95 protein-coding genes and 4 tRNA genes (1 of these 99 running past the window's edge) are annotated in these 111,787 nt (G+C 67.1%); 45 read left to right on the top strand and 54 right to left on the bottom strand.

Going from position 1 to position 111,787, the window contains the following annotated elements:
• The first annotated feature begins 397 nt into the window (after window positions 1-397).
• The 5 genes from rpmH to CAL15_RS24270 all read left to right on the top strand — a co-directional run bounded on the left by rpmH (window position 398) and on the right by CAL15_RS24270 (window position 4,781).
• Window positions 398-532 (top strand): 50S ribosomal protein L34, encoded by a 135-nt coding sequence (gene rpmH / locus CAL15_RS24290; RefSeq protein WP_003800771.1) that lies wholly within the window; start codon window positions 398-400, stop codon window positions 530-532.
• A gap of 64 nt (window positions 533-596) precedes the next feature.
• The gene (locus CAL15_RS24285; protein WP_086080844.1) at window positions 597-968 is read left to right on the top strand and encodes a ribonuclease P protein component; all 372 of its coding nucleotides are present in this window, start codon (window positions 597-599) and stop codon (window positions 966-968) included.
• Window positions 965-1,282 (top strand): membrane protein insertion efficiency factor YidD, encoded by a 318-nt coding sequence (gene yidD, locus CAL15_RS24280; RefSeq protein WP_086080843.1) that lies wholly within the window; start codon window positions 965-967, stop codon window positions 1,280-1,282. The genes CAL15_RS24285 and yidD overlap by 4 nt, the downstream gene beginning before the upstream one ends.
• A gap of 48 nt (window positions 1,283-1,330) precedes the next feature.
• Window positions 1,331-3,016 carry a membrane protein insertase YidC gene (yidC, locus tag CAL15_RS24275; RefSeq protein ID WP_086080842.1) on the top strand — a complete coding sequence of 562 codons (1,686 nt, stop codon included), beginning with the start codon at window positions 1,331-1,333 and terminating at the stop codon, window positions 3,014-3,016.
• A gap of 328 nt (window positions 3,017-3,344) precedes the next feature.
• Window positions 3,345-4,781: a catalase gene (locus CAL15_RS24270; RefSeq protein WP_086080841.1), complete on the top strand. Its 1,437-nt coding sequence runs from the start codon at window positions 3,345-3,347 to the stop codon at window positions 4,779-4,781.
• A 72-nt stretch (window positions 4,782-4,853) separates the two neighbouring features.
• On the opposite strand, the gene CAL15_RS24265 is transcribed toward CAL15_RS24270, so the two are convergent.
• The 10 genes from CAL15_RS24265 to CAL15_RS24220 form a co-directional block, all read right to left on the bottom strand.
• Window positions 4,854-5,729, bottom strand: coding sequence for an ABC transporter permease (locus tag CAL15_RS24265; RefSeq protein WP_086080840.1), 876 nt, complete (start codon window positions 5,727-5,729; stop codon window positions 4,854-4,856).
• A 9-nt stretch (window positions 5,730-5,738) separates the two neighbouring features.
• A complete protein-coding gene (locus CAL15_RS24260; protein WP_086080839.1) occupies window positions 5,739-6,560 on the bottom strand; it encodes an ABC transporter ATP-binding protein in 822 nt (273 codons plus the stop codon).
• A complete protein-coding gene (locus CAL15_RS24255) occupies window positions 6,560-7,603 on the bottom strand; it encodes an ABC transporter substrate-binding protein (RefSeq protein ID WP_086080838.1) in 1,044 nt (347 codons plus the stop codon). The genes CAL15_RS24260 and CAL15_RS24255 overlap by 1 nt, the downstream gene beginning before the upstream one ends.
• A gap of 35 nt (window positions 7,604-7,638) precedes the next feature.
• Window positions 7,639-8,544, bottom strand: a complete 906-nt coding sequence (locus CAL15_RS24250; protein WP_086080837.1) for a TauD/TfdA dioxygenase family protein — start codon at window positions 8,542-8,544, stop codon at window positions 7,639-7,641.
• 177 nt (window positions 8,545-8,721) lie between these two features.
• Window positions 8,722-9,921 (bottom strand): M20 aminoacylase family protein, encoded by a 1,200-nt coding sequence (locus CAL15_RS24245; RefSeq protein ID WP_086080836.1) that lies wholly within the window; start codon window positions 9,919-9,921, stop codon window positions 8,722-8,724.
• Window positions 9,922-9,976: 55 nt separating this feature from the next.
• Window positions 9,977-10,942: an ABC transporter ATP-binding protein gene (locus CAL15_RS24240; RefSeq protein ID WP_086081279.1), complete on the bottom strand. Its 966-nt coding sequence runs from the start codon at window positions 10,940-10,942 to the stop codon at window positions 9,977-9,979.
• 45 nt (window positions 10,943-10,987) lie between these two features.
• The gene (locus CAL15_RS24235) at window positions 10,988-11,974 is read right to left on the bottom strand and encodes an ABC transporter ATP-binding protein (RefSeq protein WP_086080835.1); all 987 of its coding nucleotides are present in this window, start codon (window positions 11,972-11,974) and stop codon (window positions 10,988-10,990) included.
• Between the two features lie 11 nt (window positions 11,975-11,985).
• The gene (locus tag CAL15_RS24230; RefSeq protein WP_086080834.1) at window positions 11,986-12,897 is read right to left on the bottom strand and encodes an ABC transporter permease; all 912 of its coding nucleotides are present in this window, start codon (window positions 12,895-12,897) and stop codon (window positions 11,986-11,988) included.
• On the bottom strand, window positions 12,894-13,868 hold the full coding sequence (locus CAL15_RS24225) for an ABC transporter permease (RefSeq protein ID WP_086080833.1): 975 nt from the start codon (window positions 13,866-13,868) through the stop codon (window positions 12,894-12,896). Before CAL15_RS24225 ends, CAL15_RS24230 begins: the two co-directional genes overlap by 4 nt.
• Before the next feature lie 43 nt (window positions 13,869-13,911).
• The gene (locus tag CAL15_RS24220; RefSeq protein ID WP_086080832.1) at window positions 13,912-15,501 is read right to left on the bottom strand and encodes an ABC transporter substrate-binding protein; all 1,590 of its coding nucleotides are present in this window, start codon (window positions 15,499-15,501) and stop codon (window positions 13,912-13,914) included.
• Between the two features lie 143 nt (window positions 15,502-15,644).
• Between CAL15_RS24220 and mnmE the strand changes: the two genes are divergently transcribed.
• From mnmE to CAL15_RS24185, 7 genes are all read left to right on the top strand, one after another.
• Entirely contained in the window at window positions 15,645-17,000 is a 1,356-nt protein-coding gene (gene mnmE, locus CAL15_RS24215; RefSeq protein ID WP_086080831.1) for a tRNA uridine-5-carboxymethylaminomethyl(34) synthesis GTPase MnmE, read from the top strand.
• Window positions 17,001-17,370: 370 nt separating this feature from the next.
• Entirely contained in the window at window positions 17,371-19,956 is a 2,586-nt protein-coding gene (locus CAL15_RS24210; protein ID WP_198299113.1) for a glycosyltransferase, read from the top strand.
• A gap of 127 nt (window positions 19,957-20,083) precedes the next feature.
• Complete coding sequence (locus tag CAL15_RS24205; RefSeq protein ID WP_232468076.1) at window positions 20,084-20,836, top strand: GntR family transcriptional regulator; 753 nt, start codon at window positions 20,084-20,086, stop codon at window positions 20,834-20,836.
• A gap of 47 nt (window positions 20,837-20,883) precedes the next feature.
• Entirely contained in the window at window positions 20,884-21,807 is a 924-nt protein-coding gene (locus CAL15_RS24200; RefSeq protein ID WP_086080829.1) for an NAD(P)-dependent oxidoreductase, read from the top strand.
• Window positions 21,804-22,157: a RidA family protein gene (locus CAL15_RS24195; RefSeq protein ID WP_086080828.1), complete on the top strand. Its 354-nt coding sequence runs from the start codon at window positions 21,804-21,806 to the stop codon at window positions 22,155-22,157. Before CAL15_RS24200 ends, CAL15_RS24195 begins: the two co-directional genes overlap by 4 nt.
• Before the next feature lie 22 nt (window positions 22,158-22,179).
• Complete coding sequence (locus CAL15_RS24190) at window positions 22,180-23,424, top strand: pyridoxal phosphate-dependent aminotransferase (protein WP_086080827.1); 1,245 nt, start codon at window positions 22,180-22,182, stop codon at window positions 23,422-23,424.
• A 139-nt stretch (window positions 23,425-23,563) separates the two neighbouring features.
• Window positions 23,564-24,559 (top strand): Bug family tripartite tricarboxylate transporter substrate binding protein, encoded by a 996-nt coding sequence (locus CAL15_RS24185; RefSeq protein ID WP_086080826.1) that lies wholly within the window; start codon window positions 23,564-23,566, stop codon window positions 24,557-24,559.
• 74 nt (window positions 24,560-24,633) lie between these two features.
• On the opposite strand, the gene CAL15_RS24180 is transcribed toward CAL15_RS24185, so the two are convergent.
• The 12 genes from CAL15_RS24180 to CAL15_RS24125 all read right to left on the bottom strand — a co-directional run bounded on the left by CAL15_RS24180 (window position 24,634) and on the right by CAL15_RS24125 (window position 37,650).
• On the bottom strand, window positions 24,634-25,974 hold the full coding sequence (locus CAL15_RS24180) for an amidase (protein WP_086080825.1): 1,341 nt from the start codon (window positions 25,972-25,974) through the stop codon (window positions 24,634-24,636).
• Between the two features lie 27 nt (window positions 25,975-26,001).
• Window positions 26,002-26,202 carry a hypothetical protein gene (locus CAL15_RS24175; RefSeq protein ID WP_086080824.1) on the bottom strand — a complete coding sequence of 67 codons (201 nt, stop codon included), beginning with the start codon at window positions 26,200-26,202 and terminating at the stop codon, window positions 26,002-26,004.
• 35 nt (window positions 26,203-26,237) lie between these two features.
• Window positions 26,238-27,641, bottom strand: a complete 1,404-nt coding sequence (locus CAL15_RS24170; RefSeq protein ID WP_086080823.1) for an amidase — start codon at window positions 27,639-27,641, stop codon at window positions 26,238-26,240.
• Between the two features lie 33 nt (window positions 27,642-27,674).
• Window positions 27,675-29,078 carry an amidase gene (locus tag CAL15_RS24165; protein WP_086080822.1) on the bottom strand — a complete coding sequence of 468 codons (1,404 nt, stop codon included), beginning with the start codon at window positions 29,076-29,078 and terminating at the stop codon, window positions 27,675-27,677.
• A 13-nt stretch (window positions 29,079-29,091) separates the two neighbouring features.
• Window positions 29,092-30,174, bottom strand: a complete 1,083-nt coding sequence (locus tag CAL15_RS24160) for an AbrB family transcriptional regulator (protein ID WP_157666736.1) — start codon at window positions 30,172-30,174, stop codon at window positions 29,092-29,094.
• Complete coding sequence (locus CAL15_RS24155) at window positions 30,165-31,199, bottom strand: ABC transporter ATP-binding protein (protein ID WP_086080820.1); 1,035 nt, start codon at window positions 31,197-31,199, stop codon at window positions 30,165-30,167. Before CAL15_RS24155 ends, CAL15_RS24160 begins: the two co-directional genes overlap by 10 nt.
• Window positions 31,200-31,212: 13 nt before the next feature.
• Window positions 31,213-32,214, bottom strand: coding sequence for an ABC transporter ATP-binding protein (locus tag CAL15_RS24150; RefSeq protein WP_232468260.1), 1,002 nt, complete (start codon window positions 32,212-32,214; stop codon window positions 31,213-31,215).
• A 138-nt stretch (window positions 32,215-32,352) separates the two neighbouring features.
• Window positions 32,353-33,261: an ABC transporter permease gene (locus tag CAL15_RS24145; RefSeq protein WP_086080818.1), complete on the bottom strand. Its 909-nt coding sequence runs from the start codon at window positions 33,259-33,261 to the stop codon at window positions 32,353-32,355.
• 13 nt (window positions 33,262-33,274) lie between these two features.
• The gene (locus tag CAL15_RS24140) at window positions 33,275-34,195 is read right to left on the bottom strand and encodes an ABC transporter permease (RefSeq protein ID WP_198299273.1); all 921 of its coding nucleotides are present in this window, start codon (window positions 34,193-34,195) and stop codon (window positions 33,275-33,277) included.
• A 16-nt stretch (window positions 34,196-34,211) separates the two neighbouring features.
• A complete protein-coding gene (locus CAL15_RS24135) occupies window positions 34,212-35,819 on the bottom strand; it encodes an ABC transporter substrate-binding protein (RefSeq protein ID WP_198299112.1) in 1,608 nt (535 codons plus the stop codon).
• Between the two features lie 144 nt (window positions 35,820-35,963).
• Complete coding sequence (locus CAL15_RS24130) at window positions 35,964-37,418, bottom strand: amidase (protein ID WP_086080815.1); 1,455 nt, start codon at window positions 37,416-37,418, stop codon at window positions 35,964-35,966.
• Window positions 37,411-37,650 carry a hypothetical protein gene (locus CAL15_RS24125; RefSeq protein ID WP_086080814.1) on the bottom strand — a complete coding sequence of 80 codons (240 nt, stop codon included), beginning with the start codon at window positions 37,648-37,650 and terminating at the stop codon, window positions 37,411-37,413. Before CAL15_RS24125 ends, CAL15_RS24130 begins: the two co-directional genes overlap by 8 nt.
• A 316-nt stretch (window positions 37,651-37,966) precedes the next feature.
• Between CAL15_RS24125 and CAL15_RS24120 the strand changes: the two genes are divergently transcribed.
• The 3 genes from CAL15_RS24120 (at window position 37,967) to CAL15_RS24110 (ending at window position 39,473) form a co-directional block, all read left to right on the top strand.
• Window positions 37,967-38,743 carry a TetR/AcrR family transcriptional regulator gene (locus tag CAL15_RS24120; RefSeq protein WP_086080813.1) on the top strand — a complete coding sequence of 259 codons (777 nt, stop codon included), beginning with the start codon at window positions 37,967-37,969 and terminating at the stop codon, window positions 38,741-38,743.
• Window positions 38,744-38,935: 192 nt separating this feature from the next.
• Entirely contained in the window at window positions 38,936-39,310 is a 375-nt protein-coding gene (locus CAL15_RS24115; protein WP_086080812.1) for a hypothetical protein, read from the top strand.
• A 61-nt stretch (window positions 39,311-39,371) separates the two neighbouring features.
• On the top strand, window positions 39,372-39,473 hold the full coding sequence (locus CAL15_RS24110) for an entericidin A/B family lipoprotein (protein WP_420042568.1): 102 nt from the start codon (window positions 39,372-39,374) through the stop codon (window positions 39,471-39,473).
• A gap of 72 nt (window positions 39,474-39,545) precedes the next feature.
• On the opposite strand, the gene CAL15_RS24105 is transcribed toward CAL15_RS24110, so the two are convergent.
• The 16 genes from CAL15_RS24105 to bcsD form a co-directional block, all read right to left on the bottom strand.
• Entirely contained in the window at window positions 39,546-40,487 is a 942-nt protein-coding gene (locus CAL15_RS24105) for a 2-hydroxyacid dehydrogenase (RefSeq protein WP_086080810.1), read from the bottom strand.
• Between the two features lie 58 nt (window positions 40,488-40,545).
• Window positions 40,546-40,932, bottom strand: a complete 387-nt coding sequence (locus CAL15_RS24100; RefSeq protein ID WP_086080809.1) for an Hsp20/alpha crystallin family protein — start codon at window positions 40,930-40,932, stop codon at window positions 40,546-40,548.
• 25 nt (window positions 40,933-40,957) lie between these two features.
• The gene (locus CAL15_RS24095; protein WP_420042524.1) at window positions 40,958-41,404 is read right to left on the bottom strand and encodes an Hsp20/alpha crystallin family protein; all 447 of its coding nucleotides are present in this window, start codon (window positions 41,402-41,404) and stop codon (window positions 40,958-40,960) included.
• A 221-nt stretch (window positions 41,405-41,625) separates the two neighbouring features.
• Window positions 41,626-42,657: an NADP-dependent oxidoreductase gene (locus tag CAL15_RS24090; protein WP_086080807.1), complete on the bottom strand. Its 1,032-nt coding sequence runs from the start codon at window positions 42,655-42,657 to the stop codon at window positions 41,626-41,628.
• A gap of 123 nt (window positions 42,658-42,780) precedes the next feature.
• Window positions 42,781-43,908, bottom strand: a complete 1,128-nt coding sequence (locus CAL15_RS24085; protein WP_086080806.1) for an alginate O-acetyltransferase AlgX-related protein — start codon at window positions 43,906-43,908, stop codon at window positions 42,781-42,783.
• The gene (locus tag CAL15_RS24080; RefSeq protein WP_086080805.1) at window positions 43,908-45,317 is read right to left on the bottom strand and encodes an MBOAT family O-acyltransferase; all 1,410 of its coding nucleotides are present in this window, start codon (window positions 45,315-45,317) and stop codon (window positions 43,908-43,910) included. Before CAL15_RS24080 ends, CAL15_RS24085 begins: the two co-directional genes overlap by 1 nt.
• 21 nt (window positions 45,318-45,338) lie before the next feature.
• Window positions 45,339-46,013: an alginate O-acetyltransferase AlgF gene (locus CAL15_RS24075; RefSeq protein WP_086080804.1), complete on the bottom strand. Its 675-nt coding sequence runs from the start codon at window positions 46,011-46,013 to the stop codon at window positions 45,339-45,341.
• Between the two features lie 18 nt (window positions 46,014-46,031).
• Entirely contained in the window at window positions 46,032-46,697 is a 666-nt protein-coding gene (locus tag CAL15_RS24070) for an SGNH/GDSL hydrolase family protein (protein WP_086080803.1), read from the bottom strand.
• Window positions 46,698-46,730: 33 nt separating this feature from the next.
• On the bottom strand, window positions 46,731-50,837 hold the full coding sequence (locus CAL15_RS24065) for a cellulose biosynthesis protein BcsC (RefSeq protein WP_232468075.1): 4,107 nt from the start codon (window positions 50,835-50,837) through the stop codon (window positions 46,731-46,733).
• Window positions 50,828-52,057, bottom strand: a complete 1,230-nt coding sequence (bcsZ, locus tag CAL15_RS24060) for a cellulose synthase complex periplasmic endoglucanase BcsZ (protein WP_086081276.1) — start codon at window positions 52,055-52,057, stop codon at window positions 50,828-50,830. The genes CAL15_RS24065 and bcsZ overlap by 10 nt, the downstream gene beginning before the upstream one ends.
• Before the next feature lie 14 nt (window positions 52,058-52,071).
• Window positions 52,072-54,405 (bottom strand): cellulose biosynthesis cyclic di-GMP-binding regulatory protein BcsB, encoded by a 2,334-nt coding sequence (bcsB, locus tag CAL15_RS24055; RefSeq protein ID WP_232468074.1) that lies wholly within the window; start codon window positions 54,403-54,405, stop codon window positions 52,072-52,074.
• A gap of 38 nt (window positions 54,406-54,443) precedes the next feature.
• Window positions 54,444-56,762, bottom strand: a complete 2,319-nt coding sequence (gene bcsB / locus CAL15_RS24050) for a cellulose biosynthesis cyclic di-GMP-binding regulatory protein BcsB (RefSeq protein ID WP_232468073.1) — start codon at window positions 56,760-56,762, stop codon at window positions 54,444-54,446.
• Between the two features lie 14 nt (window positions 56,763-56,776).
• Window positions 56,777-58,972 carry a UDP-forming cellulose synthase catalytic subunit gene (bcsA, locus tag CAL15_RS24045; protein ID WP_086080802.1) on the bottom strand — a complete coding sequence of 732 codons (2,196 nt, stop codon included), beginning with the start codon at window positions 58,970-58,972 and terminating at the stop codon, window positions 56,777-56,779.
• On the bottom strand, window positions 58,969-59,745 hold the full coding sequence (bcsQ, locus tag CAL15_RS24040) for a cellulose biosynthesis protein BcsQ (protein WP_086080801.1): 777 nt from the start codon (window positions 59,743-59,745) through the stop codon (window positions 58,969-58,971). The genes bcsA and bcsQ overlap by 4 nt, the downstream gene beginning before the upstream one ends.
• Before the next feature lie 5 nt (window positions 59,746-59,750).
• Window positions 59,751-60,164 carry a cellulose biosynthesis protein BcsP gene (gene bcsP, locus CAL15_RS24035; RefSeq protein WP_086080800.1) on the bottom strand — a complete coding sequence of 138 codons (414 nt, stop codon included), beginning with the start codon at window positions 60,162-60,164 and terminating at the stop codon, window positions 59,751-59,753.
• Between the two features lie 43 nt (window positions 60,165-60,207).
• Entirely contained in the window at window positions 60,208-60,663 is a 456-nt protein-coding gene (bcsD, locus tag CAL15_RS24030) for a cellulose biosynthesis protein BcsD (protein WP_086080799.1), read from the bottom strand.
• Window positions 60,664-61,134: 471 nt separating this feature from the next.
• On the opposite strand from bcsD, the gene CAL15_RS24025 reads away from it, so the two are divergent.
• Entirely contained in the window at window positions 61,135-62,559 is a 1,425-nt protein-coding gene (locus tag CAL15_RS24025) for a mannose-1-phosphate guanylyltransferase/mannose-6-phosphate isomerase (protein WP_086080798.1), read from the top strand.
• 30 nt (window positions 62,560-62,589) lie between these two features.
• Window positions 62,590-64,008, top strand: a complete 1,419-nt coding sequence (locus CAL15_RS24020; RefSeq protein ID WP_232468072.1) for an undecaprenyl-phosphate glucose phosphotransferase — start codon at window positions 62,590-62,592, stop codon at window positions 64,006-64,008.
• A 1-nt stretch (window position 64,009) separates the two neighbouring features.
• Here the strand turns inward: CAL15_RS24020 and CAL15_RS24015 are convergent, their stop codons facing one another.
• A complete protein-coding gene (locus CAL15_RS24015) occupies window positions 64,010-65,269 on the bottom strand; it encodes a hypothetical protein (RefSeq protein WP_157666735.1) in 1,260 nt (419 codons plus the stop codon).
• 14 nt (window positions 65,270-65,283) lie between these two features.
• On the bottom strand, window positions 65,284-66,072 hold the full coding sequence (locus CAL15_RS24010) for a WecB/TagA/CpsF family glycosyltransferase (protein ID WP_086080796.1): 789 nt from the start codon (window positions 66,070-66,072) through the stop codon (window positions 65,284-65,286).
• A 256-nt stretch (window positions 66,073-66,328) separates the two neighbouring features.
• Here CAL15_RS24010 and CAL15_RS24485 point away from each other — a divergent pair, with 256 nt between their 5' ends.
• Genes CAL15_RS24485 through CAL15_RS23985 form a run of 4 tightly spaced genes read left to right on the top strand, consistent with a single transcriptional unit; the run spans window position 66,329 to window position 69,943 of the window.
• Window positions 66,329-67,402 (top strand): SLBB domain-containing protein, encoded by a 1,074-nt coding sequence (locus CAL15_RS24485; RefSeq protein WP_232468259.1) that lies wholly within the window; start codon window positions 66,329-66,331, stop codon window positions 67,400-67,402.
• Between the two features lie 21 nt (window positions 67,403-67,423).
• Window positions 67,424-68,182 (top strand): SGNH/GDSL hydrolase family protein, encoded by a 759-nt coding sequence (locus tag CAL15_RS23995; protein ID WP_086080795.1) that lies wholly within the window; start codon window positions 67,424-67,426, stop codon window positions 68,180-68,182.
• Window positions 68,183-68,186: 4 nt separating this feature from the next.
• The gene (locus CAL15_RS23990) at window positions 68,187-69,122 is read left to right on the top strand and encodes a glycosyltransferase (protein WP_086080794.1); all 936 of its coding nucleotides are present in this window, start codon (window positions 68,187-68,189) and stop codon (window positions 69,120-69,122) included.
• A 29-nt stretch (window positions 69,123-69,151) separates the two neighbouring features.
• Window positions 69,152-69,943: a polysaccharide deacetylase family protein gene (locus tag CAL15_RS23985; RefSeq protein WP_157666733.1), complete on the top strand. Its 792-nt coding sequence runs from the start codon at window positions 69,152-69,154 to the stop codon at window positions 69,941-69,943.
• Here the strand turns inward: CAL15_RS23985 and CAL15_RS23980 are convergent.
• The 13 genes from CAL15_RS23980 to CAL15_RS23920 form a co-directional block, all read right to left on the bottom strand.
• Entirely contained in the window at window positions 69,923-71,182 is a 1,260-nt protein-coding gene (locus CAL15_RS23980; protein ID WP_157666732.1) for a GNAT family N-acetyltransferase, read from the bottom strand. The genes CAL15_RS23985 and CAL15_RS23980 overlap by 21 nt on opposite strands.
• A gap of 376 nt (window positions 71,183-71,558) precedes the next feature.
• Window positions 71,559-72,728: a GNAT family N-acetyltransferase gene (locus CAL15_RS23975; protein WP_086080791.1), complete on the bottom strand. Its 1,170-nt coding sequence runs from the start codon at window positions 72,726-72,728 to the stop codon at window positions 71,559-71,561.
• Complete coding sequence (locus CAL15_RS23970) at window positions 72,728-73,666, bottom strand: glycosyltransferase family 2 protein (RefSeq protein WP_086081271.1); 939 nt, start codon at window positions 73,664-73,666, stop codon at window positions 72,728-72,730. Before CAL15_RS23970 ends, CAL15_RS23975 begins: the two co-directional genes overlap by 1 nt.
• Complete coding sequence (locus tag CAL15_RS23965; RefSeq protein WP_086080790.1) at window positions 73,663-74,925, bottom strand: lipopolysaccharide biosynthesis protein; 1,263 nt, start codon at window positions 74,923-74,925, stop codon at window positions 73,663-73,665. Before CAL15_RS23965 ends, CAL15_RS23970 begins: the two co-directional genes overlap by 4 nt.
• Before the next feature lie 7 nt (window positions 74,926-74,932).
• Entirely contained in the window at window positions 74,933-77,287 is a 2,355-nt protein-coding gene (locus CAL15_RS23960; RefSeq protein WP_086080789.1) for a cellulase family glycosylhydrolase, read from the bottom strand.
• Window positions 77,284-78,645, bottom strand: coding sequence for an O-antigen ligase family protein (locus tag CAL15_RS23955; RefSeq protein WP_086080788.1), 1,362 nt, complete (start codon window positions 78,643-78,645; stop codon window positions 77,284-77,286). The genes CAL15_RS23960 and CAL15_RS23955 overlap by 4 nt, the downstream gene beginning before the upstream one ends.
• Window positions 78,627-79,616 carry a polysaccharide biosynthesis tyrosine autokinase gene (locus tag CAL15_RS23950; protein WP_086080787.1) on the bottom strand — a complete coding sequence of 330 codons (990 nt, stop codon included), beginning with the start codon at window positions 79,614-79,616 and terminating at the stop codon, window positions 78,627-78,629. The genes CAL15_RS23955 and CAL15_RS23950 overlap by 19 nt, the downstream gene beginning before the upstream one ends.
• Before the next feature lie 13 nt (window positions 79,617-79,629).
• Window positions 79,630-81,015 (bottom strand): Wzz/FepE/Etk N-terminal domain-containing protein, encoded by a 1,386-nt coding sequence (locus tag CAL15_RS23945; protein WP_269768298.1) that lies wholly within the window; start codon window positions 81,013-81,015, stop codon window positions 79,630-79,632.
• Window positions 81,016-81,046: 31 nt separating this feature from the next.
• Window positions 81,047-82,633, bottom strand: coding sequence for a hypothetical protein (locus CAL15_RS23940; RefSeq protein WP_157666731.1), 1,587 nt, complete (start codon window positions 82,631-82,633; stop codon window positions 81,047-81,049).
• Between the two features lie 14 nt (window positions 82,634-82,647).
• The gene (locus CAL15_RS23935) at window positions 82,648-83,388 is read right to left on the bottom strand and encodes an SDR family oxidoreductase (RefSeq protein ID WP_086080784.1); all 741 of its coding nucleotides are present in this window, start codon (window positions 83,386-83,388) and stop codon (window positions 82,648-82,650) included.
• Window positions 83,389-83,390: 2 nt separating this feature from the next.
• The gene (locus CAL15_RS23930; protein WP_086081270.1) at window positions 83,391-84,725 is read right to left on the bottom strand and encodes an FAD-binding oxidoreductase; all 1,335 of its coding nucleotides are present in this window, start codon (window positions 84,723-84,725) and stop codon (window positions 83,391-83,393) included.
• Window positions 84,722-85,147 carry a GtrA family protein gene (locus CAL15_RS23925; RefSeq protein WP_086080783.1) on the bottom strand — a complete coding sequence of 142 codons (426 nt, stop codon included), beginning with the start codon at window positions 85,145-85,147 and terminating at the stop codon, window positions 84,722-84,724. The genes CAL15_RS23930 and CAL15_RS23925 overlap by 4 nt, the downstream gene beginning before the upstream one ends.
• Entirely contained in the window at window positions 85,144-86,574 is a 1,431-nt protein-coding gene (locus CAL15_RS23920; RefSeq protein ID WP_086080782.1) for a UbiA family prenyltransferase, read from the bottom strand. The genes CAL15_RS23925 and CAL15_RS23920 overlap by 4 nt, the downstream gene beginning before the upstream one ends.
• A gap of 487 nt (window positions 86,575-87,061) precedes the next feature.
• On the opposite strand from CAL15_RS23920, the gene CAL15_RS23910 reads away from it, so the two are divergent.
• The 5 genes from CAL15_RS23910 to CAL15_RS23890 all read left to right on the top strand — a co-directional run bounded on the left by CAL15_RS23910 (window position 87,062) and on the right by CAL15_RS23890 (window position 92,381).
• Complete coding sequence (locus CAL15_RS23910) at window positions 87,062-87,760, top strand: response regulator (protein WP_086080780.1); 699 nt, start codon at window positions 87,062-87,064, stop codon at window positions 87,758-87,760.
• A gap of 55 nt (window positions 87,761-87,815) precedes the next feature.
• The gene (locus tag CAL15_RS23905) at window positions 87,816-89,192 is read left to right on the top strand and encodes a sensor histidine kinase (RefSeq protein WP_086081269.1); all 1,377 of its coding nucleotides are present in this window, start codon (window positions 87,816-87,818) and stop codon (window positions 89,190-89,192) included.
• A 103-nt stretch (window positions 89,193-89,295) separates the two neighbouring features.
• Window positions 89,296-90,300: a Bug family tripartite tricarboxylate transporter substrate binding protein gene (locus tag CAL15_RS23900; RefSeq protein ID WP_086080779.1), complete on the top strand. Its 1,005-nt coding sequence runs from the start codon at window positions 89,296-89,298 to the stop codon at window positions 90,298-90,300.
• A gap of 123 nt (window positions 90,301-90,423) precedes the next feature.
• Window positions 90,424-90,861: a tripartite tricarboxylate transporter TctB family protein gene (locus tag CAL15_RS23895; RefSeq protein ID WP_086080778.1), complete on the top strand. Its 438-nt coding sequence runs from the start codon at window positions 90,424-90,426 to the stop codon at window positions 90,859-90,861.
• Complete coding sequence (locus tag CAL15_RS23890; RefSeq protein ID WP_086080777.1) at window positions 90,858-92,381, top strand: tripartite tricarboxylate transporter permease; 1,524 nt, start codon at window positions 90,858-90,860, stop codon at window positions 92,379-92,381. Before CAL15_RS23895 ends, CAL15_RS23890 begins: the two co-directional genes overlap by 4 nt.
• 180 nt (window positions 92,382-92,561) lie before the next feature.
• On the opposite strand, the gene CAL15_RS23885 is transcribed toward CAL15_RS23890, so the two are convergent.
• Window positions 92,562-93,731, bottom strand: coding sequence for a pyridoxal phosphate-dependent aminotransferase (locus tag CAL15_RS23885; RefSeq protein WP_086080776.1), 1,170 nt, complete (start codon window positions 93,729-93,731; stop codon window positions 92,562-92,564).
• Window positions 93,732-94,090: 359 nt separating this feature from the next.
• On the opposite strand from CAL15_RS23885, the gene CAL15_RS23880 reads away from it, so the two are divergent.
• From CAL15_RS23880 to rpoB, 19 genes are all read left to right on the top strand, one after another.
• Window positions 94,091-94,297, top strand: coding sequence for a cold-shock protein (locus CAL15_RS23880; RefSeq protein ID WP_066124644.1), 207 nt, complete (start codon window positions 94,091-94,093; stop codon window positions 94,295-94,297).
• 3,107 nt (window positions 94,298-97,404) lie between these two features.
• Window positions 97,405-99,324: a tRNA uridine-5-carboxymethylaminomethyl(34) synthesis enzyme MnmG gene (gene mnmG / locus CAL15_RS23875; RefSeq protein ID WP_086080775.1), complete on the top strand. Its 1,920-nt coding sequence runs from the start codon at window positions 97,405-97,407 to the stop codon at window positions 99,322-99,324.
• The gene (rsmG, locus tag CAL15_RS23870) at window positions 99,321-99,986 is read left to right on the top strand and encodes a 16S rRNA (guanine(527)-N(7))-methyltransferase RsmG (RefSeq protein ID WP_086080774.1); all 666 of its coding nucleotides are present in this window, start codon (window positions 99,321-99,323) and stop codon (window positions 99,984-99,986) included. The genes mnmG and rsmG overlap by 4 nt, the downstream gene beginning before the upstream one ends.
• Window positions 99,987-100,007: 21 nt before the next feature.
• Window positions 100,008-100,814: a ParA family protein gene (locus CAL15_RS23865; protein ID WP_086080773.1), complete on the top strand. Its 807-nt coding sequence runs from the start codon at window positions 100,008-100,010 to the stop codon at window positions 100,812-100,814.
• A 3-nt stretch (window positions 100,815-100,817) separates the two neighbouring features.
• Window positions 100,818-101,645, top strand: a complete 828-nt coding sequence (locus CAL15_RS23860) for a GNAT family N-acetyltransferase (protein WP_086080772.1) — start codon at window positions 100,818-100,820, stop codon at window positions 101,643-101,645.
• A gap of 39 nt (window positions 101,646-101,684) precedes the next feature.
• On the top strand, window positions 101,685-102,599 hold the full coding sequence (locus tag CAL15_RS23855; RefSeq protein ID WP_086080771.1) for a ParB/RepB/Spo0J family partition protein: 915 nt from the start codon (window positions 101,685-101,687) through the stop codon (window positions 102,597-102,599).
• Window positions 102,592-103,599, top strand: a complete 1,008-nt coding sequence (locus CAL15_RS23850; protein WP_086080770.1) for an asparaginase — start codon at window positions 102,592-102,594, stop codon at window positions 103,597-103,599. Before CAL15_RS23855 ends, CAL15_RS23850 begins: the two co-directional genes overlap by 8 nt.
• A gap of 133 nt (window positions 103,600-103,732) precedes the next feature.
• Window positions 103,733-103,819: transfer RNA gene (locus CAL15_RS23845), tRNA-Tyr, on the top strand.
• A 183-nt stretch (window positions 103,820-104,002) separates the two neighbouring features.
• Window positions 104,003-104,076: transfer RNA gene (locus CAL15_RS23840), tRNA-Gly, on the top strand.
• 10 nt (window positions 104,077-104,086) lie between these two features.
• Window positions 104,087-104,161: transfer RNA gene (locus CAL15_RS23835), tRNA-Thr, on the top strand.
• 63 nt (window positions 104,162-104,224) lie between these two features.
• Window positions 104,225-105,415, top strand: a complete 1,191-nt coding sequence (tuf, locus tag CAL15_RS23830; RefSeq protein ID WP_086080756.1) for an elongation factor Tu — start codon at window positions 104,225-104,227, stop codon at window positions 105,413-105,415.
• Window positions 105,416-105,551: 136 nt separating this feature from the next.
• A tRNA-Trp gene (locus tag CAL15_RS23825) sits at window positions 105,552-105,627 on the top strand.
• Between the two features lie 72 nt (window positions 105,628-105,699).
• The gene (gene secE / locus CAL15_RS23820) at window positions 105,700-106,083 is read left to right on the top strand and encodes a preprotein translocase subunit SecE (RefSeq protein ID WP_086080769.1); all 384 of its coding nucleotides are present in this window, start codon (window positions 105,700-105,702) and stop codon (window positions 106,081-106,083) included.
• Window positions 106,084-106,096: 13 nt separating this feature from the next.
• Entirely contained in the window at window positions 106,097-106,630 is a 534-nt protein-coding gene (gene nusG, locus CAL15_RS23815) for a transcription termination/antitermination protein NusG (RefSeq protein ID WP_086080768.1), read from the top strand.
• A gap of 71 nt (window positions 106,631-106,701) precedes the next feature.
• Window positions 106,702-107,133 (top strand): 50S ribosomal protein L11, encoded by a 432-nt coding sequence (gene rplK / locus CAL15_RS23810; RefSeq protein WP_086080767.1) that lies wholly within the window; start codon window positions 106,702-106,704, stop codon window positions 107,131-107,133.
• Between the two features lie 2 nt (window positions 107,134-107,135).
• Complete coding sequence (gene rplA, locus CAL15_RS23805; RefSeq protein ID WP_086080766.1) at window positions 107,136-107,843, top strand: 50S ribosomal protein L1; 708 nt, start codon at window positions 107,136-107,138, stop codon at window positions 107,841-107,843.
• Window positions 107,844-108,106: 263 nt separating this feature from the next.
• Complete coding sequence (gene rplJ / locus CAL15_RS23800; RefSeq protein ID WP_086080765.1) at window positions 108,107-108,631, top strand: 50S ribosomal protein L10; 525 nt, start codon at window positions 108,107-108,109, stop codon at window positions 108,629-108,631.
• Between the two features lie 78 nt (window positions 108,632-108,709).
• Complete coding sequence (gene rplL / locus CAL15_RS23795; RefSeq protein ID WP_086080764.1) at window positions 108,710-109,090, top strand: 50S ribosomal protein L7/L12; 381 nt, start codon at window positions 108,710-108,712, stop codon at window positions 109,088-109,090.
• Window positions 109,091-109,250: 160 nt separating this feature from the next.
• Window positions 109,251-111,787, top strand: partial view of a DNA-directed RNA polymerase subunit beta gene (rpoB, locus tag CAL15_RS23790; protein WP_086080763.1) — the 5' portion only. The gene runs 1,576 nt beyond the window's last position; only the first 2,537 of its 4,113 coding nucleotides appear in the window; its start codon is at window positions 109,251-109,253; the stop codon falls past the right edge of the window.

Raw genomic sequence — 111,787 nt, 5'->3', positions numbered from 1 at the left:
GTCGCTCTTGTTCAAACCTCGATTCTACCGTGCCTGGGGAGTAGTTATCCACAAGCCGCGGCGGTTACATGTCTTCTGTCGGCCGCTAACTGTTTGACAAGGCAGAGGAAACTTGCTGAAATGGTGGGCTTTTCCGAATTCTACCTGTCGAGAACGGGGTAAAAAGGCGGAATAAGAGGGTGGAATAAGCGGGCGGAATAAGGGGCACGCTTCCGTCGCGCCCGCAGGGTGATGCAGGCGCAGGGCTCGTCTTTGACCATGTCTTTTGAGCATGTCTTTGACCACCCCGGCTTGACCCGAAAAGCGGACTCGTTTTCCGCAAAAACCACAATCCGCAGCAAAACCCGAATCCGCACTAAACCCCGGTCTACCGGCCTGTTCTTTCTTTGGAACGTCCATGAAACGCACCTACCAACCTTCCGTTACCCGTCGCAAGCGCACCCATGGTTTCCGCGTGCGCATGAAAACCCGTGGCGGCCGCGCCGTCCTGAACGCTCGCCGCGCCAAGGGCCGCAAGCGCCTGGCCGTCTAAGGTCGGGGGTACCAAGGCCGCCTAGCCGTACCGGCGAATCGCGGCCTTGGCTGGTCCTGCCTTCATGACACGCGCCACGCTTCCCGCGGAGGCGCGACTGCATCGCCCCTCCGAGTTCGCCGCCGCCCTGAAAGGCCGGCGCGTGGCACGTGGGGCGTTTTTCGTTGTCAGCGCCACTCCCGCCGCGCCCACGGCCGAGCAGACGGCCTGCGCACGGCTGGGCCTGGTCATCGCCAAGCGCTACGCGCCGCGCGCCGTCACCCGCAATGCGCTCAAGCGCGTCATCCGCGAGGCCTTCCGGGCCCGGCGTCTGGCGCTGCCGGCGCAGGACTACGTGGTGCGGCTGCAAAGCAAGGTGGCTCCCGCCTCATTGACCGAACTGAAGCGCGCCGCACGCGCTGAAGTAGACGCCCACTTCGGACGTATCGCGCGATGATCGAAGCCCTGCTCATCGCGCCCATCCGGTTCTACCGTTTTTTCCTCAGTCCCTGGATCGGGCGGCAATGCCGCTTCACGCCGACCTGTTCGGCGTATGCCATCGAGGCGATCGAACGCCACGGCCCTATCCGCGGTCTATGGTTGGCGGCCCGCCGTATCGGCCGCTGCCACCCATGGTCGCCCGGCGGCCACGACCCGGTGCCGGACGCGGCCTCGACAGGTTCGGCCGGATGCGGCTCGGCCGGCCGCGGACCCGCCGAAAACGGCTCGCGCTGCTGCATCGGGCGCCGCCGACGCACCGGAATGGATTGACGCTACACTGGTGGGCTTTGCTGGTCCGCCGCTTATTTGTCAGGAATCATGGATATCCGACGCACCGTCCTCTGGATGATTTTCTCTTTCTCGCTGCTGCTGCTGTGGAACAACTGGCAGGTGCAGCATGGCAAGCAGTCGCTGTTCGGCGGCCCCACTGCCAACGCGCCCGCCGAGGCCAAGCCCGACGCGCCTGCTCCCAGCGCATCGATCCCGGCCGCGCCGACCGCGAACGCCCCCTCGGCCACGCCGGCCGCCCCCGGCAGCACCGTGCCCGGCACCGGCACGCCGGTGAAGGCCGAAGAGGTCGTGATCACCTCCGACACGCTGCGCCTTACCTTCGACACCACCGGCGCGCAGCTGGTGCGCGCCGAGCTGCTCAAGTTCACCGACGGGGAAACACAACGTCCCACGGTGCTGCTCGAGCGCTCGCCCAACCTCACCTACGTGGTGCAGTCGGGCGTGGTCGGCGCCAGCAACGGCCAGTCCTTCCCCACGCATCAGACGCCCTTCCGTCTGGTGTCCACCGAGCGCGAAATGGCCGGCGACAGCCTGCAGGTCGTGTTCGAGGCCGAGTCGGGCAACCTGAAGGTCACCAAGACCTACACGCTGCACCGCAACCGCTACGACATCGACGTACGCCACGACCTGTCGAACACCGGCACCGGTCCGCTGAACCCGGCACTGTATCTGCAGCTCGAACGTGACGGCAGCGATCCGGCCGGCACGTCCAGCTTCTATCACACGTTCACCGGCATGGCGGTGTACTCCGACCAGGAGCACTTCCAGAAGGTCACGTTCTCGGACATACAGAAGAACAAGGGCACCTACGTCAAGCAGGCCGACAACGGCTGGATCGCCGTGGTGCAGCACTACTTCGCCACTGCGTGGATCCCGCCGCAAGGCAAGCCGCGCACCAACGAAGTGCTGCAGGTGCAACCCAACCTGTACGCCGCGCGCACCGTCGAGGCGGTGGGCGAAGTGGCGCCGGGTTCGACCGCCACGGTCGATTCGCACCTGTGGGTGGGCCCGCAAGACCAGAAGGCCATGTCGGCCCTGGCCCCCGGCCTGGAACTGGTGGTGGACTACGGCTGGCTGACCATCATCGCCAAGCCGCTGTTCACGCTGATGACGTGGCTGCACGGCATCCTGGGCAACTGGGGCTGGACCATCGTCGCGCTCACCGTGATCATCAAGCTGGTGTTCTTCCCGCTGGCCGCCGCCAGCTACCGCTCGATGGCGCGCATGAAGCGCGTGGCCCCGCGCCTGCAGGCCCTGAAAGAGAAGTACGGCGACGACCGCCAGAAGCTCAACCAGGCCATGATGGAGATGTACCGCACCGAGAAGATCAACCCGCTGGGCGGCTGCCTGCCCATGGTGGTGCAGATTCCGGTGTTCATCGCGCTGTACTGGGTGCTGCTGGCCAGCGTCGAGATGCGCGGCGCGCCGTGGATCCTGTGGGTGCACGACCTGTCGGTGCGCGATCCCTACTTCATCCTGCCCGCCGTGATGATGGGCACCATGTTCCTGCAGATCAAGCTGAACCCCACGCCGCCGGATCCCGTGCAGGCCAAGGTGATGATGGCCATGCCGCTGGTGTTCGGCGGGATGATGTTCTTCTTCCCGGCCGGCCTGGTGCTGTACTGGTGCGTGAACAACGCGCTGTCCATCCTGCAGCAGTGGAGCATTACGCGCAGCATGGAAAAGCAGGCGGAAGGCGCGGCGAACAGCTGATCCGATCCGCGGGACGGGACCCTCACCGTCCCATAACCGTCTCCAAGGCCGGGCTTCGTTGAAGAAGCCCGGCCTTTTTCATGCGCGGCTCCCGCTGACCGTGGCGCCGAATCGACATGGTTGCCGGCACGGCAAGGCGCCGATCACCGGATGCCGAGCTGCCCGACTATAGTTTTCTTCAATCGAAGAAACTTTATCAATCAATTTTACTTACGGATGGCGGGCTTTTAAGATTCCAGTCGCCCGCCAACGGCCATGCCGTGGCGCGCGACACGCCTTCCGTGCCTCGCCTTTCGCGCAAGGCCCAGCCCACTCCCAGGAGTCCGCGATGACCGACAATAAACTCACGACCGCCGCCGGCGCCCCGGTACCCGACAACAACCATACCCTCACCGCCGGCCCGCGCGGTCCCGCGCTCTTGCAGGACGTCTGGCTGCTCGAAAAGCTGGCGCACTTCGACCGCGAACGCATTCCCGAACGCGTGGTGCACGCCAAGGGCTCGGGCGCCTACGGCACGCTCACCATCACCCACGACATCTCGCGCTACACGCGCGCCAGGCTGTTCTCGGAAGTGGGCAAGCAGACGCCCCTGTTCCTGCGATTCTCGACCGTGGCGGGCGAGCGCGGCGCGGCCGACACCGAGCGCGACGTGCGCGGCTTCGCCATCAAGTTCTACACCGAGGAAGGCAATTGGGACCTGGTGGGCAACAACACCCCCGTGTTCTTCATCCGCGACCCGCTGAAGTTTCCCGATTTCATCCACACGCAGAAGCGCGATCCGCGCACCAATCTGCGCAGCGCCACCGCGGCCTGGGACTTCTGGTCCCTGAACCCCGAATCGCTGCACCAGGTCACGATCCTGATGAGCGATCGCGGCATTCCGCGCAACCTGCGCGAACAGCACGGCTTCGGCTCGCACACCTTCAGCTTCGTCAACGCACAGAACGAACGCTTCTACGTGAAGTTCCACTTCCGGTCGCAGCAGGGCATCGCGTGTCTGACCGACGAAGAAGCCGCCCAGGTCGTCGCGCGCGACCGCGAGGCCTCGCAGCGCGACCTGTTCGAGCACATCGAGCAGGGCAATTTCCCGCGCTGGACCATGCAGGTGCAGATCATGCCCGAGGCCGAGGCGGCGACCTACCACATCAACCCGTTCGACCTGACGAAGGTGTGGCCGCACGGCGACTATCCGCTGATCGACGTCGGCGTGCTCGAGCTGAACAGGAACCCAGAGAACTACTTCGCCGAGGTGGAGCAGGCCGCGTTCACGCCGGCCAACGTCGTGCCGGGCATCGGCTTCTCGCCGGACAAGATGCTGCAGGGCCGCCTGTTCTCGTACGGCGACACTCATCGTTATCGCCTGGGCATCAACCATCATCAGATCCCGGTGAACGCTCCGCGCTGCCCGGTGCACAGCTTCCATCGCGACGGCGCCGGACGCGTGGACGGCAACGGCGGACGCAGGATCAACTACGAGCCCAACAGCTTCAACGAATGGCTGGAATCGAAGGGCGCGGCCGAGCCGGCGCTGGCGCTGGACGGCCAGGCGGCGGACCGCTGGAACCATCGCGAGGACAGCGACTACTACTCGCAGCCCGGCGCACTGTTCCGCCTGATGACCGACGAGCAGAAGCAGCGGCTGTTCGGCAACATCGCGCGGCACATGGCCGACGTGCCGGTAGAGATCAAGCGCCGCCAGCTGGAGCACTTCCACAAGGCCGATCCGGCGTACGCCGAAGGCGTGGCGAAGGCGCTGGGGCTGTAAGTCGCGCGATGGCGAGCCGGCACGATCTCTGCAAGCGCGGTGGGCGTACAGAGAAAGGCCCGCCGCGCCCGATCAGCGCTGCATGCCCCACCGCCGCACGGTGACGCGCTCCAGCAGATCGAACACCAGGTTCTCGACCAGCAGGCCGATGATGACTACCGCCACCAGGCCCGCGAACACGCGATCGGTATAGAGCTCGTTGCGGTTCTGGAAGATGTACCAGCCGAGGCCGCCCTGGCCGCTGGACGCGCCGAACACGAGTTCGGCCGCAATCAGCGTACGCCACGCGAAGGCCCACGCGATCTTCAGGCCCGACAGGATGGCGGGCAGCGCGGCCGGCACCAGAATGGCTAGCACGTAGCGCAGTCCGCCCAGTCCGTAATTGCGGCCGGCCATGCGCAGCGTTTCGGATACGCCAAGAAAGCCGCTGTACATGTTGACGGCCAGCGCCCACAGCACTGAATGCACCAGCACGAACACCAGGCTGCCCTGGCCCAGGCCGAACCACAGCATGGCCAGCGGCAGCAGCGCGATGGCGGGCAGCGGATTGAACATGGCGGTGAGCGTGGACAGCAGGTCGCGCCCGAAGCGGATGGACACGGCCAGCGTGGTCAGCACGAAAGCCAGCACGATGCCCGCCAGATAGCCCTTCAACAGCACGGACATCGACAGGGCGGCACGGCCGGCCAGTTCGCCGCTGGCCAGGCCATCGATGAAGGCCCGCGCGGTCTGCAGAGCACCCGGCAACAGCAGGTCGTTGTCGGCATAGCGCGCGGCGCCTTCCCACAACAGGGCCAGCAACAGCAGGATGAGCGTCTTGCGTACGGCCGCATGCCGCAGCCATCGCTCGTGCCACGACAGCGGCACGGCCGCTGCGATGCCTTGGGGCAGCGGCTCGGGCTCGCGTACGAACTCGGCCCGCACGGGGTGGGCGGTAGAGACGGACATGTGGACTCCTCAGGCGGCCGCCTGGATGGGCTCGGCGGCCGCGTCGGGCACGTCGAACAGCAGGTCGTGGATGCGGCGCGCGGCCGATTGGAAGGCGGCGGAGCCCGGGCTGTGCAGGTCGTACTGGTGCGCATTCAGCTCGGCGCGCACGCGGCCCGGATGCGGCGACAGCAGCAGGATGCGGCTGCCCAGCACCAGCGCCTCTTCGATGGAATGCGTGACGAACAGCAGCGTGAAGGGCGCGGCCTCCCATAGCCCCAGCAGCTCTTCCTGCATGCGCCGGCGCGTCAGCGCGTCCAGTGCGGCGAAGGGCTCGTCCATCAACAGCACGCGCGGCTGCATGGCCAGCGCGCGGGCGATGGCCACGCGCTGCTTCATGCCGCCCGACAGCGTGTGCGGATAGGCGTCGGCGAAACCGGCCAGGCCCACCTTGTCCAGGTAGTGCATGGCACGCTCGTCGGCCTCGGCGCGCGACAGCCGGCGCGCCGCACGCAAGGGAAACGCCACGTTCTGCCGCACCGTCTTCCATGGTGGCAGCTGGTCGAACTCCTGGAACACCACGACTCGGTCGGGACCCGGCCCGCGAATATGCTTGCCGTCCAGCAGGAATTCGCCCTCGGTCGGAGGCACGAAGCCCGCCGCGGACTTCAGCAAGGTGGATTTGCCGCAACCCGACGGCCCCAGCAGGATGAAGCGGTCCTGCGGCAGCACGTCGAAGCTGACCTGGTGCGTGGCCCGCACGAGGCGATCCGGCGTCTTGTATTCGATGGTGACCCCGCGCGCGCTGAGCAGCGGCTGCGGCAGGGCGCTGGGCGCGGCGATGGTGCTCATCAGCTGCCCTTCGCCGTGGCGGCGTCGTCGAAGAAGTAGTCGCGCCAGCTTTGCGGCTGGTTCTTGATGGCGCCCACCTGGTGCATGAACCGGGCCAGCGGATAGGTGTTCTCGGGCTGCAGCTTGAACTGCACCTGCGGGTTGGTGATGATCTTCACGAGGAAATCGCGATCGATCCTGGCCTGCGTGGCCTTGATGTAAATGTCCGCGGCCTGCTCGGGCCTGGCGCGCACGAACTCGGCGGCTTCGGCCAGCGCCGCCTGGAACGCGGCGTAGGTCTTGGGATTCTCGCGGCGGAACTTCTCGGTGGCGAACAGCACGGTGGAGGAACTGGGACCGCCCAGCACGTCGTACGAATTCAGCACGATGCGCACGTTCGGATTCGCGGCAAGCTCCTGCTCTTGAAATGGAGGGTTGCCGAAGTGCCCGGTGATCTCCGTGCCGCCCGAGATGATGGCGGCCGCGGCGTCGGGATGCGGCAGCGCGACAGTAAGCTTGTCCAGGCGGTTGAACTGCTCGGCGCCCCATTGTTTGGCCACGGCCATCTGCAGCACGCGCGACTGCACCGAGACGGTGACCGCGGGCACGGCGATGCGGTCCTTGTCGGTGAAGTCGGCGATCGTCTTCACGTTGGGGTTATTGGTGACCAGGTAGTAAGGGAAATTGCCCAGCGAGGCCACGCCCTTCACGTTCTGGCGGCCGTGGGTGCGGTCCCACAGCGTCAGCAGCGGGCCCACGCCGGCGCCGCCGATGTCCACCGAACCCGACAGCAGCGCCTCGTTCACGGCCGATCCGCCGGAGAGCCTGGCCCATTCCACCTGGATGTCCACGCCGGCCTGCTTGCCGTGTTTCTCGATCAGCTGCTGGTCGCGCGTGACGTTGAGCAGCAGGTAGACGATGCCGTACTGCTCGGCGATGCGGATACGGCCTTCCGCCATCGCCGGCGTGGGCGAGGCCAACGCCAGTACCGCGATGAACAGGGCCAGCAAGGTGGCGGTGGCGAGGCGCGACAGGCGGTCGCGTGCGGGGTCGACAGGGCGCATGGGGGATCCGGAACGGGTGGAAGACTGGCGGCGCCTCAATAGGGCGCGTCGCCTTCGATGGTGGTGCGGTACAGCTTGCGGCGCAGTTCCGGAGGACAGCCCGCGGCAAGGTGGATGAGCGACCGGTTGTCCCAGAACACCAGATCGTGCGGTTGCCATTGGTGGCGATAGATGTGCTCGGGGCGGACCGCGTGGGCATTGAGCTCGTCCAGGATCTGGCGGCTTTCGTCCTCGGGCAGGCCTTCGATGCGCGTGGTGAAGCCCTCGCTGACGAACAGCGCGCGGCGGCCGGTTTCGGGATGCGTGCGGACCACCGGATGCACGACTTCCTTCACCTGCGCGATCTGCTCGGCGCTGAGAGTGGGACGCCAGTTGCTCTGGCCGCGCAGGCGGTCGTAGCGGGCGAGGTACGAATGCACCGCGCGGCGGCCTTCGATGGCATTGCGCAGGTGATCGGGCAGGGTCTTGTATGCCAGCTCCATGTCGGCGAACAGCGTGTCGCCGCCTTCCGAGGGGAGCTCTTGCGCGTGCAGCAGCGATCCCAGCGCGGGCAGCTCCTTGTACGAGATGTCGGAGTGCCATTCCTTGCCCGCATCGCCCAGGCCGATGGGCTGCCCGTTCTCGACGATGTTCGAGATGATCAGTATCTCGGGATGGTTGGCCAGGTGGAACTGGTGCAGCACGTGGATCATCAGCGGACCGAAGCGGCGGCTGAAGTCGATGTGCTGCTGGGGAGTGATGCGCTGGTCGCGGAACACCACCACGTGATAGTCGAGGTGGGCGCGATGGATGCGGCGGAAGTCGGCGTCGTTCAGGTCGCGGCCCAGGTCCAGGCCGACGATCTCGGCGCCGATGCCATGGGAGAACGGACGAACCTCGAAATGTTGCGGAGCCGCTTCGCTGGCGGGGGAACGTTCGAGGACGGCGGTGCTGGCGGACATCGTATTGCTCCGTGGGCGGCCCGCATGGCGGACCGCGCAAGCCGCCATGCCGGCGGCGTGTGGAATTCAGGAGCGTTCGATTATGAAAACGGGCCAGCCCGACGCAAACGAATAAATCGGCGTTTGATCAGAGCTTTTGGTCATATGAGGGGCATTACCCCTCGTGTCGGCATATCGTTATTTCTTGAAGTAGGCCTGGACCAGCTTCACCCAGTAGGTCGCGCCCACGGGCAGCAGCGCGTCATTGAAGTCGTAATTGGAGTTGTGCAGCTGGCACGGACCCATGCCGTGGTAGCTGGCCAGGCGATGATCGCCTTCGCCATTGCCCAGGAACAGGTAGCAGCCGGGCACCTTCTCGAGGAAGAACGAGAAGTCCTCGGCGCCCATGAACGGCGGGATGGTGTCGTCGACAGCGTCGTCGCCGAAGGTCTCGCGCGCCACCTGCGCGGCGAACGCGGTTTCCTTGTCCCAGTTCACCAGCGGCGGATAGGCGCGCACGAAGTGCAGCTCGCCCGTGCCGCCATACACCTGCGGCAGCGTGGTCGCGATGCGCCGCATGTCTTCCTCGATCTTGTCCAGCGCGGCGGTGGTGTAGGTGCGCACCGTGCCGCGCAGCACGGCCTCGTTGGGGATGACGTTGTAGGCGTCGCCCGCGTGGATCTGCGTGATGGACAGCACCGCGGAATCCAGCGGATCGCGGCTGCGCGAGATGACGGTCTGCAGCGCGTGCACCATGTCGGCCGCCACCACGATGGGGTCCACCGCGCGATGCGGCTGCGCGGCATGGCCGCCCACGCCCTTGATGACGATGTCCCAGCGATTGCTGGAAGCCATGGCCGGGCCGGTGCGGAAACCGAACTGGTTGGTGGGCATGCCCGGCATGTTGTGGATGCCGAAGACGGCGTCGCAGGGAAACCTGTCGAACAGGCCGTCCTGCATCATGGCGCGCGCGCCGGCGTTGCCGCCCTCTTCGGCCGGCTGGAAGATGAAATTGACGACGCCGTCGAAATCGCGATGCTGCGCCAGGTATTGCGCGGCGCCCAGCAGCATGGCGGTATGGCCGTCGTGGCCGCAGCCGTGCATGCGGCCCGCGATGGTGGACTTGTGCGCGAAGCGGTTCAGCTCGGGCATGGGCAGCGCGTCCATGTCGGCGCGCAGGCCGATGGACTTCGACGTGCCCAGCGTGCCGCGCAGCACGCCCACCACGCCCGTCTTGCCCAGGCCGGTGTGCACTTCCAGGCCCAGGTCGCGCAGCCGCTGCGCCACCAGGTTGGACGTGCGGGTCTCCTCGAAAGCCAGCTCGGGATGGGCGTGGATGTCGCGGCGGATGGCCGTCAGTTCGGCATGCGCGCGTTCGATTTCGTCGATGGTCTTCATGGGATTCCCTGTAAGGCATGGGCCGGATGAAGGCCCTGGACGATCCAATCTTAATTCAGGCGGGCACGTCGTTCAGGTGGCAGGCGCTGAGGTGGCCGGGCGCCACGCTGCGCAACAGCGGCTGCTCCGTCCTGCAGCGCGGCATGGCGTGCGGGCAGCGCGGATGGAAGGTACAGCCGGGCGGCGGCGCCATCGGCGAGGGCAGTTCGCCCTTGATGGGCTGGTACTGCCGACGCCCCGGTTTCAGCGTGGGCAGTTCTTTCAGCAGCGCCTGCGTGTAGGGATGGTTGGCGCGCGTGAACACATCGTGCGCGCTGGCGAGTTCCACCACGCGGCCCAGGTACATGATGGCCACGCGGTCGGAGATGTGGCTGACCACGCTGAGATTGTGGCTGATGAACAGGTACGTCAGGTTCAGATCCGCGCGCAGGCGCTCGAACAGGTTCAGCACCTGCGCCTGGATGGACACGTCCAGCGCGGCCACCGCTTCGTCGCATACGATCACCGAGGGCTTCAACGCCAGCGCGCGGGCGATGCCGATGCGCTGGCGCTGCCCGCCGGAGAACTGGTGCGGATAGCGTTGCGCGTATGAAGGGTCCAGGCCCACCTGGCCCATCAGCTCGGCCACGTAGTCGGCGCGCTGGCGCCGTGTCACCAGCCCATGCACCACGGGCGCCTCGCCGATGATGTCGGCCACCCGCATGCGCGGATTGAGCGAGGCGTAGGGATCCTGGAAGATCATCTGCACGCCCAGCTCGTACTGGCGCCGTTCGGCGTGCGGCAGGCCGGCCACGTTGCGGCCGCGATAGTGGATCGCGCCGTCGGTCGGGCGCAGGATACCGGCCGCGACGCGGCCCAGCGTCGACTTGCCGCAGCCGGATTCGCCCACGATGCCGATCACTTCCCCGGCGGCCACGTCCAGGTCCACGCCGTCCACGGCGTGCACGGTCAGCGTCTTCAGGCCGGCGCCGAACAGATTGGCGATGCGGCCGGCCAGGTCCACGGGCTGCACGAAGCGCATCTGCACCTGGCGCAGCGACAGCAGCGCGGCATTGGTGGTGTCCACTCAGGGTTCTCCGGCGTGCCAGCAGCGCACCCAGTGCGCGGGCCGGTATTCGACAGCATCGGGCGCCGTCTCGCAGACCTGCGAGGCGCGGGGGCAGCGCGTGCGAAAGGCGCAGCCCTGCGGCAGGTTCAGCAGCGACGGCGTCATGCCGGGAATCTGCGCCAACGGCCTGCCGCGCGAGGCTGGCGTGGGAATCGACGCGATCAGGCCGTGCGTGTACGGATGCAGCGGCTGGCCGATGACGTCGTCCGTGGCGCCGGTCTCGACCACGCGGCCGGCATACATCACCGACACGCGGTCCGCCAGGCCGGCCACCACCGCCAGGTCGTGCGTGATCCAGATCAGCGCCGTGCCGGTGTCGCGGCACAGGTTCTGCATTTCGTACAGGATCTGGCCCTGGATGGTGACGTCCAGCGCGGTGGTGGGCTCGTCGGCGATGATGAGCCGCGGCTTGTTCAGCAGCGCGATCGCGATGGCCACGCGCTGCCGCATGCCGCCCGACAGCTGGTGCGGGTACGCGCGCAGGCGCTCTTGCGGCGCGGGGATGCCCACCATGGCCAGCGTCTTGAGCGCGCGCGCCCGCGCCTCTGCGCGGCTGACTGCGTTGTGCGCCAGGACGGTCTCGATCATCTGGGTGTCGACGCGCAGCACCGGGTTGAGCGTCATCATCGGGTCCTGGAAGATCATGGCGATCTCGTTGCCGCGCAGCGCGCGCCAGCGTTCGGGCGTGGCCTGGCGCAGGTCGGTGCCGGCGAAGCGGATCTCGCCTTCCACGATGCGGCCGGGCTCGTCCAGCAGGCCCATCAACGAGAAGCCCGTGATGCTCTTGCCCGAGCCAGACTCGCCCACCAGGCCCAGGATCTCGCCGCGCGCCAGCCGCAGGTCCACGCCGTCCACGGCCTTGACCACGCCCGCCCGCGTGGGGAACTGCGTCTTCAATCCGCGCACGTCCAGCACGGGTTCGGGTACGGGTACCAGGATGTCCATGATGCCGAGGCCTACGACACGTGGCGCGGGTTCAGCACGTCGCGCAGATGATCGCCCACCAGGTTGATGGCGCTGATGGCCACGGCCAGCGCGATGCCGGGAAAGAACGAGATCCAGTACTGGCCCGACAGCAGATATTCGAAGCCGTTGGATATCAGCATGCCGAGCGAGGGCTCGGTGACCGGCACGCCCACGCCCAGGAACGACAGCGTGGCCTCGAGCGCGATGGCGTGCGCCAGGTCGATGGTGGCGATGACGATGAGCGGCGGCATGCAGTTGGGCAGCACGTGGCGGAACAGCACGCGCCCCCAGCCCAGCGACAGGCAGCGCGCCGCCTCGACGTATTCCTTGCCGCGCTCGACCAGCGCCGCCCCGCGCGCCGCGCGCGCGAAGTACGCCCACTGCACCACGACCAGCGCGATGATGACCTTGTCCACGCCCTTGCCCAGGATGGCCAGCAGCATCAGCGCCACCAGGATGGCCGGAAAGGACAGCTGGATGTCGACGACGCGCATCAGCAGCGCGTCGATGCGGCCGCCGAAGTAGGCCGCCACCAGGCCTACCGCCGCGCCGATGACGAAGGCCGCGGCCACCGACACGAAGCCGACGGTAAGGCTGGTGCGCAGGCCATACAGGATGGCCGACAGCAGGTCGCGCGCCTGGCCGTCGGTGCCCAGCAGGTAGACGCTGCCCGTCATGCTTTCGCCGCCCGGCGGCAGCTTGGAATCCATGATGTCCAGCGAACCGATGTCGTAGGGGTTCTGCGGCGCGATCCATGGCGCGAACAATGCCGCGCCGATGACGATGACCAGCAGCACCAGGCCCAGCACCGCCAGCTTGCTGGCGAAGAAGTCCGCGGCCAGCCGGCGCCAGGGCGACTCGACGGCGGGCAGGGCGGACGCGGAAGCAGGGATGGCGCTCATCGGCGGGAGTCCAGTCGTACGCGCGGATCGAGCACGGTGTACAGGATGTCGACCACCAGGTTAAGCATCACCAGCAGAAAGACCGTGAGCATCAGGTAGGCCACCACCACGGGGCGATCCAGGTTGATGATGGAATCGATCAGCAGCTTGCCCATGCCCGGCCACGAGAACACGGTTTCGGTGACGACCGCGAAGGCGATCACCTGCCCGTATTCGAGGCCCGACACGGTGACCACCGGAATCAGGATGTTCTTCAGCAGGTGCACGCCCAGCACGCGCTTTTCGGAGAGCCCCTTGGCGCGCGCGAACTTGATGTAGTCCATGGGCAGAGACTCGCGCGTGGCCGCGCGCGTCACACGTATCACCAGCGAGCACTTGGCCAGCGCGATGGTCAGCGCCGGCAGCACCAGGCTGGCCCAGCCGTCCAGCGTCAGCACGCTGAGCGCCAGCGGCCCCACCGCCACGGTGTCGCCGCGCCCGCTGGCCGGCAGCCAGCCCAGCATCACCGCGAACACCATGATGAGCATCATGCCGACCCAGAAGTTCGGCAGCGAGAAGCCGAGCACGGATCCCGTCATGATGGCGCGCGAGCGCGTGGCCTTGGGCTTCAGGCCAGCCAGGATGCCCAGCGGCACGCCGACCAGCACCGACAGCAGCATGGCGACCGTGGCCAGCTCGAGCGTGGCCGGCATGCGCTGCAGGATCAGCCGCATCGCCGGCTCGCCGGTGAGGAAGCTGTTGCCGAAGTCGCCCCGCACCGCCTGCCCCATGAAGATCAGGTACTGGCGCCACAACGGCAGGTCCAGGCCGAGCGTGCGGCGCACGGCCTCGCGCTGCGCCTCGGTGGCCTCGGGGCTGGTCAGCATCGAGATGGGATCGCCCACCAGATAGATGCCACAGAACACCAGCGCCGACATCACCACCACGACCACGACGGTCTGCAGCAGACGGCGGATGATCGTCGCTAGCACGGCGGCCGCCTCCTACAGCTACGGCTGCTGCGTCGCACGCGGGCTACTTCGCCGGCGTGACGAACTGGGCTTGCGTGGTCTGGTCCGCGCGGCCCTGGTAGCGCAGGTCCGACTTCATCGCCCATACCGACAGCTCGAAATGAATGGGCAGGATGCCGTAGTCGTCCAGCACCATGCCGCTGGCCTTCTGCAGCAGTTCGGCGCGCGCCTTGTCGTCCATGGTGGACGAGGCCTGCTCGACCAGCTTGTCCATCTCCGGATTGGAATAGCGGCCACGGTTGGTGGTGCCCACGCCGCGCTTGGGGTCGGGCGTGACCAGCAACGAGTTCAGCGGGTTCGACATCTCGCCCGTGGATACCGCCCAGCCGGCCAGGTAGGCGCTGAACTGGTACGAATCGCGGCCCTTGAAGAACACCGGCGGCGCCAGCGCGTCGACATTGGTCTTCACGCCGATGCGGGTCCACATCGAGGCGATGGCCTGCGCGACCTTGGCATCGTTGATGTAGCGGCCCGAAGGCGAGCCCAGCGTGATGGTGAAGCCTTCGGGATAGCCGGCCTCTTTCAGGAGCGCCTTGGCCTTCTCGACGTCGGCCTTGGGGATGGCGGTGCGTTCCTTGGACGTGCCGAACATCGGATACGGCAGCAGGTTGGCCGCGGGCAGCGCCGCGCCGCCCATCACGCGCTGCACGATGGCGTTGCGGTCAATGGCCAGCGACAGCGCCTGGCGCACGCGCTTGTCCTTCAGGGGATTCTTGTCGGTGCCCTGGATGCCGGGACTTTTCTCGGCGTTGTATTGGTCCATGGCCACGTAGATCATGCGCGCCGACGGGGTTTCCTCGACGAAGAGTTTCTTGTTTTCTTTCAGGCGACCCAGGTCGTCGGTGGGAGGATCCTCGATCATGTCCACGTCGCCGGCCAGCAGCGAAGCCACGCGCGATGCGGCGTTGGTCATGGGGCGATAGACGATGCGGTCCCAGGCGGGCTTCGGTCCCCAGTAGTGCTCGTTGCGAGTCAGGATCAGCTCGGCGCCGCGCTTCCACGACACGAACTTGTACGGACCGGTGCCCACCAGGCCATCGCCGCCGTTGAGCTCGGTGGTGGTCTTGCCTTCGGGCGCCGGACCCGATGCAGCCTTCTTGGACATGATGGGCAGCTGCGCCAGGTTCACCAGCAGCAGCGGCGAGGGCTCTTTGGTGGTGATGCGCACGGTCTCGGCATCCACCGCCTCGACCTTGTCCACCGCGCTGAGATACAGCGTGAAGGGCGACGGGCTGTTGGGCACCTTGGGCGCGCGCTGGTAAGTGAAGACCACGTCTTCGGCCGTGAAAGGCGAGCCGTCGGAGAACTTGACGCCGCGGCGCAGCTTGAAGGTCCAGACCTTGCCGTCCACCGTCCAGGACTCGGCCAGCGCGGGCTGCGGCACCAGTTTGGGATCGGTATTGACCAGGCCGTCGAACATCGAGTTGGAAATCTGGATGTTCGGGGTGAGGGCATGGTATTGCGGGTCCATCGAACTCGGCTCGGTCTTCAGGCCCACCACCAGGTCTCGCGCCTGGGCGGCGCCCGCCGCGCCGAAGACAAATGCCACCACTGCCGCACCACAGGCCAATGCCCGTGCGATCTGGAACGCCATATTGCTCTCCGTGTGGGGCCAGCTTGTGGCCGGCGCATGCTGGACCAGCTAGGGCATGCCGCGTCGGTACTGGACGGGGGCATGCTGCCGGGCAGCGGGTATATTCCCTTATCTTCCAGCCGTTTAAACAGAGTAGTTTCCCGATGTCCGCACTAGCCCCCATCGCCGCCATCGCCACTGCCCCGGGACGGGGCGGCATAGGCGTGGTGCGCGTGTCAGGCCCCGATCTGGTGCCGCTGATGCGCGAACTGTTCGGGCGCGCGCTGGCGCCGCGGCACGCGCACTACCTGCCGTTCACGGCGGAAGGCGGCGAGGTGCTGGACCAGGGGATCGCGCTGTATTTCAAGGGCCCTCACTCGTATACCGGCGAGGACGTCCTCGAATTGCAGGGGCACGGCGGGCCGGCGGTGCTGCGGCGGCTGCTGGCGCGGTGTCTCCAGGCGGGCCATGCCGCCGGCATCCGCCTGGCCGAGCCCGGCGAATTCACGAGGCGCGCCTTCCTGAACGACCGCATGGACCTTGCGCAGGCCGAGGCGGTGGCGGACCTTATCGACGCCTCGTCCGAAGCCGCCGCGCGCGGCGCGATGGCGTCGCTGTCGGGCGACTTCTCGCGGCGCGTGCAGGATCTTGCCGAACGCATCGTGCACCTGCGCATGCTGGTGGAGGCCACGCTGGACTTCCCCGAAGAAGAGATCGACTTCCTCGAGAAGTACCAGGCGCGGCCCACGCTGGCCGCGCTGGCGGCGGACCTGCATGCGCTGATCGCGCAGGCGCGGCAGGGCGTGATCCTGCGCGAAGGGCTGCACGTGGTGCTGGCGGGCCAGCCCAATGTCGGCAAGTCCAGCCTGCTGAACGCATTGGCCGGCGACGAGGTGGCCATCGTCACGCCCATCGCGGGCACCACGCGGGACAAGGTCGTGCAGGAGATCCACATCGACGGCGTGCCGCTGCATATCGTCGATACGGCGGGACTGCGCGAGACCGAGGACACGGTAGAGAGCATCGGCATCGCGCGCACGTGGAAAGAGATCGAACGCGCCGACGTGATCCTGCATCTGCAGGACGTGACCCGGCCGGGAGATCAGCTGGACGCGGCGATCACGGGGCGCTTGCCCGCCAGGACGCCGGTGCTGGTGGTCTATAACAAGGCTGACCTGCTGGGCGGTTCCGCCTTCGAGACCCCCGAGGGCGCGTTGGCGATATCGGCGCGCGAGGGCTTGGGGCTGGACAAGCTGCGAGCCGAATTGCTGCGCCTGGCGGGATGGAATCCCGGGGCGGAGTCGCCGTGGCTGGCGCGGGAAAGGCATCTGCATGCGCTGCAGGCGGCGGCCGACCATCTGGCGCTGGCGGGCGAGCACGCCGAGATGGATGATCGGGTGCTGGATCTGTTTGCCGAAGAACTGCGGCTGGCGCACGACAGCCTGGGATCGATCACCGGGAAGTTCACCAGCGATGATCTGCTGGGGGAGATTTTCTCGAGTTTTTGTATAGGGAAGTGAGGCGCTGGGCCCGAACTTTCCGTACGACCGCCTGGCCGAAACCGGGCCCGTTCCCATGCTGCTGCTCATCGCGATCGTCCTCGTGCTGGCCGGGCCGGCATCCTTTTTTTAGGCAGGGCGGACGTGCTGGCGGCCTTCGCGGTCGGGATGGCCGCGTCGTCCGTACGCTGGTCGATGAAGGCTAATCCAAACCTCAGCTGGATCATCACCTTCGACGGCGCGCCGGACGCCTCGTAGCGCTTCCGTAGCGATCCCCCACCGCCACTCATCCAAATTGAGGATGGCGGACGCATCAGCCGGGCGATAAGGTTTTCCGACACGACGCGGCGCCTCGGCGCACATGCGGGCTTTCGTTTGGAAGCGGACTCGGATGAAAGCAGACCAGAACGATCGGAACGACGTCATCGAGAAAGAGATCCTCGAAGAGTTGCGCGAAATCGTCGATAAGCTAAATGAAAAGCTGGCTGCGGAGACAGCGGCGCGACTGCAGGCGCAGGCCAAGATCCGTGAAATCTACGCGAGCAAATCATGGCAGGTCACCGCACCGGTGCGCAAGAGCATCATCGCGGTTCGCAAGCTTCTGAAGCGCGTGCGAGGTGAGCTGGTACCAATCGCCGAACCGGTGCAAGACCGGCCGCTGGCGGAGGCGCCTCGGGTAGTGCAGCCCTCGGAGTACGAGGTCCGCACGCGCGGCCAGGCGGAGCATTTCCGCAAGTATGCGAAGTCCCCGTCGAAGCAGCGAGCGCAGCAGATAGCGAACCTGCTCGCCATGCACAAGGACCGCAAAGGCGTTGTGCTGTGCCCATGCGGTTACGACCTCGCCCTCAAGCAGCGTCCGGATCACATCATGTCCGAGTTCGCCAAAGCCGGATATGTGTGCATCATGCTGGAGTTCGACGGCCGCTTCCCCACGTTGAAAAGAACGGCCAAGAACGTCTTCGTCTCGAACATGAGCGAGGACTTCCTCGCTTATTTCCAGCATCGCCCCGTCATAACGTACCTGCATACCCCCGGATTCAGGTTCGTGCGCGATCTATGCACCAAGGCCACCGTGATCTATGACGTGCTCGACGACCTGGCGATCTTCGGAGAAGGCTGCCGCGCGGTATTGGCGGACCACGCCGTGCTGTTGAAGCGAGCCGACATCTGCCTGTTCTCCGCCCCGCAGTTGATGGAGGCAAATTCCGCGCAGACGAACCGATCGCTGCTGCTGGAAAACGGCGTGTATGGCGCTGACTTCCGCGACGGAACCCGCGGGCAGGCTGGCGTGAGCCACAAGCAGGCCGAGATGCTGGCCACGCGCTCCGTGATCGGATATCACGGCGTCATATCGGATCTGCTGGACTTCGACGTCATGGACCAGCTGGTCGATGACGACAGATATGCGCTGTTGCTGGTCGGCCCCATCACGGCGTTCGAGCTGGCCAACCTTCCCGAAGTCCAACGCAGAATGGAACGCCTGCTGCGACATCGAAACGCCGTGCACTTGGGCCCGAAGCCGTACGGGGAACTGAAGCATTACCTCGCGTGGGTGGATGTCGGCATTGTGCCATTCATCGTGTCGGCCAAGACGGATCCGGTGTCTCCTCTCAAGCTCTTCGAGTACCTGGCCGCCGGCAAACCGGTCGTCGGCACCCCGACGCGCACCATACAGGCGTACCGCGACGAACTCATCGTCGCCGCACCTGAGGAGTTCGCCGATGCCATCCATTCGGGCCGATGGAAGACGGCATACACACTGCGCTCGGCCGATCTCGCCGCGCGACACGAATGGTCCGCATTGACTGCCCCGCTGATATCGTTCCTGAACGAGCGCCAGTCGGACCCGCAGCCACTGCCGCGAGCGCAACTCAGGCGCGTCGACATCGTCAACATCAATTTCTACGACTGGGACGGCAAGACCGTGTACAAGGGCGGCGCCGAGCGATACGTCTACGATCTCGCGGCGATGCTCAAATCGATGGGGTGCGAGGTACGCCTGATCCAGAACGCGAACAAGCCGTTCGAGCGGAACTTCCAGGGCATCCCGGTCATCGGAGTACCCGCTTGGAAAGGTTTGGATTGGGAAAGGATATCGACGGCCTACGCCGCGTTCTGCAAGGACTCCGATCTCGTCATTGCGTCACCGACCGAACTGGCATGCGGCCTGGGAAAGGCGAAAAGGGTGATCTCCATCAATCACGGCATCCACTGGGACACCGTCACCAACGTCCTGCACAATCACGACATCGCCATGCACGCCCACGTTTTCCGCGGGCTCCAGAGCAGCAACCTGAGCGTCTGTGTCGATACCAATTTCATCAACTGGGTGCGCAGCTTTGACTGGCGCCTGGCTTCAGGGCTGACCTATATCCCGAACTATGTGGACTCACACCAGTTCAAGCCTCGGCAAAAGGATTTCTCGGCGCCCATGGTGCGCGTGCTGCTGCCTCGGCGTCTCAACCTTGAGCGCGGCCTGTACCTGACCCTGCATGCCTTCGACACGCTCTTCGAAAAGCGCGATGACATCCATCTGACGCTGTGCGGCCAGGCCAGCGACTTCGACGCAACGGCCGTCCACGCCTTCCTGGAGCGGCACGCCGGACGAGTCGACTGGATCGAGTACGACATGAAAGACATGCACCAGGCCTATATCGACAGCCACATCACACTGGTGCCGAGCATGTTCTCGGAAGGCACCTCGTTGTCCTGTATCGAAGCGCTGGCGACCAACAATGCCGTCATCGCCACCCACATCGGTGGACTGCCCAACATCATCACCGACGACTACAACGGCCGCCTGATCCAGACCGATGCCTGGGAACTGGCGAGCACGATCGAGGAACTGGTCGATGATCGGCAGAAGATGGCTCTGCTGGCCAGGAACGGACTGTTGACCGCGCAGGCCTTCAGCAAGACCAACTGGGAGCTGCGCTGGAAGCGCGTGCTGCAGAACATGCTGGACGCGGAAGACTGAACGGCGTTATCCCGTAAAAGCCGGCGCGGGGAACGCCCCGCAGGCACGGTGCCGGGGTAAACCCTAGGGATTTGGGCCGGCTCAACGTGTATACACTTAGCCAATACGCAACTGTATACAGGCGCGCATGCAAGCGTCGCGCTTCGCCATGGTCACCAACCCGTCCCCTTCCGTTCCCGTCTACGAGCGCATCAAGGCGATGGCCGCCACCTTCCGGCTGCGGCCGGGCGAGCGCGTCAACGAGGTCGAATTGGCGCGGCAACTGGGCGTCAGCCGCACGCCGGTGCGCGAGGCGCTGAACCGCATCGCCGCCGAGGGATTCCTGGTGGCCACGCCCAATCGCGGCTACTCCGCCCGCCCGCTGGACGCCAAGCAGATCCTGGACCTGTACGAGTACCGCGCCACCGTCGAACTGGGCCTGGTGCGCCTGGTGTGCGCGCGCGCCACCGACGAGCAGCTGCGCGAACTGGCGGACTTCACCGAACAGAACCGGGACACCCCCGACACGGACGAGCAGGCCCTGCACGCACTGGAGCGCGACGAGGCCTTCCACGAACGCCTGGCGCGGCTGGCGGGCAACGACGAATTCCTGCGCTCGGTGCGCTCCATCAACGAGCGCATCCGCTTCGCGCGCTGGCTGGACCTGAAGTCGCGCCGCTTCGCCACGCGCAACGACCATCCCGCCATCGTCCAGGCCCTGCAGGCGCGGGACCTGGCGCAGGTCGAGGCGCTGATGCGGGCGCACATCGATCATCACCTGGACCACGTCATCGAACTCATCCGCGCGGGCTACGCGGAAATCTACATGGGCAACGCCCTGGCCGACTTTGCCGAGACCCGGCTGGCCGCGACCGCGGCCGCCAACACCGAGCCCGTGTAGCCCATCCATCCACTTCATACCTTCAAACCTAGAGAGCATCGCCACCCATGAAAGCCTGCTTCATCGACGCCAACCCCACCCTGGCCCAAGTGGCCGAGCGCCTGCGCCTGCCCAGCGACCTGCCCCTGACGGTCAACCGCCAGCCCGACATCACGCCCGACCAGATTCCCGCGGTGCTGGGCGACCACGACATCCTGATCGTCGATCACACGGCGCTGCCCACCGAGATCGCCAAGGCGTGCAAGCAGCTGAAGCACGTGGTCTTCCTGGGTACGGGCGCGCGCTCGTACATGAATCCCGAGGAACTGGCCGAGCTGGGCATCGAAGTGCACATCATCAAGGGCTATGGCGACACCGCCGTCGCCGAGTGCGCCTTCGCGCTGATGTGGGCGTCGGCCAAGAGCTTCGCCCGCATGGACCGCGAGATGCGCGCCGGCAACTGGCTGCGTTCGGATGCCGTGCAGCTCACCGGCAAGACGCTGGGTCTGGTGGGCTTCGGCGGCATCGCCGCCGAGATGGCGCGCCTGGCCCTCGGCGTGGGCATGAAGGTGGTGGCGTGGAACCGCTCGCCCAAGTCGTATCCGGGCGTGGAGTTCGTGTCCCTCGAAGAAGTGCTGGCGCAGAGCCACGTCGTGTCGATGCACCTGGTGCTGAACGACGAGACGCGCGGCCTGATATCGCGCGAGCGCATCGCGCAGATGCGCGACGGCGCCATCCTGGTCAACACGGCGCGCGGCGCGCTGGTCGACGAGGAGGCGATGATCGACGCCCTGAAGTCCGGCAAGCTGGCCCACGCCGGCCTGGACGTGTTCACCGTCGAACCCATGCCCAAGGATCACCCGCTGACCAAGCTCGAGAACGTGACGCTGTCGGCTCACTCGGCCTTCCGCACGCCCGAGGCCAGCGACAACCTGATCCAGGCCGCCCTGAACCACTGCCGCCGCATCTCCGGCATCGGAGCCCAGCAATGAGCCAGCCCATCACGCGCCTGGACCAGAACGCGCGCCGCTCGCGCGCCGTGATCCACAACGGCACGGTGTACCTCGCTGGCCATACGGCCGACGATCGCAGCGCCGACATCCAGGGCCAGACCCGCCAGGTGCTGGCCAAGGTCGACGAGATGCTGGCCGCCGCCGGAACCGACAAGTCCAAGGCACTGAACGTGACCATCTGGCTGTCGTCGATGGAACACTTCGCCGGCATGAACGAGGTATACGACGCGTGGATCGTGCCGGGCCAAGCGCCGGCCCGCTGCTGCGGCGCCATCGAACTGGCCGCGCCCGACATCCTGGTCGAGATCATGGTCACGGCGGCACTCTGAAGCACGGCAGGAATCCATAGCAATGTCTGAACAGAACAAGACGAACGCGGCGGACCACGCGCCCGTACTGCGCCGCGCCAGGCGCATCTCCAGCATCGAGGTCTCCGGCATCCTGCGCATCGGCGCGCAGGCCGCGCGCATGAAGCGCGAGGGCCGCGACGTCATCGTGCTGGGCGCGGGCGAACCCGATTTCGACACGCCCGACAACGTGAAGGCCGCCGGCAAGCGCGCCATCGATGCGGGCGACACGAAGTACACGCTGCTGGACGGCACGCTGGCGCTGAAGGCCGCCATCTCGCGCAAGTTCCAGCGCGAGAACGGCCTGGAATACGGCCCGGACGAGATCACGGCCGGCGCGGGCGCCAAGCAGGTCATCCACAACGCGCTGATGGCCACACTGGACGACGGCGACGAAGTGGTCGTGGGCGTGCCCTACTGGGCTTCGTACGCCGACATGATCACCATCGCGGGCGGCGTCACGGTGCAGGTGCCCTGCACCGAAGAGAACGGCTTCCGGCTGTCGCCGCAGGCGCTCGAAGCCGCCATCACGCCGCGCACGCGCTGGGTGATGCTGAACTCGCCGTCCAATCCCACGGGCGCGGCCTATGGCCGCGAGCACCTGCAGGCGCTGGCGGAAGTGCTGCTGCGCCATCCGCACGTGTGGATCATCGCCGACGACATCTACGAGCATCTGGTCTACGACGACTTCGAGTTCACCACGCTGGCGCAGGTCGAGCCGCGCCTGAAGAACCGCACGCTCACGGTCAACGGTTTGTCCAAGGCATATGCGATGACGGGCTGGCGGCTGGGCTATGCCGGCGGTCCTCGCGAACTGATCGCGGCGATGGCCGTGGTGCAGAGCCAGAGCACGTCCAATCCCAGCTCGGTCACGCAGGTGGCGGCCATCGAGGCGCTGGACGGTCCGCAGGACGTGCTGGCCGAACGGCGCGCGTCGTTCAAGGAGCGCCGCGACCTGGTGGTGGATGCGCTGAACGCGATCCCGGGCATCAGCTGCCGCCGTCCCGAAGGCGCCTTCTACACCTACGCCAGCTGCGCGGGTGTGCTGGGCCGCAAGACGCCTTCGGGCCAGGTGCTGGAAACCGACACGGACTTCTGCCGCTATCTGCTCGAAGAGCATGACGTGGCCGTGGTGCCCGGCACGCTGTTCGGCCTGGCGCCTTATTTCCGCATCAGCTATGCCACCTCGAAAGCGCAGTTGGAAACGGCGATGAAGCGCATCGCGAAGGCGGTCGCAGCCTTGCAGTAAGCACTACGGCGTGGCGGCGGCGGGCCTGGTCCGTCGCAGCCGCGTCGGGCCCGCCCTGGGGCGGGCCGCCAGCAGTCACGATATGCCAACGGCAGTACGGCGTCTTGCCAATCGCACAGTCACAAGGGGAAAAACCATCATGTTGCGTAAGTTCACGCTTGCAGTACTTGCTTTGTCCACCGCCTTCGCCGCGCCCGCCGGCGCGGCCGAAGATCCCGCCAAATGGCCCACCCGCGCGATCACCATCGTGGGCGGCTTTCCCGGCGGCGCCGGCACCGACCTCTATGCCCGCAAGATGGGCGAGGCCCTTTCCAAGGAACTGGGCGTGCCCTTCGTGGCCGACAACCGCACCGGCGCGGGCGGCAACGTCGCCTCGGACCTGGTCGCGCGCGCCGAGCCCGACGGCTATACGTTCCTGCTGGGCACGGCGGGCACGCACGCCATCAACGCGGCGCTGTACAAGAGTCTGCCGTTCGACGTCCAGAAGGACTTCACCCACATCGCGCTGCTGGGCGACGTGCCCAACGTGCTGCTGGTCAATCCCAAGAAGCATCCCGACATCAAGACCTGCGGCGACCTGGTCAAGCTGGCCCGCGCCAACCCGGGCAAGCTGAACTACGCCTCGACGGGCAACGGCGCCTCGGGCCACCTGGCCGGCGCGCAGTTCACCAATGGCGCCAAGATCGACGTGCCGCACGTGCCGTATCGCGGCCAGGGCCCGGCCATGACCGCGCTGCTGTCGGGCGAGGTGGACTTCTTCTTCAACCAGAGCGCGCCCTCGGTGCCGGCCGTGAAGGCGGGCCAGGTGGTGGCGCTGGGCGTGACCACGTCCAAGCGCATCAAGGCGCTGCCCGACGTGCCGACGGTGGCCGAGGCATGCAACATCCCCGGCTATGAAAGCAGCACCTGGTATGGCCTGTTCGCGCCCGCCAAGCTGCCGCCCGAGATCCAGAAGCGCATGAGCGAGGCCGTGATCAAGGTCATCAGCACGCCGGACTTCAAGGCATGGCTGGAAGACCTGCAAGGCATCGCGCCCCCGGCCGATCCCAGCATCGCCGCCTTCCAGCGCATCCACAAGGCCGACATCGCACGCTGGGCCAAGGTGGTGGAGCAGTCCGGCGCGAAGGTGGACTGATCCGCATGACGAGGGCGGGGACCCTGGCGGTCCCGCCCTGGGACAACGGCAAGCACGAGGCCGTAGCGTCCCGATCACGCCATCGCACTCACCTCCGCCTTCAACGGCGTCAGCTTGCCGTCCTGCTTCACGTGGATGGCCGGTGCGCATGCCAGCGCGATCTCCAGCAGCTGCGAATCCGAGTAGCGCGGCCCCACCAGCTGGATGCCCAGCGGCAGCGCCCGCGGACTGACGCCCACGGGAATGCCGACGCACGGCACGTTCAGCAGTGTCCACATCGCGTTGAACACGGGATTGCCGCTGGACGACAGGCCTTCGGGCGCCTCGCCCGGCGAGGACGGCGTCAGCACGACGTCCAGGTCCGCGCCGAACATGCCGTCGAACGTGCGCCGGCACTCCGCGGCCAGGTCATAGGCCGCCACCAGCTTGGCCGGCGTGATCTTGGTGGAGTTGCCGACGATGTCCAGGAAATGCTGCGCCAGCATGTGGCGCTTCGGACCCAGGTAGTCGGGCAGGAAGGCGCCGCGGCCCTCGCCGCGCATCACGATCTGCTGCGCGTCGTCCAGCCGGTCGAAGCCCGCCGGCAAGGTCAGTTCGGTGACGATGGCGCCTGCGGCCTCCAGCCTGCGTCCCGCCTCGAACAGCGCCTCGCGCGCATAGGCATCGGCCAGTTCCCACGCGGGTGAACGGTACAGGCCGACCTTCAGACCCTTGATCTGCACGGGCTTGGCGAACTCGGCATCCAGCAGCCGGAACTCGCGGGCGACCAGCTGCAGGTCTTCCACGCAGCGGCCGTACCAGCCTATGGTGTCCAGGGTATGCGAGTAATTCTTGGCGCCTTCCCGACTGACGGCCCCATGCGTCGGCTTGATGCCGTAGATGCCGTTGAAGGCCGCGGGCCGGATGTGCGAGCCGCCGGTCTGCGTGCCGAAGGCCAGCTGCACCTGTTTGTCGCCCACGGCGGCGCCCGAGCCCGACGACGAGCCACCCGGCGTATGCGCCAGGTTGTGCGGATTGCGCGAGGCCGCCATGCGTCCGCCGGAAGCGAATTCGACCGTGTCGGTCTTGCCGACGATCAGCGCGCCGCTGTGGCGCACCACGGCCACGCACGCGGCGTCCTGTCCGCTCTGGTGGTCGACGTACAGCGCCGAGTTCTGCTGGGTCGGCATGTCCACGGTCTGGATCACGTCCTTCACGCCGAAGGTCAGCCCGTGCAGCGGACTGGCCGGCGGCGTCTTGTCCAGTTCGCGCGCCTTGCGGATCACCATGTCGCGATCCACGTAGCTCCATGCGCGCACGACGGGGTCGCGCTCTTCGATGCGGGCCAGGGTGGATCGTGCAAGCTCTTCGCAGGACAGCTTCCTGGCGGCGATCAACGCCGCGGCTTCAGTGGCGGTCAACTCATACGGTTGCATGGCGGTTTCCTCGTGGAAGACAGGGGGTTACTCGACGGGCATCTTGAAGGTCAGCGCGGGCTCGCAATCCTTGGACGGCATGCGCGCGATGTCCATGCCGGTCTGCGATACGTTGGCCGAGAGCTCGTGCATGCGCTTCATCAGCGGCTCGGGCAGCGACAGGCCGAAGCGGCGGCAGTGCGCCGCGATCTCGTCGGCGGTCCAGAGTTCCTTGGGCGGGTTGGGCATGGCGAAACGGTCTCCAGTAGTGAGCGGAAAGGGCGTTACAGCGAGGGCCGGCGATCGCGCCAGCCGGTGGCGCGCTCGTAGGCGCGGGCAACCTTGAACACGGTGGCTTCGTCGTACCAGCGCCCCACCACTTGTGCGTTGGTGGGCAGGCCGTCGGCGTCGAAGCCGGTGCAGACGGTCATGGCGGGATGGCCCGAGGCGTTGAACGGCGGGCAGACGTTCTGGCTGGTGAAGGTGCGCAGCACGTCGTTGTCCGCGAACTTCGGCGCGACGTGGAAGGCGCAGGGCGCGATCAGCGCGTCCACGCTGCGCACCAGTCGGTCGGTCGCATCGGCAAGCTCGCGGCGGCGGCGCTGCGCGGCCAGGTAGTCCACCGCGCGCGTCATGAAGCCGGACATCAGCTTGTCGCGCAGCGCGTAGCCCATGTCGGCCGCGCGCTCCATCAGGTCCGACTCGTGGATGGTCATGGACTCGGTCCAGTTGATGACCGACGTGACCTTGCGGTACTCGTGTATCGGCGCGGGCAGCGTCACCTCGATGACGCGTGCGCCCTGCGCCCGCAGCACGCGCACCATGTCCTCCAGGCCCTCGCGGTTGGCGGGCTCCAGGGCGTCGCCCTCGGCCCCGAAATCGCGGATGACGCCGATGGTCATGCCGCGCACGCCCGCCTCGAGGCCGGCCAGGTAGTCGGGCACGGCACGGTCGCCCGAGGCCGGGTCGCGGCTGTCGTGGCCCGACACCGCGCGCAGCACGATGGCGCTGTCCTCGACGGTCCAGGTCAGCGGGCCGGGAGTATCCATGGAATAGCAGTTGGGCAGGATGCCGTGGCGGCTGATGCGGCCGTAAGTGGGCTTCATGCCCTGCAGGCCGCAGGCAGCGGCGGGCAGGCGCACCGATCCCGTGGTGTCCGAGCCCATGGCGATCATGGCCGTGCCGGCCGCCACCGCCGCGCCCGCGCCGGTGGACGATCCGCCGGTGAAGCGGTCCAGCGCCCAGGGATTGCAGGCCGGATCGAACGGCAGGTCGAAGTACACGCCGCCATTGCCGGTGCCGTATTCCCAGGTGTTCAGCTTGCCCAGCATCACCGCGCCGGCGGCGTCCAGCTTCTCGACGACGGCCGCGTCGTGCCCGGGCACGAAGTCCATCAATAGTCGCGAGGCCGCGCAGGTGCGCACCCCGCGCGTGTAGTAGTTGTCCTTCACCGCGTACGGAATGCCGTGCAGCGGGCCGCGCCAGCGACCGGCCATGATGTCGCTTTCAGCCTGGCGCGCCGCGTCGCGTGCCGCGTCCGCCGTCACCAGCAGATAGCTCTTCACGCGGTCGTCCACGGCCTCGATGCGGGCCAGGAAGGCATCCAGCAATTCGACGGGCGACAGCTTGCGTGCCTGCAGCAGCCTGCCCGCCTCGCCGGCCGTCAGATGGAAAAGTTCGGTGTCCATGAAGCGATGCGTCTCTTTCGAGGAATAGGATCTTCAGAACGACGGACGGCGCTCGCGCCAGCCGGTGGCCCGCTCGTAGGCGCGCGCGATCTTCAGCACGGTGGCCTCGTCGAACCAGCGGCCCACGATCTGCGCGTTGGTCGGCAGGTCCTGCTCATCGAAGCCCGTGCACACGGCCATGGCGGGATGGCCCGAGGCATTGAAAGGCGGGCACGCGGTATCGCTGGTGTAGGCCTTGACGCGATCGATGTCCGACAGCGGCGCCGCGGTATGGAAGGCGCACGGCAGCACCAGCGCATCCACGCTGCGCACCAGCGCGTCGGTGGCGGCCGTCAATTCTCGGCGGCGCCGCTGCGCGGCCAGGTAATCCACCGAACGGGTCAGGAAGCCGCTCATCATCTTTTCCCGCAGCGCGTAGCCCATGTCCTCGGCGCGCGTCATGAACTCCTGCTCGTGCAGCGACAACGACTCGGTCCAGTTGATCACCGTGGTGGCGCGCCTGTAGTCGGCGATCTCCGCCGGCAGGGCCAGGTCGATGATGCGCGCGCCCTGCTCCGCGAGCACCTTGGCCATCTCGTCCACGCCGCGTCGATTGGCGGCGTCGACCAGCGATTCGGCCTGCCCCAGGTCGCGCACCACGCCTATCGTCATGCCGCGCACGCCATCGCCCAGGCCCGCCACGAAGTCCGGCACTTCGACGTCGGCGCTGCCGGGATCGCGCGCGTCGTAGCCCGACAGCGCGCGCAGCATGATGGCGCTGTCCTCGACGGTCCACGTCAGCGGGCCGGGCACGTCCAGCGAATAGCAGTTGGGCAGGATGCCGTGCCGGCTGATGCGGCCATAGGTCGGTTTCATGCCCTGCAGGCCGCAGGCCGCGGCAGGCAGTCGCACCGAGCCCCCGGTATCGGAACCGAGCGCCACCATGGCCGTGCCGGCCGCCACCGAGGCGCCGGATCCGGACGACGAGCCGCCCGGCGAATGTTCCAGGCTCCACGGATTGCGCGCGGGCTCGAACGGCAGGTCGAAGTACACGCCGCCGTTGCCCGTGCCGTACTCCCACGTATTCAGCTTGCCCAGCAGGATGGCGCCCGCCGCATCCAGTCTCTCGATCGCGGCGGCGTCGTGGTCCGGCATGAAATCGATGAGCAGGCGCGAGGCCGCGCAGGTGCGCACGCCGCGCGTGTAGTAGTTGTCCTTCACCGCATAGGGAATGCCATGCAGCGGACCGCGCCAGCGGCCGGCCATGATGTCGGTTTCGGCTTGGCGCGCCGCATCGCGCGCGGCGTCGGCGGTCACCAGCAGATAGCTCTTCAAGCGTCCGTCCACCGCCTCGATGCGGGCGAGGAACGCGTCGACCAGTTCGACCGGCGACAGCTTTCGGCTCTGTATCAGGCGGCCGGCTTCGCCGGCGGACAGGTGGAACAGTTCGGCACTCATGGGTAGCGGCTCCTCAGGACGACTTGGGCACGGGATGGGGCAGATCGATCAGGCCGCTGCGTCGCATCGCGGCGAACAGCCAGGGTGTGGCGGAAACCACGATGAACACGCGGCAGACGTGAAAGCCCACTACCAGCGGAACCTCCAGGCCCAGCGAGCGGGCAGTCAGGCACATCTCGGTGACCCCGCCGGGCGCAGTGGCCAGCACGAGCGAGGCGAGCGACGTGCCGGAAGCGGCGGCCAGCACGGCGGCAACGGCCGCGCAGCCCGCGGCCAGGATGCCGACGTTGAGCAGGATGGCGGGCAGGGCCCTGCGCACGCCCAGGATCTCCTGCCGGCGAAAGGCCAGGCCCAGCTGCGTGCCGATGCACACCTGCGCTGCCGCGGCCAGCGCGCCGGGCATGGCGGGCGGCGCCCAGCCGGACAGCGAGGCGGCGATGGCCACTACCAGCGGCACCAGCAGCCACGCGCTGCGCATGCCGATGCGCGTCATCGCGACGGTGGCCATCGTCGACACGCCCAGCAGCAGCACCAGCTCGATCACGCCCAGCGTGGTCAACGGCTCGGGGGCCGGACCCGGGCCGCGGCCGGCACCGCCGAAAGTCAGCGCCGCGGGCAGCACCATCACGAGCACCACGATGCGCAGCATCTGCGAGACCGCGATGGGCACCGGTGCGCCGCCGAAGCGATTGGCCAGCATGCACATCTCGGCGGGGCCGCCCGGAACGCTGCAGAAGAACGCGGTGACGCGGTCGATGCCGCTGGTGCGCGTCAGCAGCAGCGAGGCCGAGCAGGCGATCAGCAGCGTCGCGGCCACCGCCATCAGAATCAGCGGCACGTGGTCAATGAGTTCGCGAGCCGCCTGGGGCGTGAAGTACAGGCCCAGCGTGGTGCCCACCACAATGAGGCCCGCGCTGCGCAGCCCCGCCCATCCCGCGACGCGCACGCCGGTCAGCGACGCGGCGGCCGTGACCATGACCGGACCCAGCATCCATGGCAGCGGCACGTGCATCCGTTGGAACAGCCAGCCGGCCAGGGCGGCGCCGGCATAGGTGGCGGCGGCGCGCGCCGCCAGGCCCGCGCTGATCACCGGCATGCCGCGTCCATGGCGTAGGCGTCGACAGGACCCTGCGCCAGACGCTGCGGCGCCAGTACGCAGCGCGCCTGGTGCGCGCCTACGCCGGACATGGGCGGCACGGCCGCATCGCATTCGGGACGATGAGACGGGCAGCGCGGGGCGAAGCTGCATCCCGGCGGCAGGTCCGCCAGGTCTGGCGGAGCCCCGGGGATGGGCACCAGGTCGCGCTCCCGGTCGTCGCCCGACACCGTGGAGCGCAGGAGGCCCTGCGTGTACGGATGCACGGCGCGGTCCATGATGTCTTCGATGGAACCGGTCTCGGCGAAGCGTCCCGCATACATCACCGCCACCTTGTCGGCGACCTCGCACGCCACGCCCAGGTCGTGCGTGACGAAGATGGTGGCCATACCCAGCTCGCGCTGCAGTTCGCGGATCAGCAGCAGCACCTGGATCTGCACGGTGGCGTCCAGCGCGGTGGTGGGCTCGTCCGCCAGCAGCAGCTTGGGCCGGCACGACAGCGCCAGCGCGATCATGGCGCGCTGGCGCAGCCCGCCCGAGAGCTCGTGCGGGTAGGCCGCCAGGCGCCGCACGGCCGACGGAATCTGCACTAATTCCAGCAGTTCCAGCGCGCGGCGCATGGCGTCGCGATGGCTGACGCCCTCGTGCCGCACCACGGTCTCGGCGATCTGCTGGCCGATGGTGTAGACCGGGTCCAGGGCGGTCAGCGGCTCCTGGAAGATCATCGAGATCAGCGAGCCGCGCACGTCGGCCAGCTTGTTGCGCGGCAGGCCGAGCACGTCGACGCCGCCCACGCGGACCGTGCCCGACAGCTGGGCGCTGGACGGAAACAAGCGCATCAGCGCGCGCAGCGTGACGCTCTTGCCCGAGCCGGACTCGCCCAGCAGGCACAGCACCTCGCCCTGCGCCAGCGTGAACGACACGCCGTTGACCACCGGCACGTTCATGTCGCGCGTGACGAAGCGCACCGACAGGTCTTCCACCTGGACGAGCGGCGTACGTTCGGAACTCGTGGGCTCTTGCATCGGGGTTCTCCGGTCAGGCTGCGGCGCTGGCGCGGGGCATGTCGGCGCGCGTCAACGGGAAGTGGCAGGCGGCCATGTGGCCGTCGGTATCCGGCGACGGCGCCAGCACGGGCGCCTCTTGCGCGCAGCGCTGCTGCGCGCGCGGGCAGCGCGTGCGGAAGCGGCAGCCGCTGGGCGGATTGATGGGATTGGGCGGGTCGCCGGACAGGGGCGGCGTGGTAACGCGGCGGCGCGGATCCATCGACGGCCGCGAGGCCAGCAATGCCGCGGTATAGGGATGGCGCGCGCCGCCATAGATGGCGTCCACCGGGCCGGATTCGACCACCTGGCCCAGGTACATCACCAGCACGCGGTCGCTGATGTACTGCACGACGTTCAGGTCGTGCGAGATGAACACGTAGGTCAGCCCGAGTTCTCGCTTGAGCTGGCGCAGCAGGTTCAGCACCTGCGCCTCGACCGATTTGTCCAGCGCGGATACCGACTCGTCCAGGATCAGCAGGCGCGGACCCATGGCCAGCGCACGCGCGATATTGACGCGCTGGCGCTGCCCGCCCGACAGTTCGTGCGGATAGCGCTGTGCGAACGTGCCTGGTTCGAGGCCCACCATCTTCAGCAGGCTCAGCGCGCGCGTGCGCGCCTGCGCGCCGTCCATGCCGGCCACGGATGGACCGAAGGCGATGCTGTCGGCGATGGTCAGGCGCGGATTCAGCGAGGCATAGCTGTCCTGGAACACCATCTGCATGTGCAGGCGCAGCTCGCGCACGCTGATGCCGCGCACGCCCGCCACTTCGTCGCCGTCGAAGATCAGCGATCCCGAGTCGGGCTCGATCAGGTGCATCAGCAGCCGCGCGGTGGTCGACTTGCCGCAGCCGGATTCGCCGACGATGCCCAGCGTCTCGCCCTTGGCCACCTCGAAGCTGACGCCGTCCACGGCGCGCACGGCGGTCTTGGGGCGGCCCGGCAGGAGGCCGCCGCCGATCTCGAAATGCTTCTTCAGGTCCCGCACGATCAGCATGGGCTGCGCGGGTCCGCCGCGGTCGCGCCGGTCCTGTCTCCTGCTCAGCAGCCTGAGCGTGTCTTCGGATGCGGCAGGCGCGCCGGACACGGCATCTGGCGGCGCGTTCTTCAATCGTGCAAACATGGCGGTCTCCGGTCAGGCCTTCACGTCCATGGCGCTGCGCAAGCCATCGCTCATCAGGCTGCAGCACATCGAGGTCACGAAAATCATCACGCCGGGCAGGATGGCCGTGATGGGCGATACGTAGATGGCCTGGCGCAACGCGTTCAGCATCAGGCCCCACTCGGCATTGGGCGGGCTGACGCCCAGGCCCAGGAAGCTCAGGCCCGAGGAGACGACGATGCTGACGCTGATGAGACTGGACGCGTACACCAGAATGGGACCGGTCACGTTCGAAAGCACATGGCTGCGGATGATGCGCAGCCCCGACGCGCCCGTGGCGCGCGCCGCTTCGACGTAGTCCTGCGTGCGGACTTGCGTGGTGACGCTTTCCGCGATGCGCGCGATGGGAGGAATGAACACCAGCGTCAGCGCGAGGATGCTGTTGAGCAGGCCCGCACCCAGCGCCCCCGATATCGCCACCGCCAGCAGCACCGACGGGAACGCGTAGAACACATCGATCAGGCGCATGATGGCCATGTTCCAGCGGCCGCCGACGAAGCCGGCGATCACGCCCAGCGCGCCGCCTATGCAGGTGGCCAGCACCACCGGCGTGAAGCCCAGGAACAGCGACAGCCTGCCGCCGTGGATCAGGCGCGACAGCATGTCGCGTCCCAGCTCGTCGGTGCCCAGCAGATGGCCCTGGTACCCGAACGGCTTCAGGCGCCGCACCATGCTCATCTTGAACGGATCGTCCAGGCCCAGCCATGGCGCGGCCACGGCCAACCCGATGATGGTCAGCAGGATGAAGCCACAGACCAGCGTGACGGGATCGCGCGCCAACCGGCGGCCCACCGTATGCCAGAAGCCCCGGCTGGGTCGGCGAAAGGCCACGGGCGCGGAGATAGGGGCGGCGGCGCCCAGCGCCGCGGAGTTGGTGTTCATCGGGCTCTCCTTCTCAGCTGCGCTTGACGCGGGGATCGACCATCATCTGCAGCACGTCGACGATCAGGTTCATCAGCACGAACAGCGAGGCCAGCACCAGGATCGTGCCCTGCAGGATCGGCAGGTCGCGCGTGAAGATGGCGGAGTTCAGCAGGAAACCCGTGCCGGGCCACGCAAACACCGTTTCCACCAGGATGGAGCCGCCCAGCATCTGGGCGAACTGCAGGCCCATCACGGCCATCACGGTGGGCGCCACGTTCTTGGCCACGTGCGCGAACACCCGCGGACCGCGCAGGCCCTTGGCATACAGGGTCTGCACGAACTCCTGCTTGCGTATCTCGATCACCGAGGCGCGCACCGAACGCGCGATGATGCCCATGGGGATCACCGCCAGCGTCACGGTGGGCAGGATCATGTGCTGCCAGTCCAGGTCGCCCATGCCCGAGGCCGGCAGCCAGCCCAGCTCCACCGAGAACAGCACGATCAGCACCATGCCGACCCAGTAGTGCGGCAGCGACACACCCGTCACCGCGGTCGCCGTCACGATGCGGTCGACGACGCGCGATCGCGAATAACCGGCCACCGCCCCCATCGCGCAGCCGCCGACAAAAGCCAGTGTGATGGCCGCCGCCGCCAGGATCACCGAGTTGCCGATGGCCGGCGCGATCTCGGCCATCACCGGCCGACCGCTCTTGATCGAGGCGCCCAGGTCGCCCGAGATGGCGCGGCCCAGCCACTTCAGGTACTGCACGGGCAACGGCTGGTCGAAGCCATAGGCCGATCGGATCTCGGCGATGACCTGCGGCGAGGCGTTCTCGGGCAGCACCGAACTGAGCGGATCGCCCGGCGCCAGGTGCACCAGCGCGAAACACACCAGCGACACGCCCAGGGCGATGGGCAGCGTGTACAGGATGCGGTGAAGGATGTATCGCAGCATGGGAGGTCTCCCGCTATTCGACCGAGACGGGGGTCAGGTCCTGGAACCAGCTCTGCGCCTGCACGAAGCCCTTGACGTTGGGCGCCAGCGCGCGCGGATTCAGGTCATGCACGACCCAGATCCACATCGACTGGTCCACGATGCGCGTGTGCAGCCTGGCCAGCAGCGCGTCCTGCTTCGCGGGATCGAATTCGACCTGCGCGGCGGCGGCCAGCTCGTCGGCTTCCTTGTCCTTGAAGCCGCCCCAGTTGTAGCCAAGCGGCGGACGCGTGGCGGACCACGCCGGACCGATCAGGCCGATGTAGGGGTCCCAGTACGCGACGCTGTTGTTCAGGCCGTGGATGCCCTTGTTCTCGGGCTGATCGGAGCTGACGCGGCGATGCGAGCGCAGCGCCTCCCACTCCATCACTTCGAGCTGCACGTCGAAGCCCACGACGCGCAGGTTCTCCTGCACGAACTCGTTCATGGGCAGCGGCTGCATCTGGCCCGATCCCGCCGTGGACACCGCGAACTTCACGCGCAGCGGCTTCTCGGGGCTGTAGCCGGCTTCCTTCATCAGGCGCAGCGCCTCATCCGGGTCGTACTTGATCTTGAAGTTCGGCTGGCCGAACCAGGGATGCTTGGGATCGATCATGCCCTCTGCCGGAATGGCGGTGCCGCCCAGGAATTCCGAAAGGCCCTTGCGGTCGATGGCCAGGTTGGCCGCCTTGCGCACGCGGATGTCCTTGAAGGGCGAGTCCTCGGAATAGCTGAGGATGTAGGGCCAGTTGTGCGGATAGACGTTAGTGACGATCTGCATGCCGGCGGACTTCAGGCGAGGCAGCGTGTCGGGCGGCGGCGCCTCGACCCAGTCGACCTGCCTGGACAACAGCGCGGCCACGCGCGTGCTGGGATCGGGCATGGTCAGCAGCACCATGCGGTCGGACTTGGGCACGCGCTTGGGATCCCAGTAGTTGGGGTTGCGCACCATCTCGGCCCGCTCGCGCGGCACCAGCTTGTCGAGTATCCATGGGCCGGTGCCCGAAGGCTTGAACGCGACCTTGTTCCAGTCGTTGCCCATCTCCTTGAAGCGCGCCGGGCTGGACATCAGCACGAAGGTCATCAGATAGGGAAACACCGCGTCGGCCTGCTTGGTGGTGATCTCCACCGTCATGGGATCGACGCTGCGATACGACGCGATGTTCGAGATGTACTGGCCGGCCTGCGTGGCCTGGCTCTGGTCGAACTGCGGCGCGTCGCGCTTCAGCAGCTTGTCCAGGTTCCACACCACGGCGTGCGAATCGAAGGCGGAGCCGTCGTGGAACTTCACGTCGGGACGCAGCTTGAAGGTCCATTTGGTGTGAGTGGCCTCGTCCGAAGACCAGCTCAACGCCAGGCCCGGCGCCAGCTTGGCCGGCGCGTCGGCACGCGAGAGGTCCCAGCGCACCAGGCCGTCGTACATCGCGAAGCCGATGAAGCGCAGGCCTTCGCCGCCCTGGCTGGACTGTCCGGTGGTCAGCGGAATGTCGGCCATGGTGGAGGCGACGCGCAGCACCTTCTCGGCCGCCTGGACATGGGAGGGATGCAGTGCGAAGGCGAGCAATGCGGCCAGGAAAGCGGCGGCGGGTTTTTTCAGAGCCAAGGTGATTCTCCGGTTGCTGGCAGGATCAAGGGCGGCACGGGGCCCGCCCGGTACGGAAAAACCGACTACAAGGAAAACCAGGGCCCGCCGCGCGCCGGCATGCGGCCGCGGTCAGGTCGGATGGATCGATGGGGAATGCAGTCGCTATGCGGCGACGGGCTCCGGCGGCGGGACGGCCTGGCGGGCCAGCGCGGCGACGTCCGGCCGCCTGCCGCGCCATGCGGTGGCGCGCTCATAGGCGTCGCCCACGCGCAGCACCGTGGCCTCGTCGAACAGCCGTCCCGCCAGCTGCAGCGAGAACGGCATGCCGTCAGCATTGAAGCCGCTGCAGACCGACAAGGCCGGATTGCCCGTGACGTTGAACGGCGCCGTGTAGCTGGGCGCTTCGAACATCCATTCGGGCTTGCTGGTCTCCAGCAGTCCGGCCGGCTCGGCGCACGGCAATGCGATGAGGTCTACAGAGCCGCCGCCGGCCGCGCCGAAGACCGCCTGCATCGCGCTGGCCAACTGCGCGCGCATGCGCATCGCCTGCACGTAGTCTTCGGCGCGCAACAGCGAGCCGCACATGATGCGAAAACGCAGGCTGGCGCCGAACAGGTCAGGGCGCGTGCGCAGGTCTCGCTCGTGGATGGAGAACAGCTCCGCCATGGCGATGACGCGCTTGCTGTCGTTGAATTCCAGGATGGGCGGCAGCGTGACGCCGCGCACCGTGGCGCCCAGGTCCGTCAACACGTCCAGCGCAGCCTGGAACGCCTCACGGCTGGCGTCGGAAATGGGCGCTTCGTGGTCCAGCCATTGCCAGGGCACGCCGATGGTGAGCCCCTTGGCGTGGCCATCGAGCGCCGCGCGGTAATCGGGCACGGGCAGGTCGGCGCACGCCGGGTCCTGCGGATCGTGGCCCGCCGTGATGCCCAGCAGGATGGCGAGGTCCTCGCAGGTCCACGCCATAGGCCCTGCATGATCGTGGCTGAAGCTGTTGGGCAGGATGCCGCGCCGGCTCAGGCGGCCGTAGGTGGGCTTGATGCCCGCAATGCCGCAGGCGGCCGCCGGCAGGCGGATCGACCCGCCGGTATCGGAGCCCATGCTGGCCAGGCACAGGCCGGCGGCGATCGCCGCGCCCGAACCCGATGACGAACCCGCCGGGCTGCGCGAGGGGGCCCAGGGATTGCGCGCGGGCGGAGCCGCCACGTCCCACGACGGTCCGCCGTGCGCGAATTCCCAGGTGGTCGTCTTCCCGACCAGCACGCCGCCCGCGGCCGCCAGCGCAGTCTGCGCCGCGCAGTCCGCCTGCGGCACATTGTCGGCCAGCACGCGGGATTGCCCCGTCGTGCGGATGCCCGCGGTCTCGTAGATGTCCTTCAGCGAATACGGGATGCCATGCATCGCGCTGCGGGGTCCACCGCGCGCGATCTCGGCCTCGGCCTGCCGCGCCCGGGCGCGGGCCAACTCGGGGGTGGGCGTGATGAAGCTGTTCAGCACCCCGTCCACCATGTCCATGCGGGCCAGGCACGCATCGGTCAGCTCGACCGGCGACAGCTTGCGGGCGGCGATCAACCGGCTGGCCGCGGCCACCGACAGGAAAGTAAGATCGTCAGCCATGATGCGCCTCCGCGGCGGGCAGGAAGGCGCGAGGGTCGAATACGTGGGCGGGCTCGGCGCCGCGCGGATAGCCGTGATGGATGCGCGCCGCCAGGCGCTCCACGTATCCGTACGCTGCGATCACCTCGGGCACATAGGCATCGGGCAGCGGAAACCGGGCATTGCGCAGCAGGACCGGGATGTGGTCGGCCGGCGTGGATACAGGACCTTCTTGTACGGACGTTTGCGACATTCGTAGACCCCTTGTATATCCGGGGCTCGCGCCATGCGGCGGCTGCAAACCCCGTGATTTCAGCGACTTAGGCTGATTTTTGGTGTTTAAACACTTGTTTTCATTCTAGGAATGGGGCTTCGCAACCGTCAAGGCAACAGGATGGTGAATCCTGCACCATGGCGCAGCATTCCTGCCATATAACGGTGAAATAGGCGATTTTCTCAGGGTAAGCACCTATTAATTTTCGTTGCTCGTCTTCCCTGATTGTTGGAACCGTACAAATGGCCGTACGATCTCATGCTTTCTTCAAACAACCATTTAACAAGACCGAGACATGAGCACTACCAGCCTTGCCGTCCCGGCGAATCATTCTCGGGACCTGGAAGACGGCGGCGTCGGCATGCCGGTTCCGGACATGCCGGTTCCGGACATGCCGGTCCCGGACATGCCGGTCCCGGACCGCATCCTCAAAGTGGCGAAGGAGCTGATCTCGCGCAAGGGCCCAACCGTCACCACGGTGCGCGACATCTGCGACGCCAGCAACGTGAACGTGGCGTCCATTCATTACTACTTCGGCTCGAAGGACGCACTGGTCAAGACCGTGCTGCTCAGCATCCTCGAGCCCGTCAACATCGAACGCCGCGTATTGCTCGAAGCCGCGCGACAGCAGTTCCAGCCCGGCCCCCTGCCGGTGCCGGCCATTCTCGAGGCGCTGTTCCGTCCGCTGGTCATGGCCGAACGCAGCGTCGACGGCGGGCGCCTGTTCGTGCGTGCCGAGAACCATCTGCGCGCCGCGCCCGACAGCGACTACACGCTGTTCGTGGGGCAGCACATGGACGGCTATGCGCAGATGTTCATCGACGTGCTGGCGGCCAGCCTGCCGCAGTTCACTCGCGCCGAGATCATCTGGCGGTATGAATTCATCCGCGGCTCTGCCATGCACCTGCTGGCCAATTGCGATCCGCTGTCGCAGAAATTCCAGGTGCTGACCGGCGCGGGCCGCATGATAGATCTGGACGACAACGAACTGGTGTTGCGCGAACTGCTGGTGACCTCGCTGCTGGGTCTCAGCGCGCCCGCCGCCTGGACCTCGCAGGACGTGCACAGATAGCTCGCGCGCCGCACGCGCCGCTCGGCGCACGCGGGAAAAAAATACCCACGCCTGACGGGCGCGCGGCACCGCACCGGCGCTGCCGAATGGCTGTTCGACTGCGGGCACGTCTCTTGCTGATACGCCTCGCGCTCGCAATCACCGCGGGCGTATCCGCCTGCATCACGCGGCGTTCGCAATGAGGACTCGGATATGAATACCCTCTTCAAGCGCTCCCTCGGCGGCCTGGCCGTCGGCCTGGGCGCCGCCTTCACTTCCTTCGCCGTACACGCGCAGGCCCAGGTCATGACTCCGGACCAGATCGATGCGCGCTACGACGCTGCCCGCAAACAGTGCGATTCGATGACCGGCGACCAGAAAGAGACCTGCCTGATGCAGGCCCGCACCGATCGCCTGAACGCGCAGGCCGATGCGAAGGCAGGCAAGGAAAAGGCCGAGGCCGACCGCGACGCGTCGCGCACCAAGCGCGACGCCAACTACGACCTCGCGATCAAGAAGTGCGATGCCATGTCCGGCGATGCCGAGGACAAGTGCAGAGCCGACGCCAAGACCCAATTCGGCAAGTGAGCCGCCTACCCCCAGAAGAAAGGAGAGTCACATGAAGCATTCCCGCAAATGGCTGGTCGCGATGATGGCCGTGGCCGCGATGGTCGCCGGCTGCAACACGATGGAAGGCGCCGGCAAGGATATCGAGCGCGGCGGCGAGAAGATCCAGGAAGGCGCTCGCTAGGGCCCAGGGATCGCATCGATCGCAGTGCGCGCCAGGCTCCGCTCGCGGAGCCTGGCGCTTGTTTTTCGCGGATTACAGCGTAACGGGCGAAACCAGCGGCTGCCCGGCGAAATGCCGCGCGGCGTTGTCCAGGAAGCGCTGGACGGACGCCGCCATCGCGCGCGGCGAATTGCCGCCCACGTGCGGCGTCAGGATGATGTTGTCCAGGTCCAGCAGTTCTGCGGGAGCCTCGGGCTCGCTTTCATAGACGTCCAGCCCCGCGCCGGCGATGGTGCCGTCGCGCAGCGCCGCGGCGAGCGCGGCCGTATCCACGACGCTCCCACGGGCCACGTTCACCACGAAGCCGCCGGCCCCCAGCGCGCGCAGCACATCGGCGTTGACCAGATGTCGCGTGGCCGCGCCGCCGGGCGTCACCACCACCAGATAGTCGGCCCACTCGGCCAGCGCCAGCGGCGTGTCGAAGTACGCGTAAGACGTGTCGTCAAGCTTGCGCCGATTGTGATAGCCGACCTCGAGTTCGAAGCCGCGCGCCCGTTGCGCGATCTTGCGGCCGATGGTGCCCAGGCCCAGGATGCCCAGGCGCTGATGCGAGAAATTGGGCAGCGGCGGCAGGCCGTCGCGCCAGCCTCCGGCGCGCGTATGGGCGTCCAGCTTGCGCAAGCCGCGCACCGCGGCCAGCAGCAGACCGAAGGCATGGTCGGCCACGCAATCGTCATTGGTGCCGGCCCCATTGCCTACCGCGATGCCGCGGCGGCGGGCGGCGTCGAGGTCGATATTCTCGTAGCCCGCGCCCAGCGCACACACCAGTTCCAACCCGCCCAGCCGATCCATCTCGGCGCCCTTCAGGCCCACGGCCCCGTTGGTAAGCACGACGCGGATCGCGCCGGCATCGGCGTGCGCGATGGCCGCGTCGCGCGCGGCGGCCGTCGGCGCATGCCGCACGTCATAGCGCTCGTGCAGCTGCGCGAGGTGGGCGTCGGCAAGAGGAATCAGGACCAGCAGGACGGGCTTCATGGGATGGCGGCATCGGGAGAAAACGACCCCCCGTATGCTACGCCATCCCGTTGCTGCATCAGCCCACCTGCACTTCGATGCGGCGCGGCTGGGCGGCCTGGGCGCGCGGGATGCGCAGCGTCAGCACGCCATCCTTCAGGCTCGCATCGATCGCGCCCGTGTCCAGCTCGGCGCTGAGGTTGAAGGCGCGGCGATAGCGAGGCTGGTCCACCTCGGTGTGGAACACCTGCAGGTTGGCCGGCACTTCGACGCGGGCCTCGGCCTCGATGAACAGCCGTTCGGACTGCACGCGGATATCCAGCCGGTCTTTCGACACGCCCGGCAGATCGGCGATCAGCGTAATGCCGGATGCGTCCTCGAAGATGTCCACGGGCGGGACGATGGTGGCGGTGCGTTGCTCGGCGCGGTTGCCGCCGCTTACCGCGACATTGCTTTCCGTACTCATGTTGCTCTCCTTTGCGTAAGGACGGTTACTGCACCGTGATGGCGCGGGGCTTGGCGGACTCTTTGCGGCGTACCGTGACGCGCAGGCAGCCGTCCACATAGCGAGCCTCGACGCGATCGGGATCGGCATCGCGCGGCAGCTCGACGGCACGGCGGAACTTGCCGGCCACGCGCTCGCGCGCATACACCGCGGCGCCTTCCGGCAACTCGGCCAGGGCGCTCTTGCGCTCGCCCGAGATGGTCAGCAGGCCGCGATCCACGGTCACGTCGAGCGTGGCGGGGTCGAGACCCGGCGCGAAGGCCACCAGCTCGATGGCGTCGTCGGTCGAACCGACATTGAGCGCGGGAAAGCCCTGGCTGCTCGAGCGCAGGTTGGCGGGCGCGCCGGCGCCGCGCAGGGCGTCATCCATCTGCTCCCACAGACGGTCGAAGGCACGGAACACGTCCGGCCGGAACAGTTGCTGCATAGTCATGATCGATTTCTCCATGCGTGACGAAGCGGGCGGTCCTGCTGAAGCAAGACTGCCGCCGGCCTGTTTGCCGGCAGATCCATATACGATTTGCCGGGCGGCGAGGCATGCCGCCCATGGCACGAAATTGGCGGCCCTCGCGTGGATTTCAAGGGCCCCGAATGCGTAACAGTGTGCAGCGCGCGACGCCGCCTTCAAGCCGATGGCAGGCGGCCCGCGCGGGCTTATGCGGGCTCGGCCACGCGCACCAGCAGCTTGCCGAAGTTGCGGCCCTTGAGCATGCCCATGAAGGCCCGCGGCGCGTTCTCCAAGCCGTCGACGATGTCCTGCGCGTACCGTATGCTGCCGTCGCGCACGGCCGGCGCCACGTCGTTCAGGAAGTCCTCGCGGTACTGCTCGAGGTCATAGTTGATAAAGCCGCGCAGCGTCAGGCGCTTGGACAGCACGGCCCGCATCAGCGCGGGCACGGTCAGTTCCCCTGGACTGGAGGTGGTGCCGTTGTAGTCGGCGATCAGCCCGCACACCGGCACGCGGGCGAAGGTGTTCAGCAGCGGGAACACCGCCTGCCAGACCGCGCCGCCGACGTTCTCGAAGTACACGTCGACGCCGTCGGGGCATGCATCGGCCAGGGCCTGCACCAGGCCGGGCGCGCGGTGGTCGATCACGGCGTCGAAACCGAGTTCGTCGCGCACGTAGGCGCACTTCTCGGCGCCGCCCGCGATGCCCACGACGCGCGCGCCGCCGGCGCGCGCCAGCTGGCCCACCAGCGAGCCCACCGGACCGCTGGCGGCGGCCACCACCACGGTCTCCCCGGGCTGCGGCCGGCCGATCTCGCGCAGGCCGGCATAGGCGGTGAAGCCAGGCATGCCCAGCACGCCCAGCCGCGTCTCGATGGGCGACAGCGCCGGGTCGACATGATGCACGCCCGTGCCGTCCGACAGGGCATGCGTGGTCCATCCGCTATGCGCCAGCACGAAGTCGCCGGGCTTGAAGCCATCGAGCTGCGAGGCGGCGACCTGGGCCACCACCTCGCCCACCATGGTGCCGCCCAGCGGCACGCTGGGCGCATACGAACGCGTGGCGTTCATGCGGCCGCGCATGTAGGGATCGAGCGACAGATAGATCGTGCGCAGCAGCATCTGCCCGGCGGCCGGCTCGGGCAGCTCGTGCGTCTCGATGCGGAAGTCGGTGTCGACCGGTTCGCCGGAGGGGTGCGCCGCCAGTACGATGCGGCGCGCGGTGGTCTGCTGTGGCATGGCATCCTCGCGATGAAGGCCGCTCGGTACGGGCACGCGATGCGGCACGGGTGCGGACCATTATGCGGGCGGCATGCGGCCGGCCACAAGCGCGCGGTCGTGATCACCGCCGCGCGGGCGATGTCATTTCAGCTGGACCGCGTCGGCGTCCTTCAGCGGCGTCTGCAGATCGCGCTCGTTGACTTCCCACACGATCAGCTTGGGCGGCGTCTGCCGGTACGCGGGACTGGCGAAGTAGGCCTGCGCAGCGCCTCCGAACTCGCCGCCGTCGCGCGCGAAGTTGCCGACCGCGGCGCCCAGGGCCTGCGAGAGCTGCGGAATGAAGTTGGACGTACGCGAGTACGACGTGCCCAGCACGGCGATGGTGGGCAGGCCGGCGTCGCCGAACAGGTCGTCGGCGGACGCGGCGGCCTGCGCCTGCGCGGTGTAGGTGTGCTCTTGCACGATCTCGGCCTGCGGCTGCCAGGACGGCGGCAGCCAGTCCAGGCCGGCCAGCCTGACCAGATCGCCGGCGCGCGGCGCGGGCGCCTGGGCCTGCACCTGATAGGCGGGGCCGGGCTGCAAGGGCGTGCCCAGCGCGCGGATGCGCTCGGCCAGCGCGTGCGCGGCGGCGCCCGCGCCCGCCTCGTTCCAATGCGTGTCGGTGCGCAGATAGGCATCGCCCGGCACCTTGCCCAGCGCTGCGGTCAGGTCGAGCACCGGCACGCCGTGCGCGGCCACGCGCGCGGTCCACTCCGCCGCTCGGCTGTCCAATACGGCCGGTCGATGCAGCCCGCACAGGTGCTCGGCTTCGATGCGGGTCTTGTCGGGCACGACGGCCACCAGCAGCGCGATGCCGCGCCGGGCCAGCGCCTGCCGCAGCTGCGCCACGGTGGCGGCGCGGGTCTCGGCATGGCTGGCGCCGTCGCGATGCACCAGCAGTTCGTCGCGCAGGAACAGCCATCCCGGACAACCCTGGCGCACTCTCGGTCCGAGGTCGCGCAGCGTCAGCCATCCCAGCCCGCGCTGCAGGCGCGCCGCCTCGGCGGTCAGCGGCGCGTTGGACATGTGCTCGGCGATCTCGCGCATGACCGTGCCGTCCAGTACGCGTTCGAGCGACGGGTCCTCGCGCATCAGCTGCATGTGCTGCGCCAGCACGCCCCAGCCGTTCGAGACGAAGCCCGCGGCCAGGAAGGCGATCAGGCCCACCGCGGCCAGCTTGCTGGTGCGCGTGGCGGGCGCGTAGGGCGGCGTGGTGTTGGTCGCGTTCATCAGAACTGGAAGTAGAGGAAAGGCACGGCGCCGCGCGCGGCGATCAGCCCGAACGACAGCAGGAAGCCCGCCAGCGGCCAGGTCGCGCTCCACAGCTGGCGCAGGTGCGTGGCGGGGCGGCGGTCCCACCACGGATGCAGCGCCGGCAGGATGACGCAGACGATGCCCAGCAAGGCGGCGACCGCGTGCGCCGGCCGCAGTATCACCGCAAGCGTATCCGACAGGCCGATGCCGTTCATGCCGAACTGGCCTCGGTACATATTCAGGGCGGCCTCGAAGCCCACTGCGCGGAACAGCGTCCAGGCCAGCATGACGAACAGCAGCGTGAGTACGTGCGACAGCCAGCGCGGCACGGCAGGCAGGTGGGCCTGGCCCCAGGCGCGCGCCACCGCGAGCGCCAGGCCGTGCGCGATGCCCCACAGCAGGAAGTTCCAGCTGTCCCCGCCGTGCCACAGGCCCGCGATGGCCATGGTCAGCAGCAGGTTGCGGTAGGTGCGCCATTCGCCATGGCGATTGCCGCCCATGGGGATGTAGAGGTAGTCGCGGATCCAGCTGGACAATGACAGATGCCAGCGGCGCCAGAAATCCTGGATGCTGCGCGCCAGGTAAGGATGGTTGAAGTTCTCGGGGAAGTGGAAGCCCAGCATCTGTCCCAGGCCGATCGCCATGGCGCTATAGCCGGCGAAGTCGAAGAACAGCTGCAGCGTATAGGCCGCGCATCCCAGCCAGGCGTCGGCCAGCGTGGGGTTCGGCATCGCGAACACCGCGTCGACCACGGGCGCCAGCGTGTCGGCCACCAGCACCTTCATGCTGACGCCCACCATAAAGCGCCGCGATCCCGCCGCGAAGCCGGACCAGTCCACGGAGCGCGTCTCGAGCTCGCGCTTGACCCATTGATAGCGGATGATCGGCCCGGCGATCAGGTGCACGAACATGGCCTGGTAGGCGCCGTAGCTGACGAAGCTGCGGTCGGCCGGCACGGTGCGCCGCTGCACGTCGATCAGGTAGGACACCGACTGCAGCACGATGAAGGACAGGCCTATCGGCAGCACCACGCGCTGCCACTCCAGCGGCATCGCGCCCGCCATCGCGCCGATGCCGTTGTACGTCTCGACCAGGATGTTGGCGTACTTGAACCAGCACAGCGTGGCCACGTTGATGACGATGAACAGGGCAAGCCGCCGCCTGCGGCCGCTGTCCGTCGCCGCGCCCTCGATGACCATGCCGCCCATCCAGCCCAGCACGGTCAGCGCGATGAAGAGAAGCAGGTAGATGGGACTCCACCAGCCATAGAAAATCCAGCTGGCCACCAGCAGGACCGCGTTGCGCAGGCGCGGGGCGCACAGCGCATACACGGCCAGGAACGCTGGCAGGAACAGCGTCAGGAACTCCAGCGATGCGAAGACCATGGAAGCGGCGCGCGGGCTGTGTCAGTTCGCCAGCGAGTCGACTGCGCGCAGCAGCCGCGGACCCTGGGCAGAAGGAAGCAGGAAGACCGTATAGCGTTCGCCCGCCTGCAGCGTGCCCAGGTCCAGGGGCTGGCCCACGGCCTTGCCGCCGCAAGAGGGCTGCACGGACAGCGCCACCGGGTTGATCTGGCGGCGCGCCGCGACGCCTTCGGCCACCCGCTCGAAGATGGCCACGTTGCGGCCGGCCGCCATCAGCCCGGCGTCGGCGCAGGCGCCATCAAGGTTGTAGAAGCCCAGCGAGGCCTTCAGCGCATTGAAGTCGTCGGGCTGTTCGCGCAGCGTCACGGCGCGCAGCGTGCCGTCGGCCGCCGGCACGCCCACCACCGTGACGAACTCGCCCGGCTGCACCGTCACGGACACGACCTGTTTGTTCGAGCCGCTGGCCAGCGCGCCCTGCAGCGCCGTGCCGGCCCGCACGGGCAGGAAGCTGGAGGCCGGCTGTCTGTCGTCCAGCGCGATGCGGGCCTGCGAACCGCTGGCGCTGACCTCCATCGGGGCCGTGCCGCCGTTGACGAAACGCAGGAACGAGGCATCCTGCGCGGGCCCGGTCTCGTACAGCTCCATCTGTGCGGCGTGTGCGCCGCCGTGCGAGCACAGCAGCGCGGCGGCAAGCGCCAGGAAGATATTTGGCTTCATGGTGATGAGGTTCCGGTATCAGCGCTTCTGCAGGGCCTTCACGGCGGGCAGGTCGACCAGGCGCTTCGAGATGGCGTCGCCCCAGGCCTTGTAGCCCGTGTTGGTGTAATGCTGGCCATCGGTGGTGGGCCACTGGCCCTGCTTGGAGAACGGCAGCGAGTCGATGTACGCGCACGGCGAGACGTTGCTGTTCAGGAAGGCCGACATCTGCTGCACGCGCGGGAAGTTCTTCTGGTACTTGCCGCCTTCGGTGCCCCAGCTCGGGCCCACCCATACGCACGCCGTGTTGGTGGCGGCGATGGCCTTGGTCAGGCTGGTGGTCTGCTGCCACACCCAGGTCTTGGGGAACGAGGTGTTGGTGTAGCCCGCCATCGTGTCGCCCAGCACCACGATGACCAGGTTCGGCTTGTAGGTGGCGATCAGCTGGCTGATGGGTGTGGTCTTGGCGTCGCCGCCGCTGCGCAGCGCGATCTGGCCCTTGCCGACGCGCTCGGCGCCGCCGCAGGTGCCCGGCGTGGCCTTGGTCCAGTCGCCGGCATTGCTGCCGCACACGCCGATGGTGCGCACTTCGGCGCCCTGGCTGGTCAGGTTGTCGTGCAGGGTGGTGATGAGATAACCCGGGGCGCCCAGATGGCTGTCGCCGATCATCAGGATGCTCATTCCGGCAAGCGCGGTGGCCAACATTGCAATAACTCCTAGAACACGTCGCGGCCGCGCTCAGCGTGCGTACGGCGACTGGAACGGGACGACGGGCAGATCCATGGGGCGCGTCATGGGATACAGGGCGTAGCGCAGATACAGCCCGCCCGCCCATTGACGGTAGTCAGTGGCGTTATCCACGCCCAGAGTTCCACCCATGAACAGATTCCGGGTCAGCTGGTACTCGGCCGCGCCGGACAGGCTGTAGCCCACGGACGTCTTGGATTGACCTTCATAGACGGGCCGGCCGGTGCTGAAGCCGAAGCCGTTGGCCACGCCCATGCCCGCCGCGGCGGCGTTCTGCAGCAGGCCGCTGGTGGGGAAGTAGTCGGCGTCGTTTTCCTTGAAATACTGCACGCCGACCGAGCCCTGCAGCTTGTAGCTGAAGCGGCCCTGCCGCTGCGCCCACGTCACCGGCAGACTCAGCGCGTAGAACTGCTGCGGGCTGAAATAGCCGCCGTGGCCGTAGGTGAAGTAGCGCTGGTTGTTGTCGTAGAAGATGCCGCCCAGATTGACGCCGGCGGTCAGCAGGCGATCGTGTTCGCGGATCACGCGCGAGTACATGCCGACGCCGACCTCGGTGCGCGAATTCGATTCGACGTTGTGGCCCAGCAGCTTGTGCCACGACCCGTATCCGTACACGCCGACGTCGTTCTCCTCCAGGCCGATCTGGCCCGACAGACCGTTGGCGGTAACGGCGCCCCAGGTCTCGTCCTCGCTGCCGGCCACTCCCAGCGTGCGCAGGCCGGCATTCAGGCGCGGATCTCGCGCGCCGGCGAACGACACCACGCTGTCGGTGACCGCGCGGCGCGACACGTTGACGCTGTACCAGGCGCGGTTGTTATCGCCCATCGCGCCGCTCAGCTTCACGCCGCCGACCACGTTGCTGCGTTCGAAGCCCAGCGGCGTGGTGCCGATGTCGGCGGCCAGGCCGCGAGTCTCGTATCCCACCGACGCGCCGACGCCGCGGTCGCGCAGCGAGCGCACCGTACCGGCATTGCCGGTGAGTTCCGCGGCGCTGGATACGGGGCCGCCGCCGAAGCGGCTGTTCTTGTAGTAGCTGCCGCCCAGGGTGCCGGCATCGACATGCACCGGCGTGGCGTTCAACGTGAGCTTGCCGTCGCCCAGCGGCAGCCTGGCCTCGACGGGCGCCTCGATGGCCGTCATGCGGCTGAGGCCCGACTCGCCATTGTTGGCGCGCACGGAACCGCCCGCGCGGATCTCGGGACTGCGTTCCTGCATCACTTCGTCCAGCTCGGCGCGCAGCGACGATGGCTGCGTGCCCACGGCAACCGCGGACGCCGCGGGCGCGGCGGGCGCGGTGGTCGTGCGCGCAGGCGCGCCCGAGTAGGGAAGCGCGGCCATGGGCTGCGTTTCCTGCGCATAGGCGCCCGGCGGCTGTGAAGGCATGGCGGCGGGCGATGCAGGCTGCGCCACGGGCATCACCGCGGCGCCCGCCGTCGTCGAATCGCTGCCGTAGGACGCCGCCTGCGCGGTTTCGAGCACCGGTTCGCCCAGCGCGTCGCCCAGCACCTGTGCGGAACGCGCGGACTGCGTGCGTTGGCCCGGCCGGCCGACAAAGGGATTGACGGAGGCCGGCGCACGGCCCGCGGCCGCCGAGGCCAGAGCAGGGGCGCTTCGCTTGTCTTGCGCCGCGATAGCGGCGGCATACAGTTCCGCCGCGCGACCCGTCTTGCCTTGCGCGCGGTACAGACGCGCCGCGCTGGCCAGTACGTCGGGATCATCGGGGGCGATCGCCAGCGCGCTGTTCAGCGCCTTCTCGGCGTAGCGCCAGTCGTTCAACTGCGCGGCCACGCCGGCCGCGCCGATCTGCAATTGCGCGTTGTCAGGCTCGCGTTCCAGCAGCTTGCGATAGATGTCCAGCGCCTTCTCGCGATCGCCGCCGGCCGCGTACATGCGCGCCAGCGCGCCCTGTGCGAGCGCATCGTCGGGGCGCAGCTTCAGCACGGGCGACAGCATGTCATACGCCGCCACCAGATCGCCGCGTTCGCGCAGCCGGTCCGCCTGGCGCACGGTATAGAGACGCACCAGATCGTCGAAGGCGACGCGCTGGCCCGCGCTCATCGGCCGGCCTTGCAGGCGGCGCAGCACGCCGGCGGCCTCCACGTCCTGGTCGGCCTTCAGCAGCAGGCCCGCATAGGGCATCAGCACGTCGGTGCCCGGCTCGGCGCCGGACACCAGCGGACGCAGCAGCGACAGGCCGCGCCCGGGATCGCCCGCATCGACATAAGCCTGACCGATCGCGCCCAGCAGTTGCGGGTCCTGCGCGGCGGCGGGCTCGAGGCTGGCCAGCAGCGCGCGCGCCTGGTCGGGCTGTCCCGCCTTGGCCATGGCCGCGGCCTGGGCGGCCTGGGCCTGCACCCACAGGCGGCGCTCCAGCGCGGCCATCTCGGGCGTGCGCGACTGTTCGGGCACGCGCGACAGCGTGTCGTAGGCCCGGGACGACTGGCCGCGCTCGGAAGAGACCAGCGCGCTGGCGTACAGCGCCTCGGGCATGTCGGGATGCGTCTGAAGCAGGCCGTCCACCACGCGCTGCGCCTCGGTATCCGCGCCCGTGCGCAGCAGCAGGCGAGCCAGCTCGTAGCGCGTCCACGGATTGGTGGGGTCGTTGCTGACGGCATCCTCGAGCGCGCGCCGCGCGCCGGCCGTGTCGCCGCGCTGGTCGGCGGCGCGCGCCTGACCGGCAGCCACGGCCGCGCGCAGCCGGCCCACTTCGCCGACTTCGGCCGCCTGCTCGGGGCTCATCGTCTGCACCAGCGCCATGGCTTCTTCGGGCCGGCCGCTTTGCGACAGCACGCTGACCAGCCCGCGCATGGCTTCGGGATCGTTGCGATGGCGCGCCAGCACGGCGCGGAAGACGCGCTCCGCGCCTGCAAGGTCATTGTCGGCCAGATAGAGGCGGCCCATCGCGTTGTAGGCAGCGGTGGGGCCGCTGTCGAGCTTGACGGCCTGCTCGAGCATGCGCCTGGCGCCGGCCGTATCGCCGGCATCCCGCGCCGACTCGGCCTGGTCCACCAGCGCCCAGTAGCGCGCGCCGTTCAGCGCCTTTTTCCAGTTGGCGCCGGCGCCGGGCCGCGAGGCGGCGCGCGCCAGCAGCTCCTGCGCGCGCACCGGGTCGTTCTGCTGCATGCGCACCACGCCCATTCCGCCCAGCGCGTCGGCGTTGTCGGGGCTCTCGCGCAGCTTCTCCTGGAATGCCGCCTCGGCCGACACCAGGTCGCCGGATTCGAGTGCCGCGAAGCCGCGCGCCAGGCGCGGATCCTGCCGCCACGGCGCGGCGGCGCGCGCGGCGCCGCTCGTGCGAGCCGCCGTCGCGGGCGCGGCCGTGCGCTGCATCTGGTCGCGGATCGCCTTGTCGTCGGGATGCGCCTGCAGATACGCCTCGAACAGCGGCTTCTCGGCCGGCCGCGGATTGCCGATCCACACCAGGCCCATGCGCCAGCTTTCCAGCGCGTCCGCGCCCACGTCGTTGCGGCGCGACAGCTGGGCAAGCAGCTTCACGCCTTCGGCGCGGCGGTTCTCGGTGCGTATCAGGTGCTTGGCCAGGGCCAGCTGGATGTTGGGATTGCCCGGCGATTCGCGCGACAGTCGCTCCAGGCCCGCAATCGCGGGCGTCAGCTCGCCGTCCACATAGCCCAGGCGGCTGTAGTACTCCAGCGCCAGTTCGCCCTGCGGCTCGCGGCCCTGGAAGGCCCGCCGGTAATCGGCGATGGCGCCGGGCATGTCGCCGCCCGCGGCCTTGGCGCGCGCGTTCTCCAGGTCCGTCTTGCCGGCGCCGCCGGCCAGCGTGATGTCCTGCTGCAGGCGCTGCGCGTAGGCGCTCTTGGCGTCCAGCCGGCGCAGGCGTTCCAGGTATTGCTGCGCCTCGCCGCCGCGGTTCTCGCGCAGGGCTGCGAGCCCCATGCCGTACAGCGCTTCGGCGTGGTTCGGATCGGTCAACAGCAGCTTTTCCCAGGCCTGGGCCGCACGGCGCATGTCGCCCTGCGACTGCCAGTAGCGGCCCTGCTCCACCAATGTCGAGGCGGCGTCGGGCTGGGCCCAGCCGGCCTGATGCAGCAAGGTCGCCAACAGCCCCGCGGCTATCGTGTGGCGGCTCATGGACATGTGTTCTCCTTCGGTAGCTGCACCCTTCCGGATGCGCCGAATGCGTAGCGCTGCTCGAGCCAGCCAGTGCCGAACAGGCCGAGCATGTAGTCGTAGTAGGTGGGCTGGCGCTGTCCCGTCCGCGCGGCCGCCACGTTGGCGTCCCAGCCGTCTTGCACGCGCCGCGACTGGCCGCGCAACAACTCGGCCTGGCCCGTGGTTTGCAGGTAGGGCAGCAGCGCTGCCGAGAATCCGTACGGGCCGGCGCCCGCGACGCTGCCGCTGTCGGTCTGCACGGTTTCCGGCGGCGCGCCGGACCGGGCCGCGGCGCGCGCCAGGCCGGCCACCGCTTCCTGCATCGGACGCGCCAGCGGATCGGCGTGCGGCATCATGCCTGCCCAGAGATAGACGCGGATGGCGTCGTAGCTGCCGACCGGCCCCTTGACGGGATCGGCGATGAACTCGCCGCCGGTTCCGCTTGCACGATAGGCCGTCCAATCGGGCGCATAGCCGTGCGGGCTGGTCTGGCGCACCAGCCGCAGCGTGTTGTCGGCAATGGCGGACCATGGTCCCTGCGGCGACGCTTCGGCCAGGCGGCGCAGCACCGGCACAGGCAGGTAGCTGGGGTTCAGGCGCCATTGCAGGCCCGGCTGCACGAAGCCGTACGGGCCCGGCAACAGCATCGCTCCGAAGCCGGGCAGGTGCGCGATCTCGCGGGCCTCGATCTGCTTGAGCAGCGCGCGCGCATCGCCTTCATAATGCGGGCGATTCCACAGGCGCGCGGCCTCGAGCAGCGCGTAGACGAACCACACGTCGGCATCGGATGCCGCATTGGCGTCGAGCACGCCCCACGAGCCGTCATCGCGCCGGCCCCAGGACCAGGCAGGCAGATTGGCCGCGATGTCGCCCGCGGCCAGGTTGTCGACGGTCCAGCGCCACAGGCGGTCGAAGGTGGCGCGATCGCCCGCGACGAGCGCGAAGAACATGCCGTACGACTGCCCTTCGGAGGTGCTGTGCTGCTGCGGCGTGCTGCCGTCGAGCACGCGTCCGTCGGGCTGCACGAAGTGCGCGAGAAAGCCGTCGTACCTGGGCCATGCCCGCGGTCCGCACACGGCCGCATCCGGCGCGTCGGCCGCCCCAGCCGTGGCCGGCGCCAGCAGCGCGATCCATGCCGCCATGATCGCGCCGACAAACGCGCCGCCGACGCGGCCAGGCAGCGTCGACAGGCGTCGTGGCGGCATGGCGCGCATGGCCGTCAAGCCGACGGAGCGCGAGGCTTGCGACGGCCCAGCACCCATGCAAGCAGCAGGCCCAGCAGCGCCGCCAGCACGATCAGCGACGCCGCCAGCCCGGCCAGCGTCAGGTTCGGCGAGATGGCGGACAGCCACCAGTCGATGCGCTTGAAGAAGCCCAGTTCGCCGACATAGTAGTGATGCTCGCCCACCAGCGAATCCACCTGCTTGCCGCGGATGACGGCCAGGCTGCCCTGGATGGGACGTTCGTACTCCTTGCCGCCCAGCAAGGCCAGGGCGGCATCCTGCAGGCCCTCGGGCCGGTTGCTGGCGATCAGCACCACGCTGCGCCGGTCTTCCTGCGGCGACTCGAAACCGGCCACCACCGCGCTGACGCCGCTGCTGGTGTAGGCCAGCGCCGTACGGCGCGGCGCCTCGTCCAGGCGCGGATCGACATGGAACCAGCCCATCACGCGATACACCAGGTCGGACACGGCGAAGCGCGCGCCACGTTCATACGCCGCCGGCATGCGCTCGGCCCACTCTTTCAGCCACGTCTGGTCTGCGCCCGAGGCGATGACCAGCAGGTCCTTGCCCGACGGCGCGGAAGACGCCTGCTGCGCGCGCAGCACCGTGACGCCGGTGGCGGGATAACCGGTGGACTCGCCCATGCGGCCCATCACGGTCAGGTACGCGGCGTATTCCTGCGGGCCGGCGTTCGCGCCCAGGATGACGGCGGTTTCAGACAGGTCCGCCATGCGCGTGAACGGGAAACCGGCCTGCGAGAAGGCCGCAAGATCCGGCATCGCGATGTAGTGCGGATAGCCGCTGACGTCTATCGTCGATTCGGGATCGATGGCGCCGCGCACATTGTCGATGATGATGTCGCGGCACTCGCCCTGCTTGATGTAGTCGTACATGTAGCGGAACTGGAGCTGCGCACGCGATTTCAGCAGCTCCAGGGGCACGTCCAGCCGCGCCTGCATCGGCAGGCTCTCGTCGGGCAGCACCTGGCCGCGCAGCTTGCCGCCGTCCTCGATGCGTTCCAGCGCGAACAGCGGCATGGACTTCACGAACTGGTCGTCCACGCTGAACAGCAGCGCCGAGTTCACCGACGTGGGTTGCGGCGTATAGCGATAGTGCAGGTCCACCGGCACCTTGCCCTCGCGCCAGCCGAACAGGTCCGGCGGCACGCGCACGTCGACGCGGATGGTGTCTGGGCTGTAGCCCGACACGTTCAGGCGCTGCGCGTCGATCAACTCGCCGAAGGACACGGGCCGATCGGTGCGCAGCCACTTGGGCGCGTCGTAGGGCTTGCGCGGCTGCAGGTCCGCGAACTGCGTGATGCTGGCCGAGGGGCCGGTCAGCGTCTGGCTGCCGGTGACCAGCGCCGCGGCGGCCTGCTTCAGTTCCTTGGCATCGCGCCCCATCACCAGCAGCAGCTTGCCGTTGGGATCGTTGGGGTTGGTCACGACGGCCAGCGTCGGGCCTTGCAGCGGCGCCGGCGCCATGCCGGCCTGCGCGCCGCCGGCCGCGAACACGACCGCGTTGCCCTGCGCCGGAATCTGCGCCACCGAGGCGGGGAAACGCGCGCCGCGATAACCCGCCAGCGCGCCGAACCACGACGACACGGCGCCAGCCGCTTCCAGCACGGCGCCGTCGGGATTGCCGGCGAACACGAATGGCAGCTCCAGGCGGCGGCCATCGCGGCGGTCGAAGAAGGGCTCGGGCAGCAGGGCCAGGTCGTTGGGCAGCTGCAGCGGCGCGGTGGCCAGCTGCAGCGAGCTCTGGTTGCTGATGTTGGCCCACAGGCTGGAGTGCAGGGGATCCTCGCACTCCATCGTGTAGTGGCCGATCAGCTGCAGCCGCAGATTGCTGAACGCGGTGATCAGGTAGGGCGGGATGTCGACGGTGCGCTGCAGGTTCGTGCCCGCCGTTTCCCTGGGCACCGGTATCGTGGCGGCCACTTCGTCATTGACCAGCACATTGATGTGCGACAGGTCGGTCAACAGCGAGGGCGAATAGGCGTAGCGCAGGTCCAGCCGCGCCCCGGTCACCACCTGGTCGTTGCGCACGCCGAACGAGAAAGTATTGCTGCCGTCCACGCCGCGCAGGTTCACGGGGTATTGCGCGCCCAGCTGCTCGAGCGTGTAGCGCACGTTGGGCTGAAAGGGCGCAGGAGCGGCCGCGGGCGCGGGCTCGGCTGCGGGAGACGGCTGCGCGACACCCGGCGCACGCGCGCCGGACTGCGCCGTCGCCTGCGTGCCCAGCACGCAGCTCATCAGCAGCGCGCCCCACTTCACGATCCCGGGCCGCAGGAAGAAGCCGCGCGGCGCACGCAGGCCGGACTGACGCATGGAGTAGCTCTTTTCTTGGTGTTTGTGCGAGGACATCTTCAGGATCCGAGGCGGCGTTGCGCACGAGCGCGCAGGGACAGGTAGACCAGCACGGCAATGACCGTGGCGCTCAACAGCACCGCCAGCACCAGCAGCAGCGGATGATTGGCGAAGAACCACTGCACCGCCAGCCACGTCGGCAGGCTGCCGACGTAATAGCTCTGTTCGTTGGCCAGGGACGAGACTTCGGCGCCGTGGACCACGGCCAGGCTGCCTTCGATCTTGTCGACGTTGTTGCGGTTGGCGCGCACGGCCCGCACCGCCGCGGCCAGGCCATCGGCGTTGCTGCCGGAGACCACCACCACGCTGCGGCCGGAAGACAGCGGCGATTCCATGCCGGCCAGCACGCCGGTGGCGCCGCTGCTGGTGGATGCGACCCGCGCATGGGCCGATGCCCGGCGGTCGCGCGGATCGTCGCCTCGCCAATCCAGCGTGCGCGACAGCCAGTCGGAAATGCCGAAGCCGCGGCTGCCGTCGAAGCCCCTGGGCAGGTCGCCGTGCCAGCGCTTCAGCAAGGGCTGGTTGTCGCCCGAGGCAAGCACCAGCAGGTCCTTGCCGCGCAGCGAGTCGGCCTGTGCCGCCTGCCCCACGGTCACGCCCACGCCGGGATAGCCTGTGGACTCGCCCATCGCGCCCAGCAGGCCCAGATACGCGGCGTAGTCGGCGGGGCCCGGCTGGTCGGGCAGGATCACGGCCGTCTCCGACAGGTCGGCCATCCGCGTGAACGGGAAGCCCGCATCGGCGTAGGCGCGCAGGTCGGGCATGGGCGCGTACTGCGGCAGCCCCGAGATGTCGATCGTCGATCCGGGATCGATCGCGCTCATGATGTTGTCGACGATGCTGTTCTGGCATTCGCCGAGCTTGGCGTATTCGTAGATGTAGCGGAACTGCAGCGCCGCCAGCGGAGGCAGCATGTACGTGGGCACCTGCACCGTCGCGCGCGACTCCGACAGCGGCATGCCGAACACCCTGCTGAAGGTCTCTTCGCGCCGTTCGGAGCGCAGCGACACGCTTTGCACCAGCTGGTCGCCGGCAGTGACCTCGAGCACCGATTGATGCGCACCGGGACGCGGCGAATAGCGGTAGCGCAGGTCGATCGGCACGCCGTCGCTGCGCCAGCCGAACAGGCCCGGAGGCAGCCGCAGATTCAGATTCACCGGCGCCGGACGATGTCCGTATACCGTCAACTGGCTGGCGGGCAGCAGTTCGCCGAACTGCGTGGGACGATCGCGGCGCAGCCAGTTGGGAGCGTCATACGGCTGGCGGGCCTCGGGGGCCACCAGCCTGGTGATCGCCGCCGTGGGCCCCGACAGCGTCTGGTGGCCCAGCGCCAGCGCGGTCGCGGCCTGGCGGATCTCGGCGTCGTCGCGGCCCAGCACCAGCAGCAGCTTGCCGTGCGCATCATTGGGATTGGCCACGATGGCCAGCGTCGGGCCGGACAAGGCCGGCAGTTGCAGCGCGGGCAAGGCATCGCCCTGCCGCGCCAGCACGACCGCATGGCCGTGTGCCGGCAGCGCGTCCAGGCTCACGGGGAAACTGGCGCCGCGGTATCCCGCCAGCGCCCCCAGCCAGGACGACACGATGCCGGCGGCCTCGAGGCGACCCGCACCGGGCGCGCCGGGCATCACCACCGGCAACTCCAGCGGCCGGCCGTCGCGTGGGTCGAAGAAGGGAACCGGCAGCAGCGCCAGGTCGTTGGGCAGGTCCACCGGCACCACCGACAGTTCGAGGGCGCTGCGCGGGCCGACGTTGGCCCACAGGCTGGAATGGACGGGATCTTCGCAACTGAGCGTGTAATGGCCGATCAGCTGCAGGTCAAGACGATTGAATTCGCGCAATGCCGGCACGGGCAGGTCGACCGCGCGCTGCTGCGGCGTGCCGGCGGTTTCCTTCGGCAGCGCGATGCTGTTGGCCACGTCGCCGTTGATCTGCACCTTGATGTGCGACAGCTCGGGCAGCAGCGCCGGCGAATAGGTGTAGTCCATCAGCAGGCGCGCGCGCACCACGCGCTCGTCGGCGCGCAGGCCGAAGTCCACGCCGTTGTAGCCGTCCACGCCGCGCAGCGGCAGCCCCTGGCGCGCCCCCAGGTCGTACAGCGGCACGCTGTACGTGCGGGCGCCCGCGGGCAGCGATGCGTCGGCATCCGGCGCACCGGCTGGCATGGCCGCCTCGGCAGGCATGACGGGCTGTTCCGGCGCCGCCGCGGCCTGCGCGTGCGCCGCGCTTGCGCCGGCCGCCCACAGCAGCGCGGCCGCCAGCCTGGGCAGCATGCGCAGCCGCGCGAAAGCGGACGTGCGCGGATCGGGCCTGGAATTCATTGCGCTCCCGTTGTTCAATTTTTGGTGGATGCGGAGACCGTGCGGCGCAGCTGAGCCACGCCCCGATCGCGCGCGTAGCGCATCAGCAGCGTGAAGCCGCGCAGGCCGATGCTGGAGATGTGGCGCATGGCCACCAGCGGAGAGTCGGGCTTGCCCTGGCCCCACATCGACGCCCAGGTGTCCGCGCGCGCGAAAGTGACCTCGGCCAGTTCGCGCTCCTGCTCCAGCGTCAGGTCCTGGAAGCTCAGGCCCAGGCGGCTGCCGCGGCTGAACGTCACGACGGCAGGGAACACCCCTTCGAAGTCGCCGCGGAACACCGACACCGAGATCTGCGTTCCCTGGACAACCTGCGCGCCATCCGGCAGCACCAGACCCAGCCCGCCCTGCGAGAAATCGCTGACGCGGCAGGCCATGCGACGGCCGCCCGGCAGCGCGATGGCGGCAGGCAGGTTCACCGCCACGCGGTGCGTGTTGCGCAACTGGCGTACCTCGCCGGCCACGGCCACGGCCGCGCTGGTGATGACGATGTTGTAGACGGTCCAGACGACGTTGATCAGGATGGTCATCGCCGTATCCAGGTCGGCCGCGAATGCCATGCTGACCAGGCCGATCGCCAGGCCCACCACGTTCAGCACCAGCAGCAGCACGTACGGGCGCGCCAGCTCCCAGTCGAAGTACGACTCGCGGATCACGCCGCCCTTGGCCGTCACGTTGAAGACGGCGCGCCGGGGACTTATCAGCGTCTGCAGTGCGGGCCGCATGATGTACCAGGCGAGCACGGCCTCGTACACCTCGTTCCAGAACGAATGCCGAAAGCGCCCCTGGATGCGCGAGCTGCCGAGGCTGGACAGGACGATGTGCGGCAGCGCGTACGCCGTCACCATCAGCGCCGTGGCCTGGAACACGTGGGCGCCGAAGAACAGGAACGCCAGCGGTGTGGTCAGGAACACCACGCGGGGCAGCCCGAAGAAGAAGTGCAGCATGGCGTTCAGGTAGCACAGCCGCTGCCCCAGCTTCAGCCCTGGCCCCAGCAAGGGATTGTTGACGCGGATGATCTGCGCCATGCCGCGCGCCCAGCGCGTGCGCTGGCCGATGTGGCGCGACAGGTTCTCGGTGGCCAGGCCGGCCGCCTGCGGCAGCGCCAGGTATGCGGTGTTGAAGCCCGCGCGATTCATCTTCAGCGCCGTCAGCGCATCCTCGGTGACGCTTTCGGTTGCCACGCCGCCCACCGCTTCCAGCGACGCGCGACGCATCACCGCGCATGAACCGCAGAAGAAGGTGGCGTTCCAGAGGTCGTTGCCATCCTGGACGATGCCGTAGAACAGTTCGCCTTCGTTCGGTACGTTGCGGAAGGTCTCGAGATTGCGTTCGAACGGATCGGGGGAGAAGAACACGTGCGGCGTCTGCAGCATCGCGAGCTGCCGGTCCTTCATGAACCAGCCCATGCAGATCTGCAGGAACGAGCGCGTGGTGATGTGATCGCAGTCGAACACCGCGACGAACTCGCCATCGGTCTTGGCCAGCGCCGCATTGATGTTGCCCGCCTTGGCGTGCCGATTGTCGCTACGCGTGAGATAGCCCGCGCCGGCGCGGGCGCAGAAGTCGCGGAACTCCTCGCGGCGGCCGTCGTCCAGCACGTAGACCCGCAGGCGGTCGGCGGGCCAGTCCAGCGACATGGCCGCCAGCACGGATTGCCGCACCACGCTCAGCGGTTCGTTGTAGGTGGGGATGAAGACGTCCACCGTGGGCCAGACCTTGGCGTCCGGCGGCATCGGCATGGGTTTGCGCTGAAGCGGCCATGCGGTCTGGAAATAGCTCAGCAGCATCACCGTCATTGCATACAGCTCGGCCAGCAGCAGGCCGTAGCCGAACGCCATGTCGATGGGACTCTGGAAGCCCAGTGTCTCGGTGACGCGCCAGTACATGTAGCGCAGCGACACGATGACCGAGATGGCCATCATCACCAATGTGATGAGCCGGCCGCCCATGCGATGCAGCACCAGGGCCAGCACGATGCAGATGCCGGTGAACAGCAGCTGCTGGTACAGCTCGAACTTGACCGTGACGGCCAGCACGAACAGCACCGCGGCCGCCACGCCGGCCAGGACGCGCACCCAGCCCTTGGACCACAGCGGCAGCGACAGCAGCGCGTCGTCCCACCGCGGCGCGCCCTCGCGCCTGCCCAGGCGCGGCGGAAACAGCTTCATCATCGCGGCACGCTCCCGATACCGCGCAGGCGCTGCTCGACCCAGCCGGCGCAGGCCAGCAGGTCGGCGCGGCCCAGGCTGTGGGGATCGTGGTCCACCACCGTGCGGCCGTAGGCCAGCGCCTCGCTGACGGACTCGTCCTTGTGGACCACGCCGATGACGCGCTCGCGCAGCGACTCGCGGACCAGGCGCACGGCGTCCTTGGACAGCTGACGCGCGCCGTCGGCCTGGTTGACGATGTAGGCGTGGCCCAGGTAGCCGGCGCGGCCGGCACAGTAGTTCTGGATCAGGCCTTCGATCATCGGCAGCGTGGCATACGACGCGGCATCGGCCAGCGTCACCGCCACCACCAGGTGCGCGATGCCCAGCGACTGGCGCAGGTACTCCGATGGGCCCGGCGGCGTGTCGATCACCACCACCGTTTCCTCGGCCAGGTCCAGACTGTCGAGATGGCGCGACAGCCAGTTCGGGTCGGCCGCCAGCTGGCGCTCGAGCGACTGGCGATCGGTTTCGTTGACCAGGCCGAACGGCATCATGTGGACGCCCGAGGCGCCTTGCACGCACGCATCGCGCCACGGCGTGCCGCCCACGCTGGCGCGCGACAGCCCGCCGATGTCCTGCAGATTGCCGCCCAGGTGGAAACGCAGCGCGTTCTGCGGATCGAGGTCGACGGCCAGCACGGCGCGGCCGGCCTGGCGCAATGCAACGCACAGATTGGCGGCGATCGTGCTCTTGCCGACTCCGCCCTTGGCGGCAACGATGGCGATGATCTTCACGTGTGCTATGGCTTGGATGAGGAGCTGCCGGATTGCGCCAGTCTTGCGAACACGTTCTGCAAGGAAGGGCGCGGCTCGGCGGACGGCGTGGCGGGCGCTGCCGGGGCCACGGCCGGCGCGTCCTCCGCGGCGGGCGTGGGCGTGACGGCGGGCGCGGGAGGCGCGGCGGGAATCGATGGCACAGGCACGGGCGGCGCGGGCGGCGAGACGGCCGAGGCCCACGGCGATACAGCGTGCGTCGCCTCGACGCGTTCGCCTACCGCCGGCGGCACCATGGCCAGCTCGGGCCGGATGGCCGACAGCAATGGCCAGCGCTCGCGAGACGCCTGCGCGTGATTGGACTGGCCCAGCTCGAGGTACTGGTCGGCGTCTCCGCCAAACCGCTGGTAGAGACTCGAAATATCGCTGGCATCGTTCATGGTTCGACTTCCCGGTCGTTGTCCCGCCCGCCGAGGGGCCGGCTTATTTGCCGAAACGGAACACAACCGTTCCCAGGGCGTCCGGCTCGCCGGCCTGGGTCACGCGCAGCTGCGAGTCGGCGCCCAGTTGGCGCATCCACAACTCATAGGCGCCTTCCAGGAAGCCGGCGGTCCAGCCCTGGTACCCTTGGCCGAACGCGCCCTGTAGTGGAGCGCAGTAATGTGTCAGGGCGAGGTGGTCGGCCGCTTCGGCGATCTCGACCCAGCCCCAGTCCTGGCCGCGCCATACATGGTTGATGGCCACCTGCAGATCGGCGATGGTGCTGGTGGCGGGCAACGCGTGCTGGCGTGCGAAGCGCTCACCTGTACGACGCATCACGTTGCGCAGGTGCCCGGACGTCAGGTCCTGCGTCAGCTCTCCGGCCAGCGCGGACAGGAATCCCCGCCACTGGTGAGAGCACAGACGTTCGCTGAGATGGGTGTTGATGGCGCTTTCCACTTAGTTCCTCTGGATGGGCCCGGGCAGCGTACCCGGCTGGGCGGGCATGCCCTCGGCGGCGTACGGACAGGGTAAGAACGGCGTCATGCGCGACGCTTCGACAGGCGCGGGAACTCTCGCGGAGCGCGTGGGAAATCCGACGGACCGTGGCTGTCCCTCTGGGCGAGTCCCCGTCGGTACGACAAGGAAGGAATGCGGATTCTGCTTGCTTGCGTGGCTCGGGCTGTACGAAACCGGCATGGCAAATCTGCCAAGTGGCAAGGCGGAGCTGCGGGTTTCAGCCGCATTCTTGAAGCATGACCTTGCGTCTGGAGGCGTACCCGGGCTGGTCTGCTGCCTGGATTCGCGCAAAGCGATTCTAATATGTCGATCTGTGAAATTTAAATTTTTTGATACCCGCAGATGCAAAATTCCGGTCAAACTGACGTTTTTTGACGATTCGGTGCCCGATCGGCAACGAAGGAGTTGTGCATGTCCAGCGCCCCCGTGAAGTTGCAACCCGTTCTGCTGGCGGGGGGCTCGGGTACCAGGCTGTGGCCGCTGTCCCGCGAAAGCTATCCCAAGCAGTTCCTCGCGCTGCTGGGCGACGACTCGGCGCTGCAGGCCACGTGGCAACGCGTGTCGCAGCTGGCTGACCATCCGCCCATGCTGGTCACCAACGAGGCGCACCGATTCATCGTGGCCGAGCAATTGCGCCAGCTTGGCCTGAAGCATCCCGCCATTCTGCTCGAGCCGGCGGGGCGCAATACCGCGCCGGCCATTGCGCTGGCCGCGCTGCACGCCATGGCGCAGGGCGAGGATGCCCTGCTGCTGGTACTGCCGTCCGACCACGCCATCCTGCGGCCCGACGCCTTCCGCCAAGCCGTCGAGGCAGGCCGCGAGCCGGCGCTGGCGGGCAGGCTGGTCACCTTCGGCGTGCTGCCTGCTTACCCTGAAACCGGTTACGGTTACATACGTACGGCGCCAGAGGCGGCGCCCGGCGCGCCGGCTGCGGTGGAAGCCTTCGTCGAAAAGCCCGATGCCGCAACGGCGGCCGAATACGTCGCCAGCGGCCGCTACTTCTGGAACAGCGGCATGTTCCTGTTCCTGGCGTCGCGCTATCTGCGGGCGCTCGAGCAGCACCGCCCCGACATCCTGCAGGCCTGCCGGGCCGCCATCGCGGGCGTGCGGCACGATGGCGACTTCGTGCGCTTCGACGAGTCCGCGTTCGCCGCCTGCCCGTCCGATTCCATCGACTACGCCGTCATGGAGCGCGACTCGGACGTGGCCATGGTGCCGCTGGACGCGGGCTGGAGCGACATCGGCTCGTGGGCCTCGCTGTGGCAGCTGATGCCGCGCGACGAGGCCGGCAACGCGCTGCGCGGCGACGTGCTGGCGGAATCGTGCCGCGACGTATACGCCTATTCCAGCCATCGGCTGGTGGCCCTGTTGGGCGTCGAGGATACGGTGGTGGTCGAGACGCCCGACGCCGTCCTGGTCGCGGCCCGCGACAAAGTGCAGGACGTGCGCCGCATCGTGGCCAGGCTGCAGGCCGGCAAGCGTCCCGAGGCCACCGAGCACCGCCTGGCGTATCGGCCCTGGGGCACCTATGACTCGATCGACGGCGGGTCGCGCTTCAAGGTCAAGCGCATCACCGTGGCGCCAGGCGGACGGCTGTCGCTGCAGATGCACCACCATCGCGCCGAACACTGGATCGTCGTTGCGGGAACCGCACGCATCACACGCAGCGAAGAGGTTTTCCTGCTTACTGAAAACCAATCCACGTATATTCCGCTCGGCGTGCCTCATCGCCTGGAGAATCCAGGCTCCATCCCGCTCGAACTCATCGAGGTTCAATCGGGCGCGTATCTCGGCGAAGACGACATCGTCCGCTTCGACGATTCCTACGGCCGCTGACGCCACGTCCCGACTCACCGCGATTCGACCATGTTCCTGCGAGACAAGCCCAGCCACCACCAGAATGCGTTCATGACCCTGGCGGGCGGCGTCAGCGCGTTGCTCAACGCCTGTCCCTTCCTGCTGCTGGCGCGCCTGCACGGCCTGGACGGCCCCGTCTACCTGCAGGGCGTGCCCGGCCTGATCGCGCTGGGCGCATTCGTGGTTTTCGTGCGCTTCCGGCTGCTGGTCAGCGCGCGCACCACGCTGTGGATGCTGGGGCAGGGCGTGATGCGCTGGTTCAACGTGCTGTTCATGGCGCTGGTCGGATTGTTCTTCCTGCCTCACGACGGCACCGACGTCGAGCAGCTGCGCACGCTGCTTGCCGAATGGACAGGCATCGCGCTGGCGCTGCAGGTTGCCGGCCTGGCCGCGCTGCGGCGCGCGGCCTATCACATCAACAACTCACCCTCCAGCCGCCGCGTGGCCGTGTTCTTCGGCATGGGACCCGAGGCGCAGAAGCTCGCCATGCGGCTGCAGCGCTCGCCCATCCTGGGCATCCACATCGCCGGCTATTACGCCAGCCAGCCGGCGCAGGCGCACGACAGCATCGGCCACGTGCCGCCCTACCTGGGCGACTATCCCAACGCGACGGCGAAGATAGACGCCGGCGGGATCGACGTGGCGTTCGTGCCGCTCGACAAGGAAGGCTACGAGGCGCCCACGCTGGATCTGATGAATCGCCTGTACGACTCCACCGCCGCCATCTACCTGATTCCCGAATCGCCCTTCCTGGGCGATACCGCTGCCGACAGCGCGAACATCGCCGGCGTGCCCGTGCTGGCGCTGCACGAAACGCAGATGATCGGCCTGTCCCGTTCGCTGAAGCGCGCGATGGACCTGGTGCTGGGCTGCCTCATGCTGGTCCTGCTCTCGCCGGTGATGATGCTGGTGGCGCTGGCCATCCGGCTGGACACGCCGGGGCCCGTCATCTTCCGCCAGCTGCGCTACGGCGAGCGCGGCATGCCCATCACGGTCTACAAGTTCCGCTCGATGCGCGTGGGCAGCGACGCGGCGCAGGACGGCGTGCTGCGCCAGGCCCGCGCCAACGACGACCGCGTCACCCGCGTGGGCCGCGTGCTGCGCAAGACCTCGCTGGACGAGCTGCCGCAGCTGTTCAACGTGCTGGGCGGCTCGATGAGCCTCGTGGGCCCGCGCCCCCACGCCGCCGAGCACAACGAGATGTACCGGCGGCTGATCCGCGGCTACATGCTGCGCCACAGCGTCAAGCCGGGCATCACGGGCTGGGCGCAGATCCATGGCCTGCGCGGCGAAACGGACACGCCCGACAAGATGCAGCGCCGCGTGAAGTACGACCGCTACTACATCGCCAACTGGTCGCTGCTGCTCGACGTGAAGATCCTGTTTCGCACGCTGCTGCTGATCGTGTGGGACCGCAACGCCTACTGAATCAGCACAGGTCGAATTCCGAACGGCGGTACTGACATTCGTCAGAGCGCAGGCGCTGGCTCAGCGTGCCCGCGCGATCGCCGAACGTGTATTGCACACCCAGCCGCACGAAACGCTGGTCGTAGCTGTCCTGGGGGATGGGCGAGGTCTCGCGGTCGCGGTAGAAGTCCAGCACCCAGCGCAGGTTGTCGCGCATGGCCCATTCGATGCGCGGGCCATAGCGCCAGGTATGGACGTCCTCGCTGCCGGCACCCGACGTGATCGTGTCCTGCTGCTGCACCGTGCGCTCCACGCCCAGCCCCACCGTGATCTTCGGCGTGGCGCGCCAGCGCACCGACAGTCGTCCGCCGGTCTCGGTGGAGTACAGCACGTTGGGATTGTCGTCGTAGGCATACGGACGGCGCCACAGCCGCAGGTCGAATTGCGTCTTGGCGGAATAGTCCCAGGTCGCCAGCGCGTTGAGCGTCAGCAGATTGGTGTCCCTGCCGTCCAGATTGTCATACGTGCGCCGCAGATAGCCGATGCGCGCGCCCACCAGCGTCTTGGGACTGTAGTCCCACTGCACATTGATGAAGGCCTCATTGTCGTCGTAGGCGTCGTCCAGCAGCGCGGTCTGCGCCGGATCGCGGCGGATGTAGTCGACGCCGGTGTGGCGCAGGCCGGCCTGCGCGAACGAACGGCCCAGTCCCGAATAGAAGGCCGATACCTGCCAGCCGTTCTCGTCGCGATCGTACAGCTGGCGATTGCCTTCGAAGTCGTAGCGCACGGTGTTCTGGAACAGCGCCAGCACCGGCACGCGCAAGGCCTCGGTGACGCGCAGTCCCGCTTCGGCCTCCATGCCCTGGCGCTTCGTCATGTCGCGCTGGGGAAAGGCGCGGTTCAGGTCGTTCAGCTGCTCTTCGTGGCGAAAGCCGACGCGGCCATCGAACAGCCTGCCCGCGCGCCAGTTCAGCCCCACGTTCAGGTAGCGCGGCTGATGGTCGAGCTGGCGAGTGTTGCTGTAGCGCGCGTCGCCCACGCTGGCGGCCAGGTCCAGGCGGGTGTCGCGCGACAGCAGCGGCACCTGCGTGGCCAGGCCGATGGCGTTGAGCATGACCGCGGCGGCGCGCCGCTGGTCGGACGAATCGGGCAGGCGCGCCGGATTGCTCTGGTGCTGCACCGAGCTGGTGATCTGCACCGCATAGTCGATGCCTTCCGGAAACTCCGCGGCAGGCGCGGGTCCGCCAAGCAGCAGCGCCGACGCCAGCAGCGTGCGCCGCATGCGTGCGCACGTGGTCACACGCCGACGTTGCGCTGGCTGCGCCATTGTTTCCAGCACAGCATGGCGAACCAGGGATCGTCCACGAGATAGCGGCGCCACAGCCGACGCGGGTTGGTAAGCAGGCGCCACAGCCATTCCATGCCCACCCGCTGCAGCCGATGCGGCGCGCGACGCTGCAGGCCGATGGCGAACTCCATGGCGGCGCCCACGCACAGCACGATGCCGCCGGGCAGCGTGGGCGCATGGTGCAGGGCCCAGTTCTCCTGCTTGGGCATGCCGAGACAGGTGAACACCACGTCCGGCGAGGTCTCGCGCACCTTGCGGGCGAAGGCGCGGCCTTCGTCGCCCAGGGGCTCGAACTGCATGGACGGGCACACGATGTCGATGTGCAGGCCGGGAAAGTACTGTGCGAAACGCGCATGCAGGTCGGCCTCGGAGCCCGGGCGGCCGCCCAGCAGCATCACGCGCCAGCCGCGCTGCTGGGCTTGCCGGCACAGCGCCACGAACAGGTCGGCGCCGGTGACACGCTGCGGAAGCGGACGGCCCAGCAGCCTGCTGGCCCACACCACGGGCATGCCGTCGGCGAAGATGTAATCGGCTTTCGCGTACCGTGCGCGCAGCTCGGGCGCGGCATCCAGCCGCACGATGTGATCGACGTTGGGCGTGACGACCACCCGGGCGCGGCCGTCGCGCTGCTCGGCTGCCTGCACCAGCGCGCGAACCGCGCCGTCGAACGTCACCGCGGCGATGTCCAGCGAGAACAGCCGGGCCTTGGGCAGAGTGGGGGAGTCAGCGGACGGCATGCAGCTTTGTGTGTGCGGCAAACTTTGCAAAGAGAGGTCCCGGCAGCGTGGAAAAGTGCTATATGGTGTCCGCCGCGCGCGCCTGCGCGGGCAACGGCCACACCGGCGACCGAACGACCGGTATTGTATTTATAAAGTTTTGAGCGTGACAGTTTGCATGGGCTACTATCATGGCGACCATGAACAAGGCGATGATCTAGCGGAGATGAGGGTGCCGGCCTGCAGGTGGATACGACAACTCGCCGTCGCCGTGGCGATGTGCATTCTGGCGCCGGCGCACGCGCAGCAGCAGCTCCCCATTCCCGATCCGGTCATGCCGGCGAACGCGCAACAACAGTTGCCCATTCCCGATCCGGTGATGCCTGGACGAGCGCGGCAACAGTTGCCCATCCCCGATCCGGTAACGCCCGCGCGAGCGCAACAGCCGCTTCCCACGCCGGATCCCATCGTTCCTTCGCGGCCGCGGCAGCAATCCCCCATTCCCGAGCCCATCACGCCGATACGTGCGCAGCCCAGGATGCCCGAGCCCGTGGCGCCGCGCGGCCAGCTGCCCATACCCGATCCCGTGGATCCGCGGCGCGAGACTCCATCCGTGGCCACAGGCGCGGTGGCCGCCGTGGGCCCCGGCGATACGCTGCTGATAACGGTGGTCGGTCAATCCAATCTCGAAACGCGCGTCACGGTCGATGCCGACGGCGAGATCGTCGCGCCGCTGCTGGGCAGCATACGAGTGAGTGGACAAACGCCCTCGGCCATCGGCCGGCAGATCGCGCAGGGCCTGCGCAGCAAGGGTTTGCTCAACGACCCGCAGGTTTCTGTCGAAGTCATCACCGTGCGCAGCCGCGTGGTGTCGGTGCTGGGCCAGGTCGCGCGTCCCGGCCGTTATGCCATCGAGAACAACCTGTCGCTGCTCGAAGTGGTGGCCATGGCGGGCGGCACCCTGCCCGATGCCTCCGACACCGCGGTGCTGATGCGCCGCGGCGATGGCGGCCAGCAGCGCGTCGAGATGTTCGTGGGCAACCGCCAGTCTCCGTCGCGCATGGTGCAGGACACCGAGCTGCAACCGGGCGACGTCGTGTTCCTGCCGCAGGCGCCGCGCTTCTATATCTATGGCGAAGTGCGCGGCCCCGGCGCCTACCCTGTCGAGCATGGCCTCACCGTCATGCGTGCGCTGTCGTTGGCCGGGGGCCTGACCGAGCGCGCATCCGAAAGCCGCATCGACCTCAACCGCACCGACGTGGTCACCGGCGATATCACCAAACAGCGCGTCAAGCTCGGCGACAAGGTGCAGCCCGGCGACGTCATCCACGTGGACGAGCGCCTGTTCTGAACAGGCACGACGAGGCCCGCCATGCCTGATCGCCGTTCCTTCCTGGCCGCCCTGTCGCTGGGGCCCTTCATGTTGGGCGGCGCGGCGCGGGCCCAGAGTTCACAAGCCTATGCCGTGGTCGTGGGCGACTCCATCGCCGAGGGCGAGCCGCAGCGCAAGGGCCGCTTGAATGTGCAGGGCCGCTTCGTGCCCGATCACGTCTCGCAGCCTGGTCAGCTTTCCTACGAACTGGCTGCCGCGTCGGGCGTATTCCATTTCAACCACGGCATCGGCGGCCAGACCTCGACGGCCGTGCGCGCGCGCTGGCGCCGCGACGTGCTGGCCGAGCATGCCGATCCGGGCGACGGCCGCGGCCCTCGCACGCTGCCGGCCGGCACGCTGCCGCAACTGGCGTATCTGCACGTGGGCATCAACGACGTAGCCACCGGCGTGCCGCTGTCTGCGCTGCAGGACAACTTCGCCTACTTCGCGCAAAGCACCAGCGGACGCATGATTCTGGTGGTGGACAACATCGGTTCGTGGCTGGGCATGACCGCGCCCATGATCGAAGTGGCCGGCGCCTTTAACCGCTGGCTGGCCGACACGCTGGCGCCGCGCCATCCGCACGTGGCGGTGGTCGATTACCTGAGCTGGTCCAGCAACGGCAGCGGCAACTTCCGCACCATGGCGCCGGATCGCTTCGCCGACGGCCTGCATCCCACGATGGCCGGCTATGCCGACTTCGCGCAATTCATCCGCCGCACCCTGCAGCTGCCGCCCAACAGTCCCGTACGCTACTGACGACATGAGTGACAAGCCCGCCAAGCACGACCTGAATCCCGTCGCGGCCCCGCCTGCGGTCGATCCCAGGATCATCCCGCTGGTCATCATCTCGCCGGTACGCGACGAGGCGCAGTATCTGCGCCTGACCATGGACTCCATCGTCGCGCAGACCATGCGCCCCGTCGAGTGGATCCTGGTCGACGACGGGTCCTCCGACGCCACGCCGGACATCGTGCGCGAGTACGCGGCCAAGTATCCATTCATCCGCCTGGTGCCGCGCGAGAACCGCGGCTTTCGCAAGCTGGGCGGCGGCGTGGTGGCGGCGTTCAACTACGGCAAGGAACGCATCCTTCACACCGACTATCGCTACATCGCCAAGCTGGACGGCGACATGTCGTTCGGCCCGCGCTACATCGAGCGCATGATGGCCATGTTCGAGTCCGACCCGAAATTCGCGGCCCTGTCCGGCAAGGTCTATCGCGAAGAGGACGGCCGCTACATCGAGGAAAGCCACATCGAGGAACAGGTGGCGGGGCAGTTCAAGCTGTATCGCCGCGAGGCCTTCGAAGATATCGGCGGCTTCGTCGAACACCTTGCGTGGGACGGCATCGACATCCACCAGGCGCGCTTCAAGGGCTGGCGCACGCTCAGCTTCTACGATCCGGACGCCTGGCTGTGGCATCACCGCATCATGGGCTCGTCCGACCGCAGCATCTACGTCGGCCGCCTGCGCTGGGGCCGCGCCAACTGGTACATGGCCTATCACCCGCTGTACGCACTGGCGGCGGGCATCAACCGCATGCGCGAGAAGCCGCTGTTCATCGGCGGACTGCTGATCATCGCCGGATACCTCGGCGGCGCGCTGCGCGGCCTGCCGCAGTTCGAAGACCGCGACTTCCGTCGCCAGCTGCGCGCATGGCAGATGCGACGCCTGCGCGGCTGGCTTACCGGCCGCTAGGCGCGCCTGTTGTCCGCGAAGATATCGACATGGATCTGAGCCGCAGAGTCTCCCGCCTGGCGGGCCAGGGCAGCCGCTGGCTGGCCCGGCACGGCCTGCAGGACTGGCTGCCCATCCACGATGGCCCGGCCGTGCTCAGCATCACCTTCGACGACGTGAACGCGTCGGCCTGCACCACGGGCGCGGAGATCCTGGAACGGCACGGCTGCCGCGGCACCTTCTACGTGGCGGGCGGCCTGACCGACAAAGAGGAAGAATCGCGGCCCACGCACAGCGTGCCGCAATTGCAGGCGCTGCATCGAGGCGGACACCAGTTGGGTTGCCACGGCTGGTCGCATCGCCGCAGCACGCAGCTGCCCGCGGCGCAGCTGCGCGCGGAACTGCAGCGCAACGCCGAATTCCTGCATGGCATCACCGGCGACATCGAACCGCTGGACTTCGCCTATCCGTTCGGCGACTACGGCTATTCGGTGAAGCACACCTGCGGCCGCGTGCGCCGCTCGTGCCGCATCACGGGGGGCGGACTGCATCATGGCCGCGCCGACCTGCGCCTGCTTGGCAGCTATCGCCTGTATGGTTCGACGCTGGCCGCGGCGCAATGGCGCGCCTTTCTGGATGGCGCGCGGCGCGGCAGCTGGGCCGTGCTGAGCACGCATGGCGTCGAAGAGAACTGCGGCCCGTACGGGGCCACGCCGGAAGTGCTGGACGAGGTCGTGCGCTATGCGCTGGACCGCGGCTGCGTGATATTGCCGGTGGGCCAGGCGATCGCGCACCTGCGCGACCGCACCGGCCCGGGTCCATCAGCGTCTGCCGGCCGCTGACAGGCCTTTGTTGCCCGCAACGAAGGCCATCAGGCGGGCGAACATGCCGGCTTTCGCCAGCGACAGCTTGGGCGCGGTGCCCACACCCTTCAAGCGCATCGTGACGTTGCGCACCCACGGCTTCGAGCGCGCCCACACCTTCACGTCCTGGGCGACCAGCGCGCCACGGCCCTGCCACGTCACGGCTTGCCGCCATTCGTACAGCGGCAGGCTGTGATCGGCCCAGTCCTTCTTGTACGACTCGTCGCCGACCGTCATGTCGAACACTTCCATCCTGTGCTCTATGCCCCATTCGATGACGGCGTTCAGCAGCGCACGCCCGCACGAATAGCGCGTCCAGTCACCCTCCTCGTAAGTAGGCAGTATCCAGTAGAGGCGACCGCGGTAACAGGCGCCCCAATGCGCGGCCACCACCGTATCGCCGGCCTGGATGCTGCTGACCACCACGTCGGCGCCCGTGCCCGGTTCGAACGCCAGTTCGCGATAGAAGTCCAGGTAGCCGGTTTCCGCGAACAGGTCGCGCACACCGGTCTCGCGGCAGCGTCGCGATTTCTGCTGCGCCAGCGCCTGCATGACCGGCGGCAGCGTGCCCTCGTCGTGGCGCAAGGTGATGCGCACGGGCGCGACTTCTTCGAGACGACGCAGCTTGCGCCGCATCGTGGACAAGCGCTGCGAGGAAAGCCCCTTGCGGAACGTCTCGACGCAGTCGGGCAGCCGCGTGGCATGGGCGTTCTCGGTGTGGCGCGCCCCCGGCAGCCGGACCATGGGATTGACGGGTTCGCCATCCGCCTCGAGTTGCGCGGGCATGCGCCGCAACACGATCAGGTCGATATCCCGGATGCTGCGCACGATGGCCCGCCACAGGGCCTCGAAGGCGTTCGGCGGCAGCGTCGCCACGAAGTCCGCGGCCAGCGCCGGCGCCCGGTAGTCGCTGACGGCATCCCCAAGAAAATCGAGGACGCGCAAGCGGCAGCGGCGGTAGATGCCCAGCGGCCAGATCGCCACGGGGCGCTGCTGCGCATCGCGTACCTCGATGATGCGCGGCTGCACCCCTTGCGCGCGGCCGATGGTTGCCTGCCAAGCTCTGTTCCATTCCCAAGTCTGGAACACATAGGCGGCTCCGTCCTGCAAAACCTGCCGCCACGCGTCGCGTACCGGCTCCAACGCCTCATGCACTTGCAGCGTGAAGCCACGGAACGGATCGCCGGGCAGGGTGGGAAAGCGAAATGTGCTCGACATCAATGCCCATACTCCTATAGCGGCCGCCCGGGAAGGCGGCGGGTTACCGGCGTTGCGGATGCGAAGCCGGAAGCAGCAGGACTGGCATTCCCAAAGCCAGCGGACCAATTGTGCCGTGGTGTGTATCGGCAGGTAAATGCATGTAAACGTTCTAAGCCATAAGGGGCTTGCGAGGCGCGCACCATGGCTGTGCACGCGCGCCGCACCCGAGGTGGGCGTGATGCACCGGCCCGGATTCAGCGAGGCAGGCGTAAAAACAATGTATTTACGGGGTGATTTGCGGCATTTCGGCTTGCGCCCCCGGCCAAGGCGGTACCTCGACCAAGCCTTGCCGCCTGCTGCGCTTGTCCTAGCCCGTATGCAGGTCGCCCTGCTTCTAGCGACCGCCCGTCGATCGCCGCGCCAGCGTCCGCAGGCGCTGCACCATCCGTCGCAACCCCGGCTGATTGCGCGCCCATGCGCGCAGCCGCTGACGCGCCAGCACAACGCGGCCCGCCAACGTCCTGGCGTGATGCCATTCGTACAGCGGCAGCGTATGGTCGGTCCAATCCCGCTTGTACGCCTCTTCGCCCACGGTCAGGTCGAAGATCCCGCAGCCCTCTTCGATGCTGCGTTCGATCATGGCGGCCATCAGCATCCGGCCGCTCGAATACCTTGACCACTCGCCCGCCGCATAGGTGGGCAGGATCCAGTAGTGGCGGCCTCGATAGCAGGCGCCCCAGTGCGTGGCAACGATCTCCTCGCCCGCGGACAGGCTGCACAGGCTCACGCGCGCGCGCGTTTCCGGGCCGAACGCCAGGGTGCGGTAGAAGTCCAGGTATCCGGGTTCGGCGAACAGGTCGCGGCTGCCCGACTCGCGCCAGCGGCGCGACTTCTGCTCGGCCAGCGCTAGGAATACGGCGGCGCGGGCGTCCGCGTCGTGATGCGTGGCGATGCGCACGGGCGCCACTTCTTCGAGCCGGCGCGCGCTGCGCCGCATGTCGGCCACCATGCGCGTGGGCAGCCGCTTGCGGAAGGCCTCCATCGATTCGGGCAGCCTGGCGGCGTAGCCGTTCTCGGTGTGCCGCGTACCCGCCAGCCGCGCCATGGGATTGGCGCGCCGGCTCTCGCCCTCCAGCGTCTGCGGCATGCGCCGCAGCGACACCAGGTCGATGCCGGGCACGCTGCGAACCATGGCCCGCCATAAAGCCTCGAATACCGCGGGCTGCAGGTCGAGTACGAATGCGGAGGCATACAGGGGCGCGCGATAGTCGGTCACCACGTCGCCCAGGAAATCGAGCACGCGCAGCCGCCCCCGACGATAGATGCCCATCGGCCAAAGGGCCAGCATCCGCCCGGCGGCATCGCGCAGTTCCATCACGTACGGCCGCACGCCTTGCGCCTGGCCAATGGTCTGCTGCCAGGTGTGGTTCCATTCCCAGGTCTGGTAGACATAGCCGCGGTCGCGCTGCGCGGCCTGCCAGCGCTCGCGCAGGGCCCACAGGTTGTCGTGCACGTGCATCGTGCAGCCGCGGAACTGGTCGCCCGGAAAACGGAAGGCCGCCATCAGTGTCCGTATTCCTGGTAGCGGTGGCCGAACAGGGCGGTCACCTTGCCCGCGTTGGCCGCCATGGTGCGCAGCCAGCGCGCGCTGCGCGTGCGCGAGAAGGGCAGCGACGCCAGGGCCAGCAGTCCGGCAAGCAGCATCTGCACGGCGGCTCGCGCCCCCAGGTAGGCGGCGCGCAGCACACGGCGCGCGCCGGCCGCACGCCGCAGTTCCGCGCGCATGAACGTCTGTCCGCCTCGATATGCGCGGCGGACGATCCAGCCCAGCCGTGCGCGTTCGACAGGCACTTCCTCTTCCACCGTGGCCTCGTCGCACCACACGAACACCGCGCCCCGCGCCAGCAGCGCGCCGAACAGCACGGTGTCCTCGCCGCCGGAACGGCCATAAGCGGGATCGAACGGGCCGTCCAACGCAAGCAGCGCGCTGCGCCTCACCAGCACGTTCCCGGTGCGCGCGTCGCGCGTGGTGATGAGCGTGCCGGTGGCGTGGCGCGCACGGTCGAAATAACCGCCACGCCTTATCCAGTCAGGCGTGTCGTCGGCATAGCGGGGCAGCACGGGACCGAACACCGCGTCGGCGCCATACTGGCGCTGCGCGTGCACCAGGTGCTGCAGCCAATGGGCGTCAGGCGCTTCGTCATCGTCCACGAACACGACCCAGGGCGCCCGGGCGGCGTGCACGGCCGCATTGCGCGCCAGCGAGATGTTCGGCGTGGCCACGTGCAGGCCCGTGAACGCCATGCCGTCCCGGTCTCGCCAGCGCTGCATCACGGGCGCGGCCGAATGCCGCGGGTCGTTGTCGACCACCACGACCTGGCAGGCGTAGCGCTCGCCCTGCTGCGCGGCGATAGCCCGCAGCAGGCGCTCCAGCAGCTCGGGCCGCTTGTATGTGCAGATGCAGATGCTGAGATCCGGCACGGCCGAGGCCTGGCCGTTCATGTCGCCACCTTCGGCATAGAACGCCGCCACGCGGACCAGATCAGCACCAGGCTGACGGTTTCCACGATGGTCAATGCAATGATGGCCCCCACGGCGCCATAGCTGGGTATGGTCAGGTTCATCGACACCAGCGTCAGGGTCAGGCTGACCACCGCCACGGCCAGCGTGGCGCCGTATCGGTCCGCGCTCATCAGCGCCGCCGTGCCGATGCTGCGCGCCGCGTTGATGGCGAAGTACAGGCCCCACCCCATGACCAGCGGCTGCACGTTGGCGTATTTCTCGCCCAGCATGTGCTGCTGCAGCCAGGGCAGCGCGAGCCACAGCACGGCCACATACGCCAGCGTCACCGCTTCCACGGCGGCCGTCGACGTCAATAGCAGCCGGAACAGGCCGCGGCTGTCGTTCTGTGCGAGCTGCCGGCCTATCATCGGCCGCGCCACACGGGACCACGCCATCACCGTCATCGCGATCGGCATCAGCAGCAGCCGCGAGGCATTGAGATCCGCCGTCGCCGTCGCGCCCAACCAGGCGGCAGCCACGTACAGGTAGCTGTAGTTGATGATCCACGCCAGCACCGCGCCCGGCAGGCCCAGCCGCCCGCGCTTCCAGGCCTGGGCCACGGCCTCGCGGTAGTCGGGCGCGGCATCCGTGGCCGCGGCTTGCGGCAAGCGCGTACCCATCAGCGCCACCACATTGGCCAGGGCCAGCATGCCGAACACCGCGGGCAGGAACAGCGTGCCCATCCACACCAGCAGCCCCGTTCCGGCCAGCACGGCCACGCCGTACTGCACGTCGGTGCGCAGCACCTGAGGCGTCGAGCCCATCACGAACAGTACGCTGCGCCGGTACTCGCGCGCGGCGTTGGTCTTGACGTACAGGCCGAAGCCCAGCGCCAGCCAGGCCGGCTGCGGAATGTCGGCCCACACCGCCACGCCGGCGCAGCCGATGCCGAACAGGATGCCCACGGCCGTGCTCAGCCGGCCCTGGAACCGTCGCAGATGGGTGATGAGCGCGGCGCGCTCGCCGTCCTGCGCCCTGGCGGCCAGCGTGGTCAGCGGATTGGTGATGAGCGCCTCGGCAATGGTCGCGGCGAAGATGCCGGCCACGTACAGCTGCGCGTAGACGCCATAGGATTCCTTCGCCGTCAGGCGGATCAGGATCAGCCCTAGCGCCAGATTCAGCAGGCTCAGCCAGGCCTGGTCGATGACCGACAGGACCGCGCTGCGCAGCAACACGGGGCGGGATGCCGCGGCCGTCATGGCGACATCACTTCGCGTTTCCCGGCATGCAGTCGGGCATCAGCGTACCGGCGCCGGCCGCGGCTTGGCCGGGCGGCAGCACGACCTCGTACCACGGGCTCGGCGGGGCCGATGCGCGGGCAGACAGATCCACGGCGACGGCATTGCCCTGGCGCCAGATCACCGTCTCGTCCAGGGCCTGGCCGCGGCGGCCGCGTCCGTCCAGCGGATAGATGGCTGCGGGGGCCGTGGCGCCGGACCAGCGCACGCACAGCGCCGGCCGCGACAGCCATGCCGGCGCGCTGGCGGTGCGGCTGCCGGATGGCTTGTCCATGCCGTCGGGGTCGGGCTCGAGTGTCCAGCGTCCGCTCTGGTTCTTGTAGCGCTGCAACTGCTTGGGGCGCGCCGGGAAAGATCCGGGCTGAGTGCCCACGGTGGAACTGCCCAGCGTCAGCAGCAGGTGCCGCGACTGCGCCACCGGCTGGCCGTCCAGCGGCGTCAGCACGATGTCGGCGGCGGCGTCGCCGTTGGACAGCGCGCGCGCCTGCAGGCCCGGCGCGCCGCGCCACTGCGAGTCCAGGTTGCCGATGACGCCTCGTACGTTCGGCGCGGCCAGCGTCAGGTAACCCTGCCTTGCGTCGAACACCGCCTGTTGCTGCGCGCCATCGGGCTGGGGCTTGTGCACCGGTCCCTGTGCCTGCGTGTCGACCGAGACGCGATGGCGCCACGCGTCGGCGGGCGTCACACCCAGCTGCCCGATGGCCTTCTCCAGCCCGCCATACTCGTTGGCCAGCGCGATGGCATCGCGCGCCTGTCGCGGCAGCGGGACCTGCAGGGACGTGCGCAGCGGCTCGATCCACTGCTGGCGGAATATCTGCGCGCTCTGGCCGGCCAGCGCGTACTTGCCCCAGTCCCCGCTCAGGGCGAAGTTGGTGGGCGCGTCGGGCCAGGTGTCGGCATCCAGATAGTCGTAAAAGAACAGTCCGTCCCAATCCTGCAGGGCAGCCACCGTCGCCACCACCGGCATGATCTCCGCGCCGCGCGGATTGGGGAAGGTGAGGTTGTACTCGCTGAGCACGAATGGCTTGGTGTGGTCGCGGCGGAACGACAGCGCCAGCAGGATGTCCATGTCGCCGCCCGTGGGCGACGTGCTGCGTATGGACCAGTCGGACTGCGCGCCATCGGGATGATCGATATAGCGGTGCTCGTCCAGGTAGTCCATGCCGGCCTGGGTATCGAAGTTCAGCACGCCGCCATAGACCATCTGCGTGCCGGTCACGGGCACGAGTTCCCCCGCGGCCTCGCGCACCACGTCGCGCATGCGTTCGACATAGGCGCGGTCGGTGTCCACCAGGAAGTCCAGGAAGTCGTGCAGCCGCAGCGCCTCGCCGGACAGCGACTGCATGGCGTCCGCGGGCATCAGCTCGTTCCAGCGCGCCCGCACGCGGTTGACGATGGAACCGAGCGTGCTGCGCGGCGCCGCCTCGTCCTGCGTCGGCAGCGCCACCACGCCGGACGCATCGGCGTCGCACACTTCCCACGCGCGGCAGGCCGCCGCGCCGCTGCCGTAGCGGCCCGCGAGCCAGCGGTTCCAGGCCTCGCGCAGCACGGGCTCATAGGCGCTGGGCAGCGCGTGCGTCTTCCATTCCTTGCGCATCCATGCGGCCAGCAGCGACGTCTCGTTGTGGATCTCGACCATGGCCAGGGCCGGGTTGTCCTTCAGCCGCAGCTGCTCGATGATCCGGCGCGCGAAGGTTTCCTGCAGCGCCGCCATGCGCGGGTGATAGACGTGCACCGACGCGCCGATCGGCATGCGGTTGTCGGGCGTATCGAAATCCAGCAGCCCATCGATCTCGGGCCGGAAGCGATAACTGACGTACAGATTCAGGTTGGTATAGATGCCTTCCCGGGCCAGCACGGCGATGAAGTTGCGCACGCGTTCCACCGCGGCGGCATTGAAGGTGGGGTAGGGATCCGGCGTAAGTATCCCGCGCGGCCTGTCGGTCTCGCGCCCCAGCCAGAAGTCCATGTGGTGCAGGCGCACGGCGTTGAACCCGGCCTTGCGCAACTGGCGCGCCAGCCGCATCGCCTCTTCGGTGGAAGGGAAGTTGGTCGAGAAGCTGAGACTGATGCCGAACAGGCGCACCCGCGTGTCGTCGTCGGTGCGCGGCCGGCCATCGGCCCCCACGCGGTAGAAGTGACCGTCGCGCGCCACGATGCGATCGGCCGGGCCCAGCGGCTGGTTCAGCGCGGAGCGGTCCGGCGCGCCGGCCAGGCCCTGCTCGTCCACCGTGAACTGGAACGGGACGGGCGCATCGGCCGCGCGCGCCGTCATGGTCAGCGCCAGCATGACGGCCAGTACTGCGGACCAGACGAACCTCATGCCGCGCCCGCCTCCGTGGCGCGCGCGGCCTGATGCGCACGCAGGCGAGACGACACCATGATCGAGGAGAAGATCAGCCACACGTACTGCAATTCGATGGCGCGGAACAGGATGGTCTCCGAGATATTGCTGACGAGGATCACGATGAAGAAGGCCCAGTGCAGCGCGGCCTCGGCCCTGTCGATGCGCATCAGGCGAAACAGATCGCGCGCATGCACCGCCACCAGGCCCGCCAGCAGCAGCAGGCCGACGATGCCCAGTTCATTCAGCACGTCCAGATAGCCGTTGTGCGCCTGCAGCGGCACGAATCCCATGAAGTCGGCGATGTACTGGGAAGGACCGCCCACACCCATCCAGAATGCCCCGTAGCCGGCGCCTTGCCACGGGTGGGCCGCCACCTGTACCAGCACGAGTTCCCAGATGTCCGTACGGCCCGTCAGGTCGGTGCTCTTGTTGAAGATGGCGGCCGCAGGCCCCATGAGTTCTTCCCAGCTGGGGAACCGGCCCTGCATGGCATGGAAGAAATGCAGCAGCAGCGCCGTGGCGATGGTCGAGCCCAGCAGAAGGATCAGCATGTTGCGCGGCGCGATATACCGGCGCGCCAGGAACAGATACAGGAACGAGCCCGCGCCCGCCACGATGATCGACGTCGTGCTCTTGGCCATGACCAGCATGAACACCGTGAACAGGCCGGCCCCCAGGCATACCTTCCAGCCGAGCTGGCCGTGGCGGAACTCGCGCAGCCACAGCAGCAGGCTGAAGGCGCACACCATGCCCAGCACGTTCTTGTGCCAGGTGATTCCGCGCCATGAGCCGCCCGTCACGTAGTCGACGCCCAGGCCCGGCATGCCCAGCGAGGCGAGCAGGCACAGCACCATCAGCACCGTGAAGGACGCCAGCACCGTGTTGGCGAAGCGCGCCATGTTGCCCAGCGGCGGCGCGATCGCAAGGCCCACCATGATGAGCCCCAGCAACTGCACGCTGCGTTTGATCGTGGTGACGGGATACAGCGACCACAGGCTGGAACACAGGCACCACAGCAGAATCAGCAACAGGAAAGGATTGATGGCCCGCAGATTGCGCACCGCCACCTGCCGATTCATCCACAGCAGCCAGCCCGCCAGCGCGAACACCGAACCGAACACCAGCTGCAGCAGCGAGGACCCTTCGGTGTAGGCGTCCATCGTGATCGACTCGGCGAACAGGCTCGTGGTGCGAACCAGCGGAAACACCGTGCAGACGGCGATGAGCAGCGTGATCGCGACGGACTGCAGGCGGTGGAACGCGTCGGGCCCCCCGGCCGCCGGACGCGGCGGCAGGTACACCCCGGACCGGCCGTTCAGCGACGTCCCAGCCATTTCCGCCACCGGGGCTGGGCTTTGCCGGGCGATCGTTCGGCGTCATGTCCGTTGTAGACGGAGCCGATCAATTGCGCGCCGGCGCGCCGCATGCGTTCCTGCACCTGGCGGAAGTCCTCGACCAATGTGGCGTCCTGGCGCACCACCACCAGGCACACGTCGGTCTGGCTGGCGATGAGCTGCGCGTCGGCCGATCGATTGGCCGCCGGGGTGTCGACCACGATCACGTCGAAGCTGTCCTGGAACTGGCCGATGAAGCGGCGCATGGCGGGGGCGCCCAGCATTTCCGTGGGATTGGGCGGGCGCGGCCCCGCCGACAGCACGTGCAGCAGCGGAAAACCGGGCACCGGCATGCCCGCGGCATGGGCGTCGCGCCCGGCCAGCATGGTGGACAGGCCAGGGCCTTCCTGCAGCTGGAACAGGTCGTTGCCCGAGCCGCGCAGGTCGGCATCGATGAACAGCACCCGCTGGCCCGACTGCGAATAGGCGATGGCCAGGCTCGCCGCGACGTACGACTTGCCGTCGCCGTCGTTGGCGCTGACGATGGAAATGGAGAAATTCGATTGGCCGTCCAGGCGCAGCGAGATCTCGGCGCGCAACTGCCGGATGGCCTCGGCCTCGCGCCCGAAAGGATCGTGGGCGATGGCCAGGCTGGCGCCCACGGTGGGGTGCGAAATCAGCGCGGTGGCATAGTTGAACTGTTCCGACAGCGCGATCTGCATGTCGCGCTCGGTGACGTAGCCGAGCTGGATGGCGGCCTCTCCGAAGCGCACGCCCGAGCGCTTCTGCAGCTCGATCACGGACTGCACCTGCTCGGCCGTCAGCAGTCCGGCGCTGACCAGTCGTTCGCCGAGCTTGCCTCCGCCCCCGGTGGGCTCGACGGTGCCGCTGGACGCCGCGGTGACGGGCTGCGCCGCGTCGTCTTCGCCGTTCAGGCGGCGCAATACGTTCGGCAGCTGATGCTGGGTCATGGGGTTTCCTGGACTAGGCCCGGCCGTCGGCGGCATAGCCGACGCGGCCGATCATCGGCGCGTCGCCGACCCTGAGGTCGTCCGGACTGCGCACGCGCCGGACGCTGAGTTCGAGCAGCAGCGCCAGCATCAGGCCGACCACCAGGCCGACCACCAGCCCCATCACCATGCTCTGCGTCTTGCGGGGCCGCGCGGGCAGGGTGGGCAATTCGGCCGGCCTCAGCACGGAGAGGTTGGGCGAGGTGATGTTGCTGGCCATCAGTAGTCCGTCGTACTTCTGCAGGGCCGTGTTGTACACCTGCTCCACGCCCGCCAGCTGGCGCTGGTATGCCACCACCTGGTCGCGCTGCCGCATGCGTTCGAGCACCTTGGCGCGCTGCGCGTCGATCTCGCCCTGCAGCGCGTCCATCTGCGCCTGCAGCCGCAGCGGTTCGCCGCGCTGCACCTCGATGGCGGCGCGCGCCTGCCGCGCGATGTCGGCGCGCAGCTGCTGACGCTCGGCGGTCAGGCCGCGTATGGTGGGATGATTGGCGCCCAGCGCGCCCTGCACCTCGCCGAGCTGGCGGTTCAGCATGGTGAGGCCTTCGCGCATGTCGTTGATGGCGATCACCTGGCCTACCTGCGGCAGGTCCTCCGGCCGCACGCCCGCGGCAAGTAGGCGGTCGATGGCCTGGGTGCGCGCCTGGGCCTCCTGCAGCTGCGTCTGCACCGCAAGCAGGGCCTCCATCAGGTCGTTCAGGCGGCGCGATTCCAGGTTGTCGGCCTGCTGCGCGTCGATGATCCCGGTCTCCTGCTGGTATTGCGTCAGCTTCGCCTGGATGGCCTCGATCTCTTTGCGCATCTGTTCCAGCTGCGCGTTGTATTGCTCTGTGCGGGCTCGCGCGCCGGACGTGGCCAGCTCCTGGCTGACCTGGATGTAGGCGTTGACGATGGCGTTGGCATAGTCGCGCGCCTTCTGCGGCGTCTCGGCGGAAAAGGACACGCTGAGCACGCGGCTGCTGCGCTGGCTGTTGACCTCGAGGTTGCGGCCGATGGACTCCACCAGTTCGTCATACTCATTGGTGCGTGCGCCGCCCGTATCGGTCCTGGGCGGCAACAGGCCCAGCGTGCGCAACATGCGCTCGGCCACGGCCTGGCTCTTGATCAGGTCGATCTGGGTCTGCATGTAGCTGTCGTCGAGCAGCGCCGAGAACGACCGGCCCGTGATGGGGTCGTTCTCTTTGTAGTCGATGACGATGTCGGCCGTGGAAGTCCAGACCCGCGGCATGACAAGCACCACCACCAGGGTGGCGAACACGATACCCAGCGTGACCCATGCCACCAGCCCGCGGCGGGCGGCGAGCATGGCGCGTATCTGGTTCAGGGTTAGCAGGCTGGAATCTGGCGACGACGCGTCCACAGGGCCACCAAGTGCGGGAAAAAAAGCGGGGTCATTTTAGCGGAGAGGTCATGACATGGCTGCCGCGCGAGGTCTCGCAATCGAGCCGCCACAGGTACAGCCGGTAATCGCCCTCGTCGTATGCACGGTTGTCATAACGGCTGAGGTTGTCGTGGAAAGCGACTTCCTCGTCCTGCCGCACGTCTATGTATGGTCCGCGGAACGTCGTCAGCCGCGGCCGCAATATTTCTATGCGGTGCGCGGCATAGCTGCCGGCCAGGGGCACTTCGTAGTCGAGCACGTACGAGATGCCCCGCGCGCACAGGTGCGGCCGCAGGTCGCCGCCGGCGCGCAGCAGCTTCAGGTACGCCGCATCGTTGACCAGGCCTTCCAGCTGATAGACGCTGCCCGCGTAGTAGTACGCGAACGAGCCGGCCCGATCCCCCATGGCGACCGGCGCCTTTCCCAACAGCGCCGCATGGCGCGCCAGGAATTCCCGGTTGATCTCGGCATAGTCGGCCGACCGGGGACGCAGGTTGTTGTATAGAAAGTAGCCGACGAGCACCAGCCCGATGGCCAGCGCCCACGCACGATAGCGGCCAGAATGGCACAGCCGGCGATCGACCAGCAATACGCCAGGCAGCGTAAACCACAGCAGCGGATAGCTGTACCAGGCCCATACCTGCCAGGAAGAAAAGAACAGCAGCTTGATGGTGCTGAGCGCCAGCCCGACGATGCCCGCCACGATGAAGCGCAACACCCTTCGGTCCGCGTCGGCGGCGCGTCCGGCCCATGCCGCGATCGCCAGCGCGAGCAGCGGCGCGATGAACAGCGCCACCTGCGAATTAAGTGTGACCAGGCCGTTGAGGTCGAAGCCGCTGCTGATCTGGCTGGCGTAGCGCTCGTTCCACTGCAGGCCGCCCAGCGACTTGATGGTGCCGGACACCGGCAGCACGGCGTCGAACAGCAGCTTGTTTATGCCGGCATACGCCGCCCCGCATGCCGCCAGGCCTGCCATGACGCGCATCTTCGCGCGCAGCGGAGCGGGCGCCGCGACGAGCGCCGGCAGCACGAACAGCGCGCTGTCCAGCCGCGTGCCGATGCACATCGCCGCGGACAGGAACAGCAGCCAGGCCCGATGACGCTCTACCCATCCATGCGTGGACATGCAGGCGGCCGCGAACAGCACGAAGGCGGGCACCAGCAGCGAGGTCTCCATGCCGTTCAGCGCGAAGCTGCGGACCACGTACCAGACCGCAAACGTGCAGAACAATGCCGAAGGCAGGCCGCGTATGTCGAACAAGCGCACGAAGGCGGCCAGTCCGAGGCCCACTACCAGTATCTCGAGCACGCGGAACGTGGCCAGTTCGAAACCGAACAACCATCCCGTGGCGGCCAGCACCAGCATCCATAACGGGTGATAGCCGTTGGTCGGCACGCCGGGCGTGAACTCGCTGTAGCCGTGCAAGGCCACATTGCGCGCCACCACGAAGTAGTAATAGGCGTCGTCCGACACACGCGGCAGTATCTGAGCCGTGCCCAGTACCGCCACGATGAAGAGCGAAGCCGCCACGAAGAACAGCGCCGGCACATAAGCCTGCATGCCGCCGCGCATCGGGGTAGGGGGAACTGAGTGCATGGGATGACCGGGTACTAGAACTTCATGCGCGAGAAAACGCGTTCGGGAATGAGCTGGATGATCGTCATGATGAGCCGCCATTTCCACGGGTACACCACCATGCGCCGCTTGCAATAGCCCTGGTAGACCAGCTCGGCCACCTGCTGCGGCGTGTCCGTCAGCGCCGGCGGCAGCTGCATGCCGGCGGTCATGCGCGTGCTGACGAAACCCGGCTTCACAGTCATGACCAGCAGCCCGTGCCGCGCATGCCGCTGCCGCAACCCGGACAAGCCTGCGCTGAATGCGGCCTTGGCCGCGCCATACCAGTAGTTGCGCGCCCGGCCGCGGTCGCCCGCCACCGAACTGATGCCGATCACCGCCGCCCCCGGCAGCCGTGCGGCGGCGTAGCGATGCGCGGCCATCTCCAGCAGGAGCATGGGGCCCGTGAAATTGGAATCCACCGTGCGCTGCACCGCCGGCGGATCCCGCTCGATGGCCTGCTGGTCCGGCATCAATCCCACCACCGAGATCGCGATGCCGGTATCGGCCGGCAAGCCGTCGAGGAACGCGCCGAAGCTCTCCGGCCGCAGCACGTCGACCTCGCGCGCCTGCGCGGCCACCCCGTATCGCACCGACAGGTCCGTCAGCCTGTCCTGCAGATCGTCGGCATGCCGAGCCGCCAGCACGATGGGGTGCCCCATGCGGGCAAACCGATGCGCCAGCGCCAGACCGATGTCCGAGCGCCCGCCAATGATGACTACGGTCAGCTTGTTCATGCTTACAACCCCAGTCGCTCGGACTGTGCCGAGGCGAAATGTCTGTCCAGCATCGCGGACGACCGGTAGCGGCGGTAAGCGTCCGCGCGCGGCTCGGTCTGTTCGAATAGCGTCCGCGACATTCTGGCATCCTTGGCCAGGTAGACGCGTCCGCCATGATCGGCGGTGATCCGGTCGAGCGAGTCCAGAAGGGCGAGCGTGTGCGGGTTCACCGGAAAGTCCAGCGCCAGCGTGTAGCCGTCCATCGGAAACGAGAAACGGCTGTCCTGCTGCCCCAGCAGCTTCAGCACCGCCAGGAAGGATCCGCTTCCGTGCGCCGACACGGCGGCCAGCAGGGCGGCCATCCCGCCGCGTGCGGCCTCGCGCGGAATCACGCACTGGTACTGCGCGAAGCCGCGCGCGCCATAGACGCGGTTCCAGGCGCCGACGGCGTCCAGGGGATAGAAGTAGCTGTCCCAGTCGACCAGGCGCGATGCGTTGCCGCGCTGTCCGGCGCGGAAGTACAGCTCGTTGAACGCGCCCATCGACATGCGATTCATCAGCGCGGCCGGGACATCCACCGGAACGTGCCACTTGCGACGGGCCGGCGTGCGCAGCGGCGCGTGCCGCCAGGCCTGGGGCAGTTCCTCGGGCAGCGCATGTTCGCCCAGGAACAGCAGCGAGCGTCCCATGGCGGCGCCGCGCGCCAGGCAGTCTATCCATGCGACGCTGTAGGTCCACTGCCCCGAGGCCTCGAACGCGTCCATCGCCTGCTGCAGGTTCATGGCCACGCGCGTTTCCTGGCGGATCCAGCCGGTGCGCACCGGCATCAGCTGCAGGCAGGCGCGAAGTATCACGCCGGTCAGGCCCATTCCGCCGCAGGTGTACTCGAACAGTTCGGCACGCTCGTCGCGTGAACAGCGTACGACTTCGCCATTGGGAAGCAGCAGGTCCAGCCAGAGCACATGGCGGCCGAACGCGCCCGATTGGTGGTGGTTCTTGCCGTGCACGTCGGCCGCGATCATGCCGCCGACCGTCACGAACTTGGTTCCCGGCGTCACCGCCGGGAACCAGCCGCGGGGAAGGAAGGCATCGATGATGTCGGCCAGCAGCACGCCGGCCTGCGCGACCAGCTGGCCGGTGGCGGCGTCGAAGTGCAGCATGCAGTTCATGCGCAACATCGATGCCGTCAGGCCGTCCTCGAGCAACGCGCAGTCGCCGTAGCCCCTGCCGTTGCCGCGCGGCGCCAGCCGTCCCTGCGGCAGCAGCGCCCGCAGTCCCGCCAGGTCGGCCGGCGTTTCCAGCCGGCACGAGGTCACCGGAAAGCGCCCCCAGCCCGATAGTGCGACGCGCGTCATGGCGCGGCCCACCGGGTGCGGAATACGTATTTGCGGTCGAGCCGGTATTTCACGAAATAGCCTATCGCCAAACCCAGCACCGCGCCCAGCTCGCGCATCGTGTGCGTGTGCCACACCAGCCAGAACAGGGTTTCGGCGCACCAGAAGATCAGCGTGGTCACCACACCCATCAGGGTGTACAGCGAGAACTTGCGGGCATGCGCCTGCAATCCCGCCTCGATATCCCTGAAGATCCAGCGTTTGTCCAGCACGTACTTCACCAGCAGCCCGGCCAGCGTGCCGAAGCCGACGGCCGCGGCATAGGCCAGCGGCGGATGCGCGGCGTCCGCCGCACCCAGCACCAGTCGCTGCACGCCCAGGTTGCACAGCGTCGCCACCACCGCGAACAGCGTATAGCGCGCGACCAGTTGCAGGCGCGTCATAGCAGGCTGGCCGCCAGCGCGATGGCCAGGATCACCGCGCCGCACGCAAGGCTGATGTGGTCCCGCACCGCGAACAGCACGGGGTCGTCGTCCATCATGCCGCGCTGCGTCAGCAGGATCAGCCGGCTGATCCAGTACAGCAGCACCGGGCAGACCAGCCACAGCAGGAAGGGGCTGCTGTACAGCTCGGCCACCGTATCGCTGTTGATGTAAAGCGCCAGCACCAGCACCGCGTTGTAGCCCGACGCCAGCGACATGGCCGTGATCACCGGAATGTCGCCCACCTCATAGTTCCGCCCCGAAAGCTTTTCCACGCCCGCGGTGCGGCTGCTCAAGAGTTCGGCCTGCCGCTTGATCGCGGCCAGCGAAAAGAACAGGAACACCGAGAACGCCAGCAGCCAGGGCGACAGCGGCAGCGACGTGGCCGCCGCGCCGGTGATGATGCGCAGCGTATACAGCCCGGCCAGCGTGCAGATGTCCACCACCATCTTGCGCTTGAGCGATATGGAGTAGGCCGTGGTCAGCACGCAGTAGCCAAGCAGGGCCAGCACCACCAGCGGCTGCAGCCACACGATGCACAACACGGCCGTCGCCGCCGCCAGCACCGCCACCATGACCGCACCGTGCGAGATAGGAATGGCCCCGCTTGCGAACGGCCTGCGGCGCTTGCGCGGATGGATCCGGTCGGAAGGAATGTCCAGTATGTCGTTGACGACGTAGACGGCCGATGCCGCCAGGCAGAACGCCACGAAGACCAGCACCGTGGCCAGCAGATCCGCCAGGGATATGCGGTGCGACGCCAGCAGGGGCAGGAATACCAGTACGTTCTTCAGCCACTGGTGCGGCCGCAGCGCCTTGCGGTACGCGCGCAGCGGCGCGGGGCCCGTGTCGATGTGCAGTGTGCGCGCCGTGGCCGCATCGACCCGCGCGCGCAGCGAGGCTCCGGCCCCGACCGTGATGGCCAGCCGGGCGCCGCGCCATACGGGCAGGTCCACGGCGGCATCGCCGACGTAGTCGTAGTTGCCGGCGCCATAGCGATCGACCAGGAACCGGGCCTTGTTGTCGCCGCTCAGGTTGCGGCTGCCGTCCGAACCATACGCGGCGTCGAAGCACTTCAGATGGGCGGCGATGCGATCGAGCAGACGCTGGTCGGACGCCGACACCAGCACCACCGCGCGTCCTGCCGCGCGCACCTGCTGTATCAGGTCCAGCACTTCCTGCCGGTACGGCAGGGTGGCCACGTCGGGCTCGTAGTGCTCGGCCAGCCTGGCCTTGAAGACGGCTTTTCCGCGGCTCAGCCCCACCACCGCCGCGGCCAGCGTGGCCGGGTGGCGCGTCGCGTGGTGGGCGATGTTCTCGTGGAGCAGGTCGGATTGCAGCAGGGTGCCGTCGAGATCGACGGCCAGCACGACCTTTGCGTCGCTCATGGGGGTGGTCCGAGGAAAGTCTCGCAGCGGCGGAACCGGCTGGAGCAGGGCAAGAAAAGCATCCACGAGGCACCGAGCGAACGAGGCGCATGTCTTCGGGCGATTCTATAGGAGACATGTGACTGTGGCGAGAAAACGGGGTGCCATCATCGGCCCGTGGTACACCTGGGCGGGGCGGAAACCCCGGCCGCCGGCGAGCCGCGCCTGTGGATAACTACAGTGAAGCGAAGTTGTGCACAGCGTGTGGACCTGGAATGAACAACAGCCGGCTTTCGCCACCCGCCGAAATGTTGTTCAACTTGTCCAGTTTCGCCAAACACGGTTCTTGCACAGCCGAAATCCGCGCCAAGCGCATGAAATAGAATCGGTTTTTCAGGTTGATGCAGTTATCCACAGGCCTTATCCATTACCAATCTTTTTATAAAGAACCTAGAAGAGAAAACATCAAGATGTCAGCCAGCCATCCCACCCCAGGTCGCTATCGCTCATGCGCATCCTCCTGATCGAGGACGAAGCCGAACTGGCGCACTGGCTGGCACGCAGCCTGGCGCGCCATGCCGGATTCGTCGTGGAATGGGCCAACGACGGCATCGTGGCCGAACGCCGCCTCGCCGTGGAAGAGTTCGACGCCGTGGTCCTGGACCTGGGCCTGCCCGGCATGGACGGGCACAGCCTGCTGGCCCGCATGCGGGCCCGTGACGACCGTACGCCCGTCCTGGTGCTGACCGCGCGCGATTCGCTGGCCGAGCGTATCGGCACGCTGCATGAGGGCGCCGACGATTTCCTGCCCAAACCCTTCGTTCTGGAAGAAGTCGAGGCGCGCCTGACGGCGCTGATCCGCCGCAGCCGCGGCCGCGATCATCCGCGGCTGTCGCTGGGCAACCTGGTGCTGGACACGGCATCGCAGCGTTTCGCCGTGGGCGGACATCCTCTGGCGCTGTCGCCGCGCGAACATGCGGTACTGCGCGTGCTGATCCAGCGCAGCGGCGAACCCGTGGGCAAGCAGCAGATCCTTGACCGCATCCAGCCGGACGACAGCGAAGTGAACCTCGAGGCGGTAGAGGTGCTGGTGCACCGATTGCGCAAAAAATTGGCAGGCACCGGCGTGCAGATCGTCACGCTGCGTGGCATGGGATACAGCCTGGAGACCGTCATTGAAGATTCCGCTGGCCGGCCTGCCGCGTAGCCGCACGCTGAAAACGCTGCTGCTGGGACGGCTGATCCCGGCGCTGGTCTGCGTGATGATGGTGGCGCTGTACCTGTCCAACCACCAGTTGCGCGAGCAAGTCGACAGCGCCTACGACCGGTCGCTTGCCGGCGCGCTGCGCTCTATCGACCACAACATCTCCACGGCCAGCGGCGGGCTGTCGATGGAGCAGCCTTATCTGCTGCTGGAATTTTTCCAGCTGACCGCCAATGGCCATGTGTACTATCGCGTGGCCACCGAGGACGGGCTGGCCGAAATCGGCAATCCCGACCTGCCGCTGCCGGACGATCCCCTGGTATCCGGAGAACCCCGTTTTTTCTATGCCGAGTACGACGGCGAGCCGGTCCGGGTGGCCGCGCTGGCCCGGGCCATGGAGCCGCCGCTTTACAACAATCGGGGGGGACGGGTCATCGTCCAGGTGGCGGAGAGCCTGGAAAGCCGTCAGGAGGTCCTCCAGAGCGCTTTGGTGAGCTCGGTAGGGCGGGACCTACTGGTGATCGCGATAAGCGTCCTGATCGTGATCTGGAGCGTTTTCAGCGCCCTGGAACCCATGGAACGCCTGCGCGAGGAAATGGAAGCCCGTCCGTCGGACGATCTGAGCCCGGTGAATCCCGCCGGGATGCCCGGCGAAGTGCGTCCCCTGATCGACGCCGTGAACCTGCACATGGCCCGGTTCACCGACCAGGCCCGGGTGCAGCGCCAGTTCCTGGACGACGCTTCCCACCAGCTGCGCACGCCGCTCTCGGTGCTGCGCACCCAGACGGCCTACGCGCTGCGCGAGGAAGATCCTGCCGAGATCCGGGCCGCCCTGCTGGCCATGCAGGAACGGCTGGACCATGCGGTGCGCACTACCAACCAGATGCTGGCGCTGGCCCGCGCCAAGGACGCGACGCTGTCCGAGGGCGCCGCCGCCTTCGAACCGGTAGATCTCAACGACCTGGCCGGCAGTGTCGTGCGGTCCCTGCTTCCGGCGGGCCGGGCGCGGCGCCTCGACCTGGGCCTGGACCTGCCCGGGCAGCCCGTCGTCGTGCACGGGGTGGGATGGCTGCTGCGCGAAGCGCTAAGCAATGTCCTGGACAACGCCATCCGCTACACGCCGGAAGGCGGGGAGGTGACGGTGCGCGTCGCGCGCGAGGCGCATTCGGCATGCCTGGTCGTCGAGGACAGCGGCCCCGGCATGTCGCCGCAGGATATCGAGCGGGCCGGCGTGCGGTTTCGCCGCGGCTCGGAGGGCAAGAACAAGTCCGGCGCGGGGCTGGGGCTGGCGATTGTGGACACCATCATCGACGTGCACGACGCCCGCCTGCACATCGAGAACCGTCCCGACCGGCAGGGTCTGCGTGTGGCCCTGGTGTTTTCCCTAGATTTGCCCCGGATTGGTGCGCCGCATCAGAAAAATGCACCAAGTTGAAAGGGTTCGGAAAGGGACGGTTTTGTACGGTGGCAGTCCAGCGGACCGGATGGCATAACGTCCGCCTCGACATACACCTACAAACCAGACGGAGACCGCAATCATGCAGATCCTGACGAAAGGCCGCCTTGGCGCGGTACTGGGCGCGTGCGCGCTGACTTTCCTCACCCTGGCGTCGCCGGCCCGCGCGGCCGACGAACCCCGCCGTCCCGAATGCATCGCGCCGGCGCAACCCGGCGGCGGCTTCGACCTGACCTGCCGGCTGGCCACCGAAGGCCTGAAGCAGAGCGGCGCTCTCAAGACCCCGATGCGCGTCATCTACATGCCGGGCGGCATCGGCGCCGTGGCCTACAACAACATCGTGGCGCAGCATCCCGACGAGCCGGGCAGCATCGTGGCCTACTCGGGCGGCTCGCTGCTGAACCTGGCGCAGGGCAAGTTCGGCAAGTACACGGTCAATGACGTACGCTGGGTGTCGGGCATCGGCACCGACTATGGCGTGGCCGTCGTGCGCGCCGACTCACCGTACAAAGACCTGAAGAGTCTGATGGACGCCTTCAAGGCCGATCCGACCAAGATCGTGCTGGGCGCGGGCGGCACCGTGGGCAGCCAGGACTGGATGAAGGCGGCGTTGACGGCCAAGGCTGCCGGCGTGGACTTCAAGAAGATGCGCTTCGTGGCGTTCGAGGGGGGCGGCGAGGCCGTCACCGCGCTGCGCGGCGGCCACATCCAGGCCTACATGGGCGATGCGGCCGAGGCCTTCACCATGCTGGAAGGCGGCGCGCCGATCCGCATCCTGGCGGTATTCAACGACCAGCGCCTGCCCGGCAAGCTGGCCGAGGTGCCGACGGCCAAGGAACAGGGCTACGACATCGTCTGGCCGATCATCCGCGGATTCTACGTCGGTCCCAAGGTATCGGACGAGTACTACCAGTTCTGGGTCTCGGCCTTCGACAAGATGATGGCGGCGCCCGAGTACGCCAAGCTGCGCGACCAGCAGGGATTGTTCCCCTTCAACAAGACCGGCAAGGAGCTCGACGACTACGTCAAGCAGCAGGTCAAGCAATACGCCGAGCTGGCCGACAGCTTCGGTCTCATCAAGAAGTAAAACCGCGCCGGCGCCGCGTCTCCGGTTGTAGAGCGCGGCAGCTGTGGCGCTGCCTGGCGCAGTCCGCCCCGTGCCGCTACGCGCGCACGGGCGCGTCGCGCGCCGACACCAGGAATCCTGATCATGAACGATCGAGTATTGGGCATCTTCGCCCTGCTCCTGGCTGCCTTCATCACGTGGGGCGGCTGGGATATCGAGGCGCCGTTCTCGTACGAACCCGTCGGTCCGCGCGCCTTTCCCATGCTGTTGGCGGTGATCATCGCGCTGTGCGGCCTGTGGCTCACCTTCAAGGGCGGCCACCAGGTGGAAACCAACACGGGCGGCGCGAATGGCCGCATCGCCATGATGGTGGCCTACGCGGCGATCTACGCGCTGCTGTTCCAGTGGCTGGGCTTCGTGCTGTCGACCGCGTTGATGACGGTCTTCGTCGGGCGCCTGTTCGGCGGCGGCTGGGGCAAGAGCGCCCTGGGCGGCGCCGTCATGGGCGTGCTGTTCTTCCTGTTGTTCGACAAGGTGCTCGACGTGGTCCTGCCCGCCGGCATCCTGGGAGGCCTGATATGAGCGGAATACTCGATCACCTGTCGATCGGCTTCGGCGTCGCCTTCTCGCTGACCAACCTGCTGGTCGCGGCCATCGGTTCTTTCTTCGGCACCATGGTGGGCGTGCTGCCCGGCCTGGGTCCGATCAACGGCGTGGCCATGCTGATCCCCATCGCGTTCGCGATGAACTTGCCGCCGGAAACCGCGCTGATCCTGTTGGCCGCGGTGTACGTCGGCGCCGAGTACGGCGGCCGCATCACCTCGATCCTGCTCAACGTGCCGGGCGAGGCCAGCGCCATCATGACGACGCTGGATGGTTATCCCCTGGCGCGCCAGGGCTTGGCCAGCGTTGCGCTGTCGCTGTCCGCATGGTCGGCGTTCTTCGGCGCCATCGTGTCGGTCACCGGCATCATCATTCTCGCGCCGCTGCTGGCGAAATGGGCGCTGGCGTTCGGCCCCGCCGAGTACTTCGTGCTGATGGTCTTCGCCTTCTGCTGCCTGACGAGTCTGCTGGGCAAGCAACCGGTGAAAGGCGTGCTGGCGGCAATGATCGGCCTGTTCATCTCGGTGGTGGGCGTGGACGCCAACTCGGGCGTGTATCGCTACACCTTCGACCTGGTGCACCTTTCCGATGGCATCGACTTCGTGGTGGTGGTGATCGCGCTGTTCGCCGTGGCCGAGATGCTAGAGATGCTCGAGAAGGTGGTGGGCGGGCAGAGCGTCGAGGTCAAACCCAGCGGGCGCAAGCTGTTCAACCTGGCGGAGATGGTGCTCACCTGGTGGAGCGTGGTGCGCAGCGCGTTGGTGGGCTTCGTTGTGGGCGTGCTGCCGGGGGCGGGCGCCAGTGTCGCGGCGGCCGTGGCGTACTCGCAGGAGAAGCGCATCATCGAGAGCAAGGATCCGGACGCCAAGTTCGGCAAGGGCGACATGCGCGGCCTGGTCGCGCCGGAAGCCGCCGCCACCGCATCGGCCATCGGTTCCTTCGTGCCCATGCTCACGCTGGGCGTGCCGGGATCGGGCACCACGGCCGTGATGATGGGGGCGCTGACGCTATACAACATCACGCCAGGGCCGGTGTTGTTCGACAGCAAGCCCGAGCTGGTGTGGGGCCTGATCGCCTCGCTGTTCATCGCCAACGTGCTGCTGTTCATCATGAACGTGCCGATGGTGCGCGTGTTCGCCAAAGTGCTGTCCGTGCCGGGCTGGCTGATGGTGCCGGGCATCCTGTGCATCAGCTACATCGGCGTGTACGCCATCAATGCGGGCACGTTCGATCTGCTGATGGTGGTGGCGCTGGGCGCCTTGGGCTACTTCCTGCGCAAGTTCGGCGTGCCGATGGCGCCGCTGGTGCTGGGCGTGGTGCTGGGCGACATGATGGAACAGAACTTGCGACGGGCGCTGTCGATGACCAACGGCGAATTGTCCGTGCTGTATGCAAGCGGAGTGTCGAAAGGATTGTGGATTGCCGCCGTAGCCGTGGTGGGTGTGCCGATGCTGATGCGACTGTTGCGCCGCAAGCGCGTGCAGGCAGTCGCGGGCTGACTTGCCTGGCTATACGTTGCAGGGGCCGCTGTGTGCGGCCCCTTTTTTTGCGTGGAATTTTTACCGCTCGCCGGTCGAAGGAGGTTGCATACGGGGCGGTTGTACGTTCCCGCCCGAGTGGTTTGCGTCGCGTTGAGGGGCGGCATGGACGTGCTTACGCGCCGTCCGTCCGGCGCCGCGTCACTTCAAGCGCATCAGTCGTTCGATGGCGCTGTCCAGCGTGGCCTCGCGCTTGGCGAAGCAGAAGCGCACGATACCGTGGTTGGAATCGGCCGCGTCGGGATCGCGATAGAAGGCCGATACCGGGATCACCGTCACGCCGTATTCCAGCGTCAATTCGCGCGCGAAATCGGCTTCGTTCAGCTGGGATATCTGGCTGTAGTCGGCCAGCAAGAAAAAGGTGCCAGGGCTCGGTAGCGGACGGAAGCGCGTCTGCGCCAGACCGGCGGCCAGGCGATCGCGCTTGGCCTGGTAGAACGCCGGCAGGTCCAGATAGGGTTGCGGATTCTGCATGTACTCGGCCAGCGCATACTGCATGGGCGATGGCACGGTGAACACCATGAACTGATGCACCTTGCGCAGTTCCGCGCTTAGCGCACGCGGCGCGCAGCAATAGCCGATCTTCCAGCCGGTGGTGTGGTACGTCTTGCCGAAAGACGAGATGACGAACGCGTGCTGCGCCAGCAGGGGGCGGCGCGCCACGCTGCGGTGCGGCTCGCCATCGAACACGATGTGCTCGTAGACTTCATCGGATACCAGCAGTACGCCGGTATCTCTCACGATGGACTCCAGTGCGTCCAGGTCGCTGTCCTGCAGCACCGCGCCGGTCGGGTTGTGCGGGAAGTTCAGCATCAACAGCCGCGTGCGCGGCGTGATGGCATCGCGCACGCGCTGCCAGTCGACACGGTGGTATGGGTCGCTTTCGGTGGGCGGACGCAGGGGCACGGGCACCGCCGTGCCGCCCGACAGGCGGATGGCGGGCAGGTAAGAGTCGTAGCAAGGCTCAATGACCACGACCTCGTCGCCCGTACCCACAGCCGCCAGCACGGTTGCCATCAGCGCTTCCGTGGCGCCGCTCGTCACGGTGATCTCGGTTTCGGGATCGTAGCTGTGGCCATAGAGCGACTGCACCTTGGCAGCGATGGCGGCGCGCAGGGGTGCGACGCCGGGCATGTACGGATACTGGTTGTGGCCCGCCTGCATCGCGCGCGAGACCATGTCGCACAGCTTGGGATCCGGATCGAAATCGGGAAAGCCTTGGCCCAGGTTGATGGCCTGGTGCTCGGTGGCCAGTCGGCTCATCACGGTGAAGATGGTGGTGCCCACGTCGGGCAGCTTGGAACGGATCATGGTGGGATGCGAAAAAGGGCGGTGGCGGGATGGTAACGCGGCCGCGACCGGGGCTAGTGGCGACCTCGTTGACTGAAAAAAGCTGCAGCGTCGCATGTTCGACCATTCTGCTACTTGAAGGGCTGATTGCGACATCCTGATAGGCGACTGAAAGAATTGCGACATTGGGGTAAACAACTATTTCTATCCCCTCAGCGGCGTGAGTATGCTGCCCCTGCAGTTGACTCAAGCAGTGCGCAAGCTTGGTTGCAGTTCCAGATTGGCCTACATGCCACTCCCCTGGGTTCACGCCCGCCAGGTGTTGGTTTCAGCGTCCTTGATTCACTTGCATTCGTTTTCATCATCAGGACGCTATACAAATGGCTCAAAAAGGCAAGGTCAAGTGGTTCAACGCGGATAAAGGCTACGGCTTCATCACGCCGGACGAGGGTGGCACCGAAGTATTCGCGCACTTCTCGGCGATTCAAGGCCGCGGCTACCGCAGCCTGAACGAAGGTCAGGAAGTCGAGTACGAAGTGAAGGATGGCCCCAAGGGTCCGCAAGCTGCGGAGATCCGTCCGCTGTAATCGCACGTTCGGTTTTACGCGGCTTTTGCCGCGTGCGCTACGCCCCACCGTTTGCACGAGTGGGGCGTTGTCATTTCCGGCTTGGATTTTTTCTTGACTTTTGTCCAGCCGCTTCGTCCCGATGCCTGTGGATAACTTTGGTGATTACTTTGCCGGGATTTACGGGCGGGCATTGCGGCCCTCAGGGTGGCCGGGGCAGGCATGTCGCGGTTTTGCACATTTGGCATGTACAGCAGTGTTGTGCTGGGGAAGTGAGGGCCGGCAGCCTCCATCGCGCAAAAATGGAATTTTTCAGCGGAAATGCTGGGGTCTGACACCATCTTATTGCTTTGTATGCCGCGATATGGCCCCTAGGTGGGATTTTGATGCTCTCCGGCGGCGCTGATGTGGAAAAGCATTCCTGCTGTCGGCGCCCAGAAGAGGCGTTGTTCACAGAAATATCCCCAAGCCTTTTTGCTTCCTCAGGGTCTTGTATTGCGTGCCCGAACACGGTACGAAGATGTGGATATCGTTGGGGATTGTGGCAGTCTGCGAACCTACAGCAGTCAGCCCCGGGGGCGCGCTGTCGGGTGTTGTCTCGGCCCGCCTGCTTCACTTCCGTACATGGACAATCACGCGCTATCGGGCGGACGGATGAGGCGCCCAACGGGAAAGGATTAGGGCGTTTCTCATCCTTAGGGTTTCACGTGGAACGACACAAAGCGTAGTGAGTACGTATGAAAATGTCACTATGGTCGTGAGTCTCGGCTAGGACGTTTGGATGAGCGAGCCGTGTACGCGAGTAATTCCGGAGCCGAATATATACGGGGACATATCGTTCCAGGCTACTGTGCGCGAACTTGTCGTATGCCGGCGCTGCCTGACTTGGAGTCCGGTCCAGCAGGTGCGGTGCGCTGAGGTGGCCTAGCGCGACAACCTGAGGTGGCAGCGGGACCGGCCGACCGGAAAGATCGGCGAGCGATTCTGCAAGATCTGTGCACCCCATCCAGGCGCCACAGGTTTCATCTACTCTGGCGCGGCGGTACACGGGCCGGCACGCTCGTATCACGGCATGGGCTTATGGGATATCGTGTCGCCGGGCCGATTCAGGTTGGGTACGGGACGCTGGGCGGCGGACCAACTGGAGACGGGTCCGCTGAACTCTGGGGCAACTGGCCTTCGGCTCTTCGGTATGGCAGACCGCGGATGCGGTTAGAGGAGGAGCAGTTCGCCGCTGCCCACCCGGACTTGGTGCCGATCTTACGTGCCCGGCTAAGGGATATGGCGCTGTAACCCCCCAGGAGGGCCTATTGGAAGTGGAAGGTGGCAACAAGATGCCCTGGCGGTATCCGCCATCATCCCCCGATTCGGTGGAGGCGTACCGTGGCCCGCGATAGCACATCGGTCGGTGGGTGAGGCGGTGAGGGGCAGCTCGTATTGCGCACAGTCGCGCTGATTGGCGCACCGCCAACGCCCCACAGCGAAGGGGCATTTGTCCGATACTGGCGGCGATCCTGCAATGGCGTCATCAGCTCGCTCGTTTGCAGACGGAGGTCTGCGCACTTAGGCTTCGTGTGGGCTGGGGCGCATGCGACTCCCCCGGCGCCCAAGGACGGCGGCACGTGCGGGCTGGGTGGCGTCGACGGCCGGCCGGTAAGTCACCTTCCCAGCGGCTGTGCGCAGCGAGCGCATCGGCATTCGACGGGGACCCTAGGCGCGTCTCCCACTGGAAGAAGGTCACTACCGCCCTTTCTCGCCCGTCGCCAAGTCGGTCCACCGCTGGCATTGTTTCACGTGAAAACACGGCGTCCATGTACTGCGTACTGGCGTCGCGAAGGTGGCCCGCCACCGCCTCACTCGCAGGCGTGTGCGTCTGCTGGCCGCCCGGGGTCAGGGCGGTTTCCATGGACCGCGGCGGTGTGTGCAGAAGCAGGGCCCGTCTCGGTACGTGGCCGTTCAACGGCGACAGGGCCCCTCGGTGCCCGTATGCCTCCATGCCAGTATTCCTGGCTCATGCGGCGCTGTCTGGCGTACGGCACGGAGGCACGCTGCGCGGGACGGCGGGTTTCTTCAGGGATCATCCATAGCGGCGCAGACAATCCACCGATAGCGCAGAAGACGGAGATCAGGGACCGCAGGACTGGTGGTGTCTAACAGCCCGGTTCCCCATGCGGGCTGCGAGCGGCCGGCCAGTGCAGGGTAGGGCAGTGTGCTACTCAGCGCAGATCGCCGTAGGGGCCGACCACCGGACCAGCAGTGCCCGGCGGCGGTATGCAGAGGAATGTCTCGGTACGCAGAGGAATGTCCAAGTGCGCAGAGGAACAGCCCAGTACGCAGACGATTGGCCCGGCGAACGGTTGGTTCTGCGCAGTTCGACACGAGCCTAATCGGCGGATGGACACATTCCATCTTCTTTCACTCACGCGTAGAGGCGCTGGACGCTGTATGCGCCCCGCGCACCATCGCGCCAAGCCCGCCTGGCGTGACGGTGATGATGCCGCCGGCTGTCACGCTGGCCATTCCGGCGCTGGCACCGAAGCCAGTGCGAGTGGGTTTGTATACCAACTGCCTTCCTGAAGGCGGCTCGAGGTCCGCAGGTCGCGTGGGTTCTGACGTCCAGAGGTGCAATTTGCGTGGTATTCGCGCCTGGATTCAACGGCACGGCCCCTCGCTTGCTGATGCCGTTGTCCATCAGCCCGCACGCTACCTCGCTTATCCAGGCGGACACGTATGCGTACCCACTCATGCATAAGACGCGGGGCATCGATGTGCGCGGCCGGCAGTTATGCGTTACGGCCTACAACTGCTTGGTGGGAGCGTTGTCGACCGAGAGTACAAGCCTCCATACCCCCGTAGCCGGTCATGTACCTGGCAGGTAAAACGGATTGAAGCTGTCTGTCGGGAGGTGTCGAAGCCGCTGCTGACCGCTATCTAGCCGGCACGGGCATGACGCGTACAGGTTCGGCCGCACCCTTGGCCCTCCTGTCGGTCATGTTCCACGTGAAACATCGATTTGTGTAGCAGGGACGCACCACGGTAGGCGACCCAATGGCCGATCGGGCTGTTTCACGTGAAACATCCAACCGCTGCGCCTATAATGAGCAACGAGCTCTTTATCTCTGCCCATCATGGATTTCCCCCGCGAATTTGATGTGATCGTCGTCGGTGGCGGTCACGCTGGCACGGAAGCCGCCCTGGCTTCCGCACGTACCGGCGCCTCTACCTTGCTTCTCACCCACAACATCGAAACCCTTGGACAAATGTCCTGCAATCCCTCCATCGGTGGGATAGGGAAGGGCCACCTGGTGAAAGAGGTGGACGCGTTGGGTGGCGCGATGGCGATTGCCACCGATGAAGCCGGCATTCAATTCCGCATCCTTAATGGATCAAAAGGACCGGCCGTGCGTGCGACTCGTGCACAGGCGGATCGAGTCCTGTACCGCAAGGCGATTCGAACTCGTCTGGAGAACCAACCCAACCTCTGGCTGTTTCAACAGGCCGTCGACGACCTGATGGTCGAAGGCGACAAGGTCGTCGGAGCGGTGACGCAGATCGGACTGAAATTCCGCGCCCGGTCGGTGGTGTTGACGGCGGGAACGTTCCTCAACGGGCTGATCCACGTCGGCCTGCAAAACTACTCGGGCGGACGCGCGGGAGACCCACCCGCAATATCTCTAGGTGCGCGACTGAAGGAATTGCAGCTTCCACAGGGCAGGCTGAAGACCGGTACGCCGCCGCGTATCGATGGTCGTACGATCAACTACAGCGTGCTGGAAGAGCAACCGGGCGACCTGGATCCGGTGCCGGTGTTCTCGTACCTGGGTAGCGCGGCCATGCATCCTCGCCAGTTGCCTTGCTGGATCACGCATACCAACGCGCGGACGCACGACATCATCCGCGGCGGCCTGGACCGGTCGCCCATGTACAGCGGCGTGATCGAAGGAGTCGGCCCGCGTTACTGCCCGTCCATCGAAGACAAGATCCATCGGTTCGCGGACAAGCAATCCCACCAGGTTTTTCTCGAGCCCGAAGGCCTGGACACGCACGAGGTCTATCCGAACGGGGTATCGACCAGCTTGCCGTTCGACGTGCAATACGAACTGATCCGTTCCTTGCCGGGGCTGGAACAGGCTCACATCCTGCGACCGGGCTACGCGATCGAGTACGACTACTTCGACCCTCGCGGCCTGAAGTCCACGCTGGAAACCAAGGCCATCGCCGGACTCTTCTTCGCCGGTCAGATCAACGGCACCACGGGTTACGAAGAGGCGGCCGCCCAGGGTCTGCTCGCGGGGGTCAACGCCGCCTTGCAGGCACGTGGCCAGGAGCCCTGGACGCCGCGACGCGACGAAGCCTATCTCGGCGTGCTGGTCGATGACCTCGTCACGCGCGGAGTGACCGAACCCTATCGCATGTTCACCTCGCGAGCGGAATATCGACTGAGCCTGCGCGAGGACAATGCCGATCTCCGCTTGACGGACATCGGCCGCAAGCTCGGCCTCGTCGATGACTTGCGTTGGGACGCATTCAGCCGCAAGCGCGACGCGATCGAAAGCGAACTGCAGCGCCTGAAGTCCACATGGGTCAATCCGCGCCTGCTGCCGGCCGAACAAGCCGAAAGTTTGCTGGGCAAGGCAATTGAACGTGAGTACTCACTATCAGACTTGCTGCGGCGGCCCAACGTCAGCTACGCAAGCCTGATGGCCGCGCGCAAGGATGACGGCGAATTGCTTGCGGGCCCCGGCCTGGTGAACGACGAGGTCCTCGCCGAGCAGGTCGAGATCCAGACCAAGTACGCAGGCTACATCGCGCGACAGCAGGACGAAGTGCAGAAGCACGCGGCCCACGAGCAGCAATCCCTGCCCGCCGATCTGGACTACGACGCCGTTACCAGCCTGTCCTTCGAAGTGCGACAGAAGCTCAAGGCGCACCGACCCGAGACCATCGGGCAGGCGGCGCGCATATCAGGCGTCACGCCCGCCGCGATTTCATTGCTGCTGATCCATTTGAAGCGCTTGCAGTATGGCGCACGCAAGCAGGCGGCATGAATCCACCCGATACCATGACCGCCGACGCTCTGGGTCGGCTGACCGCTGCTTGTCGTCAGCTGGAGCTGGAGGCCGAGCCCGTCCGCCTCGAATTGCTGCTGCGCTATCTTGCCCAGCTGCAGCGCTGGAACCGCACCTACAATCTCACCGCGATCCGCGATGGAGAACAGATGCTGGTGCACCATCTGTTCGACAGCCTGGCCGCGGTGCGTCCCCTCGAACGCGCCCTGGGCCCGCAGGCCACACTGATGGACGTGGGTTCGGGCGGCGGACTGCCCGGCGTGGTCCTGGCCGCCATGCATCCTCGATGGAACGTCACCTGCGTCGACGCCGTGGACAAAAAAATGGCGTTCGTGCGACAGATGAGCGGCGCGCTGTCGTTATCCAATCTGCAGGCTCGGCATGCACGCGTGGAGACAATCGAGCCGGCGAATTGCGACGCGGTCGTCTCGCGCGCCTTCGCCTCGCTGGCCGACTTTGCCGAGCTGGCGGGGCGCCATGTGCGCGAAGGCGGCGACCTCGTCGCCATGAAAGGCAAGACTCCCGAAGCAGAAATCGACGCTCTGCATGCCCAGGGCGCCTGGCAGGTGCAGCGCATCGAACCGTTGACCGTGCCCGAACTGGATGCCCAGCGCTGCCTGGTCTGGATGCGCCGTCGCTAAGGATCTTCACGAAGGAACCCAATGACCACCAATTCGTCCAGCAAGTCCGCCCGCATTTTCTGCATCGCCAACCAGAAGGGCGGGGTAGGGAAGACCACCACCGCCATCAATCTGGCGGCGGGCCTGGCCACGCAGGGGCAACGCGTGCTGCTGGTGGACCTGGATCCGCAGGGCAATGCCACCATGGGCAGCGGCATTGACAAGAGCACATTGCGGGCGAACCTGTATCAGGTACTGATCGGCGAATCTTCCATCGAAGAGGCTCGCGTGCGGTCGGAGCCGGGCGGCTATGACGTGCTGCCCGCCAATCGCGAACTGGCCGGCGCCGAGATCGACCTGGTTGGCATGGACGAGCGCGAACGGCAGCTGAAAGCCGCTATTCTCAGCGTGGCCGGACAATATGACTTCGTGCTGATCGATTGCCCGCCCACGCTGTCGCTGCTGACGCTCAATGGCCTCGCGGCCGCGCACGGAGTCATCATTCCCATGCAGTGCGAGTACTTCGCACTGGAAGGGCTGTCCGACCTGGTCAACACCATCAAGCGGGTCCATCGCAACATCAACGGCGACCTGCGCGTCATCGGCTTGCTGCGCGTGATGTTCGATCCGCGCATGACCCTGCAGCAACAGGTTTCCGCGCAGCTCGAATCGCATTTCGGCGACAAGGTCTTCAAGACGGTGGTGCCGCGCAACGTGCGGCTGGCCGAGGCGCCCAGCTACGGCATGCCCGGCGTCATCTACGACCGCGCGTCGCGCGGCGCCCAGGCCTACATCTCCTTCGGCGCGGAGATGATCGAGCGCGTCAAGACCATGGACACCGCGAGCTGAACCATGCACAGCGCGCCCGTCACCGAGACACTGCACGCGCCGACGGCTTTCGCCGCGACGCATGCGCAGCGTGCCGACCTGATGCGCGTGGAAGAGGCCGCACTGAACGCCACGGTGGTGCGGCAGCAGATGCTGTACGACGGCTGGCTGGTGCGATGGGCGCCTTCGCGCGCCAAGCGCATGCGCAGCGTCAACGTTCTCGGGGCGTCCACGCGTCCGCTCGATGAGCGGCTGGCGCACTGCTCGGCGTTGTATGCGCGGCACGGTCTGCCGCTTCTGTTCCGGTTGACCTCGCTGTGCCCGGACCCCACGCTAGATCGCGCCATCGGCGAGCGCGGCTTCGTCGCATACGGCCACACTCGCGTCATGGCGCGGGACATCGTCGCTGACGAACTCGCCAACACGGTGTCCACGCTCGGAATGCGCCAGGTCGACAGCAGCGCGTTCGCAGCGGCCGTGGGCATGCTGCGTGGATCCGGTGAAGCCGAAGTGGCCGAGCATGCCGCGAGACTGGCGGCCATCGCTGTCGACATGCTGCCGATCGTGGCGCACGACGCCGACGGCACGTGCGTCGCCACCGCTCTGGCGGTTTTCGATGGCGACCTGATGGGCGTGTTCGACGTCGTGACGCTGGCAGCTCGCCGCGGCGTAGGCATCGCAACGCAATTGATGCATCACCTGATGGCGTGCGCGGCGCAGCGCGGCGCGCGCCAGGCATATCTGCAGGTAGAGCCGGAGAACATCGCTGCACGAAGCCTGTATGGCCGGCTGGGCTTCTCCGACCGCTACGAATACTGGTATCGATCCCTGCCCGGAAACACGGCCCCTTGAGGCCGCCGGCCAAGCGTTTCAAGAAAGAGGAACTTCATTATGGCGACCAAGAAACCCAAGGGGCTCGGCCGCGGTCTGGATGCATTGCTGGGCGCGGACGTGCCCGCCATCGAGACCATGGGCAAGGCTCCTGCACAACCCGACGGACCGCCGTCCGTGTTGCCGGTGGGACGCCTGCGCGCGGGCAAGTATCAGCCGCGCACGCGCATGGACGAGGGCGCGCTGGCGGAGCTGGCGGAGTCCGTACGGACGCAGGGCATCATGCAGCCGATCCTGGTGCGCGCGCTGCAAGGCGAAGCGCAGGGCGAGTACGAAATCATCGCCGGCGAACGGCGTTTCCGCGCGGCACAGTTGGCGGGCCTGAAAGAGGTGCCGGTGCTGGTGCGCGAGGTGGCCGACGAGAACGCGGCCGTGATGGCGCTGATCGAGAACATCCAGCGCGAAGACCTGAATCCTCTGGAAGAGGCGCATGGCGTGCGTCGGCTGCTCGACGAGTTCGGCTTGACGCATGAACAGGCCGCGCAGTCCATCGGCCGCTCGCGTTCCGCCACGAGCAACCTGCTGCGCCTGTTGAACCTTGCCTCTCCCGTGCAGACCATGCTGCTGGCGGGCGACGTCGACATGGGCCATGCACGCGCGCTGTTGGCCGTGGACGCCGCCACCCAGATCCAGCTGGCCAATCAGATCGTGGCCAAGCGCCTGTCGGTGCGCGAGGCCGAGAAGCTGGTCGCGCGTACACAGAAGGACGCCGAGACGTCGCCGCGCACGAAAGGCAACGGCGCCTCGCGCGATGTCACGCGATTGGAGGAGGCGCTCTCGGATCATCTGGGCACCCGCGTCTCGCTGAAGGTGGGCGCGCGCGAGAAGGGCCAGATCGTGATCGACTTCCACGGCTGGGAGCACCTGAACTCGCTGCTCGAACGCCAGGGCCTTTCCGGGGTGCTGGATGCCTGACGCCGCACTGCCGACCATCGCACTGCTGGCGACCGGCGGGACCATTGCCGGCGCGCAGACGGGTGAGCCGTCGGGCGCTTATCGCGCCGGCTCGCTTCCGGTGGAAGCCCTGCTGTCGGCGGTGCCTGGACTGCAGCGGCTGGCACGCCTGCAGCCCGAGCAGGTGGCCAGCGTGGGCAGCCAGAACATCGGCCTGGATACCTGGGCCACGCTGGTCGAGCGCGTGCAGGCCCTGTGCGCCGATCCGTCCATCGACGGCATCGTCATCACGCACGGCACCGATACGCTCGAAGAAACCGCGTATCTGCTCAGCCTGGTTCTGCCGTGGTCCAAGCCGGTCGTCCTGGTCGGCGCCATGCGGCCGGCCACTGCTTTGGGCGCCGACGGCCCCGCCAATCTGTACAACGCGGTGGCGCTGGCCGCGCATCCGCAGGCCTTCGGGCGCGGACCGCTGGTACTGATGAACGACGAGATCCACGAAGCGGCGCTGGTGCAGAAGATGGCCGCCAATGGCGTGGACGCTTTCGCGTCCCCCAACGGCGGTCGCGCCGGGACCGTGCATGCGGGCACGCCGCGCTTCGTGCGCCCTGCCGGGGCTGCGTTGCCGGCGCGCTTCGCGCTTCCTCCGCGTGGCGACGACGGCAGCCGCGACTGGCCCGTCGTGGACATCGTCCACGCTCATGCCGGCATGGACGGCGCCGTGGTCGACTTCATGGCCGCACGGGCGCGCGGCATCGTGCTGGCCGGGGTAGGGGACGGCAATGCCAGCGACGCTGTCCTGGATGCCCTGGAAAGGGCCGCCCTGCGGGGCGTGGCCGTCGTGCGCTCGACCCGCACCGGCTCGGGCTGGGTGGGCCGCAACGTCGAGGTGGACGACGACGCGCGCCACTTCATCGCGGCAGGCCCCCTGAGCCCGCAGAAGGCGCGCGTGTTGCTGATGCTGGCGCTGGCGGCCGGCGTGACGCAGGCGGAAGCGCAGGCCCTGTTCGAACAGGCCTGAAGGGGCCAGGAACCCGCGCGCAGAGGGCTGCGTCCCGCCGCCCTCAAGAAAATTTTCAGCGCGGATACCCCAAAACCCGCCAAGTTGATTTGACTTCCCTTTTCGAAGTGTTCATAATTTCAAGTTCTCCGCTGGAGGGGTGCCCGAGTGGTTAAAGGGGGCAGACTGTAAATCTGTTGGCCTTGCGCCTACGTTGGTTCGAATCCAACCTCCTCCACCAGAGTCTCTTGCCGTCAGTTGGATGGGCGCGGTATCGATCAGATTGCTGAACCCGATGCGAGCCCGTGCAACCCGAGGCCCAGGCAAAGAGTCCAGGCGAAGTCTGCCTGGATTTTGTTTGCGGGGCGCTTGAGCCGCAAGGTTCAACGGTCAGGGTAGTTGTACGCAGGTGAAAGGGTACGCCGCGGGTGTAGCTCAATGGTAGAGCAGAAGCCTTCCAAGCTTACGACGAGGGTTCGATTCCCTTCACCCGCTCCAGGTTTTACATGCCCATGTGGCTCAGTGGTAGAGCACTCCCTTGGTAAGGGAGAGGTCACGCGTTCGATCCGCGTCATGGGCACCACAGAATTCTCCCCGGTTCTTCTCTTCAAAGTCAGAAGCTTCAATCCCAGGTCAGGAGTCAGCCATGGCAAAAGGCAAGTTTGAACGTACCAAGCCGCACGTGAACGTGGGTACGATTGGTCACGTTGACCACGGCAAAACGACGTTGACGGCGGCGATCACGACGGTTCTGTCGACGAAGTTTGGCGGCGAAGCCAAGGGCTACGACCAGATCGACGCGGCGCCGGAAGAAAAGGCGCGCGGCATCACGATCAACACGGCGCACGTGGAATACGAGACGGAGAGCCGTCACTACGCGCACGTTGACTGCCCGGGCCACGCTGACTACGTGAAGAACATGATCACGGGCGCGGCGCAGATGGACGGCGCGATTCTGGTGGTGTCGGCCGCTGACGGCCCGATGCCGCAGACGCGCGAGCACATTCTGCTGAGCCGCCAGGTTGGCGTGCCGTACATCATCGTGTTCCTGAACAAGGCCGACATGGTGGACGACGCCGAGCTGCTCGAGCTGGTGGAAATGGAAGTTCGCGAACTGCTGTCGAAGTACGACTTTCCGGGCGACGACACGCCGATCGTGAAGGGTTCGGCCAAGCTGGCGCTGGAAGGCGACAAGGGCGAGCTGGGCGAGCAGGCGATCATGGCGCTGGCGCAAGCGCTGGACACGTACATCCCGACGCCGGAGCGCGCGGTCGACGGTGCGTTCCTGATGCCGGTGGAAGACGTGTTCTCGATCTCGGGTCGGGGCACGGTGGTGACGGGCCGTATCGAGCGCGGCATCGTGAAGGTGGGCGAAGAAATCGAAATCGTGGGCATCAAGCCGACGGTGAAGACGACGTGCACGGGCGTGGAAATGTTCCGCAAGCTGCTGGACCAAGGTCAGGCGGGCGATAACGTGGGCATTCTGCTGCGCGGCACCAAGCGTGAAGACGTCGAGCGCGGCCAAGTGCTGGCCAAGCCGGGTTCGATCACGCCGCACACGGAGTTCACCGCCGAGGTGTACATCCTGTCGAAGGAAGAGGGCGGCCGCCACACGCCGTTCTTCAACGGCTATCGTCCGCAGTTCTACTTCCGTACGACGGACGTGACGGGCACGATCGACCTGCCCAAGGACAAGGAAATGGTGCTGCCGGGCGACAACGTGACGATGACCGTCAAGCTGCTGGCCCCGATCGCCATGGAAGAAGGCCTGCGCTTCGCCATCCGTGAAGGCGGCCGCACCGTCGGCGCCGGCGTCGTCGCCAAGATCATCGCCTAAGCGCGAGCGGCGGCTTTGCCGCCATACGCATGGATAGGGAGGCCATCCGGCCCTCTATCCATGTTTGCTGTAAAAGTAGTATGATGTGCGGTTCCGCAGTCTGCCGAATCGGTAACCGTACAGCAAGCAAGTGTCTAGGGGTATAGCTCAATTGGCAGAGCGTCGGTCTCCAAAACCGAAGGTTGTAGGTTCGATTCCTACTGCCCCTGCCACCGATCGGCACCCTCCAGCCAACCCGCCGGAGCATGGCGCGGACACCGTCTCATACGGGCCCGCGTAGCAAAATGTCTACCAATACCAACGTAGAAACCGTAACCAGCACTGCCGACCGGGTAAAACTCGGCCTGGCCGTTCTCGTCGTCATTGCCGGCATCGTCGGTTTTTCCGTGCTGAGCGCGCAGCCCATGGTCGCGCGGGTGGGCGTATTCATCGGCAGCCTGGTTCTCGCTGCCGTCATTGCCTGGTTCAGCGAGCCCGGTCGCCGCACCATCGCCTTCGGCAGCGAGTCGTACAACGAGGTCAAGCGGGTTTCCTGGCCGACGCGCAAGGAAACCATCCAGATGACCGGCATCGTGTTCGCCTTCGTCGCGATCATGGGCCTGTTCATGTGGCTGCTGGACAAGGGCATCGAGTGGGTACTGTACGGGCTCGTGCTGGGTTGGAAATAACTAGGACGGCGCGATGAGCAAACGTTGGTATGTCGTCCATGTCTATTCCGGCATGGAAAAAAGTGTTCAGAAGGCCCTGAACGAACGCATCGAGCGCGCTGCCCTGCAGACCTCGTTCGGTCGCATCCTGGTGCCTTCCGAAGAAGTCGTCGAAATGAAGGGCGGCCAGAAGTCCATCAGCGAGCGTCGTATTTTCCCGGGCTACGTCCTGGTCGAGATGGACCTCACCGACGAGACCTGGCACCTGGTGAAGAACACCAACCGCGTCACCGGCTTCCTGGGTGGCTCGGGCAACCGTCCCACGCCGATTTCCGAAAAGGAAGTCGAGAAGATCCTCTCCCAGATGGAAGAGGGCGTCGAGAAACCCCGCCCCAAGGTGCTGTTCGAAGTGGGCGAGATGGTTCGCGTGAAGGAAGGTCCGTTTGCGGACTTCAACGGCAATGTCGAGGAAGTCAACTACGAAAAGAGCAAGGTCCGCGTGTCGGTGACGATTTTCGGTCGCGCCACGCCCGTCGAGCTCGATTTCTCCCAGGTCGAGAAGACCTGATCCGGTTTTTTTACACACACCCCGGGGAGCCTGGCGCATAGCCGGGCGTTCGAACCCGCAAGGAGCAAAGCATGGCGAAGAAGATCGTCGGCTTTATCAAGCTGCAAGTGCCGGCTGGTAAGGCAAATCCGTCCCCCCCGATTGGCCCGGCGCTGGGTCAGCGTGGCCTGAACATCATGGAATTCTGCAAGGCGTTCAACGCCAAGACCCAGGGCATGGAGCCCGGTCTGCCGATTCCGGTGGTGATCACCGCCTTCGCGGACAAGAGCTTCACCTTCATCATGAAGACCCCGCCCGCGACGGTCCTCATCAAGAAGGCTGCCGGCGTGCAAAAGGGTTCCTCCAAGCCGCACACCGACAAGGTTGGCACGCTGACGCGCGCCCAGGCCGAGGAAATCGCGAAGACCAAGCAACCCGATCTGACCGCGGCCGACCTGGACGCCGCCGTTCGCACGATCGCTGGCAGCGCCCGCAGCATGGGCATCAACGTCGAGGGGATCTGATCATGGCCAAACTCTCCAAGCGCGCCGCCGCGATCGCTCAGAAGATCGATCGCACCAAGCTGTACTCCGTGTCCGAAGCCCTGTCGCTGGTCAAGGAAACCGCCACCGCCAAGTTCGATGAGTCCATCGACGTGGCCGTGCAACTGGGCATCGATCCCAAGAAGTCCGACCAGCTGGTTCGCGGCTCCGTGGTGCTGCCCGCCGGTACCGGCAAGTCCGTCCGCGTGGCCGTGTTCGCCCAGGGCGACAAGGCCGAGCAGGCTCGTGCCGCCGGCGCCGACATCGTCGGCCTGGAAGACCTGGCCGAGCGCATCAAGGGCGGCCAGATCGACTTCGACGTGGTCGTGGCCTCGCCCGACACCATGCGCGTGGTCGGTACCCTGGGTCAGGTGCTGGGTCCCCGTGGCCTGATGCCGAACCCCAAGGTCGGCACCGTCACGCCCGATGTCGCCACCGCCGTGAAGAACGCCAAGGCCGGTCAGGTCCAGTACCGCACCGACAAGGCCGGCATCATTCACGCCACCATCGGCCGCGCCTCGTTCGGCGTGGAACAGCTGCAAACCAACCTGGCCGCTCTGGTCGACGCCCTGCAAAAGGCGCGTCCCGCTGCCGCCAAGGGCATTTACCTGCGCAAGCTGGCCGTGTCGTCCACGATGGGCGGCGGCGCTCGCGTCGAAATCGCCTCGCTGACGGCTACCGCGGCGGCTTAAGCCCCGCGAGTCGGCAGCAACGTACTGTACTTTGGGCCGTATCCGGGGGGAAACCTCCGGATGCAGCTGTCAAAGACCGCTGGAGCACCAAGCCCGGGCAGCATCAGGGCGCGGCGCTTAATCCCGAAGCTCGTCATGTTCGGATCCAGCGTAGACGGCGTCCCCAGGAAGATTTCTTTACCGTAAGAACTCGACCAGGCGCCGCATTCGGTTGACGTGCAAGGCAAATCGCCCCAAGCGTCTTTTGATGGAGTGTTCAAACCGTGAGTCTCAATCGCCAAGAGAAAGCGGTCGTGATCGAAGAAGTGTCGGCACAAGTGGCCAACGCACAATCGATCATCATCGCTGAGTACCGTGGTCTGGACGTCGCCTCTGTCACCGTACTGCGCAAAACTGCGCGTGAATCGGGCGTTTACCTGCGTGTTCTGAAGAACTCGCTGGCCCGTCGTGCTGTTGCCGGCACGGCTTTCGAGCCGTTGTCCGAGCAACTGACCGGTCCGCTGATCTATGGCATCAGCACCGACCCGGTCGCGGCGGCCAAGGTGATCGCTGGTTTCGCAAAGAGCAATGACAAGCTGGTCGTCAAGGGCGGTTCGCTGCCCAACAGCCTGCTGAACGCCGAAGGTGTGAAGGCCCTGGCCACCATGCCGTCGCGTGAAGAACTGCTCTCGAAGCTGCTGGGCACCATGCAAGCCCCGATCGCGCAATTCGTGCGTACGCTCAACGAAGTTCCGACCAAGTTCGCCCGTGGCCTCGCGGCCGTGCGCGACCAGAAGGCCGCCGCTTAAGGCGCCTGGTCCGGAAATCGCTGAACGACCAAGCGACAACCAAACCTGGCATTACCCAATTTTGGAGTTCTAAAGAAAATGGCACTTAACAAAGCTGAAATCCTTGACGCCATCGCTGGCATGACCGTGCTCGAACTGTCCGAGCTGATCAAGGAAATGGAAGAGAAGTTCGGCGTGTCGGCTGCTGCCGCCGCTGTGGCCGTGGCCGCTCCCGCCGCTGGCGGCGCTGCCGCTCCCGCTGAAGAGCAAACCGAGTTCACGGTCGTCCTGGCCGAAGCCGGTGCCAACAAGGTCAGCGTCATCAAGGCCGTTCGCGAACTGACGGGCCTGGGCCTGAAGGAAGCGAAGGATCTGGTCGACGGCGCTCCGAAGCCCGTCAAGGAAGGCGTGGCCAAGGCTGATGCCGAAGCCGCCAAGAAGAAGCTGGAAGAAGCTGGCGCCAAGGTCGAAGTCAAGTAAGACCTTGTCGTACCTGCCCGGGGACAGCGAAGTTTGCAGTCCCCGGGCTTTTGCGTTTCCAGGAAGCCCCTGCTGAGGTCAGGGTTTCAGAGGGGCTTCCTGGAGTCGTATCACCCCGGGCCGTGGTTGACGGCCCATGCAACCTCGAGTCGGAGTGCTCATGCCTTACTCGTACACCGAAAAAAAGCGCATCCGCAAAAGCTTCGCCAAGCGTGAGGACGTGCAAAGCGTTCCTTTCCTGCTTGCGACTCAGCTTCAATCCTACCTAACTTTCCTGCAATCCGAAACGCCCTCGGCCGAAAGAGCGGATGATGGCTTGCAGGCGGCGTTCTCGTCGATTTTTCCCATTGTCAGTCACAACGGGATGGCGCGCTTGGAGTTCGTCAGCTACGCGCTGGGCGAACCGGTGTTCGATGTCAAGGAATGTCAGCAACGCGGCCTGACCTATGCGTCGCCCCTGCGCGCCAAGGTCCGCCTGGTGCTGCTGGACCGTGAAGTCAGCAAGCCCACCATCAAGGAAGTGAAGGAACAGGAAGTCTACATGGGCGAGATTCCGCTCATGACGACCACCGGTTCGTTCGTCATCAACGGCACCGAGCGCGTCATCGTCTCGCAGCTGCACCGCTCGCCTGGCGTGTTCTTCGAGCACGACCGCGGCAAGACGCACAGCTCGGGCAAGCTGCTGTTCTCGGCCCGCGTGATTCCCTACCGCGGCTCGTGGCTGGACTTCGAATTCGATCCCAAGGACGTGCTGTTCTTCCGCGTCGACCGCCGCCGCAAGATGCCGGTGACGATCCTGCTGAAGGCCATCGGCATGAACCCCGATTCGATCCTGGCGCACTTCTTCGACTTCGACAACTTCGAACTGAAGAGCGAAGGCGGCATGATGGAATTCGTGCCCGAGCGCTGGAAGGGCGAGATGGCCCGCTTCGACATCACCGACCGCGATGGCAAGGTGATCGTCGAGAAGGACAAGCGCATCAACGCCAAGCACCTGCGCGACATGGCCAATGCCGGCATCCAGCGCGTCTCCGTGCCGGAAGACTTCCTGTACGGCCGCGTGCTGGCCAAGAATACGATCGACGCCGACACCGGCGAGATCATCGCGCACGCCAACGAGGAAATCACCGAAGGCGTGCTGGCCACGCTGCGCGCGGCGAACGTGCGCGAGATCCAGACGCTGTACACCAACGACCTGGATCGCGGTCCGTACATCTCGCAGACGCTGCGCACCGACGAAACCGTCGACCAGACCGCTGCCCGCGTGGCCATCTACCGCATGATGCGCCCCGGCGAACCGCCCACCGAGGAAGCCGTCGAGGCCCTGTTCCAGCGCCTGTTCTACAGCGAGGAAACCTACGACCTGTCGCGCGTGGGCCGCATGAAGGTCAACAGCCGTCTGGGCCGGGGCGACGACTCCAATGGTCCCATGACGCTGACCAACGAGGACATCCTCGAGACCATCAAGGTGCTGGTCGAGCTGCGCAACGGCCGTGGCCAGATCGACGACATCGACCACCTGGGCAATCGCCGCGTGCGCTGTGTCGGCGAACTGGCCGAGAACCAGTTCCGCGCCGGCCTGGTGCGCGTCGAGCGCGCCGTGAAGGAACGCCTGGGCCAGGCCGAAACCGAAAACCTGATGCCGCACGACCTGATCAACTCCAAGCCGATCTCGGCCGCCATCAAGGAGTTCTTCGGTTCGAGCCAGCTGTCGCAGTTCATGGACCAGACCAACCCGCTGTCGGAAATCACGCACAAGCGTCGTGTTTCCGCACTGGGCCCGGGCGGCCTGACGCGCGAACGCGCCGGCTTCGAGGTGCGCGACGTGCACCCGACGCACTACGGCCGCGTGTGCCCGATCGAGACGCCCGAAGGTCCGAACATCGGCCTGATCAACTCCATGGCGCTGTACGCTCGCCTGAACGAGTACGGCTTCCTGGAAACGCCCTATCGCAAGATCATCGACGGCAAGGTCAGCGACCAGATCGACTACCTGTCGGCCATCGAGGAAAGCCACTACGTCATCGCGCAGGCCAACGCCGCGCTCGACGCCGAAGGCCGTTTCACCGACGACCTGGTGGCCTGCCGCGAAGCGGGCGAAACCATGCTGACCTCGCCGGCCAACGTGCACTACATGGACGTGGCGCCGTCGCAGATCGTGTCGGTCGCGGCCTCGCTCATCCCGTTCCTCGAGCACGATGACGCGAACCGCGCACTGATGGGCGCCAACATGCAGCGCCAGGCCGTGCCCTGCCTGCGTCCCGAGAAGCCGCTGGTCGGCACCGGCATCGAGCGCACCGTCGCGGTCGACTCCGGCACCACCGTGCAGGCCCTGCGCGGCGGCGTGGTCGACCACGTCGACGCCGAGCGCGTGGTGATCCGCGTCAACGACGACGAGAACGTCGCCGGCGAAGTGGGCGTGGACATCTACAACCTCATCAAGTACACCCGTTCCAACCAGAACACGAACATCAACCAGCGTCCCATCGTCCGCCGCGGCGACGTGGTGGCCAAGGGCGACGTGCTGGCCGACGGCGCGTCCACCGATCTGGGCGAGCTCGCGCTGGGCCAGAACATGCTGATCGCGTTCATGCCCTGGAACGGCTACAACTTCGAGGACTCGATCCTGATCTCCGAGAAGGTCGTGGCCGATGACCGCTACACCTCGATCCACATCGAGGAACTGACGGTCGTCGC

Origin of the sequence: Bordetella genomosp. 13, from assembly GCF_002119665.1 — a bacterium.
Classification (GTDB): Bacteria; Pseudomonadota; Gammaproteobacteria; order Burkholderiales; family Burkholderiaceae_B; genus Bordetella.
This window is presented reverse-complemented; position numbering and strand designations above follow the sequence as displayed.

Coding starts and splice junctions, on each gene's coding strand:
- CAL15_RS23995 (WP_086080795.1), top strand. CDS start 67,424: ATGCCTGATCGCCGTTCCTTCCTGGCCGCCCTGTCGCTGGGGCCCTTC.
- CAL15_RS23900 (WP_086080779.1), top strand. CDS start 89,296: ATGCAGATCCTGACGAAAGGCCGCCTTGGCGCGGTACTGGGCGCGTGC.
- CAL15_RS23860 (WP_086080772.1), top strand. CDS start 100,818: ATGCACAGCGCGCCCGTCACCGAGACACTGCACGCGCCGACGGCTTTC.
- CAL15_RS24010 (WP_086080796.1), bottom strand. CDS start 66,072: ATGCCGTCCGCTGACTCCCCCACTCTGCCCAAGGCCCGGCTGTTCTCG.
- mnmG (WP_086080775.1), top strand. CDS start 97,405: ATGGATTTCCCCCGCGAATTTGATGTGATCGTCGTCGGTGGCGGTCAC.
- CAL15_RS24235 (WP_086080835.1), bottom strand. CDS start 11,974: ATGGACATCCTGGTACCCGTACCCGAACCCGTGCTGGACGTGCGCGGA.
- CAL15_RS23930 (WP_086081270.1), bottom strand. CDS start 84,725: ATGACGCGCGTCGCACTATCGGGCTGGGGGCGCTTTCCGGTGACCTCG.
- CAL15_RS23970 (WP_086081271.1), bottom strand. CDS start 73,666: ATGAACGGCCAGGCCTCGGCCGTGCCGGATCTCAGCATCTGCATCTGC.
- CAL15_RS24170 (WP_086080823.1), bottom strand. CDS start 27,641: ATGGACACCGAACTTTTCCATCTGACGGCCGGCGAGGCGGGCAGGCTG.
- CAL15_RS23960 (WP_086080789.1), bottom strand. CDS start 77,287: ATGAGGTTCGTCTGGTCCGCAGTACTGGCCGTCATGCTGGCGCTGACC.
- bcsZ (WP_086081276.1), bottom strand. CDS start 52,057: ATGCCGCCACGACGCCTGTCGACGCTGCCTGGCCGCGTCGGCGGCGCG.
- CAL15_RS24085 (WP_086080806.1), bottom strand. CDS start 43,908: ATGAACGCGACCAACACCACGCCGCCCTACGCGCCCGCCACGCGCACC.
- CAL15_RS24220 (WP_086080832.1), bottom strand. CDS start 15,501: ATGGCGTTCCAGATCGCACGGGCATTGGCCTGTGGTGCGGCAGTGGTG.
- CAL15_RS24120 (WP_086080813.1), top strand. CDS start 37,967: ATGAGCACTACCAGCCTTGCCGTCCCGGCGAATCATTCTCGGGACCTG.
- CAL15_RS23880 (WP_066124644.1), top strand. CDS start 94,091: ATGGCTCAAAAAGGCAAGGTCAAGTGGTTCAACGCGGATAAAGGCTAC.
- CAL15_RS23980 (WP_157666732.1), bottom strand. CDS start 71,182: ATGTCGAGCACATTTCGCTTTCCCACCCTGCCCGGCGATCCGTTCCGT.
- CAL15_RS24100 (WP_086080809.1), bottom strand. CDS start 40,932: ATGAGTACGGAAAGCAATGTCGCGGTAAGCGGCGGCAACCGCGCCGAG.
- CAL15_RS24090 (WP_086080807.1), bottom strand. CDS start 42,657: ATGCCACAGCAGACCACCGCGCGCCGCATCGTACTGGCGGCGCACCCC.
- CAL15_RS23925 (WP_086080783.1), bottom strand. CDS start 85,147: ATGACGCGCCTGCAACTGGTCGCGCGCTATACGCTGTTCGCGGTGGTG.
- CAL15_RS24205 (WP_232468076.1), top strand. CDS start 20,084: ATGCAAGCGTCGCGCTTCGCCATGGTCACCAACCCGTCCCCTTCCGTT.
- CAL15_RS23935 (WP_086080784.1), bottom strand. CDS start 83,388: ATGAACAAGCTGACCGTAGTCATCATTGGCGGGCGCTCGGACATCGGT.
- CAL15_RS24230 (WP_086080834.1), bottom strand. CDS start 12,897: ATGAGCGCCATCCCTGCTTCCGCGTCCGCCCTGCCCGCCGTCGAGTCG.
- CAL15_RS24250 (WP_086080837.1), bottom strand. CDS start 8,544: ATGTCCGCCAGCACCGCCGTCCTCGAACGTTCCCCCGCCAGCGAAGCG.
- CAL15_RS24240 (WP_086081279.1), bottom strand. CDS start 10,942: ATGCGCTTCGTGCAGCCCGTGGACCTGGCCGGCCGCATCGCCAATCTG.
- tuf (WP_086080756.1), top strand. CDS start 104,225: ATGGCAAAAGGCAAGTTTGAACGTACCAAGCCGCACGTGAACGTGGGT.
- CAL15_RS23955 (WP_086080788.1), bottom strand. CDS start 78,645: ATGGCTGGGACGTCGCTGAACGGCCGGTCCGGGGTGTACCTGCCGCCG.
- CAL15_RS24080 (WP_086080805.1), bottom strand. CDS start 45,317: ATGGTCTTCGCATCGCTGGAGTTCCTGACGCTGTTCCTGCCAGCGTTC.
- secE (WP_086080769.1), top strand. CDS start 105,700: ATGTCTACCAATACCAACGTAGAAACCGTAACCAGCACTGCCGACCGG.
- CAL15_RS24265 (WP_086080840.1), bottom strand. CDS start 5,729: ATGTCCGTCTCTACCGCCCACCCCGTGCGGGCCGAGTTCGTACGCGAG.
- CAL15_RS24245 (WP_086080836.1), bottom strand. CDS start 9,921: ATGAAGACCATCGACGAAATCGAACGCGCGCATGCCGAACTGACGGCC.
- CAL15_RS23950 (WP_086080787.1), bottom strand. CDS start 79,616: ATGACCCAGCATCAGCTGCCGAACGTATTGCGCCGCCTGAACGGCGAA.
- CAL15_RS24075 (WP_086080804.1), bottom strand. CDS start 46,013: ATGAAGCCAAATATCTTCCTGGCGCTTGCCGCCGCGCTGCTGTGCTCG.
- CAL15_RS24260 (WP_086080839.1), bottom strand. CDS start 6,560: ATGAGCACCATCGCCGCGCCCAGCGCCCTGCCGCAGCCGCTGCTCAGC.
- CAL15_RS24175 (WP_086080824.1), bottom strand. CDS start 26,202: ATGCCCAACCCGCCCAAGGAACTCTGGACCGCCGACGAGATCGCGGCG.
- CAL15_RS24025 (WP_086080798.1), top strand. CDS start 61,135: ATGTCCAGCGCCCCCGTGAAGTTGCAACCCGTTCTGCTGGCGGGGGGC.
- CAL15_RS24190 (WP_086080827.1), top strand. CDS start 22,180: ATGTCTGAACAGAACAAGACGAACGCGGCGGACCACGCGCCCGTACTG.
- CAL15_RS24180 (WP_086080825.1), bottom strand. CDS start 25,974: ATGCAACCGTATGAGTTGACCGCCACTGAAGCCGCGGCGTTGATCGCC.
- rplA (WP_086080766.1), top strand. CDS start 107,136: ATGGCCAAACTCTCCAAGCGCGCCGCCGCGATCGCTCAGAAGATCGAT.
- CAL15_RS23885 (WP_086080776.1), bottom strand. CDS start 93,731: ATGATCCGTTCCAAGCTGCCCGACGTGGGCACCACCATCTTCACCGTG.
- nusG (WP_086080768.1), top strand. CDS start 106,097: ATGAGCAAACGTTGGTATGTCGTCCATGTCTATTCCGGCATGGAAAAA.
- CAL15_RS23920 (WP_086080782.1), bottom strand. CDS start 86,574: ATGAGCGACGCAAAGGTCGTGCTGGCCGTCGATCTCGACGGCACCCTG.
- CAL15_RS23895 (WP_086080778.1), top strand. CDS start 90,424: ATGAACGATCGAGTATTGGGCATCTTCGCCCTGCTCCTGGCTGCCTTC.
- CAL15_RS23975 (WP_086080791.1), bottom strand. CDS start 72,728: ATGGCGGCCTTCCGTTTTCCGGGCGACCAGTTCCGCGGCTGCACGATG.
- CAL15_RS24105 (WP_086080810.1), bottom strand. CDS start 40,487: ATGAAGCCCGTCCTGCTGGTCCTGATTCCTCTTGCCGACGCCCACCTC.
- CAL15_RS23940 (WP_157666731.1), bottom strand. CDS start 82,633: ATGCACTCAGTTCCCCCTACCCCGATGCGCGGCGGCATGCAGGCTTAT.
- CAL15_RS24070 (WP_086080803.1), bottom strand. CDS start 46,697: ATGTTGGCCACCGCGCTTGCCGGAATGAGCATCCTGATGATCGGCGAC.
- rplK (WP_086080767.1), top strand. CDS start 106,702: ATGGCGAAGAAGATCGTCGGCTTTATCAAGCTGCAAGTGCCGGCTGGT.
- CAL15_RS24095 (WP_420042524.1), bottom strand. CDS start 41,404: ATGACTATGCAGCAACTGTTCCGGCCGGACGTGTTCCGTGCCTTCGAC.
- CAL15_RS24155 (WP_086080820.1), bottom strand. CDS start 31,199: ATGCAAGAGCCCACGAGTTCCGAACGTACGCCGCTCGTCCAGGTGGAA.
- rplL (WP_086080764.1), top strand. CDS start 108,710: ATGGCACTTAACAAAGCTGAAATCCTTGACGCCATCGCTGGCATGACC.
- CAL15_RS24185 (WP_086080826.1), top strand. CDS start 23,564: ATGTTGCGTAAGTTCACGCTTGCAGTACTTGCTTTGTCCACCGCCTTC.
- CAL15_RS24130 (WP_086080815.1), bottom strand. CDS start 37,418: ATGGCTGACGATCTTACTTTCCTGTCGGTGGCCGCGGCCAGCCGGTTG.
- CAL15_RS24145 (WP_086080818.1), bottom strand. CDS start 33,261: ATGAACACCAACTCCGCGGCGCTGGGCGCCGCCGCCCCTATCTCCGCG.
- CAL15_RS24200 (WP_086080829.1), top strand. CDS start 20,884: ATGAAAGCCTGCTTCATCGACGCCAACCCCACCCTGGCCCAAGTGGCC.
- CAL15_RS24270 (WP_086080841.1), top strand. CDS start 3,345: ATGACCGACAATAAACTCACGACCGCCGCCGGCGCCCCGGTACCCGAC.
- mnmE (WP_086080831.1), top strand. CDS start 15,645: ATGTCCGCACTAGCCCCCATCGCCGCCATCGCCACTGCCCCGGGACGG.
- CAL15_RS23965 (WP_086080790.1), bottom strand. CDS start 74,925: ATGACGGCCGCGGCATCCCGCCCCGTGTTGCTGCGCAGCGCGGTCCTG.
- bcsB (WP_232468074.1), bottom strand. CDS start 54,405: ATGCGTCAGTCCGGCCTGCGTGCGCCGCGCGGCTTCTTCCTGCGGCCC.
- CAL15_RS23990 (WP_086080794.1), top strand. CDS start 68,187: ATGAGTGACAAGCCCGCCAAGCACGACCTGAATCCCGTCGCGGCCCCG.
- CAL15_RS24065 (WP_232468075.1), bottom strand. CDS start 50,837: ATGTCCATGAGCCGCCACACGATAGCCGCGGGGCTGTTGGCGACCTTG.
- CAL15_RS23905 (WP_086081269.1), top strand. CDS start 87,816: ATGATGGTGGCGCTGTACCTGTCCAACCACCAGTTGCGCGAGCAAGTC.
- rsmG (WP_086080774.1), top strand. CDS start 99,321: ATGAATCCACCCGATACCATGACCGCCGACGCTCTGGGTCGGCTGACC.
- CAL15_RS24255 (WP_086080838.1), bottom strand. CDS start 7,603: ATGCGCCCTGTCGACCCCGCACGCGACCGCCTGTCGCGCCTCGCCACC.
- CAL15_RS24210 (WP_198299113.1), top strand. CDS start 17,371: ATGAAAGCAGACCAGAACGATCGGAACGACGTCATCGAGAAAGAGATC.
- CAL15_RS23910 (WP_086080780.1), top strand. CDS start 87,062: ATGCGCATCCTCCTGATCGAGGACGAAGCCGAACTGGCGCACTGGCTG.
- CAL15_RS24115 (WP_086080812.1), top strand. CDS start 38,936: ATGAATACCCTCTTCAAGCGCTCCCTCGGCGGCCTGGCCGTCGGCCTG.
- bcsB (WP_232468073.1), bottom strand. CDS start 56,762: ATGAATTCCAGGCCCGATCCGCGCACGTCCGCTTTCGCGCGGCTGCGC.
- CAL15_RS23890 (WP_086080777.1), top strand. CDS start 90,858: ATGAGCGGAATACTCGATCACCTGTCGATCGGCTTCGGCGTCGCCTTC.
- CAL15_RS24125 (WP_086080814.1), bottom strand. CDS start 37,650: ATGTCGCAAACGTCCGTACAAGAAGGTCCTGTATCCACGCCGGCCGAC.
- CAL15_RS23855 (WP_086080771.1), top strand. CDS start 101,685: ATGGCGACCAAGAAACCCAAGGGGCTCGGCCGCGGTCTGGATGCATTG.
- CAL15_RS24485 (WP_232468259.1), top strand. CDS start 66,329: ATGTGCATTCTGGCGCCGGCGCACGCGCAGCAGCAGCTCCCCATTCCC.
- CAL15_RS24160 (WP_157666736.1), bottom strand. CDS start 30,174: ATGCCGGTGATCAGCGCGGGCCTGGCGGCGCGCGCCGCCGCCACCTAT.
- CAL15_RS24110 (WP_420042568.1), top strand. CDS start 39,372: ATGATGGCCGTGGCCGCGATGGTCGCCGGCTGCAACACGATGGAAGGC.
- CAL15_RS23865 (WP_086080773.1), top strand. CDS start 100,008: ATGACCACCAATTCGTCCAGCAAGTCCGCCCGCATTTTCTGCATCGCC.
- CAL15_RS24150 (WP_232468260.1), bottom strand. CDS start 32,214: ATGCTGATCGTGCGGGACCTGAAGAAGCATTTCGAGATCGGCGGCGGC.
- bcsA (WP_086080802.1), bottom strand. CDS start 58,972: ATGATGAAGCTGTTTCCGCCGCGCCTGGGCAGGCGCGAGGGCGCGCCG.
- yidC (WP_086080842.1), top strand. CDS start 1,331: ATGGATATCCGACGCACCGTCCTCTGGATGATTTTCTCTTTCTCGCTG.
- bcsP (WP_086080800.1), bottom strand. CDS start 60,164: ATGAACGATGCCAGCGATATTTCGAGTCTCTACCAGCGGTTTGGCGGA.
- CAL15_RS24195 (WP_086080828.1), top strand. CDS start 21,804: ATGAGCCAGCCCATCACGCGCCTGGACCAGAACGCGCGCCGCTCGCGC.
- CAL15_RS23985 (WP_157666733.1), top strand. CDS start 69,152: ATGGATCTGAGCCGCAGAGTCTCCCGCCTGGCGGGCCAGGGCAGCCGC.
- CAL15_RS24165 (WP_086080822.1), bottom strand. CDS start 29,078: ATGAGTGCCGAACTGTTCCACCTGTCCGCCGGCGAAGCCGGCCGCCTG.
- CAL15_RS24015 (WP_157666735.1), bottom strand. CDS start 65,269: ATGCGGCGCACGCTGCTGGCGTCGGCGCTGCTGCTTGGCGGACCCGCG.
- rpmH (WP_003800771.1), top strand. CDS start 398: ATGAAACGCACCTACCAACCTTCCGTTACCCGTCGCAAGCGCACCCAT.
- yidD (WP_086080843.1), top strand. CDS start 965: ATGATCGAAGCCCTGCTCATCGCGCCCATCCGGTTCTACCGTTTTTTC.
- CAL15_RS24285 (WP_086080844.1), top strand. CDS start 597: ATGACACGCGCCACGCTTCCCGCGGAGGCGCGACTGCATCGCCCCTCC.
- CAL15_RS24020 (WP_232468072.1), top strand. CDS start 62,590: ATGTTCCTGCGAGACAAGCCCAGCCACCACCAGAATGCGTTCATGACC.
- CAL15_RS23850 (WP_086080770.1), top strand. CDS start 102,592: ATGCCTGACGCCGCACTGCCGACCATCGCACTGCTGGCGACCGGCGGG.